Source organism: Streptomyces albus subsp. albus (genome assembly GCF_000725885.1).
Lineage (GTDB): Bacteria > Actinomycetota > Actinomycetes > Streptomycetales > Streptomycetaceae > Streptomyces > Streptomyces albus.
The window spans coordinates 57257-169942 of the sequence record NZ_JODR01000013.1; the positions used below are offsets into that span (position 1 = coordinate 57257).

Annotated in this window: 103 protein-coding genes and 5 pseudogenes (2 of these 108 only partly in view); 49 read left to right on the forward strand and 59 right to left on the reverse strand. The window is 73.7% G+C overall.

All coding sequences use genetic code 11. From position 1 onward, the window contains the following. The 3 genes from IO40_RS0115745 to IO40_RS0115755 all read left to right on the forward strand — a co-directional run. Positions 1-454 carry the final stretch of an acetate--CoA ligase family protein gene (locus tag IO40_RS0115745; protein ID WP_031175600.1) on the forward strand. The gene continues 1823 nt to the left of window position 1, outside the view, so only the last 454 of its 2277 coding nucleotides appear in the window; the start codon falls outside the window, past its left edge; the stop codon is at positions 452-454. Positions 455-497: 43 nt separating this feature from the next. Then, positions 498-1463, forward strand: a complete 966-nt coding sequence (locus IO40_RS0115750; RefSeq protein ID WP_031175601.1) for an enoyl-CoA hydratase/isomerase family protein — start codon at positions 498-500, stop codon at positions 1461-1463. Positions 1464-1579: 116 nt separating this feature from the next. Beyond that, a complete protein-coding gene (locus tag IO40_RS0115755; protein WP_016472497.1) occupies positions 1580-2209 on the forward strand; it encodes a flavin reductase family protein in 630 nt (209 codons plus the stop codon). A 69-nt stretch (positions 2210-2278) separates the two neighbouring features. On the opposite strand, the gene IO40_RS0115760 is transcribed toward IO40_RS0115755, so the two are convergent. Together IO40_RS0115760 and IO40_RS0115765 are read right to left on the reverse strand one after the other, a co-directional pair. After that, positions 2279-3046, reverse strand: coding sequence for an NAD(P)H-dependent oxidoreductase (locus IO40_RS0115760; protein WP_016472496.1), 768 nt, complete (start codon positions 3044-3046; stop codon positions 2279-2281). A 104-nt stretch (positions 3047-3150) separates the two neighbouring features. Then, a complete protein-coding gene (locus IO40_RS0115765; protein WP_016472495.1) occupies positions 3151-4533 on the reverse strand; it encodes an MFS transporter in 1383 nt (460 codons plus the stop codon). Between the two features lie 44 nt (positions 4534-4577). Here IO40_RS0115765 and IO40_RS33605 point away from each other — a divergent pair. Beyond that, positions 4578-5631: pseudogene (locus IO40_RS33605) on the forward strand (GlxA family transcriptional regulator). A gap of 160 nt (positions 5632-5791) precedes the next feature. Here the strand turns inward: IO40_RS33605 and IO40_RS0115775 are convergent. After that, positions 5792-6373 (reverse strand): TetR/AcrR family transcriptional regulator, encoded by a 582-nt coding sequence (locus IO40_RS0115775; RefSeq protein WP_031175603.1) that lies wholly within the window; start codon positions 6371-6373, stop codon positions 5792-5794. An 88-nt stretch (positions 6374-6461) separates the two neighbouring features. Here IO40_RS0115775 and IO40_RS0115780 point away from each other — a divergent pair, with 88 nt between their 5' ends. Then, positions 6462-7343 carry an SDR family oxidoreductase gene (locus IO40_RS0115780; protein ID WP_016472492.1) on the forward strand — a complete coding sequence of 294 codons (882 nt, stop codon included), beginning with the start codon at positions 6462-6464 and terminating at the stop codon, positions 7341-7343. A 75-nt stretch (positions 7344-7418) separates the two neighbouring features. On the opposite strand, the gene IO40_RS0115785 is transcribed toward IO40_RS0115780, so the two are convergent. The 4 genes from IO40_RS0115785 to IO40_RS0115800 form a co-directional block, all read right to left on the reverse strand. Next, on the reverse strand, positions 7419-8504 hold the full coding sequence (locus IO40_RS0115785) for an alcohol dehydrogenase catalytic domain-containing protein (protein WP_016472491.1): 1086 nt from the start codon (positions 8502-8504) through the stop codon (positions 7419-7421). Positions 8505-8598: 94 nt separating this feature from the next. After that, positions 8599-10140, reverse strand: coding sequence for an aldehyde dehydrogenase family protein (locus IO40_RS0115790; RefSeq protein ID WP_234336547.1), 1542 nt, complete (start codon positions 10138-10140; stop codon positions 8599-8601). After that, the gene (locus tag IO40_RS0115795) at positions 10137-11360 is read right to left on the reverse strand and encodes an acyl-CoA dehydrogenase family protein (RefSeq protein ID WP_030406779.1); all 1224 of its coding nucleotides are present in this window, start codon (positions 11358-11360) and stop codon (positions 10137-10139) included. Before IO40_RS0115795 ends, IO40_RS0115790 begins: the two co-directional genes overlap by 4 nt. 62 nt (positions 11361-11422) lie before the next feature. After that, entirely contained in the window at positions 11423-12334 is a 912-nt protein-coding gene (locus IO40_RS0115800; RefSeq protein ID WP_016472488.1) for an SDR family oxidoreductase, read from the reverse strand. A 110-nt stretch (positions 12335-12444) separates the two neighbouring features. On the opposite strand from IO40_RS0115800, the gene IO40_RS0115805 reads away from it, so the two are divergent. Further along, the gene (locus IO40_RS0115805) at positions 12445-13380 is read left to right on the forward strand and encodes a cyclase family protein (RefSeq protein WP_016472487.1); all 936 of its coding nucleotides are present in this window, start codon (positions 12445-12447) and stop codon (positions 13378-13380) included. A gap of 481 nt (positions 13381-13861) precedes the next feature. Here the strand turns inward: IO40_RS0115805 and IO40_RS35310 are convergent. The 4 genes and pseudogenes from IO40_RS35310 to IO40_RS0115830 all read right to left on the reverse strand — a co-directional run. Continuing rightward, positions 13862-14320 (reverse strand): annotated as a pseudogene (locus tag IO40_RS35310) (ATP-binding protein); the annotation flags it as partial. A gap of 442 nt (positions 14321-14762) precedes the next feature. Next, the gene (locus tag IO40_RS0115820; RefSeq protein ID WP_031175605.1) at positions 14763-15842 is read right to left on the reverse strand and encodes an acyl-CoA dehydrogenase family protein; all 1080 of its coding nucleotides are present in this window, start codon (positions 15840-15842) and stop codon (positions 14763-14765) included. A 4-nt stretch (positions 15843-15846) separates the two neighbouring features. Further along, a complete protein-coding gene (locus IO40_RS0115825) occupies positions 15847-17016 on the reverse strand; it encodes an acyl-CoA dehydrogenase family protein (protein ID WP_031175606.1) in 1170 nt (389 codons plus the stop codon). Positions 17017-17026: 10 nt separating this feature from the next. Further along, the gene (locus IO40_RS0115830) at positions 17027-18217 is read right to left on the reverse strand and encodes an amidohydrolase family protein (RefSeq protein WP_016472482.1); all 1191 of its coding nucleotides are present in this window, start codon (positions 18215-18217) and stop codon (positions 17027-17029) included. 154 nt (positions 18218-18371) lie between these two features. On the opposite strand from IO40_RS0115830, the gene IO40_RS0115835 reads away from it, so the two are divergent. Continuing rightward, positions 18372-19958: a class I adenylate-forming enzyme family protein gene (locus IO40_RS0115835; RefSeq protein ID WP_031175607.1), complete on the forward strand. Its 1587-nt coding sequence runs from the start codon at positions 18372-18374 to the stop codon at positions 19956-19958. 51 nt (positions 19959-20009) lie between these two features. Here the strand turns inward: IO40_RS0115835 and IO40_RS0115840 are convergent, their stop codons facing one another. After that, positions 20010-20390 (reverse strand): STAS domain-containing protein, encoded by a 381-nt coding sequence (locus IO40_RS0115840; RefSeq protein ID WP_030406775.1) that lies wholly within the window; start codon positions 20388-20390, stop codon positions 20010-20012. A 396-nt stretch (positions 20391-20786) separates the two neighbouring features. Between IO40_RS0115840 and IO40_RS0115845 the strand changes: the two genes are divergently transcribed. Continuing rightward, positions 20787-21359 carry a sigma-70 family RNA polymerase sigma factor gene (locus IO40_RS0115845; RefSeq protein ID WP_016472479.1) on the forward strand — a complete coding sequence of 191 codons (573 nt, stop codon included), beginning with the start codon at positions 20787-20789 and terminating at the stop codon, positions 21357-21359. Next, positions 21356-22534, forward strand: a complete 1179-nt coding sequence (locus tag IO40_RS0115850; RefSeq protein ID WP_016472478.1) for a zf-HC2 domain-containing protein — start codon at positions 21356-21358, stop codon at positions 22532-22534. Before IO40_RS0115845 ends, IO40_RS0115850 begins: the two co-directional genes overlap by 4 nt. A gap of 108 nt (positions 22535-22642) precedes the next feature. Here IO40_RS0115850 and purU read toward each other — a convergent pair whose 3' ends face one another. The 4 genes from purU to IO40_RS0115870 all read right to left on the reverse strand — a co-directional run bounded on the left by purU (position 22643) and on the right by IO40_RS0115870 (position 27676). Continuing rightward, entirely contained in the window at positions 22643-23518 is an 876-nt protein-coding gene (gene purU, locus IO40_RS0115855; RefSeq protein ID WP_016472477.1) for a formyltetrahydrofolate deformylase, read from the reverse strand. A gap of 35 nt (positions 23519-23553) precedes the next feature. Beyond that, positions 23554-23991 (reverse strand): SCO4402 family protein, encoded by a 438-nt coding sequence (locus IO40_RS0115860; protein WP_016472476.1) that lies wholly within the window; start codon positions 23989-23991, stop codon positions 23554-23556. A 169-nt stretch (positions 23992-24160) separates the two neighbouring features. Continuing rightward, a complete protein-coding gene (locus IO40_RS39430; protein WP_031175608.1) occupies positions 24161-26080 on the reverse strand; it encodes a hypothetical protein in 1920 nt (639 codons plus the stop codon). Between the two features lie 204 nt (positions 26081-26284). Then, positions 26285-27676, reverse strand: a complete 1392-nt coding sequence (locus IO40_RS0115870; RefSeq protein ID WP_031175609.1) for an NsdA family TPR-like regulatory protein — start codon at positions 27674-27676, stop codon at positions 26285-26287. Between the two features lie 320 nt (positions 27677-27996). Here IO40_RS0115870 and IO40_RS0115875 point away from each other — a divergent pair, with 320 nt between their 5' ends. Next, on the forward strand, positions 27997-28698 hold the full coding sequence (locus IO40_RS0115875; RefSeq protein WP_016472473.1) for a bifunctional DNA primase/polymerase: 702 nt from the start codon (positions 27997-27999) through the stop codon (positions 28696-28698). Between the two features lie 131 nt (positions 28699-28829). Here IO40_RS0115875 and IO40_RS0115880 read toward each other — a convergent pair whose 3' ends face one another. Both IO40_RS0115880 and IO40_RS0115885 read right to left on the reverse strand, forming a co-directional pair. Next, positions 28830-29771 carry an alpha/beta fold hydrolase gene (locus IO40_RS0115880; protein ID WP_031026573.1) on the reverse strand — a complete coding sequence of 314 codons (942 nt, stop codon included), beginning with the start codon at positions 29769-29771 and terminating at the stop codon, positions 28830-28832. Positions 29772-31328: 1557 nt separating this feature from the next. Next, a complete protein-coding gene (locus IO40_RS0115885) occupies positions 31329-32024 on the reverse strand; it encodes an iron-dependent transcriptional repressor DtxR (protein WP_016472470.1) in 696 nt (231 codons plus the stop codon). Positions 32025-32203: 179 nt separating this feature from the next. Between IO40_RS0115885 and IO40_RS0115890 the strand changes: the two genes are divergently transcribed. Further along, a complete protein-coding gene (locus IO40_RS0115890) occupies positions 32204-33034 on the forward strand; it encodes an SIS domain-containing protein (RefSeq protein ID WP_016472469.1) in 831 nt (276 codons plus the stop codon). Here the strand turns inward: IO40_RS0115890 and IO40_RS0115895 are convergent. Both IO40_RS0115895 and pdxH read right to left on the reverse strand, forming a co-directional pair. Then, the gene (locus IO40_RS0115895) at positions 33025-34551 is read right to left on the reverse strand and encodes a PAS domain-containing protein (protein ID WP_030406767.1); all 1527 of its coding nucleotides are present in this window, start codon (positions 34549-34551) and stop codon (positions 33025-33027) included. The genes IO40_RS0115890 and IO40_RS0115895 overlap by 10 nt on opposite strands. A gap of 398 nt (positions 34552-34949) precedes the next feature. Next, positions 34950-35576, reverse strand: a complete 627-nt coding sequence (gene pdxH, locus IO40_RS0115900) for a pyridoxamine 5'-phosphate oxidase (protein WP_030406766.1) — start codon at positions 35574-35576, stop codon at positions 34950-34952. 516 nt (positions 35577-36092) lie between these two features. On the opposite strand from pdxH, the gene IO40_RS0115905 reads away from it, so the two are divergent. After that, positions 36093-37184, forward strand: coding sequence for a citrate synthase 2 (locus IO40_RS0115905; RefSeq protein WP_016472466.1), 1092 nt, complete (start codon positions 36093-36095; stop codon positions 37182-37184). Between the two features lie 81 nt (positions 37185-37265). Here IO40_RS0115905 and IO40_RS0115910 read toward each other — a convergent pair whose 3' ends face one another. Genes IO40_RS0115910 through IO40_RS0115925 form a run of 7 tightly spaced genes read right to left on the reverse strand, consistent with a single transcriptional unit; the run spans position 37266 to position 39290 of the window. Next, positions 37266-37445 carry a DUF397 domain-containing protein gene (locus IO40_RS0115910; RefSeq protein WP_031175611.1) on the reverse strand — a complete coding sequence of 60 codons (180 nt, stop codon included), beginning with the start codon at positions 37443-37445 and terminating at the stop codon, positions 37266-37268. Beyond that, positions 37442-37627 carry a DUF397 domain-containing protein gene (locus tag IO40_RS0115915; RefSeq protein WP_031175612.1) on the reverse strand — a complete coding sequence of 62 codons (186 nt, stop codon included), beginning with the start codon at positions 37625-37627 and terminating at the stop codon, positions 37442-37444. Before IO40_RS0115915 ends, IO40_RS0115910 begins: the two co-directional genes overlap by 4 nt. Next, positions 37624-37809, reverse strand: a complete 186-nt coding sequence (locus tag IO40_RS35900; RefSeq protein WP_078659725.1) for a DUF397 domain-containing protein — start codon at positions 37807-37809, stop codon at positions 37624-37626. The genes IO40_RS0115915 and IO40_RS35900 overlap by 4 nt, the downstream gene beginning before the upstream one ends. After that, on the reverse strand, positions 37806-37994 hold the full coding sequence (locus tag IO40_RS35905; RefSeq protein WP_078659724.1) for a DUF397 domain-containing protein: 189 nt from the start codon (positions 37992-37994) through the stop codon (positions 37806-37808). Before IO40_RS35905 ends, IO40_RS35900 begins: the two co-directional genes overlap by 4 nt. Beyond that, the gene (locus IO40_RS35910) at positions 37991-38176 is read right to left on the reverse strand and encodes a DUF397 domain-containing protein (RefSeq protein WP_031175613.1); all 186 of its coding nucleotides are present in this window, start codon (positions 38174-38176) and stop codon (positions 37991-37993) included. The genes IO40_RS35905 and IO40_RS35910 overlap by 4 nt, the downstream gene beginning before the upstream one ends. Next, on the reverse strand, positions 38173-38382 hold the full coding sequence (locus tag IO40_RS35915) for a DUF397 domain-containing protein (protein ID WP_078659723.1): 210 nt from the start codon (positions 38380-38382) through the stop codon (positions 38173-38175). The genes IO40_RS35910 and IO40_RS35915 overlap by 4 nt, the downstream gene beginning before the upstream one ends. Then, entirely contained in the window at positions 38379-39290 is a 912-nt protein-coding gene (locus tag IO40_RS0115925; RefSeq protein WP_031175614.1) for a helix-turn-helix domain-containing protein, read from the reverse strand. The genes IO40_RS35915 and IO40_RS0115925 overlap by 4 nt, the downstream gene beginning before the upstream one ends. Positions 39291-39469: 179 nt before the next feature. On the opposite strand from IO40_RS0115925, the gene IO40_RS0115930 reads away from it, so the two are divergent. Next, positions 39470-39970: an ATP-binding protein gene (locus IO40_RS0115930; RefSeq protein ID WP_031175615.1), complete on the forward strand. Its 501-nt coding sequence runs from the start codon at positions 39470-39472 to the stop codon at positions 39968-39970. A gap of 8 nt (positions 39971-39978) precedes the next feature. Here IO40_RS0115930 and IO40_RS0115935 read toward each other — a convergent pair whose 3' ends face one another. The 12 genes from IO40_RS0115935 to IO40_RS0115990 form a co-directional block, all read right to left on the reverse strand. After that, positions 39979-40623: a TetR/AcrR family transcriptional regulator gene (locus tag IO40_RS0115935; RefSeq protein ID WP_016472459.1), complete on the reverse strand. Its 645-nt coding sequence runs from the start codon at positions 40621-40623 to the stop codon at positions 39979-39981. Continuing rightward, positions 40593-41381, reverse strand: coding sequence for an enoyl-CoA hydratase family protein (locus IO40_RS0115940; RefSeq protein WP_031175616.1), 789 nt, complete (start codon positions 41379-41381; stop codon positions 40593-40595). Before IO40_RS0115940 ends, IO40_RS0115935 begins: the two co-directional genes overlap by 31 nt. Further along, on the reverse strand, positions 41381-42547 hold the full coding sequence (locus IO40_RS0115945; RefSeq protein WP_030406759.1) for an acyl-CoA dehydrogenase family protein: 1167 nt from the start codon (positions 42545-42547) through the stop codon (positions 41381-41383). The genes IO40_RS0115940 and IO40_RS0115945 overlap by 1 nt, the downstream gene beginning before the upstream one ends. Before the next feature lie 91 nt (positions 42548-42638). Beyond that, complete coding sequence (locus IO40_RS0115950) at positions 42639-44552, reverse strand: ATP-binding protein (RefSeq protein ID WP_031175617.1); 1914 nt, start codon at positions 44550-44552, stop codon at positions 42639-42641. A 41-nt stretch (positions 44553-44593) separates the two neighbouring features. After that, positions 44594-46210 (reverse strand): acyl-CoA carboxylase subunit beta, encoded by a 1617-nt coding sequence (locus IO40_RS0115955; RefSeq protein WP_031175618.1) that lies wholly within the window; start codon positions 46208-46210, stop codon positions 44594-44596. Further along, positions 46207-48141 (reverse strand): acyclic terpene utilization AtuA family protein, encoded by a 1935-nt coding sequence (locus IO40_RS0115960; RefSeq protein WP_031175619.1) that lies wholly within the window; start codon positions 48139-48141, stop codon positions 46207-46209. The genes IO40_RS0115955 and IO40_RS0115960 overlap by 4 nt, the downstream gene beginning before the upstream one ends. Further along, positions 48138-48947: a TIGR03084 family metal-binding protein gene (locus IO40_RS0115965; RefSeq protein ID WP_016472453.1), complete on the reverse strand. Its 810-nt coding sequence runs from the start codon at positions 48945-48947 to the stop codon at positions 48138-48140. The genes IO40_RS0115960 and IO40_RS0115965 overlap by 4 nt, the downstream gene beginning before the upstream one ends. Before the next feature lie 228 nt (positions 48948-49175). Further along, positions 49176-50363 carry an ATP-grasp peptide maturase system methyltransferase gene (gene tgmC / locus IO40_RS0115970; RefSeq protein ID WP_031175620.1) on the reverse strand — a complete coding sequence of 396 codons (1188 nt, stop codon included), beginning with the start codon at positions 50361-50363 and terminating at the stop codon, positions 49176-49178. Then, positions 50350-51318 carry an ATP-grasp ribosomal peptide maturase gene (gene tgmB / locus IO40_RS0115975; RefSeq protein WP_031175621.1) on the reverse strand — a complete coding sequence of 323 codons (969 nt, stop codon included), beginning with the start codon at positions 51316-51318 and terminating at the stop codon, positions 50350-50352. The genes tgmC and tgmB overlap by 14 nt, the downstream gene beginning before the upstream one ends. After that, positions 51315-51617 carry a putative ATP-grasp-modified RiPP gene (gene tgmA, locus IO40_RS0115980; RefSeq protein WP_031175622.1) on the reverse strand — a complete coding sequence of 101 codons (303 nt, stop codon included), beginning with the start codon at positions 51615-51617 and terminating at the stop codon, positions 51315-51317. The genes tgmB and tgmA overlap by 4 nt, the downstream gene beginning before the upstream one ends. Before the next feature lie 183 nt (positions 51618-51800). Beyond that, positions 51801-52289 (reverse strand): hypothetical protein, encoded by a 489-nt coding sequence (locus tag IO40_RS0115985; RefSeq protein ID WP_030406752.1) that lies wholly within the window; start codon positions 52287-52289, stop codon positions 51801-51803. A gap of 70 nt (positions 52290-52359) precedes the next feature. Beyond that, positions 52360-52587 (reverse strand): hypothetical protein, encoded by a 228-nt coding sequence (locus IO40_RS0115990; RefSeq protein WP_030406751.1) that lies wholly within the window; start codon positions 52585-52587, stop codon positions 52360-52362. A 196-nt stretch (positions 52588-52783) separates the two neighbouring features. Here IO40_RS0115990 and IO40_RS38800 point away from each other — a divergent pair, with 196 nt between their 5' ends. From IO40_RS38800 to IO40_RS0116045, 12 genes and pseudogenes are all read left to right on the forward strand, one after another. After that, positions 52784-52954 carry a helix-turn-helix domain-containing protein gene (locus IO40_RS38800; protein WP_462735512.1) on the forward strand — a complete coding sequence of 57 codons (171 nt, stop codon included), beginning with the start codon at positions 52784-52786 and terminating at the stop codon, positions 52952-52954. A gap of 117 nt (positions 52955-53071) precedes the next feature. After that, the gene (locus IO40_RS0116000) at positions 53072-53284 is read left to right on the forward strand and encodes a DUF397 domain-containing protein (RefSeq protein WP_030406750.1); all 213 of its coding nucleotides are present in this window, start codon (positions 53072-53074) and stop codon (positions 53282-53284) included. Between the two features lie 193 nt (positions 53285-53477). Beyond that, complete coding sequence (locus IO40_RS0116005) at positions 53478-54308, forward strand: helix-turn-helix domain-containing protein (protein ID WP_031175623.1); 831 nt, start codon at positions 53478-53480, stop codon at positions 54306-54308. Then, positions 54305-54517, forward strand: a complete 213-nt coding sequence (locus IO40_RS0116010) for a DUF397 domain-containing protein (protein WP_030406749.1) — start codon at positions 54305-54307, stop codon at positions 54515-54517. Before IO40_RS0116005 ends, IO40_RS0116010 begins: the two co-directional genes overlap by 4 nt. A gap of 188 nt (positions 54518-54705) precedes the next feature. After that, positions 54706-54840 (forward strand): annotated as a pseudogene (locus tag IO40_RS39670) (SPASM domain-containing protein); the annotation flags it as partial. A gap of 3 nt (positions 54841-54843) precedes the next feature. Further along, entirely contained in the window at positions 54844-55008 is a 165-nt protein-coding gene (locus IO40_RS38250; protein ID WP_174500689.1) for a hypothetical protein, read from the forward strand. Positions 55009-55208: 200 nt separating this feature from the next. Beyond that, positions 55209-55829: a phosphotransferase gene (locus IO40_RS0116015; RefSeq protein ID WP_225841456.1), complete on the forward strand. Its 621-nt coding sequence runs from the start codon at positions 55209-55211 to the stop codon at positions 55827-55829. A 298-nt stretch (positions 55830-56127) separates the two neighbouring features. Next, positions 56128-56340, forward strand: a complete 213-nt coding sequence (locus tag IO40_RS0116025; protein ID WP_031175624.1) for a DUF397 domain-containing protein — start codon at positions 56128-56130, stop codon at positions 56338-56340. Positions 56341-56811: 471 nt separating this feature from the next. Continuing rightward, positions 56812-57750: a helix-turn-helix domain-containing protein gene (locus IO40_RS0116030; RefSeq protein WP_225841455.1), complete on the forward strand. Its 939-nt coding sequence runs from the start codon at positions 56812-56814 to the stop codon at positions 57748-57750. 115 nt (positions 57751-57865) lie between these two features. Continuing rightward, positions 57866-58528: pseudogene (locus IO40_RS0116035) on the forward strand (dioxygenase family protein); the annotation flags it as partial. Between the two features lie 336 nt (positions 58529-58864). Beyond that, positions 58865-60094 carry an AAA family ATPase gene (locus IO40_RS0116040; RefSeq protein ID WP_031175626.1) on the forward strand — a complete coding sequence of 410 codons (1230 nt, stop codon included), beginning with the start codon at positions 58865-58867 and terminating at the stop codon, positions 60092-60094. Then, on the forward strand, positions 60091-60759 hold the full coding sequence (locus IO40_RS0116045; RefSeq protein WP_225841454.1) for a hypothetical protein: 669 nt from the start codon (positions 60091-60093) through the stop codon (positions 60757-60759). Before IO40_RS0116040 ends, IO40_RS0116045 begins: the two co-directional genes overlap by 4 nt. A 158-nt stretch (positions 60760-60917) precedes the next feature. On the opposite strand, the gene IO40_RS0116050 is transcribed toward IO40_RS0116045, so the two are convergent. Together IO40_RS0116050 and IO40_RS0116055 are read right to left on the reverse strand one after the other, a co-directional pair. Continuing rightward, positions 60918-63752: an FAD-binding and (Fe-S)-binding domain-containing protein gene (locus IO40_RS0116050; RefSeq protein WP_031175627.1), complete on the reverse strand. Its 2835-nt coding sequence runs from the start codon at positions 63750-63752 to the stop codon at positions 60918-60920. 96 nt (positions 63753-63848) lie between these two features. Then, positions 63849-64223 carry an MmcQ/YjbR family DNA-binding protein gene (locus IO40_RS0116055; RefSeq protein WP_016472440.1) on the reverse strand — a complete coding sequence of 125 codons (375 nt, stop codon included), beginning with the start codon at positions 64221-64223 and terminating at the stop codon, positions 63849-63851. A gap of 105 nt (positions 64224-64328) precedes the next feature. On the opposite strand from IO40_RS0116055, the gene serC reads away from it, so the two are divergent. Then, on the forward strand, positions 64329-65447 hold the full coding sequence (gene serC, locus IO40_RS0116060) for a phosphoserine transaminase (protein WP_031175628.1): 1119 nt from the start codon (positions 64329-64331) through the stop codon (positions 65445-65447). A 112-nt stretch (positions 65448-65559) separates the two neighbouring features. Here serC and IO40_RS0116065 read toward each other — a convergent pair whose 3' ends face one another. Together IO40_RS0116065 and IO40_RS0116070 are read right to left on the reverse strand one after the other, a co-directional pair. Next, positions 65560-66405: an ABC transporter permease gene (locus IO40_RS0116065; RefSeq protein WP_031026615.1), complete on the reverse strand. Its 846-nt coding sequence runs from the start codon at positions 66403-66405 to the stop codon at positions 65560-65562. Then, the gene (locus IO40_RS0116070) at positions 66402-67436 is read right to left on the reverse strand and encodes a daunorubicin resistance protein DrrA family ABC transporter ATP-binding protein (protein WP_041968781.1); all 1035 of its coding nucleotides are present in this window, start codon (positions 67434-67436) and stop codon (positions 66402-66404) included. The genes IO40_RS0116065 and IO40_RS0116070 overlap by 4 nt, the downstream gene beginning before the upstream one ends. A gap of 96 nt (positions 67437-67532) precedes the next feature. Here IO40_RS0116070 and IO40_RS0116075 point away from each other — a divergent pair, with 96 nt between their 5' ends. Continuing rightward, positions 67533-68312 carry a TetR/AcrR family transcriptional regulator gene (locus tag IO40_RS0116075; RefSeq protein WP_016472436.1) on the forward strand — a complete coding sequence of 260 codons (780 nt, stop codon included), beginning with the start codon at positions 67533-67535 and terminating at the stop codon, positions 68310-68312. A 91-nt stretch (positions 68313-68403) separates the two neighbouring features. On the opposite strand, the gene IO40_RS0116080 is transcribed toward IO40_RS0116075, so the two are convergent. Further along, the gene (locus IO40_RS0116080) at positions 68404-69459 is read right to left on the reverse strand and encodes an esterase-like activity of phytase family protein (protein WP_016472435.1); all 1056 of its coding nucleotides are present in this window, start codon (positions 69457-69459) and stop codon (positions 68404-68406) included. A 58-nt stretch (positions 69460-69517) separates the two neighbouring features. Between IO40_RS0116080 and IO40_RS0116085 the strand changes: the two genes are divergently transcribed. The 4 genes from IO40_RS0116085 to IO40_RS0116100 all read left to right on the forward strand — a co-directional run bounded on the left by IO40_RS0116085 (position 69518) and on the right by IO40_RS0116100 (position 73779). Next, entirely contained in the window at positions 69518-70222 is a 705-nt protein-coding gene (locus IO40_RS0116085; RefSeq protein ID WP_033228976.1) for a GDSL-type esterase/lipase family protein, read from the forward strand. A gap of 352 nt (positions 70223-70574) precedes the next feature. Continuing rightward, entirely contained in the window at positions 70575-71666 is a 1092-nt protein-coding gene (locus IO40_RS0116090) for a hypothetical protein (protein WP_016472433.1), read from the forward strand. 264 nt (positions 71667-71930) lie between these two features. Continuing rightward, positions 71931-72713 (forward strand): TetR-like C-terminal domain-containing protein, encoded by a 783-nt coding sequence (locus IO40_RS33610; RefSeq protein WP_033228974.1) that lies wholly within the window; start codon positions 71931-71933, stop codon positions 72711-72713. 67 nt (positions 72714-72780) lie between these two features. After that, positions 72781-73779 (forward strand): aldo/keto reductase, encoded by a 999-nt coding sequence (locus IO40_RS0116100; RefSeq protein WP_030406737.1) that lies wholly within the window; start codon positions 72781-72783, stop codon positions 73777-73779. A gap of 174 nt (positions 73780-73953) precedes the next feature. Here the strand turns inward: IO40_RS0116100 and thpR are convergent, their stop codons facing one another. The 3 genes from thpR to IO40_RS0116125 form a co-directional block, all read right to left on the reverse strand. Further along, positions 73954-74538: an RNA 2',3'-cyclic phosphodiesterase gene (thpR, locus tag IO40_RS0116110; RefSeq protein ID WP_016472429.1), complete on the reverse strand. Its 585-nt coding sequence runs from the start codon at positions 74536-74538 to the stop codon at positions 73954-73956. A gap of 132 nt (positions 74539-74670) precedes the next feature. After that, positions 74671-76122, reverse strand: coding sequence for an MFS transporter (locus tag IO40_RS0116115; RefSeq protein WP_016472428.1), 1452 nt, complete (start codon positions 76120-76122; stop codon positions 74671-74673). 32 nt (positions 76123-76154) lie between these two features. Further along, on the reverse strand, positions 76155-76628 hold the full coding sequence (locus IO40_RS0116125; protein ID WP_016472427.1) for a MarR family winged helix-turn-helix transcriptional regulator: 474 nt from the start codon (positions 76626-76628) through the stop codon (positions 76155-76157). Between the two features lie 126 nt (positions 76629-76754). On the opposite strand from IO40_RS0116125, the gene IO40_RS33615 reads away from it, so the two are divergent. Then, positions 76755-76985: a hypothetical protein gene (locus IO40_RS33615; RefSeq protein ID WP_016472426.1), complete on the forward strand. Its 231-nt coding sequence runs from the start codon at positions 76755-76757 to the stop codon at positions 76983-76985. Positions 76986-77019: 34 nt separating this feature from the next. Here the strand turns inward: IO40_RS33615 and IO40_RS0116135 are convergent, their stop codons facing one another. After that, the gene (locus tag IO40_RS0116135) at positions 77020-78339 is read right to left on the reverse strand and encodes an NCS2 family permease (RefSeq protein WP_033228972.1); all 1320 of its coding nucleotides are present in this window, start codon (positions 78337-78339) and stop codon (positions 77020-77022) included. On the opposite strand from IO40_RS0116135, the gene IO40_RS38805 reads away from it, so the two are divergent. The 3 genes from IO40_RS38805 to IO40_RS0116145 all read left to right on the forward strand — a co-directional run bounded on the left by IO40_RS38805 (position 78329) and on the right by IO40_RS0116145 (position 81433). Continuing rightward, entirely contained in the window at positions 78329-78514 is a 186-nt protein-coding gene (locus IO40_RS38805; RefSeq protein WP_033228971.1) for a hypothetical protein, read from the forward strand. The two genes, IO40_RS0116135 and IO40_RS38805, sit on opposite strands and share 11 nt — an antisense overlap. A gap of 186 nt (positions 78515-78700) precedes the next feature. Then, a complete protein-coding gene (locus tag IO40_RS0116140) occupies positions 78701-78952 on the forward strand; it encodes a DUF2530 domain-containing protein (RefSeq protein ID WP_030406735.1) in 252 nt (83 codons plus the stop codon). A gap of 111 nt (positions 78953-79063) precedes the next feature. Continuing rightward, complete coding sequence (locus IO40_RS0116145; protein ID WP_016472423.1) at positions 79064-81433, forward strand: HAD-IC family P-type ATPase; 2370 nt, start codon at positions 79064-79066, stop codon at positions 81431-81433. Between the two features lie 63 nt (positions 81434-81496). On the opposite strand, the gene IO40_RS0116150 is transcribed toward IO40_RS0116145, so the two are convergent. The 3 genes from IO40_RS0116150 to IO40_RS0116160 all read right to left on the reverse strand — a co-directional run bounded on the left by IO40_RS0116150 (position 81497) and on the right by IO40_RS0116160 (position 86004). Continuing rightward, positions 81497-81733 (reverse strand): hypothetical protein, encoded by a 237-nt coding sequence (locus IO40_RS0116150; RefSeq protein WP_016472422.1) that lies wholly within the window; start codon positions 81731-81733, stop codon positions 81497-81499. 130 nt (positions 81734-81863) lie between these two features. Beyond that, on the reverse strand, positions 81864-85010 hold the full coding sequence (locus IO40_RS0116155) for a sacsin N-terminal ATP-binding-like domain-containing protein (protein WP_031175634.1): 3147 nt from the start codon (positions 85008-85010) through the stop codon (positions 81864-81866). Positions 85011-85134: 124 nt separating this feature from the next. Further along, positions 85135-86004, reverse strand: a complete 870-nt coding sequence (locus tag IO40_RS0116160) for a DUF3027 domain-containing protein (RefSeq protein ID WP_016472420.1) — start codon at positions 86002-86004, stop codon at positions 85135-85137. A gap of 276 nt (positions 86005-86280) precedes the next feature. Between IO40_RS0116160 and IO40_RS0116165 the strand changes: the two genes are divergently transcribed. The 4 genes from IO40_RS0116165 (at position 86281) to IO40_RS0116180 (ending at position 89981) form a co-directional block, all read left to right on the forward strand. Further along, positions 86281-87729, forward strand: coding sequence for an MFS transporter (locus IO40_RS0116165; RefSeq protein ID WP_031175635.1), 1449 nt, complete (start codon positions 86281-86283; stop codon positions 87727-87729). A gap of 112 nt (positions 87730-87841) precedes the next feature. Beyond that, positions 87842-88363, forward strand: a complete 522-nt coding sequence (locus tag IO40_RS0116170; protein ID WP_016472418.1) for a hypothetical protein — start codon at positions 87842-87844, stop codon at positions 88361-88363. A 9-nt stretch (positions 88364-88372) separates the two neighbouring features. Then, positions 88373-89050 (forward strand): futalosine hydrolase, encoded by a 678-nt coding sequence (locus IO40_RS0116175; protein WP_016472417.1) that lies wholly within the window; start codon positions 88373-88375, stop codon positions 89048-89050. 73 nt (positions 89051-89123) lie between these two features. Next, positions 89124-89981, forward strand: a complete 858-nt coding sequence (locus tag IO40_RS0116180; RefSeq protein WP_016472416.1) for a 1,4-dihydroxy-6-naphtoate synthase — start codon at positions 89124-89126, stop codon at positions 89979-89981. A 36-nt stretch (positions 89982-90017) separates the two neighbouring features. Here IO40_RS0116180 and IO40_RS39435 read toward each other — a convergent pair whose 3' ends face one another. Continuing rightward, positions 90018-90401, reverse strand: a complete 384-nt coding sequence (locus IO40_RS39435) for a cold-shock protein (protein ID WP_016472415.1) — start codon at positions 90399-90401, stop codon at positions 90018-90020. Between the two features lie 294 nt (positions 90402-90695). Between IO40_RS39435 and IO40_RS0116190 the strand changes: the two genes are divergently transcribed. After that, on the forward strand, positions 90696-90935 hold the full coding sequence (locus IO40_RS0116190; RefSeq protein WP_016472414.1) for a hypothetical protein: 240 nt from the start codon (positions 90696-90698) through the stop codon (positions 90933-90935). A 189-nt stretch (positions 90936-91124) separates the two neighbouring features. Here the strand turns inward: IO40_RS0116190 and IO40_RS0116195 are convergent, their stop codons facing one another. After that, complete coding sequence (locus tag IO40_RS0116195) at positions 91125-91844, reverse strand: HAD family hydrolase (protein WP_031175637.1); 720 nt, start codon at positions 91842-91844, stop codon at positions 91125-91127. 79 nt (positions 91845-91923) lie between these two features. On the opposite strand from IO40_RS0116195, the gene IO40_RS0116200 reads away from it, so the two are divergent. From IO40_RS0116200 to IO40_RS0116220, 5 genes are all read left to right on the forward strand, one after another. Beyond that, positions 91924-93006, forward strand: coding sequence for a FecCD family ABC transporter permease (locus IO40_RS0116200; protein WP_030406726.1), 1083 nt, complete (start codon positions 91924-91926; stop codon positions 93004-93006). 43 nt (positions 93007-93049) lie between these two features. Then, complete coding sequence (locus IO40_RS0116205) at positions 93050-94129, forward strand: FecCD family ABC transporter permease (protein ID WP_031175638.1); 1080 nt, start codon at positions 93050-93052, stop codon at positions 94127-94129. Then, the gene (locus IO40_RS0116210) at positions 94126-95013 is read left to right on the forward strand and encodes an ABC transporter ATP-binding protein (protein WP_016472410.1); all 888 of its coding nucleotides are present in this window, start codon (positions 94126-94128) and stop codon (positions 95011-95013) included. The genes IO40_RS0116205 and IO40_RS0116210 overlap by 4 nt, the downstream gene beginning before the upstream one ends. Then, positions 95010-95984, forward strand: coding sequence for an ABC transporter substrate-binding protein (locus IO40_RS0116215; RefSeq protein ID WP_031026638.1), 975 nt, complete (start codon positions 95010-95012; stop codon positions 95982-95984). The genes IO40_RS0116210 and IO40_RS0116215 overlap by 4 nt, the downstream gene beginning before the upstream one ends. A gap of 249 nt (positions 95985-96233) precedes the next feature. Next, positions 96234-97469, forward strand: coding sequence for a serine hydrolase domain-containing protein (locus IO40_RS0116220; protein WP_016472408.1), 1236 nt, complete (start codon positions 96234-96236; stop codon positions 97467-97469). Positions 97470-97539: 70 nt separating this feature from the next. Here IO40_RS0116220 and IO40_RS0116225 read toward each other — a convergent pair whose 3' ends face one another. Beyond that, positions 97540-97938: a VOC family protein gene (locus IO40_RS0116225; protein ID WP_016472407.1), complete on the reverse strand. Its 399-nt coding sequence runs from the start codon at positions 97936-97938 to the stop codon at positions 97540-97542. A gap of 93 nt (positions 97939-98031) precedes the next feature. Between IO40_RS0116225 and IO40_RS0116230 the strand changes: the two genes are divergently transcribed. Beyond that, a complete protein-coding gene (locus IO40_RS0116230) occupies positions 98032-99063 on the forward strand; it encodes a helix-turn-helix transcriptional regulator (protein WP_016472406.1) in 1032 nt (343 codons plus the stop codon). A 292-nt stretch (positions 99064-99355) separates the two neighbouring features. On the opposite strand, the gene IO40_RS0116235 is transcribed toward IO40_RS0116230, so the two are convergent. Then, entirely contained in the window at positions 99356-100537 is a 1182-nt protein-coding gene (locus IO40_RS0116235; protein ID WP_016472405.1) for a hypothetical protein, read from the reverse strand. Positions 100538-100781: 244 nt separating this feature from the next. On the opposite strand from IO40_RS0116235, the gene IO40_RS0116240 reads away from it, so the two are divergent. Then, entirely contained in the window at positions 100782-103478 is a 2697-nt protein-coding gene (locus IO40_RS0116240; RefSeq protein ID WP_016472404.1) for a helicase-associated domain-containing protein, read from the forward strand. Positions 103479-103583: 105 nt separating this feature from the next. Here the strand turns inward: IO40_RS0116240 and IO40_RS33625 are convergent. Together IO40_RS33625 and IO40_RS0116250 are read right to left on the reverse strand one after the other, a co-directional pair. After that, positions 103584-104132: pseudogene (locus tag IO40_RS33625) on the reverse strand (RloB family protein); the annotation flags it as partial. Positions 104133-104172: 40 nt separating this feature from the next. Continuing rightward, positions 104173-105543, reverse strand: a complete 1371-nt coding sequence (locus tag IO40_RS0116250) for an AAA family ATPase (protein WP_016472402.1) — start codon at positions 105541-105543, stop codon at positions 104173-104175. Between the two features lie 249 nt (positions 105544-105792). Between IO40_RS0116250 and IO40_RS0116255 the strand changes: the two genes are divergently transcribed. Beyond that, positions 105793-107481, forward strand: coding sequence for a DNA repair helicase XPB (locus tag IO40_RS0116255; protein WP_031026645.1), 1689 nt, complete (start codon positions 105793-105795; stop codon positions 107479-107481). Positions 107482-107697: 216 nt separating this feature from the next. On the opposite strand, the gene IO40_RS33630 is transcribed toward IO40_RS0116255, so the two are convergent. Then, a complete protein-coding gene (locus IO40_RS33630) occupies positions 107698-109221 on the reverse strand; it encodes an AMP-binding protein (RefSeq protein WP_234336550.1) in 1524 nt (507 codons plus the stop codon). Further along, a complete protein-coding gene (locus tag IO40_RS0116265) occupies positions 109115-110575 on the reverse strand; it encodes a glycosyltransferase 87 family protein (protein ID WP_016472399.1) in 1461 nt (486 codons plus the stop codon). Before IO40_RS0116265 ends, IO40_RS33630 begins: the two co-directional genes overlap by 107 nt. A gap of 930 nt (positions 110576-111505) precedes the next feature. On the opposite strand from IO40_RS0116265, the gene IO40_RS0116270 reads away from it, so the two are divergent. Further along, on the forward strand, positions 111506-112686 hold the 5' portion of the coding sequence (locus IO40_RS0116270) for a HelD family protein (protein WP_041968788.1). Its footprint extends 982 nt past the window's final position; the window shows 1181 of its 2163 coding nt (coding positions 1-1181); it begins with the start codon at positions 111506-111508; its stop codon lies beyond the right edge, outside the window.

The window sequence follows — 112686 nt, forward strand, 5'->3', positions numbered from 1 at the left end:
CGCGCGGGCCGAGGAGATCGAACTGGACGGCGTGCTGGTGTGCCAGATGGTGGACCCGGGCGTGGAGATGATCGTCGGGCTCAGCCAGGACCCGCTGTTCGGGCCGGTGGTGACCGTCGGGCTCGGCGGCGTCCTGGTGGAGGCGCTGCGGGACACGGCCGTACGCGTCCCGCCGTTCGGGGAGGAGCAGGCGCGGGCCATGCTCGGCGAACTGCGCGGCGCCGGACTGCTGGAGGGGGTGCGCGGCAGGCCGCCCGCGGACACCGACGCCCTGGTGGAGGTCGTGCTGCGGGTGCAGCGGATGGCCCTTGAGCTGGGCGGCGGCCCCGCCGGACCGGACGGCGGCGGCCCCCGGGAGGGGTCCGGACTGGCCGAACTGGAGATCAACCCGCTGGTCGTCCTCCCGCGCGGCCAGGGCGCGGTGGCGCTCGACGCGCTGGCCGTCTGCCGCTGAGGCCGCAGCCCGGCACCCGCAGCCCCGGATAAGGAGCCCCACCGTGACGTCCTCCCCGCACGAGACCCGTGACGACACCCCGTCCGCCGGCCGCGACGCCGCCCTTGGCGGAGCCGCGCGAGCGGGCGGCGCGCCGCCGCCGGAGGGCCGGCCCGCGCGCGAGGCCGGAGACGATTCGCCGGAGGCCGTCGTCACCTGTACCACCGAGGATGCCGTCGCGTGGCTCACCCTCGACCGTCCGCACGCGCTCAACGCACTCACCTGGGACCAGCGCGAGCGGCTGATCGGCCTGCTGGCCGACGCCTCGGCCGACGACGCGGTGCGCGCCGTCGTCCTGACCGGACGGGGCCGCGGCTTCTGCGCGGGCGCCGACCTGCGCGGCGGCAGCGGCAGCAACGGCAGCGGCAGCAGCGGCAACGACAACAGCACCGGCCGTACGGAGCCGGCCGCCGGCCAGGTGGCCCGGACCGTCGAGCGCGGCGCGCAGCGGCTGATCGCGGCCGTACTCGACTGCGAGAAACCGGTGATCGCCGCCGTCAACGGCACCGCGGCCGGGATCGGCGCGCACCTCGCTCTCGCCTGCGATCTGGTGCTGGCCGCCGAGGAGGCCGCGTTCGTCGAGGTGTTCGTGCGGCGCGGACTGGTGCCGGACGGCGGCGGCGCCTACCTGCTGCCCCGGCTGGTGGGCCCCCAGCGGGCCAAGGAACTGATGTTCTTCGGGGACAGCCTGCCCGCCGCCGAAGCGGCCCGGCTCGGCCTCGTCAACCGGGTGCTGTCGGCCGGAGAGCTGGCCGGCACGGCACGCGACTGGGCCCACCGGCTGGCCACCGGCCCCACCCGCGCCCTGGCCCTGACCAAACGTCTGGTCAACGCCTCGCTGGACACCGACCGTTCGGCCGCCTTCGCCGCCGAGGCGTGGGCGCAGGAGATCAACATGACCACCCGGGACGCGCGTGAGGGCGTGGCCTCCTTCGCCCAGAGGCGGTCTCCCGTTTTCGAGGGGCGGTGAGGCACCGTGGTTACGCTGGACGGGGCGCCGGCGGGCACCGTGGCGGCCGGCCCCCGCAGGACCGCCGGACCCGATGAAGGAGCAGGTGCGTCGAAGCCATGATGGGACACGCTGGAATGGCAGCCACCGCGGTGCGCTATCTGAGCGCCGTGGACCCGCACACCGCACCCGGTGCGCAAGAACCACCCCGGCCACGCCCCGACCTCCTGCCCCGCCCCGAGCTGCGGGCCGTCCGCGAGGACGAGCCGGCGCCCGTCGATGCGGGCCACTTCCGCCGGGTGCTGGGCGACTTCGCCTCCGGCGTGACGGTGGTGACCGCGCCGGCCGCGGAGGGCGAGCCGGGCCCCGCGGGGTTCGCCTGCCAGTCCTTCGCCTCCCTGTCGCTGGACCCGCCGCTGGTCTCCTTCATGGTGGGCCGTACGTCCACGAGCTGGCCGCGGATCGCGCGGGCCGGGGTGTTCTGCGTCAACGTCCTGTCCGCCGAGCAGGCCGGGCTGTGCCGGGCTTTCGCGGTGAGCGGCGCCGACAAGTTCGCCGGGGTCCCGTACCGGCCCGCGCCGGTGACCGGCTCGCCGCTGCTGGACGGGGTCACGGCGTGGATCGACTGCGAGGTCCACGCCGTGCACACGGGCGGCGACCACTTGATCGTGGTGGGCCGGGTACGGGCCCTGGACACGGTCGAGGGCGCGCCGGGACCGCTGGTCTTCCACCGGGGACGGCTGGGGACGTTCACCCCGGCGGACTGAGCGGCACCCCGGGGCGCCCCCGGCACCCCGCCCCCGGCACCCCGCTGCCCGGTCCGCCCGGCCCCCGCCTCACGCCGAGTGCACCGCCAGCCCCGTCCGGCCGGGCGCCAGGTGATCGCGCAGCACGAGGTCGGCGTCGTAGTCGCCGCCGGCCTCGTGGCGGAAGGGCAGCGGCTCCAGCGTCTCCAGCCGGTGCAGCCGCGCGCACAGCGCCGCCCGGTGCCCGGCGGCCTCCTGTTCGCCGGCCCGGTCGGCGCCGTGGACGACGAACGGGGGCAGCGCGGTCATGCCGGTGTACCAGATGGTGCCGTGGTGCAGCGGGAAGAGCACTTCCTCGATGAAGCCGTGGATGCCGCGCGGGCCGAAGCCGGAGGCGCGGGCACCGACGGAGGTGACGACCATGGCGCGCTTGCCGGCCAGTCCGCCGTCGCCGTAGCGCCGGGTGCGGCCCTCGGCGTCCCGCACGCCGAACGCGAAGCCCTGCACCAGCACCCGGTCGAACCAGCCCTTGAGGATGGCGGGCGGGCCGAACCACCACAGCGGGAAGTGGAACACCACCGTGTCGGCCCAGGCCAGTTTCTCCTGCTCGGCGCGGATGTCCGCGGCGAGCCGGCCGGTGGTGTACGCCTCCTCCTGCGCCGCGCCGACCAGCAGCCTGCCGCCGGGGTCGCGGCCGGGGAAGTCACCGTGGCCGACGACGGGGTCGAAGCCCATGGCGTACAGGTCGGACTCCCGTACCTGGTGTCCTCCGGCACGCAGGGCGGCGATCCCGGCGGTGCGCAACATGCCGTTCAGCGAGCGGCTTTCGGGGTGGGCGAAAATCCACAGCGTCTTCATGACGACGATGCTCCGGCGGCGCCGGGCCCCTCACGAGTGGCCTGATGGACGGCGAGTGCAAGATTGTGGCCACACATGCGCGGCAGGCGCCCGCGCCGCCGCCCTCATCCCGCCGCCGCTCCGCGCCGCCGGACCACCAGCACCATCAGCGCCGCGACGGCGCACAGCACGCCGGTGCCCGTCCACGCCAGGTCGTAGCTGCCGGTGGCGTCCCGCACCAGGCCCGCGAGGAAGGCGACCAGCGAGGCGCCGGCCTGGTGGGAGGCGAGCACCCAGCCGAAGACGACGGCGCCGTCCTCACCGAAGTGCTCGCGGCACAGGGCCATGGTGGGCGGCACGGTGGCGACCCAGTCGAGGCCGTAGAAGACGATGAAGAACACCATCGGCGGCTGCACCTGGGCGGCGAACAGCATCGGCAGCAACAGCAGGGACAGGCCACGCAGCCCGTAGTAGACGGCCAGCAGCACACGGGCGTCGAACCGGTCGGTCAGCCAGCCCGAGCCGACGGTGCCGATCAGGTCCAGCACACCGATGGCGGCCAGCAGCGAGGCGGCGACCGGCACCGCCATCCCGTGATCGTGCGCCGCGGGCACGAAATGGGTGCTCATCAGCCCGTTGGAGGAGGCGCCGCAGATCGCGAAAGAGCCTGCCAGCAGCCAGAACACCGGGGTGCGGGCCGCACGGGCCAGCGCGCCGAGGGTGCGCCGCAGCGCCCCGTCCGTCCGGGCCTCCTCGGCCACGTGGCCGGGTCCGGCGCCGTAGGGGCGCAGCCCGATGTCCTCGGGGCGGTCGCGCAGCAGCCAGACGACGAGCGGGACGACGGCGAGCGCGGCGCCGCACACCACGAGGGCCGCCGTCCGCCACCCGGACCCCTCCACGAGGAGGGCCAGCAGGGGCAGGAAGACGAGCTGTCCGGCGGCGCTGCCCGCGGTGAGGATGCCGCTGACCAGGCCGCGCCGGGCGACGAACCAGCGGTTGGCGACGGTGGCGGCGAAGGCCAGCGCCATGGAGCCCGAGCCGAGGCCCACCAGCAGGCCCCAGCAGACGACGAGTTGCCACGCGGCGTGCATGAAGACGGTCAGTCCGCTGCCCGCCGAGATCAGCAGCAGGGCGGTGGCCACCACCCGGCGGATGCCGTAGCGCTCCATCAGCGCGGAGGCGAACGGCGCGGTGAGCCCGTACAGCAGGACGTTGAGGCCGACGGCGAAGGAGACGGTGCCGCGCGACCAGCCGAACTCCGCGTGCAACGGCTCGATGAAGACGCTGGGTGTGGCCCGGAACCCGGCGGCACCCACCAGCGCCACGAAGCACACCAGCGCGACCCACCAGGCCCGGTGCACGCGCGGCGGGGCGGCGCCGGGGGCGGAGCCGGGACCGGGGCCGGCGCCGGTCCCGGGAGCCGGCCGGGGTGCGGTCCGGGGAGCCGGCCGGGGTGCGGGGCCAGGGCCGTCCTGTCCGGACGGATGCGGGGTCTGTGTCTCGGTCACGGCGTTCAGCCTGTGGGAGCGCGGACATCTGGACGAGTGGCCCGATGGCCACCCTGTGCGAGGATCTGGCCATGGCCGTTTTCACCCGTCCGGGACTCCACAAGGTCGCCGTCCTCGTACGGCACGGGGTGATACCCCTGGAACTCGGCTCGGTCCACCAGGTGTTCGGGCGGGCGCGCTCCCCGCGGGGCGGGCGACTGTACGAGGTGGTGACCTGCGCCGTCGAGCCGGGCGAGGTACGCACGGACGCCGACTTCCCGATCGCCGTCGCGCACGGCCCCGAGGCGCTCGCCGAGGCCGACACGGTCGTGGTGCCCGCCAGCCACGAGGCGGAGGCGACGGAGGCCACCGGCGTCCTCGCCCCGAAACTGCGCGAGGCGCTGGAGGGGATCCGGCCCGGCGCCCCTATCGCCTCCATCTGCACGGGCGCGTTCGTCCTGGCGGCGGCGGGACTGCTGGACGGCAGACGCGCGACCACCCACTGGATGTCCGCGGACAGCTTCCGCGCCCTCTACCCGCGCGTCCGCCTCGACGCGGACGTGCTCTACGTGGACGAGGGCACCGTCCTCACCTCGGCCGGTGAGGCGGCCGGCCTCGATCTGTGCCTGCACATGGTGCGCGCGGACCACGGCTCGGCCGTCGCCAACGAGGTGGCCCGCCGCACCGTGGTGCCGCCCCACCGGGACGGCGGGCAGGCCCAGTTCAGCCCGGCGCCCGGTGCCCGAGCCGCGCGTCTCCTCCACCGCCACCGCACGCGCCTGGGCCCTGGCCCACCTCGACCAGCCCCTCACCCTCCGCGAACTGGCCCGCCAGGAGTCCATGAGCGTGCGCACGTTCACCCGGCGCTTCCGCGAGGAGGTCGGGATGACTCCGCTGCGCTGGCTGACCCGGCAGCGGCTGGAGCACGCCCGTCACCTGCTGGAGGAGACGGACCTGCCCGTCGAAAGGGTGGCCGCGGACTGCGGGTTCGGCACCGCGGCCTCCCTCCGCCAGCACTTCCACGCGGCCCTCGGCGTCTCCCCCCGCGCCTACCGCCGCACGTTCCGGGCGCGGGACGACGGCGAGCCGGACGACGGGGCCGACGGGGCAGCCGCGTAGGCGGGACGGGACAACCGGGCGGTCCCACCGGCGTGGCGGTGCGGTGACGGTTGCCCCTTGTTTGCGTGCCCGGCCAGGGCGAGCGTGGACGCGATGCGGCGCCGCCCATGCGGGAGCGGGCACGGTGCCCGTGCGGCCGGCGACAGCCGGGCGGCTTGGATCAGTCCAGCGACGCGGTTGCCGCACGCAGGTCTTCCAGGGCTGCCAGTGCGTGCGGCGCGAGCCCTTCCGTGCCGTTGTCAGGATCACTTTCGGTCCACTGCGCGTATCCCCGTTTGAACGCGAGGACTCCCATCTCCGCCGCGAGATGAGCGGTCGTCTCGGGGACGCCGCGGGCGGTGAGCGCGGCAGTCATGGCAGCCGCGAGACCGACACTCTTGAGGGCATCGCGCTCTTGCAGTTCGGTGCTGGCCGCCACGGCCGCCTTGAGGCGGGGGCCGAGTTCGCGGTTCGCCGGGCCCATGGCGCCCGATGCGCGCTCGAGACCGGCCGCCACCGCCTGGAGCGGCCCGGCGCTCGCGGGGGCCTCGGTGATGCCGTCGGCGAGCAGCCTGCTGAGCGTCTCCTGGCCGGCGACGAGTACCTCGCGCTTGTCGGAGAAGTACCGGAAGAAGGTGCTCCTGGTGACACCGGCGCGCTCCGCGATCTGCGTCACCGTGGTGGCGTCGTATCCCTGCTCGGTGAACAGGTCGACGGCTGCGACGACGAGTCGCTGGGCCGCTCCCGGTTGCCATCTAGCCATGGGACCAGGATAAGTGATGAGACACCTGTCGCATCACCCTGTATGGTCAGTGATGAGACACCTGTCTCATCACTTTCAGGGAGAGCTCATGCATGTCTTCGTCACCGGTGGGACCGGCACCATCGGCTCCGCCGTCGTCGCCGAACTGCTCGGCAACGGCCACACCGTTCTCGCACTGGCTCGCTCGGACGGCTCCGCGCAGGCTCTCGAACGCGCCGGCGCGAAGGTGCTGCGCGGAGAACTGGCCGACCTCGACGTCCTGCGGTCCGGCGCAGCCCAGTGCGACGGCGTGATCAGTCTGGCGTTCGGACGCGACTACGGCAGTCCGGAGGCGCTCGCCCGGGCCATCGCCGAGGAGAGTGCCGCTCTCGCCACGCTGGGGCGGGAACTGATCGGCAGCGACCGCCCGATCGTCACGGTCTCCGGCACGCCGTGGGTTCCCGGACGCGCCTCCGTGGAGGCCGATCCGCTGCCGACCGACGGGCCGGTGGGCGGCCGTGGCCGTTCGGTCAACGCCCTGCTGGACCTCGCCTCGCGCGGTGTGCGCAGCACGGCTGTCCGCATGCCGCGCACAGTCCACAACGAAGGCAAGGGCGGATTCGCGGGCCTGCTGACCGATCAGGCGCGCCGCACCGGGGTCGCCGGCTACCCGGGCGACGGCACCCAGCGCTGGCCGGCCGTGCACGCGCGCGACGCAGCGGTTCTGTTCCGTCTGGCCCTCGAGTCCGCACCGGCCGGGACTGCCTGGCACGCCGTCGGCGACGAGGGCGACGCGGTGCGGGACATCGCCGCGGTCATCGGCCGGCGACTCGGCCTGCCCGTCGAGGAGGTCCCGCAGGAGAACTTCGGCCCGTTCGGTCCCATCTTCGCCATGGACCAGCCGGCCTCCAGCGCCCACACCCGCAAGGTCCTCGGATGGCAGCCGGCCCACCCCGGCCTCCTCGAGGACCTGGAGCGCATTCAGCCCTGACACCCTCACCGCCGTCTCCATCCGGCCTGGCGAGGTGGTCCGGAGGCAACACACCAGCGCCCCCGGCGGCCGGCTTCAGAAGGTGAGCACTCCGCGGGCCAGCCGTCCTCGGCGGGCGTCCGCCGCGGCGCGGTCGAACTCCTCCACCGGGTAGACCTCGGTGACCAGCTCGTCCAGCAGCAGCCGGCCCCGCCGGTAGAGGTCGGCGTACAGGGCGATGTCACGCGGCGGCCGGGAGGAGCCGTAGCGGCAGCCCAGGATCGACTTGTCCAGGAAGAGCCCGGCGGGCACGAACGCGGCCTCGGCGTCGGCCGCGGGCATGCCCAGCAGCACCGCCTGGCCGCGCCGGTCCAGCAGTTCCACGGCCTGCCGCACCAGGGCCGTGCTGCCGACGCACTCGAAGGTGTGCGCCGCGCCGTCCGGCAGCACCTTCCGTACGGCGGCCAGGGTGTCCGCACCGGAGTCGGCGCCCTGGCCCGCGGTCACGAAGTGGGTGGCGCCGAAGCGCCGGGCCACCTCCTCCTTGGCCGGGTTGGCGTCGACGGCGACGATGGGGCCGGCGCCCGCGATCCGCGCGCCCTGGAGGACGTTCAGCCCGATCCCGCCCACGCCGAGCACCACCACCGACTCGCCCTGCCCGACCTTCGCCCGGTTGAGGACGGCACCGACACCGGTGAGGACGGCGCAGCCGATGAGCGCGGCCGAGGTGAGGGGGATCTCCTTCGGCACGGGGACGGCCTGCACGGCCCGTACTACGGTGCGTTCGGCGAACGCGGACGTCGCCGCGAAGGCGTACAGCTCCTCGCCGCCCCGCCGGAACGGCTTGGCGGGCCGCCCGATGGCGCGGCGGCACATGGTGGGCCGGCCCCGCGCGCACTCGGGGCAGGCGCCGCAGTTGGCGATGGTGGAGAGCGCCACGTGGTCGCCGGGCGCCACGTGCCGCACCCCCTCGCCGACCGCCTCGACCACACCGGCGCCCTCGTGGCCGAGGACGACGGGGCGGGGGAAGGGGATCGTGCCGTCCACGACGGACAGATCGCTGTGGCACAGTCCGGCGGCGCGGATGCCGACGGCGACCTCGCCGGGGCCCGGGTCGCGGACGTCGAGGTCACCGACCACGCGGGCGCCCGCCCCGGCGCCGTCCAGGACGACGCCTCTCATGCCGTCCGCCCCGTGCGGGTGCGGGCCGGTGCGGAGTGCGGCTTGTGGGTCATCGGTGCGCTCCCTTCCCGCGGGGCCCGTGCCGGGTCCGCGGTCATGACGGCCAGACGATCGACTGGAGTTCGCTGTAGGCGTGCAGTCCGAACGAGCCGCCGTCGCGGCCGATCCCGGACTCCTTGAAGCCGCCGAACGGTGTCTCGGGGTGCCGCTGCACGGTGTTGATGCCGACGTTGCCGCTGCGCAGCCGGCCCGCGAGCCGCCAGGCGCGGCCGGTGTCGCCGCCGAAGACGTAGTCGTGGAGCCCGTAGGGGGTGCTGTTGGCGAGGCGTACGGCCTCCTCGTCGTCCTCGAAGGGGAGGACCACGACGACGGGCCCGAACAGTTCCTCGCGGGCCACGGTCATCTCCGGGGTGACGTCGGTCAGGAGGGTGGGCGCCACGTAGTAGCCGGTGGCGGGCTGGGCGGGCCGCTGCCCGCCCGCCCGTACGGTGGCGCCCTCGCGGCGCGCCTGCGCGATGTGCGCCTCGACCCGCTCGCGCTGGGCGGCCGAGATCAGCGGCCCGACGACGGTGCGCTTGTCCCGGGGGTCGCCGACGGTCAGCGCGGAGGCGTAGCGGGCCAGTTCGGTCACGAAGGCGTCGTGGTGGCTGCGGTGGACCAGCGCACGGGTGGGGGCGGTGCAGATCTGGCCGCTGTGGAACGTCCACGTGGAGGCGATCGCGGTCAGTGCCGCCTGCCGGATGCGGTCGTCGGCGTCGTCCAGCACGAGCGCGGCGCCCTTGCCGCCGAGTTCCATCAGGGTGCGTTTCATGTCGCGGCCCGCACGCTCGGCAATCTTCTTGCCGACGGCGGTGGAACCGGTGAAGCTGATCATGTCCACATCGGGGTGGGCGACCAGGGCCTCGCCCGGCCCGGGACCCGAGCCGGTGACCACGTTGTAGAGCCCGTCCGGCAGTCCGGCCTCCTTCAGCACCGGCCCCAGCTCCAGACAGCTGAGCGGGTCCTGCTGCGCGGGCTTGCACACCACCGCGTTGCCCATGGCGAGGGCGGGCGCAACCTTCCCGGCCAGGTTGACGACGGGGAAGTTGTAGGAGGTGATGCAGCCGACCACGCCCATGGGACGGCGTACGGCCGCCGCCCCGATCAGCCCGCCGGGGGCCAGCGCGCTGGCGGCCACGGGCCGGGGCGCCAGCGGCACCGTGTCGGACTCCAGCGCGCCGCGCGCGTAGCGGCGGAAGCGTTCGGCGGCGGTCGGCAGTTGCATTCCGCGCGCGACCGCGCGGGTGGCGCCGGTCTCGGCCTGGAGCAGCGGCAGCAGTGCCGGGCCGCGCTCCTCGATCAGGTCCGCGATCCGCTCCAGCACCCGGGAGCGTTCCCGGGCGGGCGCTGCGGCCCATTCCTGCTGGGCGGCGCGGGCCGCGCGCACGGCGGCGTCGATCTCCTCGGCACCGCCCTCGGGGGCCCGGCCGACGGGCAGTTCGGTCGCCGGGTCGGTGACGGGGTAGTGGCCGCGTGCGGACGGCTGCCAGGCACCGCCGATCCAGTGCCCGTAGCTGCGCGGCTCCTCGCCAGGCGGCCGGCCGGCGGCGCCGGGTGCTTCGGTGGCCGGCGGGGCCGGCGTGCTCGCTTCCGTCACGTGTGCGCCTCTCTGGGCAGGCCCAGTGCGTGCTGGGCGATCAGGTCACGCTGGATCTCGTCGGAGCCGCCGTAGAGGGTGTCGGCCCGGGTGAAGAGGAACAGCCGTTGGAGCGCGTCGAGTTCGTAGGGCCGTCGCGGTGTCCAGTCGCGCGGGCCGAGGGCCGCGGCGGCACCGCGCACCCGGACGGCCAGTTCGCCGAGCCGCTGGTGCCAGCCGCCCCACAGCAGCTTGGCGACGCTGGGCGCCCCCGGTACGGCGGTGCTGTCGGCCCCGCCCAGGGTGCGCAGCGCGTGCCGGCGCATGGTGCGCAGTTCGGCCCAGGCCCGCACCAGTTCTTCGCGCAGCACCGGGTCGCGGTCGGCGGCGCCTTCGGCCAGGGCCAGGCCGAGCACCTGGTCGAGTTCGGCGGCGAAGCCGATCTGCTGGACGAGGGTGGAGGCGCCCCTCTCGCGGGCGAGCAGCGCGGTGGCGACCCGCCAGCCGTCGCCCTCGGCTCCGACGAGGTGCCCGGCCTTCGCCAGGGCGCCGTCGAAGAAGACCTCGTTGAACTCGGCCGTGCCCGACATCTGGCGGATGGGCCGCACCTCGATGCGGCCCGGCTGGTCCATCGGCACCAGCAGGAAGGACAGGCCCCGGCGGCGGTGCGAGCCGGGTTCGGTGCGGGCGAGGACGAAGCACCAGTCGGCCTCGTGGGCGAGGGACGTCCAGATCTTCTGGCCGGTGATGCGGTAGCGGCTGCCGGCGGGTCCGGATTCCCGTACGGCGCTGGTGCGGACGGCCGCCAGGTCGGAGCCGGCGTCGGGTTCGCTGTAGCCCTGGCACCACAGTTCCTCGCCGCGGGCGACGGCGGGCAGGAACCGGGCGCACTGTTCGTCGGTGCCGTGTGCCAGCAGGGTGGGGGCGAGCAGGTTCTCGCCGATGTGGCCGACGCGGGCGGGGGCGCCCGCGCGGGCGTACTCCTCGGCCCAGACGACCTGCTGGACGACGGTGGCGTGGCGGTTGCCGAAGGTGCCGCGGGCCCGGTCCCAGCCGAGGCCGATCCAGCCGCCGCGGCCCAGCTCGCGCTCCCAGCGGCGGCGTACGGTGCTGGCCTGGTGCTCGCTGCCGGGCCCGCCCTGCCCGGCCGCCGCCGCGTAGTCGCCGGTCAGCCGTTCGGCGAGCCAGGTGCGGGCCTGGGCCCGGAACTCCTCGTCCTGCGGGGTGAAGCCGAAGTCCACGTGCGTCCCCTCTCCCCTGCCGGCGCTCCCGGGGCGCACTGCCCGGTTGGCGGCCGGCGGGTTCAGGCGTTGGGGCGGTCCTGGCGGGCGGCGGCCTCGGCCATCTCGGTGAGCCGGGCCAGCATGGGCATGGGGTCCTGTCCGACGGTGCCGGGCAGGAAGTCGGCCAGGCGCTCGGGCGTCCAGGGGCCCTCGCCGTAGGCGGCCCGCAGTTCGCGGGGCTGCGCCCATACGGCGATCTTGGGCCCGGCGACGGTGTAGACCTGGCCGGTGATCCCCTCCTGCCTGGCCCGCTCGCTGAGCAGGTAGACGACCAGCGGTGCGACGTCCTCCGGTTCGCCGATCTCGGCCAGTTCCATGGGGACGCCGGCGGACATCCGGGTGCGGGCCACGGGGGCGACGGCGTTGGCGGTGACGCCGTACTTGTGGAGTCCCAGGGCCGCGCTGCGGACCAGCGAGATGATGCCGCCCTTGGCCGCCGCGTAGTTGGCCTGGGAGACGGAGCCCTGGTGGTTGCCGCTGGTGAAGCCGATGAGGGTGCCGCCGCGCTGGCGGCGCATGACGGCGCTGGCGGCGCGGAAGACGGTGAAGGTGCCCTTGAGGTGGGTGGCGACGACGGGGTCCCACTCCTCCTCGCTCATGTTGAAGAGCATGCGTTCGCGCAGGATGCCGGCGACGCAGACGGCGCCGTCGAGGCGGCCGTAGCGGGACAGGGCGGTGTCCACGACCCGCTGTCCGCCGTCCATGGTGGAGATGTCGTCGGCGACGGCGACGGCCTCGCCGCCGGCGGCGGTGATCTCCTTCACCACCGTCTCGGCGATCTCGCTGTGCGGTTCGGCGCCGTCGACCGAGACGCCGTAGTCGTTGACGACGACCTCGGCGCCCTCCGCCGCGCAGGCCAGCGCCACGGCGCGGCCGATGCCGCGGCCGGCGCCGGTGACGGCCACGACCTTTCCGGCCAAGAAGTTGCCCACGTCCCGCCCCCTCCCGGAGTTTCTGACGACCCGTTAGATTCTTGGGCAGGTGCCGTCCGAACACAAGACCCGTACGGCATCGCCCCCAACGACAGTCCGCGGGAGGACAGATGACCGTGCCGGCCCAGTGCCCCGAGTTCGCCGAGATCGCCGCACGGGTCAACAACTGGGGACGGTGGGGCGCCGACGACGAGAACGGCACCCTCAACCTGATCACCGACGAGGTCGTCCGGCAGGCGGCGGCCACCGTCCGCACCGGCCGCCGGGTACCGCTCGCGCTGCCGCTCCAGCAGGACGGCGTACAGACCGGGATGATCCCGGGGAGGGTGAACCCGCTGCACACCATGGTCGCGGTCAACCTGGAGATGTTCGGCCCCGGCACCGTCGCCACCAGCGACGACGTCGTCACCATGGGGCTCCAGGCCGCCACCCACTGGGACGGTCTGGCCCATGTGTCGGCCGGCGGGAAGCTCTACAACGGCCGCCCCGCCGCCACCGTCACCGCGCACGGCGGCGCCACCGTGTGCGGCATCGAGAAGACGCGCCCGCTGGTGTCCCGCGGCGTCCTCCTCGACGTACCCCGCGCCCTGGGCCTGGAGCGGCTGCCGGGCGACCACGCGGTGACGCCGGACGATCTGGCGGCGGCCGAGGAGTTCGCCCGGGTCCGAGTCGGCGCGGGGGACGTCGTCCTGGTGCGCACCGGGCAGCTGCGCCACTACCTCGCCGGGGACAAGCACGGCTACGCCCACCCGTCGCCCGGGCTGTCGATCCGCACGCCCGAGTGGTTCCACGCCCGCGATGTGGCCGCCGTCGCCAACGACACGCTCACGTTCGAGATCGTGCCGCCCGAGATCGAGGACCTGTGGCTGCCCGTGCACGCCCTCCACCTGGTGGAGATGGGCATGCTCCAGGGCCAGAACTGGAACCTGGAGGAGCTCTCACGGGTCTGCGCCGAGGAGGGCCGCCACGCCTTCCTGCTCACCGCCCAGCCGGAGCCGTTCACCGGCGGTACGGGCGCCCCGGTGGCGCCGGTGGCCGTCCTGTAGCGCGCCGCGTCCGGGGCGGGCCGGTGGCCGGGCACAGCCGGGTGGCGGTGCGCCGGTACGCGCCCCGAGCACGGTACGGCGTACCGCCACCCGACTCCGGCGCTCGGGGCCCTGCCTCACTCGGAGGTGGCGCCGGACCGCGACCCGCACTCGCCGAGGAACCTCACGCACCTCGGCGTCCCCTCACGGCGAATCGCTCCACCCAAGGGTGATCAGCCCGCCACGACACGTCAACACCTGGTCTGGACTTTGGAGTTTATGTCCGTTTTGACCCGGCGCATCATCAGCCGAACGCGCCAGCGCCCGCCTGCACCACGTTCACCCGGGCACGGACACTCGCCTCGGCCCGCAGCTCCCGGACGGGACACGCCTCGCTGTGGGGGCGTGACACGCTCCGCCCGCGCGCCCCGGCGTCGGCGGACGTCTCGCCGCCGTGCGGCTCGCCACCGGACCGCGCCCCGCCCCGCGGGACCCGCGCCTCACCGTCGGCCGCCGGGGCGCCGGATCCGGCCGGGGCCGGCGGTACGGCGTCCAGTTCGCACCAGACCCGCTTGCCGCCGGGCTCGTGCTCCCAGCCCCAGCGGTCGGCCAGGCCCGAGACGAGTTCGAGGCCGCGGCCACCGGTGTCCTCGCCCTCCGCCTGCCGTCGGCGCGGCGCCCGGCTGCTCGCGTCGGCGACCTCCACCCGCACGGAGCCCACCGCCCCGCGCGCACCCTCGCCGCCGCACCGCCGCGGCAGGAGCATGCACAGCACGGCCGGACAGCCGGTGTGCACCACCGCGTTGGTCACGAGTTCCGAGATCAGCAGAATCAGCGTCTCGGCCAGGGGTTCGTCAGCGGCGACCCCGGCTCCCGCCAGCCGCGCCCTGGCCCACCTGCGGGCGCGCCCCACCTCCGTCGGATCGGATCCGATCTCCAACTGCTCCAGAAGCACCTGCACCGCTCACACCATCCGAACTGGCGGACACATCGCCTCGCGTCTCCTTGTAGTCACGGATTGTGACTCCAGCGAGAACAGCATGGTTGACTCATAGTGAGGGCAACAAGCGCTTCAGGCATATTCCGGCGCAAAGGAGTAGACGCACGGCATACTGTGCGACGACGTGTGCGACGACACGCGCGGAAACTCGAACGGCTTCCGCTGAAACGTCTTGTCACCCTTGAGTTCCTTGTTGATCAGGGCCATCACCGTGTCATCCGGCCGTTGGCACACCCGGTTCGGCACGGGCCGTGTCCGCCGGGACCGCCCGCTCCGCGCCCAGGGAGCGTACCGGAGTGGAATCCGGGATTCCGCTCCCGGTCGTCACACGGTGCACAGACACCTCCCATAACCCAGCGTAATCGCACCTCTGTGAACCACCCGGAGAAATACGCCGGATCCCTCACAGACGGGGACTCAGGAGTGCTTCCGCCAACTGTTCCTCCGCCGCCACAGCCGTTCGCCACTGTGACCCGCGCAGCCACGCCCGTTTCAGATGCAGGTGCACCTCGGCCTCCCAGGTGAACCCCATACCGCCGTGCACCTGGAGACAGTCGCGGGCGTTGGCGCCGGCCGCCTCGTCGGCGAGGAGCTTCGCCGCGCACGTCTCCGCCTCGTCACCGGTGACGGCAGCGGCGTACACCGCGGCACGGGCCGTCTCGGCGCGCACCAGCATCCCGGCGCACAGATGCTGCACCGCCTGGAAGGCGCCGACCGGCCGCCCGAACTGCTCACGCGTACGGGCGTGTCCCACGGCCAGCTCCAGCGTCCGCCAGGCACTGCCCAGTTGCTGCGCCGCCGTCAGCAACGCCGCCTCCCGGCACAGCACCCCGGCCCCGGCCCCGCACGCCGCGACCGCCGCCGGCCGCCCGCCGGACACCCAGTGCAGCGGCGTGAGCGGGTCCACCGCGCGCACCGGCAGCGCCCGCACCACCCCGGGCGCCGCCACCCCGACCCCCTCCCCCTCCGGCACCAGCACGGCGTCCGCGTCCGCCCAGTGCTCCACCAGTGGTGCGCCGTCCGGCTCCAGGGCCGTCACCACCGCCCGTCCCTCGGCGGCGCCGGGCACCGCCTCGGCGCCGTCCCCGCCCCGATGGGTGGCCGCCAGGTGGGTCGCCACCAGGGGGCCGGGCAGCAGCGCCCGTCCCGCCTCCTCGAAGACCAGCACCGCCTCGGGCAGTCCCAGCCCCACGCCGCCCGCGGCCTCGGGCACCCGCAGCGCGAAGAACCCCGCCTCGCCCAGCTCCCGCCACAGCCGCCGGTCCACCACGCCCCGGCACGGCCCGCCGCCGCCCGCCGTCCGCGCGCCCGGTGCGCGTTCACCGGCGGTGCCCTCACCTGCCACTCCACCGGCCGCCTCCGCACCGGCCGTCTCCGCACCGTCCACCGCGGCCCGCAGCGCCTCGGGGCCGAAGCGCGCCGCCAGCAGTTCCCGCATACCGCGCCGCAGCGCCTCCTGGTCGTCGCTCAGCCGGAAGTCCACCGGCTCACCGTCCCTTCGGCAGGCCGAGAAGACGCTCGGCGACGATGTTGTGCTGGATCTGCGAGGTACCGGCGGCGATGGTGTACGAGAGGGAGGAGAGCCGCTCCCGTGTCCACTCCTCGTCCAGGTCCAGCGCGCCGGGGCCCAGAACGTCGGCGGCGGCGTCGTACAGCTCCTGCCGGGCGTGCGAGTAGCGCAGCTTGAAGACGGAACCGCCCGGCCCCGGCACCCCGCTGCCACCCCGGCGCCGCGCGTGCGCCGCCTCGCTGACGTTCCACTGGATGAGCCGCCACAGCGCGGTGAACTCGGCGTGCAGGCGGCCCAGCCGGCGGCGCAGCACCGGATCGTCCCAGCGGCCGTTCTCCTTGGCACGGCCGGCCAGCAGCCGCAGCGTACGGCGGCAGGCGACGACCTCCCCGACGAACGCGGTGCCCCGCTCGAAGGAGAGGGTGACCATGGTGACGCGCCAGCCGTCGTTCTCCGCGCCGACCCGGTTGGCCACCGGCACCCGCACCTCGTCCAGGAACACCTCGGCGAACTCCCGCGAGCCGGCCAGGGTGCGCAGCGGCCGTACGGTGACGCCGGGCGCGTCCATGGGCAGCGCCAGCCAGCTGATCCCGGCGTGGCGGGGCGCCTCGGGGTCGGTCCGCACCAGGAGTTCGCACCAGTCGGCGACCTCCGCGTGCGAGGTCCAGATCTTCGAGCCGCTGACCACGTAGCTGTCCCCGTCGCGGACCGCGCGGGTGCGCAGCGCCGCCAGGTCGGAGCCCGCGTCCGGTTCGGAGAAGCCCTGGCACCACACCTGTTCGCCGCGCAGGATGGGCGGCAGCCAGCGGGCGCGCTGTTCGGGGCTGCCCTCGGCGGCGATGGTCGGCCCGGCGTGCAGCAGCCCGACGAACCCGGCGCCCACGTAGGGGGCGCCGGCCGCCTCCGTCTCCTCCAGGAAGATCAGCTGCTGGGTGGGGGTGACGTCCTGGCCGCCCGCGTCCTTGGGCCAGTTGAGCCCGGCGTACCCGGCGTCGTACAGCCTGCGCTGCCAACCCATGTCGTAGGCGCGGCGGGCGGGCCAGTCCAGCGGGTCCGGGCGGGGCGGGAGGGCGGGCAGCACCTCGGCCAGCCAGGCGCGCAGCCCGGCCCGGAACTCCTCCTCCTCGGCGGTGTACGCCAGCTCCATCGAACCTCCCTCAGACGAGGTCCAGCTCCAGCATGCGGATGGCGTTGCCGCGCAGCAGCTTGTGGACGGTCGTCTTATCGAGGCCCTGCACGTGGTCGAGGGCGACCTGTTTGGTGTGGGGGAAGGTGGAGTCGACGTGGGGGTAGTCGGTCTCGAAGGTGGCGTTGTCGCGGCCGACCACGTCCAGGGCGCTGATGCCGTGTTTGTCGCGGAAGAAGCAGCAGTAGATCTGCCGGTAGTAGTAGGTGGAGGGCGGCTCGGGGATCAGGTCGCGGACCCCGCCCCAGGCGCGGTGTTCGGCCCACACGTCGTCGGCGCGTTCCAGGGCGTAGGGGATCCAGCCCATCTGGCCCTCGCTGTAGGCGAGCTTGAGCCGGGGGAACTTGACCAGGACGCCGCTGAAGAGGAAGTCCATCATCGAAGCCATGGCGTTGTTGAAGGACAGCGACGCCTGCACGGCCGGAGGCGCGTCGGGGGAGGCGGCGGGCATCTGGGAGGAGGAGCCGATGTGCATGTTGACGACGGTGCCGGTCTCCTCGCAGACGGCGAAGAACGGGTCCCAGTAGCCGGAGTGGATGCTGGGCAGCCCCAGGTGGGTGGGGATCTCGCTGAAGGTGACGGCCCGCACGCCGCGCTCGGCGTTGCGGCGGATCTCGGCGACGGCCAGGTCGATGTCCCACAGCGGGATGAGGCACAGCGGGATGAGCCGGCCGCCCGAGTCGCCGCACCACTCCTCGACCATCCAGTCGTTGTAGGCGCGTACGCAGGCCAGCGCGACCTCCTTGTCGTGCGCCTCGGCGAAGGTCTGGCCGCAGAAGCGCGGGAAGGTCGGGAAGCACAGCGAGGCCTCGACGTGGTTGAGGTCCATGTCCGCCAGCCGCGCGGCCGGGTCCCAGCAGCCGCGCCGCATCTGGTCGCGGGTGATGCCCTCCAGCGTCATCTCGTCCCGGTCGAATCCGACGGCCGCGATGTTGCGCTTGTACGGGAACTGGAGGTCCTCGTAGATCCACCAGTCGGTCGGCGGTCCGTCGGGGTCCATGGAGATGCGGTACTTGCCGCCGACGTACTCCAGTTCGCCGATGCCGGCGGTCAGCGGTTTGGGCCCCCGGTCCCGGTACTTGGCCGGGAGCCAGGTCTCGAACAGGTGCGCCGGTTCTATCACGTGGTCGTCGACGCTGATGATGCGCGGCAGTTCCGTCACGGGCTCGTCCCCTCGCCACTCGCCGGGTGCCCCGGCCGATATCTGATGACCCGTCAGAAAGAGGCTAGCCCCGCCACCTCTGGACCGACAAGGCGTCGCCGCCTACGCTTCCCGCACGACCTGACGGAGCGTCAGCAACAGTGAGGGGACGGCGATGACCGCTCTCGCACACCGGCCCGATGCCGCGCACGCGCTCGGCGCCTCGCACACCCTGTGGGAACTGGTCGACCGGCGCGCCGGGCTCACCCCCTACGACCCCGTGCTCATCCAGGCCGCCGAGGACCCCGCCGACGACCGCACCCTCACCTTCCGCGGGCTGCGCGACCGCGCCGAACGCACCGCCGCCGGCCTGTACGCACACGGCGTACGGCCCCATCACACCGTCGCCTGGCAGCTGCCCACCCGCATCGAGACCGTGGTGCTCTCCCTGGCGCTGGCCCGGCTCGGCGTCCGCCAGACCCCCGTCATCCCCGGCTACCGGGACCGCGAGGTCGCCCTCGCCCTGCGCGCCACCGGCGCCGCCTGGTACGCGCACCCCGGCCACTGGCGCGGCACCGACTACACCGCGCTGGCCGCCCGCATCGCCCGCAGTGACGGGACCGCGGCGCAGACCCTGACCGCCTACGACAGCCTGCCCGAGGCCGACCCCGGCACCGTCCCGCTGCCGCCCCCGCCCGACGACGGCACCCGGGTGCGGTGGATCTACTGGACCTCCGGCACCACCTCGGCACCCCGCGGAGTGAGGCACACCGACCGCAGCCTCATCGCCGGCGGCTCCTGTCTGGCGCACGCACTGCGTCTGGGCCCCGACGATGTCGGCTCCATCGCCTTCCCCTACGCCCACATCGGCGGGCCCGACTACCTGGTGATGCTGCTGCTGTACGGCTTCCCCGCCGTCCTGTTCGAGAAGTTCGCCCTCCCGGACGCCCTCGACGGCTACCGCCGCCACAAGGTGACCACGGCGGGCGGCTCCACGGCCTTCTACTCGATGTTCCTGGCCGAGCAGCGCAAACAGCCCGGCATCCCGCTCATCCCCACCCTGCGGCTGCTGGCCGGGGGCGGCGCACCCAAACCCGCCGAGCTGTACCACGAGGTCGTCGCCGAGCTGGGCTGTCTGCTCACCCACGGCTACGGCATGACCGAAGCCCCCATGATCACGATGGGCTCCCCCGACGACACCCCGGAACAGCTGGCCACCACCGAAGGACGCCCGCCGGCCGGTATGGAGATCCGCGTCACCGCCCCCGACGGCACCCCGCTGCCGCCCGGCGCCGAGGGCCAGGTGCGGCTGCGCGGCGAAGCCGTCTGCCAGGGCTATCTGGACGAGGAGGAGACCGCGGCGGCCTTCGACGCCGACGGCTTCCTGATCACCGGCGACCTCGGCCGCGTGCTGGCCAGCGGCCATCTGGTGCTCACCGGCCGCACCAAGGACATCGTCATCCGCAAAGGGGAGAACATCTCGGCCAAGGAGATCGAACACCTCCTCTACCAGCACCCCGGCGTCGCCGACGCCGCCGTCGTCGGGCTGCCCGACGCGGAGCGCGGCGAACGGGTCTGCGCCGTCGTCGAACAGCCGGCGGGAGCGCCGCCGCTCACCCTCCCCGAGGTGACCGCCTATCTGCGCGAGGCGGGGCTGGCCCCCTACAAGCTCCCCGAACAGCTGGAGGTCGTCGACGCGCTGCCCCGCAACGAGACGCTGCGCAAAGTGCTCAAGTACAAGCTGCGGGAACGGTTCGGCTGACCAGCCGGCCGGCACCCCGCCCCGATTGTCCTGGGCCGGCGGGGCGTGAGGTCAGGCCGTCAGCGGGCCCGTGGCGGCGTGCGCGTCCGTCGCCGCCTCCAGATCGGGGTAGCAGTCGAAGAGCCGGCGCACTCCCAGCGCCGCCAGCACCCGGTTCACATGCGAACCGTCCTCGGCACCCCGGGCGGGCAGGATCAGCCGCAGCCGGCCCGCGCACGAACGCATCAGCCGCCGCGAGGCGATCAGGACGCCCACTCCGCTGGAATCGCAGAAGAGGACGTCGGACAGGTCAAGCACCAGGCTCCTGCGCCCCTCGGCCACGGCATCGTGCACGTGCTGCCGCACCGCGGGCGAGGTGACCAGGTCAAGCTCGCCGGAGACCCGGAGCACGGCCCATCCGCCACGCTCCTCCTCCAGCACCTTCAACGACACTCCCCGCAACCCCTTCGTCGATCGCCGTACAGCAGTCGGCTGCCCTGCGCGTCCCCTCCAAAACTGGTCCCAGGGAACGACCCTATGCGGTGCTGAGGCATTACCCGGGGGAACCTGCGGGAACCTTTGGTCACGCCCCCATAACTCTCGACCAGACGCGCACCTTCCCACCCAAGACTCCCGCCTCACCCCGCCGGAAACAAGCGCACCGTGACGGAAACCACACGGTACGCAACCGAAGCGGCATCGCCATTGGCCCAAAGGAGCGTGCGCTGTCGGTGGCTCCCACTACATTCGGGGGGATCGACGGGCATCACCCCGGCGGAAGCGGAACCGCGACACGCGGCACCGCCACCCCGCCGGGAGCGGACGGCGGAGCCGAGGGCTGGGGCCACCATGGCGAGCGACACACCACCGCGCTGGGACCGGAAGATGCAGCAGCGCCTCGTCCACGGCGAGGCGGCGGCACTCGGCGAGCTGTACGACCGCTTCGCCTCCCTCGTGCACAGCCTCGCCCACCGGGTGCTCGACGACGACGAAGCCGCCGACCGCGCCACCCAGGACGTCTTCTCCTACATCTGGGAACACCCCCACGCCTACGACCCGCGCGAAGGACCGCTGCGCTCCTGGATAGCCGCGCTGACCCAGCGCACGGCCACCGACCGGCTGCGCCGCCGGCACCTCGACGACGGGCCCACCACACCCGAACAGGCCGAACGCCTGGAGGAGCAGGTGCAGGCCGCCGCCACCGCGGCCCGCGCCGACTACATCGTCACCTCCATGCCCGCACCTTTGCGCGCCGCGCTCGAACTCGCCTACCACCAGCGCCGCGACTACCGGCAGACGGCCGACAGCCTCGGGGTCACCGAGGACGAGGCCCGGCGCCGGCTCCGCCTCGGCCTGCAACTCCTCTCCTCCGCCATGACCCAGCCCGCCCTCGCACCGCCAGGCCGGGAGAGCCGGCCATGAACACACCCGGCCATCCCGGGCCCCACCCGCCCCGGGACCTCGACCACACCGTGCTCAAGTCCCTCCTCGGCGCATGGGCGCTCGCCGCCTGCTCCGCCGAGGAGACCGCCGCCGTCGAGGCCCACCTCACCGACTGCGCGCCCTGCGCCGACGAAGCACTCCGGCTGCGCGACGCCGTCGGCCTGCTCCACGCCGAGGACAGCCTGGACCTCGACCCCGGGCTGCGGACCCGCGTCCTGGAGAACTGCCTCGGCCGCCGCCCGGCCCGCGTCCCGCTCCCGGACTGGGCCGCGCCCTACGACGCCGAGACGGCCCGGCTCGACGCGCTCCTGCGCGACATGGCGGAGGAGGAATGGCGCACCCCGGTGCGGCTGCGCTGGTTCGACGGCATGCGGCAGGCCACCCGCGAGACCACCGTCGCCGGGGTCGTGGGCCACCTCCTCGTCGTCGACGGGCTGGTCGCCACCGGTCTCGGCCTGCCCGACCCGCTGCCGCCCGACCCGCTCCCCCTCGACCACGAAGCGGGCCCGCACGACCGCACCGAGTTCTACTGGGCGCTCGACGGCTCCCACCACCACGCCGCCGCCCGGGAACCCTGGCGGGCGCAGAGCCACGCCATGATCCGCGACGTGTCGTTCCTCGTCGCCGACAACGGCGACGCCGACGCCGGGACCGCCGTGTCCGAGCGGCTCATCCCCTACGGCGGGCACAGCCTCCCGCTGCGCGACGCCTTCCTCGACCGCGCCTTCGAATGCTGGATGCACGCCGAGGACATCGCCGAAGCCGTCGACTACCCCTACGAGCCGCCCGTTCCCGCCCACCTCGGCCGGCTGGTCGATCTGGCGGCCAGACTGCTGCCCGACGCGCTCGCCGCCCGCCGCAGAGCGGGACTCGCGGCCCCGCCGCGTGCCCTGGGTGCCACCGGCGCGCCCGGCCGCACCCTCCATCTGGAGATCGAGGGCGGCGGAGGCGGCGACTGGTACCTGCCGCTCGACTCGCCCGGTGCCCGCGCCTCCCCCGAGCAGACGGTCGCCCACATCGTCCTGGACGGCCTGGAGTTCTGCCAGCTCGCGGCCGGGCATGTGCCGCCGCTCGAAGCCGCCGCGGGGCAGGACGGGGACCGCGAGGAGATCCGGGACGTCCTCTTCGCGGTCGCCTCGCTCTCCCGCCTGTGACCTGGCCGTCCGGGCCGGCCGCGTCCCGGGGAGGGGCGGGCGTGCCCCTCCCCGGCTGCCGCGGGCCGGGCCTGTGGCCTTCCGCGGGGTGCCGGGAGGGCAGTGGGGTCAGGCGAAGACGACCGTGCGGTTGCCGTTGAGGAGGACGCGGTGCTCGCTGTGCCACTTGACCGCACGTGCGAGCGCCTGGCACTCGACGTCCCGGCCGATCGCGACGAGCTGCTCCGGGGTGACCTCGTGGCCGACCCGCGCGACCTCCTGCTCGATGATGGGCCCCTCGTCGAGGTCCGCGGTGACGTAGTGCGCGGTCGCGCCGATGAGCTTGACCCCGCGGGCGTGCGCCTGGTGGTACGGCTTGGCGCCCTTGAAGCTCGGCAGGAACGAGTGGTGGATGTTGATGATCCGCCCGGAGAGCCGCTTGCACAGGTTGTCGGAGAGCACCTGCATGTAGCGCGCGAGCACCACCAGTTCGACGCGCTCCTCCTCGACGATCTCCAGCAGCCGCCCCTCGGCGGCCTGCTTGGTGTCCTTCGTCACGGGGATGTGGTGGAAGGGCAGGTCGTAGGAGGCGACGAGTTCGGCGAAGTCGGTGTGGTTGGAGACGACACCGGCGATCTCGACGGGCAGCGCCCCGATCCGGGAACGGAAGAGCAGGTCGTTCAGGCAGTGCCCGAACTTGCTGACCATCAGCAGAACCCGCATCTTCTCCTCGGCCCGGTGGATCTGCCAGTCCATCCGGAAGGACTCGCCGACGGCGGAGAAGCTGGCCCGCAGCTTCTCCACGGTGGTGCTGCCGGTGAAGTGGACGCGCATGAAGAAGAGCCCGGTGTCGCGGTCCCCGAACTGCTGGCTGTCCTCGATGTTGCAGCCCGTCATGAACAGGTAGCTGGAGACGGCGTGCACGATGCCCGTGTTGTCCGGGCACGACAGAGTGAGGACGAATTGCCCCTGCTGACCGTTTTCGACGGGGTGCGACTGACTCATGGTGTCAAGACTGGCATATCGCGGGGCGTGCCCCGTCACGCCGTCCGCAGCATGATCGCCAGGACCTCCAGGGAACGCGGCGGCTCGTCCGGGTCGTCACCGTCGTTGGTGGCGAGCATCACATGCGCGTCACGCGCCGCACGGACCGCCTCCGGCCAGCCCTGGTGCGCCAGATACGAGGCGACGGGCGCGTCGGCGCCCACCTCGTGCATGATCCGCAGCACCCGCAGGACGGCCGCGTCCACCAGCTCCGCCTCCTGGGCGTCCCGGAAGATCGTGCCGATGTACTTCTCGGCGGACCAGTTGTCCAGCCAGGTGTCCTCGACGAGGCGGTAGACCGCGTCCGTCACATCGCCGTATCCGGGACGTCCGGCCAGCCAGCACTCCTGCTGGAAGGTCTGGTCGGAGAGCATGTGCAGCGCCGAGCGCACGTTGCTGCGCCAGCGCCACCAGGGCACGTCGTTGACAGGCATGCCGCCTATGGTGGTGGAACGACGGCCACGTCGGGAAGACTTCGCGGTACCTGCTTGCTGCATGGTCACCGACCATACGATCCGCACACCCGGCCACCGGGCACGGCCCCGGGCCTCGCCCCCGCGGGAGCCGGGCCCGCTCCGGGCGCCCGCCGCCGGGCCGCCGGCCTCACAGCTGACCGAACTGCCGCTCGGTGAGGCCGTACTTGCGTGCGGTCGGGTTCCACAGCTCGGCCGCCTGCTTCTTGGCCGTGGTCGCCGTCCCGCTCGCCCGGTTGCCCAGCACCGTGTGTCTGGTGTGCCGCGCCTTGCCCTTGTGACAGCCCTTCTTGCCCGCCACCTGGTCGGCCCAGGCCGCGTAGTGGTTGTCGGCGGAGGCGGACGCCTTCCAGGCGCTCTTGAGCGCCGCGTTCAGCCGGCCGCTGTCGGGGATCTTGTCCGTCTTCAGCTCGTCGAGCCGCCGCACCAGACCGGTGCGCTGCTCGGCCGCCGTCCGCAGGTCCGTGGCGGCCTTGTCCAGCGCCTTGCACGTCCTGATGTTCTCCACGGACCGGACCACGGCGGAGCGGCTGTTGTTGCTGTCGGCGAGGAGCGCGTCCAGCTTCTTGGCCTGCTCCCCGGCCGGGTCGGGCGGCGGCGAGGCCTTCTCCCCGGCAGGCTCGGTGGACGCCTGCGGCTTGTCCCCGGCGGGTTTGCCGCCGCCGCTGTCGGCCATCAGCAGACCGACGACCAGGCCGATCGCGGCCACACCCGCCAGCCCGCCGCCGACCAGCACCCCGGTGGGCACGCCACGGCGCCCCCGGTCACCGCCGCGCCGGGCCGCCGCGCGGCCACCGGCCGGCTGCTCGTGCTGCTGCGAACCCGGCTGCGGGTAGCCGTAGCCACCCGGCTGCGGCGGCTGCTGCGGATAGCCGTAACCGCCGCGCGGGGCGGCACCCGGCGGTGGATAGCCGTAGCCGCCGCGGGGCGGGGCCGGCGGCGGGGCCGCGGCCTCGTCGAAGACGGGCAGGCTCTGGGTCGAGCCCGGTTCGTCACCGGCGCGCGGGCCGGCCGGCGGCGCGCCGGGACCGGAGGAGCGGGAGTCCGAACGGAAGAGGTTCTCGAACTCGGGCAGCGGGCCCTTGCCGTCCGGTTCGCCGTCGGCGGGCGGCACCGGACTCATCACCTGGGTGGCCTCGGCCGCGCTGTCGGGGGCGTCCGCGACGGGCGGCAGGTACTGCGTCGCCTCGCTGTCGGGGCTGCCCACCGGCCCGCCGGGCTGCGGCGGAAGGAGCTGGGTGCCGTCCTCCGCACCGGGGGGCACCGCGCCGTGCGGGTCGCCGGCGGGGAACGGCGGGAAGAGCTGGGTGGCGTCGCTGTCGATCCCCCCGGGCATTCCGCCCGGCTGCTGAGGGAGCTGCTGCACCTCCGGCTGGGGCGACGCGGCCGGCGGGCCCTGGTAGGCGGCCGGCTGCTCGGGCGGCCGGGGTGCCGCACCGTCGGGTTGCGGCCAGGCGTGCGGCCCGTGCTGTCCGGGGGCCGCCCCGGGCTGGGGCAGCGGGCCGGGGCCGCCGGCCGGCTGGGGCGGCATGGGGCCCGGGCCGGGGTGGGGCGGCGCGGCGGGCGGCATGGCACCCGGATACGGCGGGGCCTGGGCGCCGGGGGCCGTGCCCGGGACGGGCGGCACCGAAGGAGGGTGCGGCGGGCGGGCGGGCGTGCCCTCCGGCGGGAGGGGCTGCGCGTGCGGCGGGCCGTCGTGGGCGCCGCCGGGGACGAGGGCGCCCGAGCCGCCGCCGCTCGTCCCGGTGTCCAGGAGGGGCCCCGCAGCGGTGCCGTCGGTGCTCTGCGGCGGGCCCCAGTAGTCGGGGCCCTCCTGCGGGGGCAGGCCGGGGGCGGGTTGGGCGCCGGGGCCCCACGGATCGCCCCACGGCCGGCCTGCGGGCGGCTGCACCCGGTCGCGCTCGGCCTGCACCTGGCGCTGCTGCTGGGGAGTCCACGGTTCACCGTTGGCGGGCAGCACGACCCCCTCGTAGGGGGTCGTGGAGGCGGGCAGGGAGTCGCCGGCAGAGCCGGAAGTCCCGTCCTGTCCGCGTCCGTTGTGCGTCGTCACCGAGGCTCCTCGTTAGCGTGGCTGGCCGATCGTCGGCTCACGCTACCGGTTCCCCCGCACGGGGGACCACGCACCCAGATGTGCGGACACCCTTCCTTCACCTGATGTCGGGGCCAAGTCCGTGAAGGTCCCCGATTCCCGGCATACCGCCCGCAGCTGTGCCGGCGGTGTGCCGGGGGTGCGCCAGGGGTCGTGTGCCGCCGCTCACACCGCCTCGGGCACCTCCAGCCGCGCGGCGAACTCCCGCACCACCGTCTCCCCCGCGTACGGCTCCAGCCGCTGCCGGAAGTCGTCCAGGTACTCCGCGCCCCGGCCCGAGCGCAGCCCCGCCAGCAGCCGGGCGGCCCGCGTGCCGGTGTCGCAGGCACGTTCCACCTCGCGCTGCTGCACCTGGGCATCGGCCAGCAGGAACAGCCCGATGGCCCGCCGCCGCGCCCGGCCCTCGGGGTGCCCGGCGACGGCTTCCTCGGCGCAGGCGGCGGCGCTCTCGGCACGGCCCAGGTCGCGGTGGCAGTGGGCCAGTTCGTCGGCGAGGTAGGCCCGGTCGAAGTGGGTGATCCAGGGCGGGTCGTCGCCGGAGCCCTCGGCGGTGTCGGCGGCGTCCATCGCGGTCAGTGCGCGGTTCACCGCCTGCTGGCAGGCGCGGTTGTCCCCCATCACCGCGTGCCCCCGCGCCTCCGCCGCGTGGAACATGGCCTCCGCGCGCGGCGTGGCCCGCCCCCGCGCCCCCTCCTGCGCCGCGCGGGCCAGTTGCGCGATCTCCCGCGGGTTGCCGAGCGAGGCGGCGAGGTGGCTCATGCCGGCGGCGAGCACGTATCCGCCGTACGCCCGGTCCCCGGCTGCCTGGGCGAGACGCAGCGACTGGATGTAGTAGCGCTGCGCCAGACCGTGCTGCCCGGTGTCCACGGCCATGTAGCCGGCCAGTTCGGTGAGCCGGGCCACGGCCGCGAACAGCGACCTGCCGACGGCCTCCCGGTACGAGCCGGCCAGCAGCCCGGAGACCACGCTGTTGAGGTAGTGGACGACCACGGGGCGCAGATGGCCGCTGCCGTAGCGGTGGTCGAGTTCGGACAGCGCCTCGGTCATGGACCGCACGGCCGCCACGTCCGAAGGGCCCACGCGCGCACCGGAGTTGCGGGCCACCTGGTGGTCGGGCTGGGTGATCAGCCAGTCCCGGCTCGGCTCGACCAGCGCGGAGGCGGCCACCGTCGAGCCGGTCAGGAAGTCCCTGCGGCCCACGTCGCTGCGCCACAACTCGCAGACCTGCTCCACGGCTCCGACCACCGTGGGCGCGAACTGGAGCCCCACCCCGGACGCCAGGTTCTTGCCGTTGGCCATCCCGATCTCGTCGATCGTCACCGTCCGGCCCAGCTTGCGGCCGAGCGCCTCGGCGATGATGCCGGGGGCGCGCCCGCGCGGCTGCTGGCCGCGCAGCCAACGGGCCACGGACGTCTTGTCGTAGCGCAGGTCCAGTCCGTGTTCGGCGCCGCACATGTTGACGCGGCGGGCCAGGCCCGCGTTGGAGCACCCGGCTTCCTGGATGAGCGCCTGCAACCGTTCGTTGGGCTGCCTCGCGACGAGCGGCCTGGCCGCCATGCGATCCCCTCCAAGGTGTGGGCCCTGCTGGTCTCTGGCCGGCGGCGCGCGGGCCGTATTCTGGTGCGTACCCGGCCACAGTGGTAGAAAGCCTCCCCTTCACAGCACAACGCACCGGAGGGGTGCCTACCCAGCCAAGACCGGTCTTCTGTGCACGCGCCCCCACAGATGCCCCCATGCGCCGTCCGGGCGCGACTGCTCCCACGGCGCGTGACCGTCCCCGTGCGACAGCGCCCCCCGCGCCCCGCCACGCCCCGCCCGCGCTCCCGTGCCCCCCGGCCGCGACGTCCCCGTAACCGGTCACCCAGGGGAAAGTTGTGATGGTCGTGGAAGAGACCATCACATACACATCTGGAGCGATCACGCGCCCGCACATCCCCGGCCAGCGGACAGCCCCACCCGCCGCCACACCCCTCGAACACGCCGTGCGCTACACCCAGGAGAGGGCCTGGGACGTCTTCCCCGGCACCTGGCTGGAGACGGTCGGCGGCGTCCCCCGGTGCGCCTGCGGAGACCCCGCCTGCCCCGCACCGGGCGCCCACCCATCGCGCGCCCGGTGGGCCGACGAGACGACGGGGAGCGCCACCACCGTCCGCCGGCTGTGGGCCACGGAACCGCGCGCCGCCGTACTGCTGCCCACCGGCCGCGCCTTCGACGTCCTGGAGGTCTCCGAGGCCGTCGGCTGCCTCGCACTGGCCCGGCTGGAACGCATGGAACAGCCGCTCGGCCCGGTCACCAGCAGGCCGGACGGACGCATGGGCTTCTTCGTCCTGCCGGGCGCCGCCGCGAAGGTGCCGCACACCCTGCGCCGGCTGGGCCGGTCGCCCGCCGCGCCGGATCTGGTGATCAGGGGCGAGGGCGACTGGGTGGCGGCACCGCCCACCCGGCTCGGCGCCCGCGGACCGGTGCAGTGGGCCCGCGAACCGAACGCGGCCAACCGCTGGCTGCCCGACGCCGACGAACTGGTGCCCACGCTCGCCTACGCGTGCGGCCGTGAGCCGGCCACGGCACCGGGACGGTGAACGGCGTCGGGGGCTGCGGGGCACAGGAGCGGGACGCAGCCGTACGCGGCGGCGCAGGGCTCCGCGGCGCCCGGAACGGCGGGCGGCGGGGGCGCGGAACGAGAGGGGCGCGGAACGAGAGGGGGCGCGGTTCAGTGACCGGTCGGGAGCGCCGCCTGCAGGAACGGCTCGACGACCCGGCGCCACTCCTCCGGCTGGTCGTAATGGATCAGATGGCCCGCCTCGGTGACCTCGGCGTAGATGCCGCGCGGCAGCACCCGCACCATCTCCTGGGCCTCGGCGCGGCCCAACTCCCCGTCCAGGCCGCGGACGACGAGCGTGGGGCAGCGGACCTGGCCGAGCTCGTCCCAGTGCGCGTCCTGGGCCCAGGTCTCCCGGGCGCGCAGCATCACCCGCGGGGTGAAGACGGGCCGCCAGCCGTCCTCGCCCTCCTCCATCACCTCGGCGAAGAACTCCCCGCGGGAGGGCCGGGAACGCTCCAGCGCCGGATCGTCCTCGCCGAACCACTTGCGTACGTCCCCGAGGGTGGCGAACGGCACCGGCCAGGAGGCGAACCACTGCTCCCACTCGCTCTGCGACTGCTCACCCAGCGCGGAGGCCCGCATGTCGCTGATCACCAGGGCCTGGACGAGGTCGGGGCGTTTGGCGGCGAGCTGCCAGGCGGTCAGCGCGCCCATGGCGTGCCCGACGAGGGCGACCGGTGCCAGACCGAGCTGTTCGAGGGCGGCTTCGGCGTCGGCGACGTAAGCCTCCCGGTCGTAACGGGCATCCTCCGGCTTGTCGCTGCGGCCGTGGCCGCGCTGGTCGAGGGCGACGGCTCGGTAACGGCCGGCGAGCCAGCGGGCGGTGTCCGCCCAGTGCGAGGCGCGGCCCATGAGGCCGTGCAGCAACAGCACCCCGGGCGGTTCGGCGCCCTGTGCTTCGGCGGCCCGTGCGGCACCGGGCCCCTGCCCCGGGGCCTCGGGGGCGGCCGGGCCGGCGAGCCCCTCCGGGCCGGCCTTGGGCGGGTCTGCGAATTCCCAGGCCGCCAGCCGGATTCCGTCCGCGCCCGTCACGTCGATCCGTCGCACCATGCGTGATGACACCCCCTCCTGTGATCGCCGCCTCAGCCTATCGAACCTGTATTCGAACAGCGGATACTCGCGGCGAACACCCCACCTTCGAGTGACATGGTCGCGGGGTTGTCCGGCGTCCCCCGGGGGAGACAGGAACCGGGAGGGCGGCAGATCCTGAGAGCTCGGGGCTCCGGGTCGCCGCGGGGGGACATGGGGAGCCGGGGCTCCGGCCGCCGACGGCGCCGGGGCCCCGGCTGCTCACCGGCCCCGCACCCGGTCGCAGCGCGAGGCCGCCCGCGGAACTCCGCATCGACGGCTCCCTCCCGCCCGGACGCTCGGCAGCACATCCGGTCCCTGGGCGCACTCGTCCACAAGCGACAGCGTGGCATGCCAGACGCACACGCACCGCCGTTCCGGCAACTCTGGTACGGCGGACAGGATTTGGGAAGACGGCGGCCCCCACTAGGCCGAGACGCCGCACCCGCCGGAGCCGGTCCCCTGGGTCGCGGTGAGACGGCCGGCCGCCCGCCCACGGCGACGAAACCCGAGGCCAGCACGCTCGCCGCGCTCCCGGCCCGCGCCTGGTGACGGACACCGGCGAGATGGCTCGGAACTCCCCGTAGGGGGCGCGCGCCGCGCCCCTCCACGCCGTCCCTCCCCGCACCGACGGGAGCAGCCGGATCACACTCCCCGGCGCACACCCCCACCCCGCACACCCCGGACCACACCTCGCCGCCCATCACCCCGCCGAGGCGCCCCACGCACACGCGGGGCACCCCGCACGGACCCGGGACCAGCACCGGGCGCCCCGGGAGAGCACGAGAAGTCGGTACCCACACACCGACGCGAACCGGACGCGCCCCCGCACGGCCCGCGTACGGGCGCCCTGCCCACCCTCCGGGCGGCGCTCCACACACGCAGGAAGCGGACGCCGAAGCACTGGGGCAAGACGCGAGCCGGATGCCAGGCGCCCCCGCACGGCCATGAATCGCCGGCGCCCGCACCGACGCGCACCGGGCGCACCCTGGCGCCGACCTGGGTGCCATGCCCCGCACGGCCGGACGCGCCCCCGCTGACCAGGGCGGCGCTCCCCGTAGGCCGGGGCGGTGCCCCGCACGAACAGGAGGCCGGTACCGGAGCGGAGGGCGACAGCAAGGCGAGCGCCCGGCACCCCGCACGGCCATGAATCGCCGGCGCCCCTCGCGGACGCGCACCGGGTGCGCCCTCGCGCCGACTTGCTGCCGTCCCCCCGCGCGGCTTCCCGGTGCGGCGCCCGCACGCACAGGAGCGAGCAGCAGGAAGCCAGGCGAGCACGGGCTCGGGTGCCACGCACCCCGCACCACCACGGCACCCCGCACCGGCACGAACCGGCTACTTGCCCCCCACGGGCCGGGGCGCCTGCCCCGCCAACCAAGCGCGCCGCCCCGGGCGGACCCGGGGCAGTGGCCGCACACAGGCCCGGGGCGCGGCGCCCCGCACAGGCCCGGGGGTGCGGCGCCCCACGCGGGCCCGCGGCCCCGGTGGGCGCCCCGCACACACGGGAGGCGGGGCCCGGGGGCAGGTGTCAGGGGTGGCTCAGCGCTTGGCGACGAAGACGTGCTGGGCGACGTCCGCGCCCAGCTCGGCCGCCTCGCCGCTGCTGCCCACCTGGACGCCCCCGGCCGGGCCGGCGTTGACACTGACGACGGCCCCGGGCTGGACGCCCGCGCGGCGCAGTGTGTACATCAGCTGGGCGTCCATCTGGATCGGCTCGCCGATGCGGCGGACCACGACCGTCTTGCCGTCGCCGTCCGTGTCCAGGTCGTTGAGGCTGACCAGGCCGTCGTCCAGGAAGGGATCGACGGCGCCCTTCTCGCCCAGTTCCTCAAGGCCGGGGATGGGGTTGCCGTAGGGCGACTCCGTGGGGTGGCGCAGCAGGTCCAGCACGCGGCGCTCGACGGCCTCGCTCATCACGTGCTCCCAGCGGCACGCCTCCGCGTGCACCTGCTCCCATTCCAGGCCGATGACGTCGACCAGCAGACACTCGGCGAGCCGGTGCTTGCGCATGACGCGGGTGGCCAGCCGGCGGCCTTCCTCCGTCAGTTCCAGGTGCCGGTCCCCGGCGACGGTCACGAGCCCGTCCCGTTCCATGCGGGCCACGGTCTGGCTGACCGTGGGGCCGCTCTGGTCCAGGCGCTCGGCGATGCGGGCACGCATCGGGACCACACCCTCTTCCTCCAGCTCCAGGATGGTGCGGAGATACATCTCCGTGGTGTCGATGAGTCCTGACATGCGTAGCCCCTAGTCAGCTCGTGCGGTGGCCCTGCTGGCAATTCTGACGCATCCCACCGACAACCGTGCGGGCCGAAGCCGGGTGGCGCCCGCGCGGGCCGTGTACCGGCGGTTGACAGGAGAAGGTCCAGACCTCACCGTGATCGCGGTACTACGCAACGGGACCGGCAGGGGGCGCGATGGACGAGACGGCGGCACAGGACGGCGGACGGGCGGCGACGCCCGGGACGGCGACGGGACGGGACGAGGAGGCCCCCACGGCGGACCGGTCGGCCGCCGACGACTTCTTCGACGCGGCCATCGCCCTGCTCCAGCAGGTCAGGGACGGTGAGGGAGACGCCGTACGGGAGGCGGGCGCGCTGCTGGCCGACACCGTCGCCGCCGGCGGCCGGGTCTTCGCGTTCGGCGCCGGCCACTCCTCGCTGCCGGCCCAGGACACCGTCTACCGGGCCGGCGGACTGGCCGTGATGAATCTGCTCAACATTCCCGGTGCGGTCGGCGTGGACGTCCGGCCGGCCACGCTCGGCAGCGCGCTGGAGCGGGTCCCCGGGCTGGCGGCGGCGGCCCTGGACTCCAGCCCGGCCCGCGCCGGCGATCTGCTCGTCGTCATCTCCCTCTCGGGCCGCAACGCGCTCCCCGTGGAGCTGGCGATGAACGCCCGCGCGCTCGGCTTGAAGGTGATCGGCATCACCTCTCTCGCCTACTCCCGTGAGACCCGCTCCCGGCACACGACGGGCACCTTCCTCAAGGACCACTGCGATCTGGTGGTGGACAGCCGGATCGCGCTGGGCGACGCGGAGCTGACCGCCGAGGGCGTCGGGGCGCCCTTCGCGCCGGCCTCCACGGTGGTGACGAGCGCGCTGATGCAGGCCGTCGTCGCCGAGGCGACCTGCGCACTGGCGCGGAAGGGCATCGAGCCGCCCATGCTGCGCTCGGGCAACGTGGACGGCGGCCACGACTGGAACGCGCGGGTGATGGACGCCTACGCGGACCGGATCTTCTACCGCTGACCCGCACCGCCGCGCAGCGCGAGCGCCAGGTCCACCGCCGCCGCGACGTGGGCGGTGACCTGCTCGGCGTGGTCGGCGTCCGCTCTGTCGAAGGGGCGCCGGCCGGCATCCCGCAGGAAGGTGACGATCCCCAGGGACCGGCCGCGGCAGCGCAGCACCGTGCACAGTCCGTGCAGGGTGCCCTGCGGCCACTTGCGGGCCCGCGCCCACTCCTGGGCGTCCTGCGCGTCGCTGCCCGTACCGCCGCCGCTGGCCCGTACCGAGGTGCAGCGCTGGTACGCCTGGAGCGCCGGGTGGCCGTCCGGGTAGGCGACGGGGATACCGCTGGCGGTGCCCGGTTCGATGAACGGCATCCGGCCGCGTTCGGCGGCCGGGGTCTGCGCGGCCCGCACCAGCCGGACGGCGCGCGAGGGCAGCGCGTCCAAGGAGGTGTCCCGCGTCGGGGCGGGCTCGGGGCCCGGGTCGGCGGCCAGGTCGAGCAGCGCGTGGTCGGCGAAGCCGGCGAGGGCGAACTCCAGGTGGAGGCGGGCGGCCTCCATCGCGTCCGCGCACTCGGCGGCGGCGCGGGCCGCGCGGTGCAGCCGGCTGTCGCGGAAGCGCAGCCGGGCGGCGGCACGCTCCTCCTCCTTGTGCGCGGTGACGTCCTGGAAGAGCCAGGCGACGCCGAGGGGCACCGGTTCCTCGGCGAGTGGCGAGGACAGCCGCAGGAAACCGCTGCGCCAGCAGCGGCGACGTGCGGACTCCGCCTCCTCGGTGCGTTCCGCGCCGTCCCGGCGCCCGCCGCTCTCCCCCTTCCCGGGGCCGCGCAGGGTGACCCAGAACTCGGCGGGGGCCGGCGGCGCCCCTTCGCCGAGGACGTGCTGGAGGGCGCCTTCGAGTTCCTCCATGCCCTGGTCGAGCAGTTCCCCGAGCGGACGGCCGAGCATCGCGGCGCGGGCGGGGACACGGAAGGCGCGGGCCGCGTGGGTGTTGACGACGGTGGGCCGCAGATCGGCGTCGACCAGGACGACGCCCCAGGCGGCGTCCTCCAGCAGTGCCTCGCTCAGCGCGATGGACCGCTCCAGGTCGATCTGCGCGTGGACCTCGCTGAAGGCGCAGTACACGCCCTTGGCGCGGCCGTCGGCGCCGGTGACGCCGCAGGACTGGATGCGCACCAGCACCCGTCCGCCGTCCTTGGTCAGCAGCGCGACCTCGTGGACGTGCCGGCCGGGCGCCCGCATCGCGCCGAGCAGCTGGCCCTCGATCTCCTCGGCGTCGGCCGCGCGCACCGCCCAGCCGGCCAGCCCCTGGCGGCCGACGGCCTCTTCCTGGGTCCAGCCGAGCATCCGCTCGGCCTCGCGGTTCCAGTGGGTGACCACGCCCTCGGCGTCGAAGGCGCACAAGGCGGCGTCCATGCCGTCGAGCAGCGCGGCGAGCAGGAGCTCGTCAACGGGCCCGCCGGGCCCCGCGGACTGGCCGGGTCCGCCGTCGTCGCCGTCCGAGGACGACGCGGAGTGAGTCTCGGATCGAGCCGCCACCTCGGCACCCCCCTTGGTCGCTGTGTCCGTCGCGGAACGCGACGGCGCATACACGGATCATTGAATCCGAACGTGACGCACCGCACAGCGGGTTCCCGTGAATCGTTGCCGCCCCGAAATTCGTTTGCCGCCGCTCCGGCGGGTGCCTACGGTGTGGGGCACACAGGAAAGGAGGTGATCCGGCTGATGATCAATCACCGGACGTGTGAGGTGGCTGCGGCCTGAGGCCGACGCCACTAGCGTGACGCCGGTTTCGCCGGCCAATCCACAGCAGTCACCCGGCCCGTGGGCTCGTCGGACTCGTCCGACCGACGCCCTCCGCCCCGCGGAGGGAGTCGCTCACGGGCCGTTCTGCGTGCCCGGACGCCCACCTGGGGCGTCCGGGCGACGCGGCCCGGTCAGGGGCAGAGCCGCTCGACGGTCCAGGTGCCGTCCTCGCCGAGGGTGTAGCGCAGCCGGTCGTGCAGCCGGTTCTCCCTGCCCTGCCAGAACTCGACCGTCTCGGGCCGCACCCGGTAGCCGCCCCACTGGGCGGGGGCCGGGACGTCCTCGCCCTCCGGGTAGCGCTCCGCGAGCTGCTCGAACATCCGGTCCAGCTCGGCCCTGGAGGCCACCCGGGAGGACTGTTCGCTGGCCCAGGCGCCCAGCTGGGAGCCGTGCGGCCGGGTGCGGAAGTAGGCGGCCGTCTCGGCGCGGCCGGTGCGCTCGGCCCGGCCGGAGACGATCACCTGGCGGGCGATGCCGTGCCAGGGGAAGAGCAGCGACACATACGGATTGGCGTCGATCTCCCGGCCCTTGCGCGAACCGTAGTTGGTGAAGAAGACGAAGCCGCGCTCGTCGTACTTCTTCAGCAGGACGGTGCGGGAGCTGGGCCGGCCCCGTTCGTCGGCGGTGGAGCAGACCATCGCGTTGGGCTCGTGCAGACCGCTCGCCCCGGCCTGCGCGAACCAGAGCGCGAACTGGGTGAACGGGTCGGGCGCCAGGTCGCTCTCGCTGAGTCCCACGTCGCGGTAGTGGGCGCGCATGGCGGCCGGGTCGAGGGTGGTGGGGCCGGCCGGATCGCCGGCGGCTGCGGCGGCGCGCCCGGCATGGCCGGCTCGGTCGGCGTGATCGGCTTGATCGGAATGATCGGCGTGAGGCACGCCGCTATCTTGCAGCATGCGGGCCCGTCCCGGTCGGACAGTCTGCCCGGTGGACACTTACCGCACACCTGCGGGCCACGAATCGGTCGCTGTGCCTCTTCTCACCCTCCCCGGGCGGGCGGGCGGGGCACCAGAATCCTGCGCGGGAGCTGTGGTGACGGCACACCAAGGGCTATGGTTGCCGCTCCGCCCAGGGTGCTCCGGCCACAGGGCAGCGGAGCGTGACCAGCCGCCGGGGCGGGCATGACCGTGGTGGGGCCCGGTCCGTGAGCCGCGAGGACGGCAGCGGAACCGTTCGCCGCACCGGCACAGCAGACCACGCTGCCCAGCGCAGCCCACGCCAGCAGGTCGTACCGCCGCCGGCACCGCCTTGGCGGCACTCACCGAGGGAGCAGCCAGATGTCCGATTTCGTACCCGGACTCGAAGGGGTCGTCGCGTTCGAGACGGAGATCGCCGAGCCCGACAAGGAAGGCGGTTCGCTCCGCTACCGGGGCGTGGACATCGAAGACCTCGTCGGAAACGTCTCGTTCGGCAACGTGTGGGGACTGCTGGTGGACGGCAGCTTCAACCCCGGGCTGCCGCCCGCCGAGCCCTTCCCCATCCCCGTGCACTCCGGCGACATCCGCGTGGACGTGCAGTCCGCGCTGGCCATGCTCGCCCCCGTCTGGGGCCTCAAACCGCTGCTCGACATCGACGCGGAGACCGCCCGCGACAACCTCGCCCGCGCCGCCGTGATGGCCCTCTCCTACGTGGCGCAGTCCGCGCGCGGCCAGGGCCTGCCGATGGTGCCGCAGAAGGAGATCGACAAGGCCGACACCGTCGTCGAACGCTTCATGCGGCGCTGGCGCGGCGAACCCGACCCCAAGCACGTGGCCGCCGTGGACGCCTACTGGACGTCCGCCGCCGAACACGGCATGAACGCCTCCACGTTCACCGCCCGCGTCATCGCCTCGACCGGCGCCGACGTCGCCGCCGCGCTGTCCGGCGCCGTCGGCGCCATGTCGGGGCCACTGCACGGCGGCGCCCCCTCCCGCGTCCTCGGCATGATCGAGGAGATCGAGCGCACCGGCAACGCCGAGGAGTACGTCAAGCGGCAACTCGACCGGGGCGAGCGGCTGATGGGCTTCGGCCACCGCGTCTACCGCGCGGAGGACCCGCGCGCCCGCGTACTGCGGCGCACGGCCAAGGAACTGGGCGCCCCCCGCTACGAGGTGGCTCTCGCCCTGGAGAAGGCCGCCCTCGCCGAACTGCGCGCCCGCCGCCCCGACCGGGTGCTGGAGACCAACGTCGAGTTCTGGGCCGCCATCGTCCTCGACTTCGCCGAGGTCCCCGCGCACATGTTCACCTCGATGTTCACCTGCGCCCGTACCGCAGGCTGGTCGGCGCACATCCTGGAACAGAAGCGGACGGGCCGCCTGGTACGCCCGTCGGCCCGCTACGTGGGACCCGGCCCCCGCGACCCCCGCGAGGTGGAGGGCTACCCGGGCTGAGCCCGGCACGCACCGTCTCCGCCACCTGGTGCGGTGACGGAGACGGTGACATCACCCCGCGCGGCACGGGACGCCCGCCCCCTACCCGGCCACCTTCTGGATGAAGGCGGCCCACTGGGCGGACGGCACGGAGAGGACCGGGCCGCGCTGCTCCTTGGAGTCACGGACGTGGACCCTGCCGGGGGTCTGCGCGACCTGCACGCAGTTGCCGCCGTCCGGTCCGCTGTGGCTGCTCTTCCGCCACGAAAGCCCGCGGTTCATCCCTCACCTGCCACATGCCGGACGAAGACCGCCCACTGGACGGACGGCACGGAAAGGATCGGGCCGCGCTGCTCCTTGGAGTCACGGACGTGGACCCTGCCGGGGGTCCGCGCGACCTCCACGCAGTTGCCGCCGTCCGAGCCGCTGTAGCTGCTCTTGCGCCATGTGAGCTCGCGTCTCATCGCTCACCTGCCACATGCCGAACGAAAGCCGCCCACTGGACGGACGGCACGGAAAGGATCGGGCCGCGCTGCTCCTTGGAGTCACGGACGTGGACCCTGCCGGAGGTGTGCGCGACCTCCACACAGTCTCCGCCGTCCGAGCCGCTGTAGCTGCTCTTCCGCCATGCGAGCTCGCGTCTCATCGCTCACCTGCCACATGCCGAATGAAGACCGCCCACTGGACGGACGGCACTGAAAGAACCGGGCCGCGCGTCCGCTTGGAGTCACGAACATGCACGGCGGCCGATGTGCGTGCGACCTCCACACAGTCGCTGGAGCCGGACGAGCCGCTGTAGCTGCTCTTGTGCCACAGCAGCTCCCGCTTCATCGCTCACCTGCCAGGTGCCGGACGAAGACCGCCCACTCGCGTGGCGGTACGGAGAGGACCGGGCCGCGCTGCTCCTTCGAGTCACGGACGTGAACTGTGCCGGGGGCGCGCGCGACTTCTACGCAGTTGCCGCCGCACGAGCCGCTGTAGCTGCTCTTCCGCCATGCGAGGTCAGGCCTCATTGCTCGCCCGCCACGTGCCGAACGAAAGCCGTCCACTGGCCGGACGGCACGGAAAGGATGGCACCGCACTGTGCCTTTGAATCACGGACATGGACCGTGGCGGGGGTGTGCGCGACCTCCACGCAGTTGCCACCTTCCGGCCCGCTGTAGCTGCTCTTGAACCAGGACAGTTCGCAAGTCCGGGCTGCCTCGTGCTCGTTCCTCATCGTTCTCCCGCCAAGTGCCGGATGAAAGCGACTGACTCCTCAACGTTCAGCGCCTGCGATCGCAGCTTGCCATACCTCAAAGCGAACGCACTTACGTGAGCCGGGTCGCTGACGACATGGCCGATTCCCTGAGACTCGAAGTAGCCGTACCGCTTGTGCTTCGCCGTCTCAACCAACACCATCGCGCCGTGCAGGCCAGGATGGAAGCCCGCACCGATAGGCATGACTTGGATGGCCACATTGCGAAGTTCCCCTTGGGCGAGGAGGTGGCGATACTGCTCGCGCATGGTCTCGGGGCCACCCAGTTCCTGGCGGAGCGCAGCTTCACCGAGAACGAAACAGAAGTCCACAAGCGGGCTTCGAGTGAGCAGCTTCTGACGGCTCAACCGCACATCGAGACTGTCATCGATGTCCTCATCGTCGAACGTCGGAACGTGCCCCTCGAACAGGGCGCGAGCGTATGCCTCCGTCTGCAACAGCCCCGGGACCAGCAGCGGGTCGTAGTCGAAGCGACTCGTAGCCTCCATTTCGATCAAGGCGAAGTCGCGGAAAAATGGGGGCAGCTTGGCGAAGTCCACGTCGTCCTGGAGGGTGGCCAGGACGCCGCCCGCGTTCAGGACGCGTTCCGCCGCTTCCGTGAGCGGCGCCTTCGCCGGGCGGCGGCCCTGCTCGACGGATGCGAGCTGTTCCGCCGAGTAGCCGAGGAGCGGGGCCAGGGCCTCCTGGGAGTAGCCGGCGGCCAGTCGGAACTTGCGGAGGAGTTTGCCGTAGCCGACCCAGATGCCGGGGCGGTCGTCCTCGCGTTTGCGTTGGTGTGCGGTGTCCGCGGTGCGGGGCGAGGGGACGGCGCGGCCGTCCTTCTTCCGGTTCGGCCCCGGGGCCGGGGTGTTCTGTTTCGTGACGGTCATACGCTCACGTCCTTGTGCGGCGCCCTCGACGGGTCTCAGCGTCAACGCCGTCAGCCGTGGCGTGGTCACGGCGTCCGGCCCGTACATCCCCGCGCAGAAGGCGTACCGCGCCGTACCCGGGGGCGGGGCACGTACTTCCGACCTGGCTGACGCTGTCCGCGTGGCGGGACCGTCACAGCATGGATTCGCGAACAACCGGGGTGCGCCAGGGCGCGCCACCACGGGGTACGGCCCCGGCGCAGTTCACCGTGCGGCTCAGTTCGACTCCGCGCGGGGCACGGCTCGCACGCTTGTCGGCCACCCGGTGGCTGGACGAGCACGGGGTGCCGTTCCGGGGTGCGGCGTCCCGTACGGCGGCGGTGGTCGTGGCGGAGCTGGCGTCGAACGCGGTGCGGCACTGCGGCGGCACCGGGCGCGATTTCCGGCTGCGGCTGGTGCTCGGCGTGGGGCCGTCGGCGGCGGGCGGGACGCTGCGGGTGGAGGTCACCGACGCGCGGGCGGACAAGCGGCTGCCGCCGGGGCTGCCGCAGTCGTCGTCGGGGCGCGGGCTGGTGCTGGTGAACGCTCTCGCGGAGCGCTGGGGGGTGCGGGTGAACGACGCGGTCACCAAGACGGTGTGGGCTCAGCTGAGGCTGCCGGCCAGCTCCGTCGCGGTGCGGGGCGGGCGGGAACGGGGGTGAGGGCGGCGTCAGTCGCGCAGTGCGGTCTTCACCAGGTGGGCCCACTGGGCGACGACGCGTTCGCGGCGGGCGGTGTCGTCGGTCAGCAGGTTGGCCAGGCCCAGGCCGCGGGCCATGTCGAGGAGGCCCTGCACGGTTTCGCGGACGCCCGGGCGCTGCTCGTCCACGCCGAGCAGTTCGACCGCCATGCGGTGGGTCTCCCGTCCGATGCGGGCCTCCAGGGCGGTGACGCGGGGCCCCAGTTGTGGTTCGTCGGCGGCGGCGACCCACAGGTGGAGGGCGGCGCGGAAGAGGGGGCCGGTGTAGAGGTCGACGAGGGTGCGTACGGCTGCGTGCGTGGTGGCGGGGGTGGGCAGTTCGCGCAGGGCTCTGGAGCGCTCTTCGGCCACGTACTCGACGGCGGCGGTGAACAGGTCCTCGCGGGTGGGGAAATGGTGCTGGGCGGCGCCCCGGGAGACGCCGGCGTGTTCGGCCACCACGGTGACGGTGCTGCCGGTCCAGCCGAGTTCGGCCAGGCAGGTCACGGCGGACTCCAGCAGCCGCTGCCGGGTGGCGCGGCTGCGGTCCTGCTTGGGGGCCGCGCCGCGCCCGCCGGCGGTTCGTTCCCGGGCCGCCCGCGCGTTCACCGCGCGGGCGTCTGCCGCACTGCCCATTCGGGCTCCCGTCGTTCGAGGAAGGCCGTCATGCCCTCGCGGGCCTCGTCCGACGCGAACAGCCGCGCGGACAGTTCTGCGAGGGTACCGGTGTCCCGGTCGAAGGCGGCCAGCACCTCCCGTGTGACCAGCCGTTTCGACTCGGCGAGCCCTTGCGGGGAGCCGCGCCGCAGCCCGTCCAGGACGGGTTCCAGCGCCTCGTCCACGTCGTCGGCGGCGAGGGTCACCAGTCCGATCCGGGCGGCCTCCTGCGGGCCGAAGCGTTCGCCCGTCAGGTAGTAGCGCGCCATGGCGCGCGGGTCGGTGCGCGGCAGCACCGTCATCGAGATCACCGCCGGGGCGACCCCGATCCGGGCCTCGGTGAAGGCGAACGTGGCGCCGGGGCCCGCGACGGAGATGTCGCAGGCGGCCAGCAGTCCCGTGCCGCCCGCCCGCACGTGCCCGGTCACCCGGGCGACGACGGGTTTGGGGAAGGCCACCACCGTGCGCAGCAGCCGGGCGAGGGCCAGCGGTGCGTCGGCCGGGGCCCCCGCCGCGCTCGCCTCGCCCAGGTCGGCGCCCGCGCAGAAGGTGGAGCCGGTGTGGGTGAGCAGGACGGCGCGGACGGTGTCGTCGGCGCCGGCCCGCTCCAGTGCGTCGTACAGCTGCGCCACCAGGCGGGTCGAGAGCGCGTTGCGGTTGTGCGGCGAGTCGAGGGTGAGGGTGCGGATGCCGTCGTGTGCGGCCTCGGTGACGAGGCTCCGCGCTGCCGTGCCCATCAGTACGACTTCGGCAGGCCGAGGGTCTGGTGGGAGACGTAGTTGAGGATCATCTCCCTGCTGACCGGCGCGATCCGGGCCACCCTGGAGGCCGTCACCATCGCCGCGAGGCCGTACTCGCGGGTCAGGCCGTTGCCGCCCAGCGTGTGCACGGACTGGTCCACCGCCCTGACGCACGCCTCGGCCGCCGCGTACTTGGCCATGTTCGCCGCCTCGCCCGCGCCGATGTCGTCCCCCTCGTCGTACAGGCGGGCCGCCTTCTGCGTCATCAGCCGGGCGCACTCGACCTCGATGTGCACCTGCGCCAGGGGATGCGCGATGGCCTGGTGGGCGCCGATGGGTTCCTTCCACACCTGCCGGGTGCGGGCGTAGTCCACCGCGCGGCCGATGCAGTAGCGGGCCATGCCCAGGGCGAACGCGGCCGTCATGATGCGCTCCGGGTTGAGGCCGGCGAACAGTTGGAGGAGTCCGGCGTCCTCGTCGCCGACCAGCGCGTCGGCGGGGAGCCGTACGTCGTCCAGCACCAGCTCGAACTGCTTCTCCGGAGCGCCGATCTCCATGTCGATCATGTTGCGGGTGAAGCCGTCGGCGTCCCGGGGGACGAGGAACAGACACGGTTTGAGCCTGCCCGTGCGGGCGTCCTCGGTACGGCCCACGATCATCGTGGCCTCGGCGATGTCCACTCCGGAGACGAACACCTTGCGGCCGGTCAGCAGCCAGTCGCCGGTGGCCGCCTCGCGCCGGGCCGTGGTGGTGATGCGGTGCGAGTTGGAGCCGGCGTCCGGCTCCGTGATGCCGAACGCCATCTTGCGGGTGCCGTCCGCCAGGCCCGGCAGCCAGGTGCGCTTCTGCTCCTCGGTGCCGAAGCGGGCTATCACCGTGCCGCAGATCGCCGGTGAGACCACCAGCATCAGCAGGGGGCAGCCCGCGGCGCCCAGTTCCTCCAGGACGATGGACAGCTCCTGGATGCCCGAGCCGCCTCCGCCGTACTCCTCGGGGAGGTTGACGCCGAGGTAGCCGAGTGCGGCGGCCTCGGCCCACAGTTCGTCCGTGTGCTTGCCGCTGCGGACCACGTCCGCGAAGTAGTCGCGGCCGTAGCGGTTGCCGAGCGCGGCGACGGAGGCGCGCAGCGCGCGCTGTTCCTCGGTCTCGATGAGGGCGGACATCGTGGCTCCTCGGGTCGTGGTGGGTGCGCGCACTGCGCGCGGGCGGGGCACGTGTGTCTCGTACGGGGGCGCTCCCCGGGGGCGCCCGGGGTCAGGCGGTGACGACCGCCAGCGGGGCGCCGACCTCGACCTGCTGGCCGACGGTCACATGGAGGGCGGTGAGCCGCCCGTCGGCCGGGGCGGTGATCCGGTGCTCCATCTTCATGGCCTCCAGCCACAGCAGCACCTGCCCGGCGGTGACGTCGGCGCCGGGCCGTACGCCGTCCGCGACCCGGACGACCGTGCCCGGCATCGGCGCCAGCAGCGAGCCCGGCTCCAGTGCCGTGTCCGGTTCGGGCAGCCGGGGCAGGCAGGTGAAGGCGTGCCGGCCGGCGAACACCCGCTCGCCGTGCACCGCGACCGGGTACCGGCGGCGCACTCCGCGGCTCTCCAGGACGACTTCGTCCGGCCGGGCCGCGACGACGCGCACCCCGGGTTCCTCCGCCAGCAGCGTGCCGCCCCTGCCCCACCGGTACCGCACCTCGTGCTCGCGGCCCGCGGCGTCGGTGTAGCGGCGGCTGGAGGGCGCGGAGGCGAGGTTGCGCCAGCCGCCGACGCGGGCGGCGAGCCGGGGGCGTCCCGGCCGGTCCCGTACGGCCTGTCCGAGCGCGGCGGCCAGCAGCGCGTGCGCCGTGTCGTCCTCGGTGCCGGGGGCGGTCAGCTCGGCCAGGTTGCGCTCGTAGAAGCCGGTGTCGAGGCGGGCGGGGTCGAAGTCGGGGTGCCGCAGGGAGCCGACGAGCAGATCGCGGTTGGTGACGGGCCCGTGCAGCGTCGCCCCGTCCAGCGCGCGGGCGAGTTTGCGGACGGCTGCGGCGCGGGTGGGGGCCCAGGCGACGACCTTGGCGAGCATCGGGTCGTAGTGGACGGGGATGTCGTCGCCGTCCTCCACCCCGGCGTCCACGCGGACGTCACCGGGCACGTGGAACCGCCACAGCCGGCCGCTCTGCGGGCGCCAGCCGGCGGCGGGGTCCTCCGCGTACAGGCGGGCCTCGACGGCGTGCCCCTGCGGCTCGGGCGGCCCCCCGGCGGGCAGCGGTTCGCCCTCGGCGACGCGGATCTGGTGCGCGACCAGGTCCGTGCGGAAGACGGCCTCCGTCACGGGGTGTTCGACCTGGAGGCGGGTGTTCATCTCCAGGAAGTAGGGGCGGCCCTCGCGGGAGAGCAGGAACTCCACCGTGCCGGCGCCCCGGTAGTCCACCGCGCGGGCCGCCGCGACGGCCGCCTCCTCCAGGGTGCGCAGCACCTCGTCGCCGAGGCCGGGGGCGGGGGCCTCCTCGACGACCTTCTGGTGCCGCCGCTGGAGGGAGCAGTCACGGGTGCCCAGCGCCCACACGGTCCCGTACGCGTCGGCGAGGATCTGCACCTCGACGTGGCGGCCTCCTTCCAGGTACGGCTCGACGAAGACCTCGCCGTCCCCGAACGCGGCGGCGGCCTCCGCGCGTGCCGCCTCGACCTCCGCTTCCAGATCGTCGATGCGGCGTACGACACGCATGCCGCGCCCGCCGCCGCCGGCCGCGGCCTTCACCAGAACGGGCAGCTCCCGCGCGGTGATCCGCTCCGGCTCCAGCGACGGCGGCAGCGGCACGCCCGCATGCGCCATGAGTTTCTTGGCGCCCGTTTTGGAGGCCATGGCCTCGATCGCCGCGGGCGGCGGCCCGATCCACACCAGCCCGGCCTCCTCGACGGCGCGGGCGAAGCCGGCGTTCTCGGAGAGGAAGCCGTAACCGGGGTGCACGGCGTCGGCTCCGGCGGCGAGCGCCGCCCGCACGATCAGGTCGCCGCGCAGATAGGTGTCGGCGGGTGCGTCGCCCGGCAGCCGCACGGCGGCGTCGGCCTCCCGTACGTGCGCGGCGCCGGCGTCCGCGTCGGAGTGCACCGCCACGGTGGCGATGCCCAGCGCGCGGCAGGTGCGGAAGACGCGGCGGGCGATCTCGCCGCGGTTGGCGACCAGTACGGAGTCGATCATTGCCTGCTCCCCTGCGGGCCGGTGGGTTTCCCTCATGCCGCTCACATCCGGAAGACGCCGAAGCCGCCGCGGGCCCCGGCCACCGGCGCACTGTGGATGGCCGACAGACAGATGCCCAGGACGGTGCGGGTGTCGCGGGGGTCGATGACGCCGTCGTCGTAGAGCCGCCCGGACAGGAACATCGGCAGCGACTCGCTCTCGATCTGCTGCTCGACCATGGCCCGCAGCCCCGCGTCGGCCTCCTCGTCGAACGGCTTGCCCTTGGCCGCCGCCGACTCGCGCATCACGATGGACAGCACCCCGGCCAGCTGCTGCGGGCCCATGACGGCCGACTTGGCGCTGGGCCAGGCGAACAGGAACCGCGGCTCGTAGGCCCGGCCGCACATCCCGTAGTGGCCCGCCCCGTAGCTGGCGCCCATCAGCACCGACAGGTGCGGCACCGTCGAGTTGGACACCGCGTTGATCATCATCGAGCCGTGCTTGACGATGCCGCCCTGCTCGTACTCCGTGCCCACCATGTAGCCGGTCGTGTTGTGCAGGAACAGCAGCGGGATGTCCCGCTGGTTGGCGAGCTGGATGAACTGGGTGGCCTTCTGCGACTCCGCGCTGAAGAGCACCCCCTGCGCGTTGGCGAGGATGCCCACCGGGTAGCCGTGCAGGCGCGCCCAGCCGGTCACCAGGCTCGCCCCGTACAGCGGTTTGAACTCGTCGAACTCCGAGCCGTCCACGATCCGCGCGATCACCTCCCGCGGGTCGAACGGCACCTTCAGATCGCCGGGCACCACGCCCAGCAGCTCCTCCGCGTCGTACAGCGGCTCCCGCACGGTGCCCGGGTCCGGGTCGGGGTGTGCCTTGCGCACGTTGAGACGGGCCACCACCCGCCGTGCCTGGCGCAGCGCGTCGTGCTCGTCCAGCGCGTAGTGGTCGGCCAGTCCGGAGGTGCGGGCGTGCATGTCGGCGCCGCCCAGCTCCTCGTCGTCGGCCTCCTCGCCGGTCGCCATCCGCACCAGCGGCGGCCCGCCGAGGAACACCTTCGCGCGCTCCTTCACCATGATCACGTGGTCGGACATGCCGGGGATGTAGGCGCCGCCCGCCGTCGAGTTGCCGAAGACGACCGCCACCGTCGGGATGCCCGCCCGCGACAGCCGCGTGATGTCCCGGAAGAGGGCACCACCGGGAATGAAGATCTCCTTTTGGCTGGGCAGGTCCGCACCGCCGCTCTCCACCAGGCTGACGCACGGCAGCCGGTTCGCGTACGCGATCTCGTTGGCCCGCAGCGCCTTCTTCAACGTCCACGGGTTGCTGGCGCCGCCGCGCACCGTCGGATCGTTCGCGGTGATCAGGCACTCGACGCCCTCGATCACGCCGATGCCCGTCACCAGCGAGGCGCCCGTCGTGTAGTCGGTGCCCCACGCCGCCAGCGGGGACAGCTCCAGGAACGGCGTGTCCGGGTCCACCAGCAACTCGATCCGCTCGCGGGCCGTCAGCTTGCCCCGCTCGCGGTGCCGCCGCACATACTTCTCGCCGCCGCCCTCCAGCGCCTTGGCCTGCTCCGCGTCCAGCTCGGCCAGTTTGGCCAGCATCGTCTCGCGGTTCGCCGCGTACTCCGGGGCGTTGGTGTCCAGGGCCGAGCGGAGGGCCCCCGCGCTCACGGTCACTTCAGCAATCCCTCCGGTATGTCCAGGTGCCGTGCGCGCAGCCACTCGCCGAGCGCCTTGGCCTGCGGGTCGAACCGGTGCTGCGACGCGACGCCCGCGCCGAGGATGCCGTCGACCACGAAGTTGAGGGCCGCCAGATTGGGCAGCTCGTAGCGGGTGACCGGCAGGTCACCCGTCTCCGGCAGCAGTGCGCGCAGCCGCTCGACGGTCAGGGTCTCGCGCAGCCACGCGTGAACGGCCGGGTCCGCGTCCCGCGCCCACACCCCGATGTTGGCGCTCCCGCCCTTGTCACCACTGCGCGCCCCGGCGACGGTGCCGAGCGGCACCCGGCGGGTCGCGGTGGGTACCGCGGCGGGGGGCGGGGCCGCGGGGTTGTTCGCGGGAGCGGGTGGGGCCGCGGGGTTGTTCGCGGAGCTGAGCCCGGGGGTTGGTGCCGGGGCCGGCTCGTGGCTCGGTGCCGGGGTGGGGCCCGGTGCCGGGGACGGTTCCGGAGCGGCCTCGGGTCCTGCTGCCGGAGCCGGCTCGTGGCTCGGTGCCGGAGCGGGCTCGTGGCTCGGTGCCGGCGCGGGCTCAGGGCTCGGTGCCGGGGCGAGCTCGTGGCTCGGTGCCGGGGTTGGGCCCGAGAAGGTCACGTCCTGGCGGGTGCCGTCCGGGAGTACCGCCACATGCGGCACCTGCGCCGCGTCCACGTACACCGCCTCGAACACCCCGTACGGCGCCCCGCGCGAGGGTGGCGCCGTCACGTGGAAGCCGGGAATGCTGGCCAGCGCCAGTTCGATCGCGGGGCCGGAGACGGCGCGGCCCACCACCTTTTCGTCGTCGTCCCGCACCACCAGCCGCAGCAGGGCGCTCGCCTCCTCCTGCACTGCGGCGTCCGCGTGGTCGGTGCGGGCGAGGCTCCAGGAGACCTCGCGGGGGCGGCGGCCCCGGTCGAGCGCGGCCTCCATCTGGGTGCGCACCAGCGCGGCCTTGGCCTCGATGTCGAGGCCGGTCAGCACGAAGGTGACCTCGTTGCGGAAGCCGCCGAGCCGGGTGAGGCCCACCTTGAGGGTGCCGGGCCGCGGCTCGCCCCGTACCCCTTCGATGCGGACCCGGTCGGGGCCCGCCTGGCTGAGCCGCACGGTGTCCAGGCGGGCGGTCACATCGGGGCCCGGATAGCGCGGGCCCGCCGTCTCGTACAGCAGCTGCGCGGTGACGGTGCCGACGGTGACCGCACCACCGGTGCCCGGGTGTTTGGTCACCACGGACGAGCCGTCGGCGTGGATCTCCGCGAGCGGGAAGCCGGGGTGCCGTACGTCGATGCCGTCCTGCGCGAAGAAGGCGTAGTTGCCGCCCGTCGCCTGGGTGCCGCACTCCAGGACGTGCCCCGCGACGACGGCGCCGGCCAGCCGGTCCCAGTCGTCGTCGGCCCAGCCGAAGTGCGCGGCGGCGCAACCGCTGACCAGGGCGGCGTCGGTGACACGGCCGGTGATCACCACCTCGGCGCCGGCCCGCAGGCAGGCGGCGATCCCGGCGCCGCCCAGATAGGCGTTGGCCGTCAGCACGCCCTCGCCCCAGTCGCGGGCGGCCAGCAGATCGTCGCCCTCCACGTGGGCGACCCGCACCGGTACGCCCACCCGCCGGCCCAACTCCCGTACGGCCTCGGCGAGTCCCGCCGGGTTGAGGCCGCCCGCGTTGGTGACCAGGGTGACGCCGCGCTCCTTGGCGAGCCCCAGCCCTTCCTCCAACTGGCGCAGGAACGTCCTGGCATAGCCGCGCGCCGGGTCGGCCAGCCGGTCGCGGCCGAGGATGAGCATGGTCAGCTCGGCGAGGTAGTCGCCGGTCAGGATGTCGAGGGGGCCGCCGGTCAGCATCTCGGAGAGGGCGTCGAAGCGGTCGCCGTAGAAGCCGGAGGCGTTGCCGATGCGCAGCACCCCGGCGGGCGCGCTCACGCCTCCTCCCGCCGCGCGCGGCCCTGCCCCGGTGGGCCGGCGAACGCCTGGGCGATGCCCAGCCACCGTTCGGCCTCGGCGCCCTCGGCGTGCACGTCCGCGTCGTCGCGGTGCAGCCGCTGGGTGACCAGCCGGCAGAAGTCGAGCGCGTCACCGGTCACCCGTTCCGCCGCGTCCGCCGGGCCGTGCGCCCACACCTCGCCGCCCGGCCCGGTGACCTCCACCCGGAACGGTGCGGCGGGCGGCCCAAGTCCGCGGGCGGCGTACGCGTAGTCGCGGGCCCGCACCCCGATCCGTACGACGTGCCGCAGCCGGGCGGTGGCCTCGCGGACCACGCCGAGCGCGTCGGCTACGTCCTCGCCGTGCGCCCACGTCTCCATCAGCCGCCCGGTCGCCATGCTGGGAGCGCTCATGGCCGTGCCGTACCAGGGCATCCGCGTGCCCTCGGGCAGGGCCGCCAGCGCGGCGGCGAGCGCGGTGGTACCGGCGCGCCACCCGGCGAGCAGCACATCGGGCGGGCGGCGGGCGCCGCGGGCCGCTCCCTCGTCGATGAAGGCGGCCGGGTCGGGCCCGGCCGTCAGCGCGGCGGCCTCGCGGCGGAACGCGTCGGGGTCGGTGGCGGCGAGCAGCGCCCGCTCGTCGGTCCACGCCAGGTGGGCGATCTGATGGGCGACGGTCCAGCCGGGCGCCGGGGTGGGGGTGGCCCAGCCGGCGGCCGGCAGGGCGGCCACCACGCCTTCCAGGGCTTCGGTCTCGGCCCGCAGGTCGTCCAGCACCTCGTCGAGCACCTGTGTCGGTTCCGCCACTGCCCGCCCTCCCGGGTCGCGCTCTCGGCGGGCAGGGCGCACCCGTGGGTGCGGCACCCCGCGTGGGGTCCCGGCCGCCGTCCGTGGCCCCGAGACTGACAGCCGCTCACAAAACAAGCAAGCGTGCTTGCATTACTTTTCCGCCATCGACAGCTCACGGGAAAGCCCGCGGGCGCGTGCGGGGCGGGGCGCGCGATGCGCCCTCGCTGTGACTCTCCTGCGGTGTGGCTAGGCGGGCAGGCGCCAGCTTGGCCCGTCGGGGGCAGCGAGCCAGGCGTGTTGCGCGTCAGGGGTGACGGTGAGGCCGAATTCGGTGGGGCCCGGGGAGGCGGCGTCCTGCCACAGGGCGAGGGCCTGTTCGATGGCGTCCCACAGCAGCACCGGGCCACCCTGCCTCACGGTCCAGCCGTCTCCGTCCGGGGTGAGGACGGCGAATGCATCGTTGCGGGCGTCGAGCACGTACGTGCTCACCGTGCCGTCGTCGGCGGGCAAGGAGAAGTGGCGGGCGTGCGGCAACGCGAGCTGAGCGACGAAACCGCTGTCCGGCATGGTCAGAACCTCGGGGCCGTACCTGGTGTCGCGGGTGGCGCCTTCGTCCGGGGCCGGGAGCATTCCGAAGCTTGCCGGTGCGTCCTGCTGTCGGGCCATCATGAAAGTCGGGTCTCCGGTGAGAAACCGGCCGTGCGCGGTGTGCTCGTCCTCGACGGTCAGTCGTACGAGGCCGAGGGAGCGCATCCAGCCGCGGAGCGTGGCGACGATCAGCCCGCCGGGGCGGGTCTGCCGCACCCATGCCGCAGGGATGCTCCGCACACCCATGGTGGCGATGGTGCGGTGCGCCGGCGGGCAGCCGGGGGCGCCGCCGAGGCCGTCGCCGATCAGGAGGCGGGGGCGGTAGCCGCACCGGGCGAGATTCGCGTCGGCGCGGGCGCTGACGTGCGGGTCGGTTTCGACGGAGGTGACACGGTCGTCGGCGAGGTAGTGACACATGAGTGCGGTCGAGTAGCCGGTGCCCGTCCCGTACTCCGTCACCCTGTGGCCCTCCTCGACTCGCAGGTCCTCCAGCATCCGTACGACCAGTGAGGGAAGGGTCGAGGACGAGGTGGGGTGCGCGTCGCTGACGGGCTGCGGGTCGGCCCAGTCGATTTCGCGGCCGTCGAACTGCGTGATCAGCGTCTCGTCGGCGTAAGCCAGCCGTAGCCACTCGTCGAGGCCGACGAGTTCGGGCGTGACGGGCACCCAGGTGGTGAGTCCGGGGGCGTCGGTCTCGGCGTAGAACCGGGGGACCAGTTCGTGCCGGGGGACTGCCTCGACTGCGGCACGCCAGCCGGGCGAGCGGAGCCGGCCTGCGGCGGCGAGCCGGTCGGCGAGCTGCCGCCGCAGTCCGGCCGCGATGCTCTCGACGTCAGGCTCGGTCATGGGTACCTCGTTCCAGTAGGTCTGCGAGGGCCGCGGTCATGGGCAGGCCGGTCGGTGGTTCCAGCCATGCCCACTGCCCCGACGGATTGCACTCGATGAACGTCCACTCGCCGGATGAGGACAGGGTGAAGTCGAAAGCGCCGAAGACGAGTCCGAAGTGCATCAGGTATGAGCGGATCCCGCGCGCGACGGCCGGCGGCGTGGTGATCGGCGTGTAGGTGTGAGTGCTGTAGTCGGTGCGCCAGTCGAGCAGGTCACAGTCGATACGCACCGCGAACAAGCGCTCGCCGATCACGGTCACGCGGATGTCGGCGGCCTTGTCCATACGTGCCTGGAACAGGTGCATGGTGCCGGAAACGCTCTCGTCGAGCTCATCGGCGGCGACCTCGGCGACGGGTAGGGTCTGCGCCTTGTCGTCGACGAGGTACAGCGGCACGGACAGCGGTTTGAAGATGACCCGGCCGTGTTCCTCGATGAAGGCGCGAGCGTCCTCGGGCCGGTTCGTGATGAGCGTGGGCGGCACGTCGAAGCCGGACGCCGCCGCGACGGCAAGCCCGGCAGGCTTGTACTCGGCGTCGCCGATGTGGTTGGGGTGGTTGACGTAGAGGCAGTCGGGCAGGGAGGCGAGTACGCCGCCGAGTCCGTAGCGGGCTTGCGCGACAGCGAAACGGGCGTCCTGCGGGTCGAGGTGCGGGAAGGCGAACCCGGACGGGCGCCGGTAGTACAGCGCCCGTACGCCGCCAAGCTCCGCGACGCGGGTCGGGGTCACCACGCTTCCGCCCCACCGTGCCGTGCCCCCGCCGATGCGGGCTGAGCACGACAGGGTTGCGGGGAAGTCTCCGGAGTCGAGCCGCACGACCGGAACGCCCCGGCCGTGCAGCTCGGCAATCACGAGATCCGCGGTCGGGTCGTCGAGGTTGGTGACGACCAGTACCGGACGAGGATCGGTTGTCACTGGTCGGTGTCGTTCCCCGTGTCGCTGTCGGGCGCGTCGCTGTTGCGGTCACCCTGCCCCGTCGTGCCGGTTGGCGGGTTGGTGCCCGAGGAGGTGCCGTGCCCCGGCGCCATCACGACCGCGCCGGCGGCGTCGAGGTAACGGGCGGTCTGTGTGCCGGCGTCCAGTTCGACGCGGGCGTACTGCGGGGCATCGACCGCCGGGTACGGGGCCAGCCTGCGCAGTCCCCACGGCGCGGGCGTCAGATGGCCATGCGGCAAGGGGCTGCCGGTGGGGAATCGGTCTGCGTGGTTGAACATCGCGGTCCCTTCTGTCGAGGATCGGTCGGGTTGTGCGTGCAGAACCCGCCCCGGCAGGCGCTCGACCTGTCCGAGGGCTACGGGCGGATGGCCCAGCCGGGGCGGGGTGGATCCCGCTCCCCTGCCGGGGGGGGTTGGTGGGAGAACCGGTTGACGGGTCATCCCCGGCAGGGGGCGGAGCCTTCACAGGTAGAGCTGTCGTTTGCAGTCCCGGCAGCACGTCTTGCCGCCGCGCTTCTCGGTCTGCCGGTGCGCACACGCATCGGTCCCGGTCATCGCGCCCCCCGCACCGGGCATCGCCGCGGGGTACAGCTCACGGCCCGGGCCGGTCGCACCGTGGCGGCCGTCGGGGCCCTCCGCGGGCAGGGCGCACGGCCGGGGCACATGGGCGGGTACGGCGAGCGAGGCGGACCGCACGGCGGGTTCGCCGGACCCGTCCCGGCCGTACGCCTGGACGCGCACCATGTGATCCAGCTCAGCGATGCACGGGCCGCAGGCGTACACGTCCCCCGTCGCGCCGGGCGTGGCCACCGAGCCGACCCACAAAACGGCCACGCCCTCACGGCGGCAGTACAGCCAACACGTGCCTGTCAGCCACGCGTTGCCGTCGCCCGACTGCGCGACCAGGGGCCACGCGTCACGCCAGGGACGCTCGACGGACGGGGCGAACATCACGCCGCTCCCCCGGCCGTCGGCGCGGGCCGGGCCGACTCCACCGGCACGCAACGGAACGGCCACCGGGTCACCGCGCCGCACCCCTCTCGATGACCGCCGCCAGCTGAAGGGCCACAGGCGAGGAGAACTCGCCGAGGGTCACCAGGGCGTACCCGGCGCCGTCCACACGCAGCGGGGGCCGGACATCCATCGCGGGAAGCTGGATGCCCGCCCGTCGCAGGGCTGCGCCGAGGGCGTCGCGTGCATCCTCGGCTTCCCTGATCTTCTTCCCTGCCGTCCACCGCTCCGTCGCCATGCCGTTCACTCCGTACGTGTCACTTGTCCGCGTGCTCTGCGTGACTACCTGCTCACACCTTGACCGCGAAGTGCCTACGCTCACCAGGGCTGAAGCCATTCCAACGGGACCGGAATAGCCGGGAGTTGAACAGGTGAGCGGAAGAGCTGACCAGACACGAGAGCCCTCGAACGGTGCCGCGTACTTCGGCGAGGAGGTGAAGGCGCTACGGGAAGCGATGGGACTGTCTCAGGGGAAGTTCGCCGACAGGCTCCACTACCAACAAGCGCAGGTCAGCAAGGTTGAGAACGGCACCGTGCTTGCCTCGGAAGCATTCGCGGAAGCCATGGACTGTGACCGGGGGGGACGACAGGACAGGGGCACGTGAACGGCTCCACAGCGGCCGTGCGTGGGTGGACGGCCACGTACGAGCGGCTTCGCGCTGCGGCCGAGTCAGAGGCCCGGTCACTGCGCCTTATCCACTCGATCATGGAGGAACACGCGAATGAAAAGCACACCGGACCCGTGTGACATGCGTTGGGTCAGCAGCACATACAGCGACGGCCAGGGAGGACAGTGCATCCAATGGGCACCCGACCACGCGTGCGCAACCGGTGAGTTCCTGGTACGGGACAGCAAGAACCCGAGCGGGCCCCGCCTCTCCCTGAGCCACGAAGGCTTCGCCAGACTCGTGGAGTTCGCCAAGCACCACGGGTGATCCGCACCCTCAACGGTTCCGACCAACCGGCCCTCGCCACGCGGCGAGGGCCGGTGCCATGTCGCCCACTCCGTGCGTATCACCAGTCCGCGTGCTTTGCGTGACTATCTGCTCACACCTCGACTGCGAAGTGCCTACGCTCACCGGGTCTAATGCCATTCCAACGCGACGGGTAAATGAGGGGGTTGAACACGTGAGCGAGGCGGCCGATCAGGCTCGTGAGCCCTCGAACGGGGCTGCGTACTTCGGCGAGGAGGCGAAGGCTCTGCGTGAAGCCCTGGGGCTGTCCCAGGGACAGTTCGCCGCTGAGCTGCACTACCGGCAGGCGCAGGTCAGCAAGGTCGAGAACGGCACCGTACTGGCGTCAGCGGCGTTCGCCGAGGCCATGGACCGGGTAGCCGGCACGCCAGGCGTGTACGCCCGGCTCCGCGCCAGACTGAGCAAGCAGGGGCACCCCGAATGGTTCGTGCCGTACATCGCTCTGGAGGAGTCCGCGAGCGGGATCACGGATTACTCGTGCACGTTCCTCACGGGCCTGTTGCAGACTCCGGAGTACGCGACGGCGGTCTTCCGCGCCGCACACCCACGGGAAACAGAAGCCCAGCTCAAAGAGCACGTGGAGCTACGTATGAGACGACAAGCGGTCATAGAGCGCGATGCTCCGCCCCTCTTGTGGGTTGTCGTCCACGAGGCCGTATTGCGTACGCGCGTCGGTGGCAGCTCCGTCATGATCAGGCAGCTTGAGCACCTGGCGACGCAGATGGCATCACCCCACGTCACGGTCCAAGTGCTGCCGTACAAAGCGGGTGCCTCGCCCAGCCACTTGCCCTTTACGCTGCTCTCGTTGAACGGCGCGCCCCACTCGGTCTACACCGAAACGCCCACCCATGGCGGCCAAGTGGACGACACATCTAGCGTGGTGGCGTCGGCCGTCGGCATGTTCGATCGGCTTCGCATGGCGGCACTGTCCGAGGAAGAGTCGCTAGCCCTGATTCGCGAGATCACGGAGGTTCACGCCAAATGAGCAGCACGCCCGACCCTCGGCCCATGCGATGGGTCAAGAGCACCTACAGCGGCGGAGACGGGGGCCAGTGCATCGAGTGGGCACCCGACCACGCGTGCGCGACCGGTGAGTTTCTGGTACGGGACAGCAAGAACCCCGACGGGCCCCGCCTCTCCCTGAGCCGCGAAGGATTCGCCTCACTCGTGGAGTTCGCCAAGCACCACGGGTGACCCGCACCCTCAACGGTTCCGACCAACCGGCCCTCGCCACACGGCGGGGGCCGGTGCCATGTCGCCCACTCCGTACGTGTCACTTGGGCACCGAGCCGCTCGCTCACGAAGCCTTCGGATTCCTTCCCGGGGGCCGCCGTCGCTGGACTGGCACCCATCCGGTTCCCTTGGCGTGAGGCGCGCCCGGCTTGTGCGGGCGATGCGGAACGGGAAGGGCTTCCGTAGGGCCCGGCGGGAACGTCAGTCCGTGTGCCTTCTCAGCCGGATTGATGGATGTCGGCAACGTCCAGGACGCCCCCTTGGGGTCTACTCTCAGCGGCACCGCCATGTCCGAGGCCCAGGGGCGCATCCGCAGCGTGGTCGTCGCACGCGGGGGCGGGGACGACGACGATGGCGACAGCAGTGGCGGCAGCAACGGCGACTGCGACCCGGTAGGGGACGGGGAGTGCTCACCCGGGTTCCCCAGCAGTTCGTGCAGCCCGAGGAACTGAGGGACAACATGTCACCCGACGCTGAGGCCCTGTGGGCGCTCGTGCGACCACACACCGGTGAGCAGCACTCCGTACGACCCACCACTCACGGACACGGCTCCGACGTTACGGCCCTCGTTGAAGGCGAGTACGGGCCTGTCTTCGTCAAAGCCTGCCGCAACCGTCCTGGGGGCCGGCGAGCCTCGATCGTCAGGGAGCGCTTGGTCAACCCTTCCGTGCGTGCCCTCTCTCCGGAACTGCGATGGCATGTCGAAGACGACGAGTGGATCGCGCTCGGGTTCGAGGCAGTCGAAGGACGTTCGGCGGACTTCGGTCCGGACTCGGGTGACCTCGGAGTAGTGGTCGGTCTGCTCGACGGTCTTCAGGAGGTCTCTCCGCCAGCCGAGGCCGAGGACTGGCAAGAAACCCGCTGGGACCGGTTCGCTCCCGAGGGAAGCGCCGAGATGTTCAGGGGTGACACGCTGCTCTTCACCGACGTCAACCCCGACAACTTTCTGATCGGGGAGCACCGGAGCTGGATCGTGGACTGGTCCTGGCCCACGCGTGGGGCGGGATTCATCGACCCCGCCTGCCTCGTCGTGCAACTCATCGCGGCCGGGCACACCGCCGGGCAGGCAGAAGGGTGGGCCGCGCGGTGCAAGGGGTGGGTGAACGCGACCCCTGCGGCAATCGACGCGTTCGCCATGGCCACCTTGCGCATGAACGAGCGGCAAGCAGAGCGCTTTCCCGAAGCGAGTTGGCTCGGGGACATGGTTGAGGCCGCCCACCGCTGGGCTGAGCACCGAGGCGTGGCTGAGGGGACTGGTACACGTCCCCAGTGAATGGATGAGTCCGCGTCGGCGTCGTGCCGGCGTGCCTCCTCCGACGCGGCGCACGCTGATCCGCCGGTCCTCGTAGCCACCACGCGGACACAGCGGCCACCAGCCATGCGGACGACGCGACGAACCCGGCCGACATCAAGTGCGCGGTTACCTGGGCGGCCAAGGCCAAGGTGAGGGTCCCAGCAGCCCCTAGCGTGGTGACGAAAGCCGTCGACATGTTCGATCGGCTTCGCATGGCGCCACCGTCCGAGGAAGAGTCGCTAGCCCTGATTCGCAAGATCACGGAGGAGCACGCCAAATGAGCATCACACCCGACACCCAGCCCCTGCGGTGGGTCAAGAGCACCTACAGCAACGGCCAGGGGGGCGAGTGCATTGAGTGGGCACCGGAGCACGCGGCGGCCACGGGTGAGTTCCTGGTCCGTGACAGCAAGGACCCGAACGGCCCGCACCTGACCCTGTCCCGCGAAGGCTTCGCCGCACTCGTGGAGTTCGCCAAGCACCACGGGTGACCCGCGCCCCCATCGCCTCCGACCAACCGGCCCTCGCCACGCGGCGGGGGCCGGTGCCATGTCGGCGCCGGGCCGGGCACTCCGCGCAGCAGCCCCCGGAAACAGGGGGCCCGGAGTGCAAGGCGGCACTTTTCCCCGGCTGCCCTCGCGGGTAACTCCCAGCGGACGGGCGCGCGGCAGCGCGTGACCGGCGCCCTGGCGCACCCGGCGCGCGACCGGTACGTACGACCCGTGCGTACGCCTCGTACGCACGACCGGTACGCGGGGCCGGGCGCCACGCCACACGAAAGCGCCCAGCACGAGAAGCCCCGCCCCGGAACGCCCCGCACGAGAACGTCCGCACGAGACCGCCCCCACCCGGACGGGAAGCGCACACGACAACAGCCCCGTACGCACCGCGATGCCCCGCGCACGGCGGGAAAGGTCCGTACCAGCGCCACCCGTCCGCACCGCGACAGGAAGGGATCCAGCGTGGCCGCGACGCGAAGCTCCGAGCGTTGGCACCGCACCATGCCGCTGCACCGCCTCGACGTCCCCGCACCCCGCGTGCTGCCGTTCGCCATCGGCACGTTCGACACCATCGGCCCGCTCTCCCGGGCCGCCTACCCGCACCGGCACACGTTCTACGAGATCGCCTACGTCACCCGCGGCAGCGGCACCCACGTCATCGACCTGTGCCGCTGGCCGCTGCGCCCGCCCCACCTGTGCGTCGTCACCCCGGGCCAGACCCACCACTGGAACCAGCGCGAACAAGTGCACGGCTGCGTCGTGCTGTTCGACGACGCGTTCCTGCTGGCCCACCCCGGTGACCGGGAACTGCTCAGACGGCTGGGCGAACATCCCTCCCTGCCGCTGTCCCCGCCCGACGCCGACCGCGTGGAGGGACTGCTGGCCGGTATGCGCGGCGAGTACGCCGAGAAACGGCGCGGCACCCTCACCGTCCTCCAGGCCTATCTGCACATCCTGCTGGTGCACGCCGACCGGCTGACGCCCGACCCGCACACCGGCGCCGAGCCCGCGGGCGACGAGGAGAACGGGTGCGGGCAGCGGTCAGCGGCCGTGGCGGGGCAGTTCGTGCGGCTGCTGGAGCAGCCCGGTGCCGCCGGGGCCCGCACCGTCGGCGGCTGCGCCGCCGAGCTCGGCGTCTCCGTCGGCTATCTGACCGCCGCTGTGCGGGCCGCCACCGGACGCACCCCCGGCCGGCTGATCCGGCACGCGCAGGTGCTGGAGGCCAAACGGCTGCTGGCCGGCACGGCGATGACGGTGCGCCGGGTGGCGCACGAGGTCGGATTCGAGGACGCCGCCTACTTCTGCCGCTTCTTCCGGCGGGAGACCGGCGCCAGCCCCGGCCAGTTCCGCCGCGAGGCCCGCGAGTCGCCCGTCGCGTCGAAAAGCACCACGGTCCGGTAACTGAGTCCATCGACCCCGGCCGCACGCGCCCGTAGCGTCATGGCCACTCGGCCGAACCGGCCGGACGCGTCCGTCCCCCGCACTTCCCCCACCTCAGGAGAGCGAGGAACGACCAGTGGACGACAAGCCAGTGGACGACGAGCGCGGCGCCGACAGCCCCTCCCGCCGCATCAGCCGCAAGAGCGTGCTGCGCGCCGCCATGGCCGCCGCCCCCGCGGCGGTCCTCCTCGGCGCGGGAGCGGCCGGTGCGGCCCCCGCGCTGGCCCGCGACCGGGTCGGAGAAGGGCAGCGGCTGGAGCCCACGCCCACCTGTGACGACGGCGACGAGCCGACACCGCCCCAGATGGAGGGCCCCTACTTCAAGCCCAACTCGCCCCAGCGGAGCAACCTCGTCCCGCCCGGGCTGCCCGGCACCCCGCTGACCGTCAGCGGATACGTCTTCGGCCTGGACTGCCGGCCGCTGTCCCGGGTCCTCCTCGACTGGTGGCAGGCCGACCCGAACGGTGCCTACGACAACATCGGCTTCCGCTTCCGGGGCCACCAGTACACCGGCGCCGACGGCTCCTTCCGGCTGACGACGCTGCGGCCCGGCCTCTATCCTGGCCGCACCCGCCATCTGCACGTCAAGGTCCAGGCGCCGGGCCAGCGCATCCTCACCACCCAGCTGTACTTCCCGGGTGAACCCCGCAACAACACCGACCCGATCTTCGACTCCCGGCTGCTGATGACCGTCCAGCAGCAGGGCAGCCAACTGGTCGGCTCGTTCGACTTCGTGGTCATGGGCAACTGACCGGACGAAGGCCTTCAGCGGTCCCAGGCACCTGACCGGACAGCCGTCTGTCAGGTACCTGGGACCGGTGCTGCATACGGGGACGGTGAGCCGCACGAGCCCCACGGGCCTGCCGCCTGGCCGATCGCGACCACGCTGTCACTCAGAGCGTCTACCCTGCTGCACATGTTGCTTCGGTTCCAGCTACCACGGTCACCGCGTCGTCGCGTCGCCCGGTTCTACGCGCGACACTCCTGGACCGATGTGTCAGCACCGGCCTGGGGGCATGATGCCGGGTCCGCCCGCCTGATCGTCCCGCGCGTTCCGACTCGATAGGTTCATCCGATGCCCGGCCGTCTCCTGGAACTCCATGTCGAGAACTTTCGCAGTCTGCGCGACGTAACCATCCCACTCGGCCCGTTGACCGTACTGGTGGGGCCCAACGGAGTCGGCAAGTCGAATGTGTTGAAGGTTTTCGATTTCCTGGCTGCGATCATCCGCACGGACCTCCGTCCCGCGCTGGATGAACGAGGAGGCTTCGATGAAGTGGCCTTCTGGGGAGGCGAAAAGCCCCCGACCACATTGAAGATCCACATCAAAGCCACCTGGACAACGCATGCGAGTCGTAACGCGCCGGACGAGTACTCGCTGACGATCCGCAGGCGCGCTTCCTCCAGGCCGAGCAACGCCGACTCCTACACCCTGTCGCGTCAGGAACGCTTCGCATTCAAGCGGACCGGTGGAAGAGGGCGCCGGATCGCCGTCACCGGCGAAGAGGCCCGGGTACTGGAAGGGCAGGCCGGACGGGAGTCCGACAGCGGGAGCTTCAGCATCCAGCGTCTGAGCAGCGGGCTGTCGACCTTGCCGCGGTTGGGCCGGGCAGACGGGGGCGAGGAAGTGACACGCGTCGCGGACCGGCTCTCCTCCTTCCGGGTGTTCGACGTGGATGTCTCCGCGGCCCGGCAGCCCACGAGGGCCCGTTCGACTCTCGCCGCCAGCCTGGAACCGCACGCTGAGAACCTGGCGGCCTTCCTGGTTCAGCTCAGCGCCGATGAGGATCGCTGGAGACTGCTCACAGAGGATGCGCGCAGGCTGCTTCCGCAGTTGGAGGCCATCGAGTTCGAGCAGGTCGGCGGTTATGCCGACCGTCTCGCTGTCGTGCTGCACGAAAAGGGGCTCCGCCGCACGACTCCCCTGGCGGATGCTTCGTTCGGCACGGTGCGACTCCTGGGCTTGCTCGCCATGTTGTACGACCCGAACCCGCCCGCTCTCACCTGCGTCGAAGAAGTCGACCACGGCTTGCACCCGCAAGCACTCGAACTGATCGTGGAGAGAATGCGTGAGGCTTCTCGGCGCACACAGTTCATCGTGGCCACCCATTCCCCGGCTCTCGTGGACCGGCTGAAGCCGAGCGAGTTCATCGTCTGCGATCGCGACGACAGCGGCGCTTCCATCATTCCGGCCCTGTCGGAGGGGGAAGTCCGAAGCATTGTGGCCGAAACCGGTGATCAGCCCCTTGGGGAGCTGTGGTTCTCCGGGGTACTCGGGGGAGACCTGACGGAGGACGAACTGTGAGCCCGAGGCGCACGGCGAACGCTCCGGGAAAAAACATAGTCGTCCTCGCGGGTGAAAGCTCCAACGACCGTCGCATCCTGGCTTCCTTCATCAAGGCGACCCGCCCGGATCTCGCTTCCGCCGTCGTGCTCGCAGAGATCACCGATCCCGTCAGACTCCGAAAAAAGTCCGGCACCGAACTGATCGCCTCTGCGAGCACCCTGGTGAAGAAGGCCCGGGGGAAAGCGAAACTCAAAAACGGGAGACTTGTGGGCATAGCGGTCCACGAGGACATGGATGCCTGCCCGGGACCCACGTACGACCGTGCACGCAAAGCCGTTTCCAGTGCCCTGTCCAAGGCGTCCGGCGGCACCTGCGAGTCGGTCTACGCCCTGGCAGCGGCGGAGACCGAGGCCTGGCTCCTGCTCTTTCCGGCCGCATTCTCCCTCCACAACCCGTCCTGGTCCTTCCCAGTGGCGTGGAAAGGAAAGGACACGGGCCGACGGCAGACTCCCAAGGAAGACCTCGAAGTCGTGCTCAAGAATCCCCGCTACCGGGAAAGCGACGGGCCTGAGATAGCTTCCAAAGCACTCGCACACGGTTTACTCGCAGAACCCGACGGTTCCAACCGCTCCTACAGCGACTTCATCGCGGATCTGTCCGGGTGGCCCGTGCTGGGCCGCTGAGCAGCGTGTGACAGCGAGCCTGACGGCGCGAGCTCCCGGCAACAGGGACATCGGCTCGCGGTGGCGAAAGACGCACCCTGCACGGAAAGCAAGGGGCACGCATGAGCGCCCCCGCCACCTTCACGCCGGTGACGGGGGGGCGGTGGGCCCGGCTCCGCTCAGCCGGTCAGGTGGTCCGCCAGCACCTCCGCCAGGTGGCGGCTGCGGTAGCCGCCCAGTTGTGCCAGTTGGGTGCGGCACGAGTAGCCGTCCGCGAGCAGGACCGTTCCGGGGGCCGCCTGTCGTACGGCGGGCAGCAGCTGGTCCTCGGCGCAGGCGACGGACACCTCGTAGTGGCCCTTCTCGAAGCCGAAGTTGCCGGCCAGACCGCAGCAACCGCCGCTCAGTTCGCCGGTCAGTCCGGCCCGCTGCCGCAGTTCGCGGTCGGCGGTGTCGCCGATGACGGCGTGCTGGTGGCAGTGGGTCTGGCCGGCGACGGGGCGGTCGATGCGGGGCGGCTGCCAGTCGGGGGCCAGTTCCTGGAGGGTCTGCGCGAAGGTGCGGACCGCTCGTGCCAGGCGCTTCGCGCGGGGGTCCCCGTCCAGCAGTTCGGGCACGTCCGTGCGGAGCGCCGCCGCGCACGGCGGCTCCAGCACCGCGACGGGCAGCCCGGCGTCCAGCGCCGGCTCGATCCGGTCCAGGGTGCGGCGCATCACCGCGCGGGCCCGGTCGAGCTGGCCCGTGGACACGTACGTCAGCCCGCAGCACACCTGCTTCGGCGGGACGACGGGACGCAGGCCCGCGTCCCGGAAGACCCGCACTGCTGCCGAACCCGCCTCGGGCGACAGGTAGTTGGTGAAGGTGTCGGGCCACAGCACGACCGGCTTCCCGGACTCCTGCGCGCGGCCCGGCTGCGCGCGCCACCAGCGGGTGAAGGGGGTGCGGGGCAGCGCCGGGATGTCCCGTTCGGCGGCGAGCCCGCCCAGCCGTTTGGCGAGGGCCGCCAGGGGCGGCACCGCGGCGCCCGCGTTCAGCAGCGGTGCCGTGCGCGTGGCGGCGGCCAGCCGCAGCCAGCGCGGCAGCCGGCCCATCGAGTAGTGCGCCATGGGGCGGCGCCTGCCCGGGTGCGCGGCGTCGCCCTCGTGGTAGTGGTGCAGGAACTCGGCCTTGTAGGTGGCCATGTCCACCCCGACGGGGCAGTCGCTGCGGCAGCCCTTGCAGGACAGGCACAGGTCGAGGGCGTCGTGCACCTCCTCGGACTGCCAGCCGCCGGTCACCACCTCGCCCGCCAGCATCTCGTGCAGCAGCCGCGCCCGGCCCCGCGTCGAGTGCTTCTCCTGGCCGGTCGCGCGGAACGAGGGGCACATCACGCCCGCTCCCGCCACGGTCTCGGTGCGGCACTTGGCGACGCCCACGCAGCGGCGTACGGCGGCGGAGAAGTCACCGCCGTCGTGCGGGTAGCCGAAGGCGACGTCCACCGGCTCGCGCGGCAGCGGCGCGAACCGCAGGTTGGCGTCCAGCGGTTCGGGCCGCACCAGCACGCCCGGGTTGAGCCCGCCCGCCGGGTCCCACAGGTCCTTGAACCGGCCGAAGAGGGCGACCATCTCCTGCCCGTACATGCGGGGCAGCAACTCGGCGCGGGCCTGGCCGTCGCCGTGCTCGCCGGAGAGGGAGCCGCCGTGGGCGACGACGATGTCGGCCAGCGCGGTGGAGAAGTCGCGGAACGTCGCGATGCCGGCCGCGTCCAGCAGGTCGAAGTCGATCCGGACGTGGATGCAGCCGTCGCCGAAGTGCCCGTAGGGCAGCCCGCGCAGCCCGAACTCGCGCAGCAGCTTGCGGAAGTCCCGCAGATAGGCGCCGAGCCGGTCCGGGGGCACCGCGCAGTCCTCCCAGCCGGGCCACGCCTCCGTGCCGTCCGGCATGCGGGTCGCCGTGCCGGAGGCGTCCTCGCGGACCCGCCACAGGGCGCGCTGTCCGGCCGGGTCGGTGACCAGGGTGTGATCGGTGCTCTCCTCGGCCGCCGCACGGCACAGCCGCTGGGCCGCGGCCTTCGCCTGGGCCGCGTTCTCGCCGCCGACCTCCACGAACAGCCAGGCGCCGCCCCGCGGGAGGGCGGCGCGGTCGGCGTCGCCCACCAGGTCGTCGGCCATGCCCTCGACGGTCAATGGACTGTGCGGCAGCAGCCCGGCCGCCGCCTGGGCGGCCACGCTCTCGTCGGCGTACCCGAGGACGGCCAGCACGCGCGCGGCCGGGGCGGGGACCAGCCGGACGGTGGCCCGGGTGAGCACCCCGAGGGTGCCCTCGCTGCCGGTGAAGGCCCGCGCCCAGTCCTCGCCCTTCTCGGGCAGCAGCTCGTCCAGCGCGTAGCCGGAGATCCGGCGCGGCAGCTGCGGGAAACCGGTGCGCAGCCGGGCCAGCTCGTCCCGGACGAGGGCGCGGACGGCCGACCGCAGCGGGCCGGGAACGCCCTCGCCGCCGCGGGCCAGGCGGGCCCGCTCACCGCCGTAGGTGAGCACGTCCAGCTCGCGCACGTTGTCGGCGGTGGTGCCCCAGGCCACCGAGTGGGAGCCGCAGGAGTTGTTGCCGATCATCCCGCCGAGGGTGCAGCGGCTGTGCGTGGAGGGGTCGGGGCCGAAGGTGAGGCCGTGGGGGGCCGCCGCGTTCCGCAGGTCGTCCAGGACGACGCCGGGCCGGACCACGGCGGTGCGGCTCGCGGGGTCCAGCTCCTCGACGGCGCGCATGTGGCGGGTGAAGTCGAGGACGACGCCGAGCCCGGTGGCCTGCCCCGCGATCGACGTGCCCGCGCCCCGGGGCACCACCGGCACCCCGTGGTCACGGCAGACGGCCAGGACGGCCGCCACGTCGTCCTCGTCACGCGGCGCGACCACACCCAGCGGGACGCGGCGGTAGTTCGAGGCGTCCATCGTCACCAGCGCTCTGTCCTGGGCGCCGAACTCCACGTCGCCGCCCACCGCCGCCCGCAGTGCTCTCTCCAGGTTCCGTGCGTCTGCCATGGCCTCAGCGTGCCTGCCGGGACGGCCGGGGCGCTGCCCCCGCAACGGCACGAACACCTGTGTCCCGGATCACGTTCGGGTGACCCGGCGGCGGCGTCAGGGCGCGGCGGCGAACGGGTCCGGGGCGGTGAAGCCCTCCAGGAGCCGGGCCGGCGCCGCCTGCTGCCAGGAGTCGACGACGATGTCCCGCAGCTCCGTCATGTCCTCCAGGGCGGCGAGCCGGGCCCGCACCCAGTTCGAGGACGCCTCGTGCGGCGGCACCCAGAACTTGTGCGGCTCGGCGGCGATCAACTCCTCCCGCTCGTGGCGGGGGCAGCGGACCGCGAACGACGACTCGTCGTCCGGCATCGTCAGGAACATCTTCCCGGCGACCCGGAAGGTGGGCATCGCCCAGGCGATGACCTCCTTCGTCCCGGGCAGCGCCAGGGCGAGCCGCCGGACGTCGTCGGGGCCGGGTCGCGGTCCAGTCATGGCGTCAGCCTAGACGCGGGGACCGACAGCCCCCGCTGTCCACCTCTCGTCTCAGGCGGTGGACGTTCCGCGATGCGGATGCCCGCGCGGCACTAGTCTGGGTTCGTGGCTGATCTCCAGATTCCCGCTGACATCAAGCCCGCCGACGGTCGCTTCGGCTCGGGCCCCAGCAAGGTGCGCCCGGAGGCGCTGCGCGCCCTGGCGGCGACCGGTACCTCCCTGATGGGTACCTCGCACCGCCAGGCGCCGGTCAAGAACCTGGTCGGCAGTGTGCGCGAGGGCGTCCGGGCCCTCTTCTCACTGCCGGAGGGGTACGAAGTCGTCCTGGGCAACGGCGGTTCCACCGCGTTCTGGGACATCGCGACGCACGGCCTGATCTCCACCCGCTCCCAGCACCTGTCGTTCGGCGAGTTCTCCTCCAAGTTCGCCAAGGCCGCCCAGCAGGCGCCGTGGCTCCAGGAGCCCAGCGTCATCTCCAGCGACCCGGGCACCCACCCCGAGGCGCGCGGCGAGCAGGGCGTGGACGTCTACGCCCTCACCCACAACGAGACCTCCACCGGCGTGGCGATGCCGCTGGCCCGGGTGCCCGGCGCGGACGACGGCGCGCTCGTCCTGGTGGACGCCACCTCCGGCGCGGGCGGTCTGCCGGTGGACATCACCGAGACGGACGTCTACTACTTCGCGCCGCAGAAGTCCTTCGCCGCCGACGGCGGGCTGTGGATCGCGGTCTTCTCCCCGGCCGCCGTCGAGCGGGCCGAGCGCATCGCCGCCTCCGACCGGCACATCCCGGCGTTCTTCGACCTGGGGACGGCGATCGACAACTCGCGCAAGAACCAGACGTACAACACCCCGGCGCTGGCCACGCTCTTCCTCCTCGACGACCAGCTGAAGTGGCTGAACGGCCAGGGCGGTCTCGACTGGGCCGTCCAGCGCACCGCGGACTCCTCCTCGCGGCTGTACGCGTGGGCGGAGAAGGCGTCGTTCGCGGCGCCGTTCGTGACCGACCCGCAGCAGCGTTCGCAGGTCGTCGGCACCATCGACTTCGACGAGGACGTGGACGCCGCCGCCGTGGCGAAGGTGCTGCGGGCCAACGGTGTCGTGGACACGGAGCCGTACCGCAAGCTGGGCCGCAACCAGCTGCGGGTCGCCATGTTCCCGGCCATCGAGCCGGCCGACGTCGAGGCGCTGACCGCCTGCGTCGACTACGTGATCGAGCACCTGTGACAGGTCCGGCGCACAGCTGACCGGCACACAGCTGACCGGTACGGAAGAGACCCACGCGGGGCGGGCCACACGGTGGCCCGCCCCGCGCTCGTCTTCACACCGGCCCTGCGGGCTACCGGCCCAGCCGCTGGAAGCGGCGGACGGCCAGCGGCAGGAAGACGGCCGTCAGGGCGAGCGGCCACACCACGGCCATGAGCAGGGCGTGCTCCTCGATCCAGCTCCCGCCGCCGGGCACGGGGTTGCCGAACAGGTCCCGTACGGCGTTGGCGGTGGCCGACACCGGGTTCCACATGGCGAGGGTGCCCAGCCAGTCCGGCATCAGGGAGGGCGGGGTGAAGACGCTGGAGATCATCCCGAAGGGGAAGGCGACGGCGAACAGATTGCCCGCGCTCTCCTGGTTCTTGGCCAGCAGACCGAGCAGCACCCCCACCCAGATGAGGGCGAAGCGCAGCAGGAGCAGCAGGGCGAAGGCCGCGAGGGCCGGGAAGAGCCCGTCGTCGGGGCGCCAGCCGACGACGAGGGCGATGGCCGCCATGACCGCGAGGTCGAGCGCGGCGTGCAGGACGTCGGAGACACCGCGTCCGGTGACCACGGCGGAGGAGGCCATCGGCATGGCCCGGAACCGGTCGGTGACGCCGCGCTCCTTGTCGACGACGACGGCCATGGCGGTGTTCATGAACCCGAAGGCCATCGTCATGGCGAACATCCCGGGCATGGCGTAGTCCTTGTAGGACACGCCCTCACCGACCTCCATGGCGCTGCCGAAGACGTAGACGAACAGCAGCACGGAGACGATCGGGAAGCCGAGCTGCCAGGCCACCAGCGACGGCTGCTTGACCAGGTGTGTCAGATCTCGGCGGACGATCGTCCAGCAGTCGGCGACGGCCCAGTACAGCCGGCGGCCGGCCCCGTCGTCGGCGGGGAGCGGCACGGGGACGGAGTGGGTGGCGGTGCTCACGCGGCGGCCTCCGTGGCGGGCTGCGGCACATCTGTGCCGGCTCCGGTCAGGGTCAGGAAGACCTCGTCGAGGGTGGGGCGGCGCAGCCCCAGGTCGGCGACGGCGACGCCGGCGTCCTGGAGGTGGCGCGCCACATCGGTGAGGGCGGGCACCCCTTCGGCGACCGGCGCGTGCACGCGGAGCGTGGCCTCGTCGGTGCTGGGTGCGGTGCCGCTCCCGGCGACCCGGGCGACGGCGGCCCTGACCGCGGGCAGGTCGCGGGCCTCGGCGGCGACGACTTCGACGCGGTCGCCGCCGATGGCCCGTTTCAGCCCGGCGGGGGTGTCCTCGGTGATGTTGCGTCCGTGGTCGACGACGACGATGCGGTCGGAGAGCTTGTCGGCCTCGTCCAGGTAGTGGGTGGTCAGCACGACCGTGGTGCCCTGTGCCGTCAGGCCCCGGACTGTCTCCCACACCTCACTGCGGCCCCGCGGGTCGAGGCCGGTGGTCGGCTCGTCCAGGAAGAGCACCTCGGGCGCCAGGATCATGCTGGAGGCCAGGTCGAGGCGGCGCCGCATGCCGCCGCTGAAGTGCTGGGGCTGCTGGTCGGCGGCGTGCGCCAGACCGAACGCCTCCAGGAGTTCGTCCGCCCGGCGCCGGGCGTGTGCCGGGTCCAGGTGGAAGAGGCGGCCGAACATCCGCAGGTTCTGCCGGGCGGTGAGGATGCCGTCCACGGCGGTGTGCTGTCCGGTCAGCCCGATTCGGCGGCGCACGTCGCGGGGGCGGCGCCCGACGTCGTACCCGGCGACGGTGGCGTGCCCGGCGTCGGCCCGGGTGAGCGTGGTCAGCACCCGCACGGCGGTGGTCTTGCCGGCGCCGTTGGGGCCGAGCAGCCCGTAGACCGTGCCGCGCGGGACGGCCAGGTCGAGACCGTCGAGGGCGTGGGTGGCGGGTGCCCCGCGCCCGCCCCCGTACGTCTTGCGCAGTCCCTCGGCCACGACGGCGTACGAGGACGACGCGGCGGCGGGCGTGGTGGGCGGTGGTGGTTTCATGCATCCCCTCCTGGAAACCGAGTACGCCGTACCCAGATAAAAAAGCGTACAGCCTACGCAGTCGAGCGCAAGGGGATTTCCTACGATGACCGCACCATGACGAGCGACCACCCCACGGACCACGAGACCGGACTGACCCGCCTCCGCCGCAGCCTCGACCTGCTGTGGGGCCGTACGGGCAAGGACCGGCCCGCACGCGGGCCCAAACGCGGGCTGACGCTCCAGCAGATCGTGGTCACCGCCGTCGCCCTCGCCGACCGCGAGGGGCTGGCCGCCCTGTCCATGCGCCGGGTCGCGGCCGAACTGGGCGTCGGCACCATGTCCCTGTACCGCTACGTGCCCGGCAAGGACGAACTCGTCGCCCTGATGGTCGACCACGTCCAGGACCCCGCGGGCGACGAACCGGACAGCCCCGTCCACCAGGACTGGACCGGCCTCCTGGAGACGGTCGCCGAACGGACCTGGGAGCTGTACACCGGCCACGCCTGGCTGATCCAGGTGAACACGGCCCGCCCCGTGATCGGCCCCCGCTCCATGGCGTGGCTCGACCGCGCCCTCGGCGCACTGGAAGGACTGCCCCTCAGCGGGCAGGAGAAGATGGCCGTCCTCACCGGCCTCGAACACCTGGTGCTGGGCGCCGCCCGCACCCACGTCCTCCACCACCAGGCCGCCCAGCACTCCGGGGTCAGCGACAAGGAGTTCTGGAGCACCCAGGAGCCGTACATGGTGCGCGGCATGGAAGAAGGCGCGTTCCCCCGGCTCGCCGGCCTCCCGGAGGACTCCTTCGCCGGGGACGCCGTCGAGGCCCTGCGGTTCGCCGTACGGGCCCTGCTCGACGGCTTCCGGCGCCTGGTGGAGGAACGCACCGCGGACTGAACGAACGCGCCACGGGCCGAACGCGCCACGGCCGAACACCCGGGCGGGGCCGGCCGTGGTGTCGGGCGTGGTGTCGGCCGTGGCGCCGGGCTCAGTCGCCGCGGCGGCGGAAGAGGCGGCGCAGCCCCCACCACACGGCGAAGGCCGCGACGAGGGTGGCCGCGCCCAGGCCGAGCGTACGGTTGTTCTCGTCGTCGGAGCCGCCCCCGCCGCCGTTCCCCTGCGAGCCGCCGGAGTTCTCAGCGTCCTCCTTCTGCACGGACGACGGCACGGCCTTGCCGGTCAGCCGGACGGGCTCCACCGGGCTGCGGACCCCCTCGGAGCCGAACATCAGGGTCCGGCCGTCCGGGGTGAAGGTCACCGACTCGCCCTGGCGCTGCAACGGCACCGGCAAGGAGGAGATCTTCTCCGGCTTGCCGTCCCGCCACCGGTAGGCGTAACCCGAGAAGTAGCCGCGCAGCACCAGGCGGCTGCCGTCGGGCGAGAACGCCCCGTCGGTGGCCTCGAAGTCGATGTCGGAGACCCGCGAGAAGGTGTTGACGGCGCCCGGCGTCAGCTCCTTCGGCCCCGCGTACACCCCGGCCTTGCCCTGCGCGTTCTTGCTGGCGATGTAGACCCGCCCCGTCTTGGGGTGGACCATCAGCGACTCGGCGTTGCGCGGGCCGTCGGCGTAGCGCACGGTGTAGCGGGTCGGGGTGACCGTCACATCGCCGTCCAGCCGCTTCGGTTCGGGGAAACGGTAGATCCACACCTCGTTCCAGGTGCCGTCGAGGTTGTCGCCGATGTCCCCGACGTAGATGTCGCCGTCCGGGCCGATGGAGATCGCCTCCACGTCCCGCGGGTCGATCCCCCGCATCGTCACCCGGGCGACGGTCTTGCCGGTGCGGCCGTCCACGGCGTACACGTACGGGCCGTCGTCGGAGTCGTTGTGCGTCCAGTAGACGCCCTTGTGGGTGTGGCTGGCGGCCAGGCCGCTGGACTCGGTGATGCGGGAGTCCTCGATGGTGAACCCCCGCGGCTCGTCCGCCGCTTCGGCCGCGACGGCGGTCAGCCCCACGGCGGACAACGCCAACGCCGTCACCCCGGCCGTCCGGGCCACCCAGGGCACCCACCGTCCCGCAGCGGACGGACGCTCTCGCACAGACATGATCCCAAGTGTCCAGCATCACGGTGCGTGTCGGTGCACGGTCCACCAGGATGGGCGCATGCGCATCCTCTTCGTCGGCGACTCCATGACGATCGGAGCCGCCGGCGACCACACCTGGCGCCACCGGATGTGGCAGCACCTGACGCGCACCCTGCCCGACGGCGCCTTCCGCGTCGTCGGCCCCCGCACCGCGCTCCACGAGGACTCGCACGCCTACGCCGACACCGCCTTCCCCGCCGAGGCCCGCGCCCACCTCGCGGGCTGGGGCGAGGGCTGGCTGCACATGGCACCCCTGATCCGCGAGACGGTGGCCACCCACCGCCCGGACACCCTGCTGGTCTCCCTCGGCCTGATCGACCTCGGCTTCTACACCAGCCCTGAGCAGACCCTCGGCAACGTGGAACTGTTCCTCGCCGAGGCACGCGCCGCCAACCCCACGCTGCGGGCCGTGCTGCTGCCCGTCCTCCCCAACGTCCGGGCCGCGACCGATGCCGCCTTCGCCGCGGACTGCGCCCGGTTCAACACCCTGCTGGCCAAGGCCGTCGCCGAACTGTCGGAGCCGCGCTCCCCGCTGCTGCTCGCCTCCGCGCCGGCAGGCTGGTCGCCGGAGCGGGACACCTACGACGGCACCCACCCGTCGGCGGCGGGCGAGCACCGGATCGCCGCCGCGTTCGCCGACGCGCTGCACCAGGCGTGGGCCGTGGGTGGGCCGTACGAGGGCGCACCGTCGCAAGAGCCGTCCCGGACGGCATCCCGCGGCTAAGGTCGCCCTCCCAGCCACCCGCGTCCGGGAAGGACCGTCACGCCTTCCCGGACCCCCTCTCCGGGCGGGACCCACGTCCCGGACCCCCTCTCCGGGAGGGACCCACGTCTGCCCGGGTCCCTCCCCGGGAGAGGACACGGCCTCTTCCGGGTCGCCCGCCCCGGGAGAGGGCCGCCACCTCTCCCCGCCGCCCCCCGTCAGGAAGAGGACCACCACCTCTCCCCCGTCACCCCCGCCCGCGAGAGGACCACCACCTCTCCCCCGCTGACCGCCGCGTCCCCTCCGCCACAACCGTCCGGGAGGGGACCGCTGCCGTTCCCCGCCCCCGCCTCCGCCTCCGGAAAGGACCGTCGTGCCCCCTCAGTCGCTCCCTCGCCGGCCGCGGCGCCCGTTCCGGCGGGCCGTGCTGGTGCCCTGTCTGCTCGGTCTGTTCGGCGTGCTCGCCCTGCTCGGTCCGCTCGCCGTGCTGCCCGTCGCCGGGGCGCGGGCCGCCGCCGCCCCGCACGGGGAGGTGACGCTTCCCGTGCAGCGGTACTCGACACCGCTGACCGCCGTCGCCTCCGCCTCATGGCGGCTGTCCGCCGGGGACAGACTCGCCCTGCACACCCCCGCCTTGCGGTTCGCGGTCGGCTCGTGGGGTGCGGGCCGGCCGACCAACATCGGCACCACCCTGCTGCTGGCCTGTACGGACCCGGAGGGGCGCCGGGTGCTCACGGCGCACGACGGCGCCAACCTCACCCCGCGCGAGCCGGACCGGCTCCCGGCGATCCGGGCCCTGCTCGTCGCCCGGGGCAAGGGCGAATACCGCTGCACGCTGGGCGCCTCGGCCTACAGCACCGCGCACGCGAAGGGCATGACGGTGCGTCTGACGGGGCGGCGGACCGTCATCGGCACCCGCGTGGGCCGCGCCTCGGCGACCTGGACCCGCCCGGCCGCCCGCGGCGACCTGCTGCTGCGCCCCGGCCGCACGGCCGAACCGATGAACGGCCTTGCCGCTGCCGCCGGACCGGGCGCGGGCCGGCGGGCGGCCACGGTCGCGGTGGACGCCGAGATCACCACCTGCAACGCGGACGGCGCCTACCGGGTGTGCCGGCCGCGGGACCCCCGCCCGGACGGTTCGGCCGTCACCTCGTGGGTGGAGGTGCGGCGCCTGGACGCGGCAGGCGGTGTGGTGGGCGCGCCGGTGACCTCGCGGGTGGAGCGCCGCCGGGTGAGCGCCGCGCAGCACCACGCGATGCTGCACCACACGCTGCGGGTGCCGGTGCCGGCCCGTGCGGAGCGTCTCGACGTGCGGCTCAAGGTCCGGGTCGACGCGGGTGACGACATGGTCTTCCACGCCGGGTACGGCTACGCGCGCACCGTGGTGCTCCAGCCGCCGGCCGCCCCGTCCCGCCTCGCGCCGGGCTCCCCGCGGCGGGTGCCGGCCGCCGCGTCCGGCCGCTGACGTGCGGCTCCGCCCGGTGGAATCCCGTCACGCGCCGTACGTTTCGCGCCGGAAGCCCCCCTCGGCCGTCGCGCTGCGCGGGGTGTGCGCCAGACTGTCGATCATGCGTGCCCCGAACGTCGCGAACGCCCCGTGTGCGGCGGTTCGCCACCGCGCGCCACGGGGCGCTCCCTCCCCCGACTTAATGCGCGCTGGCGCGCACTAACTGGTAGGACAGTAACCGGAATCTCATCCTCGACGCAACGCGGAACATCTGCGCACCCCATGACTGAGCCACGCCCGCACGGGTCCACCCGCCCCGGAGGACGCACCGCACGCACCCGCGCCGCCGTCCTCGCGGCAGCCCTGGAGGCCCTGGACACCCAGGACTTCGCCTCCCTCACCGTCGATCTGCTCGCCCGGCGCTCCGGCGTGCACGCCGCCACCATCCGCCGCCGCTGGCGCTCGGTCGAGGGCGTCATCAGCGATCTGCTGACCCAGCACGGCACCGCCACGATCCCCATCCCCGACACCGGCGACCTGCGGCAGGACCTGCACGCCATGGCCCGGGCCATCGCCGACTTCCACACCGCACCCCGCAACCGCCGCCTGCTGGAGGGCATGGTGGCCGCCGCGTCCCGGCAGCAGGGCGCCGAGGAGGTGCTGCGCGAGATCTTCGCCCGCCGACTGCGTCAGGTCGCCGTCCTCCTGCACCGCGCCGCCGAACGCGGCGAGGTCCCCGCCGACACCGACGCGGAAGGGGTCATCGCGGCCCTCGGCGCGCCCTTCTACTACCGGCTGCTGATCACCCGCGGCCCGCTGGACGACGAGCTGGTCAGCAGCAGCGCGGAGACCGCCTATCTGGCGGCCGTGCACGGCGTCTTCCGCACCGGCAGCACCGGTAGCACTGCCAGCACCGACAGCACCGGAAGCCCCAACAGTCCCGACAGCCCCGCCGGCACCGGACCGACCACCGGCACCGGACCGGCCGCCGGCACCGCCCGCAACGGCGGCCGGGGGCACCGCGCCGGGGACGAGGCCGCCCGCCCCCACCGGGGCCGCGGCTGAGCGAGCGCCCCGCAAGGCCCGGCCGCCCCCTTGCTTCGAGCGCACTCCAGGCGCCTAGCGTTGCGCCATGGAGTACACGCAGCTCGGACGTACCGGACTCAAGGTCAGCAGGCTCGTCCTCGGCACGATGAATTTCGGGCCGCAGACGGACGAGGCCGACAGCCACGCGATCATGGACGCCGCGCTGGACGCGGGCATCAACTTCTTCGACACCGCCAACGCCTACGGCTGGGGCAACAACAAGGGCCGCACCGAGGAGATCATCGGGAGCTGGTTCGCCAAGGGCGAGGGGCGCCGCGACAAGACCGTCCTGGCCACCAAGGTGTACGCGAACATGGCGGGCGACGGCGAGACGCCCTGGCCGAACCACGACAAGCTCTCCGCCCTCAACATCCGCCGCTCCGTGGAGGCCAGCCTCCGCCGCCTGGGCACCGACCACATCGACCTCTACCAGTTCCACCACGTCGACCGGGCCACGCCCTGGGACGAGATCTGGCAGGCCATGGACGTGCTGGTGCAGCAGGGCAAGGTCCTGTACGCCGGCTCCAGCAACCACGCCGGCTGGCACATCGCGCAGGCCAACGAGACGGCGGCCCGGCGCGGCTCGCTCGGCCTGGTGAGCGAACAGTGCCTCTACAACCTGGCCGAACGGCGGGCCGAGATGGAGGTCGTCCCGGCGGCGGAGGCGTACGGGCTCGGCGTCATCCCCTGGTCGCCGCTGCACGGTGGGCTGCTGGGCGGCGCGCTGCGCAAGGCCCAGGAGGGCGGCGGCGCCCGCACCACGTCGGGCCGCGCGGCCACCGCGCTGGAGGACCCGGCGGTACGGGCCCGGATCGAGTCCTACGAGAACCTCGTGGCCAAGCACGGTCTGGAGCCGGGCGAGGTCGCCCTCGCCTGGCTGCTGTCCCGGCCCGGCGTCACCGGCCCCATCGTCGGGCCGCGCACCGCCGGCCAGCTCACCTCGGCGCTGCGCGCCGTCGAGCTGGAGCTGAGCGAGGAGCTGCTCACCGCGCTGGACGAGATCTTCCCCGGGCCGGGTCCCTCCCCGGAGGCGTTCGCCTGGTGACCGGGCCGCCGCCCGCGGGTTGCGGCCCGCGGGCGGCCCCGTCGGCTCAGTGACCGTTCAGCGCCGAGGCCAGCACGACCACGAGGAAGAGCGCCGCCAGCACACCGGTCACAATGCGCATTCTGGTCTTCGCATTCACGGTGACAACGGTAACCGGGCCCCTCCGGGCCCCCGTCACGGGCCCAGCGGCCAGCGCTCCAGGGGCTCGTAGTGGGGCGGCCGGCCGGGCTCGCCGCCCGCCGGGAGCATGCTGCGCACCAGGAGCAGTTCCCCCGCGCTCCAGGCCGTGCCCCGAAAGCCGGCCAGCCCCTCGACGTACGGGCGCAGGTCCGTGCGGCGCCGGCCCCTGGCGCGGGCCAGCGTGAGGTGCGCGTGGAAGGAGGGCGGCGCGTCGGGCGGCAGCAGCCCCGTGCGGCGGCCGGCCGCCGTGGTGGCCGCCGCCAGCTCTGTCAGGGCCCCGACACCGGTGTCCGGTGCGTGGACGCCCGCCCACAGGGTGCGATCCCCGAAGCGGCCGGCGCCGGCCAGCCGGACGGGGACCGGTCCCGGGGCCCGGGCCGCCGCGCGGCCCAGCCGCACGGCCAGGTCCCGCGCCTGGTCCTCGTCGGCCTCCCCGTAGAAGCTGAGCGTGAAGTGCCAGGCGGCGGGCCGCGTCCAGCGCAGGCCTTCCGCCCCGGGCCGTTGCCTGAGAGGGCGCACGGCCTCGTCCAGTTCCCGCACCGCGGCCGGGGGCGGCCACACCGCCGCGAACAGTCTCATGGTGCGCAGCCTGCCACGGGGCGGGGCACCGGCGCGGACCGCGGGCCCGCGTGTGCCCTGCGGGGCGCGGGCCCGCGCCGGGTGCCGTCCGGCTCCGTGCGCGGCGCCCGCGACGGGGTGGCCCCTCGGGGATCAGGCCGCTTCCGTCACCTCGTCGCGGCGGACGAAGCGGACGTAGGGCTGGCCGCGGCGGAGTCCGACGGAGGGGCGGAGCCCGGCGATGCGGGCGAGGACGAGGCCGACGGCGACGGCTGCCGCGGCGGAGATCAGGCCCCCGGCCAGGAAGCCCATCCGGGCGCCCCAGGCGTCGGTGATCCAGCCCATGAGGGGCCCGCCGATGGGGGTGCCGCCGACGAAGACCATCATGAACAGGCTCATCACCCGGCCCCGCATCGCCGGGTCGGAGGCGAGCTGGACGCTGGAGTTGGCGGTGACGTTGAAGGTCAGCCCGGCCAGTCCGATCGGCGCCATCAGGGCGGCGAACAGCCAGTAGGACGGCGCGAGCGCGGCGACCAGTTCGAGGACGCCGAAGACGAGCGCGGCGCCGACCATCAGCCGCATCCGGGACTGGCCGCGCCGGGCGGCCAGCAGCGCGCCGGCGACGGAGCCGACGGCCATCAGGAAGTTGAGGGTGCCGTAGGTGCCGGCGCCCGCGTCGAAGACGTCACTGGTGAAGGCCGTCAGCCAGATGGGGAAGTTGAAGCCGAAGGTCCCGATGAAGCCGACGAGCACGATCGGCCAGATCAGCTCGGGGTGCCCCCGCACATAGCGCAGGCCCTCGCGCAGCTGCCCCTTGCCGCGGGCCACGGGCTTGCTGGTGTGCAGTTCGGAGGTGCGCATCAGCAGCAGGCCGATCAGCGGGGCGGCGAAGGAGAGGCCGTTGATCAGGAAGGCCCAGCCGCCGCCGACGGCGGAGATCAGCACACCGGCCACGGCGGGGCCGACCAGCCGGGCGCTCTGGAAGTTGGCGGAGTTGAGGGAGACGGCGTTGCGTATCTGGGCCGGGCCGACCATCTCGGAGACGAAGGTCTGCCGCGCCGGGTTGTCGACGACGGTGACCAGGCCGAGCACGAAGGCCAGCGCGTAGACGTGGGCGACCTGCACGTGCCCACTGAGGGTGAGCGCGGCCAGCACCAGGCCGGTGACGCCCATGGCGGACTGGGTGGCGAACAGCAGCTTGCGCTTGGAGCAGCGGTCGGCGATGACGCCCCCGTACAGCCCGAACAGCAGCATGGGCAGGAACTGGAGGGCGGTGGTGATGCCGACCGCGGTGGAGGAGCCGGTGAGGCTGTGCACCAGCCAGTCCTGGGCGATGCGCTGCATCCAGGTACCGGTGTTGGAGACGGCCTGGCCGATGGCGAAGAGGCGGTAGTTGCGGATGCGCAGCGAGGCGAACATCGAGGTGCGCGGGGCGGCCGTGCCGTTCGGCTTCCCCGCGGGACGGGGGTCCCCGGATGCCGTGGCGGTGGGCGCGGCGGGCTGCGGCGCGGGCCCGCGGTGGGGGGCCCGCTGATCGTGGTGCGGCTGGGTTTCGTCGGCTGCGGATGGTGCGGGTGCGGAGTGTGCTCCGTGGCCCGTACTCAAGCGGCTTCGCCTCCTGTTCTCGATCGTGCTCCTTACAAGTGCGCCAGCTTCTCCAGCACAGGCGCGGCGGCGCGCAGCACCGCCCAGTCGTCCTCGTCCAGTTCCCGGACCAGCTGGGCCAGCCAGGCGTTCCGCTTGGTGCGGGCCGCGGCCAGCATGGATTCGGCCTGCTCGGTCTGGGTGACCACCTTCTGCCGGCGGTCCTCGGGGTGCGCCTCCAGCCGGACCAGCCCCTTGGCCTCCAGCATCGCGACGATCCGGGTCATGGACGGCGGCTGTACGTGCTCCTTGCGGGCCAGCTCGCTGGGGGTGGCGGAGCCGCACCGGGCGAGGGTGCCGAGCACCGCCATCTCGGTGGGGCTCAGCGACTCGTCGACGCGCTGGTGCTTCAGCCGACGGGAGAGCCGCATCACTCCGGCGCGGAGTGCGTTGACGGCTTCCTGGTCGGCTTCCTCGGCTTCCTGGCCGGCCTCCGCGAGCCGCGGGGCGGGGAGCTGTTCCGACATGGTTATTAGGCTAGCTCATTACTCCGCCTAAAGACCAACGGGTTTACCCGCCGCGGATCACACGTACGAGTGAGTCCGGACACGTTTGTGGGGCAGCGGACCGGGCGGGTTGGCGACCGTTGTCGTATGAACAGTCCGACCCGGCCGTTCGGCGACGGCCACCGTGCCCAGCCCGACTCGCAGGTGCTCAGCCTCCGTATCGAGGCCGCCCTGCTGGACCGGCTGACGGAACGCGCCCAAAAACGCGGAATGAGCGTCCAGGACTACGTGGTCCGGACGCTCATCCGCGACGACTTCGACGAACGGTTCAAGGCGTCCGTCGAGGAGACCGAGCGCTTCTACGGCCGCTCGGCATGACCGTCCCGGGACACCCCCGGCCCCGGGCCCCTGGTCACCTCACACCGAGCACCTGCTGGATCGGGTTCAGCAGGAAGTAGACGAGGAAGCAGAAGGCGACGACGTCGAGGAGCCACGGCACCTCACGGAACCGGCCGGAGGCGGCCCGCAGCACGACGAAGGCGATCACGCCGATGCCGATGCCGTTGGTGATGCTGTAGGTGAACGGCATCGAGACGATCGTCAGGAACGCCGGGATGGCCACACTGGCGTCGGACCAGTCGATGTCCCGCACGTTCGAGGCCATGATCAGGAAGCCGACGACGAGCAGCGCCGGCGTCGCCGCCTGGGAGGGCACCACCTTCGCCAGCGGGGTGAAGACGAGCGCGAGGAGGAACAATCCACCGGTCACCACGTTGGCCAGCCCGGTACGGGCGCCCTCACCGACACCGGCCGTGGACTCCACGAAGCAGGTGTTGGCCGAGCAGGAGCCGACACCGCCGGCCGCGACACCGACACCGTCCATGAACAGGATGCGGCCCATGCGCGGCAGCTGGCCGCGCTCGTCGGCCAGCCCGGACTCCTGGCCGACGCCGATGATGGTGCCCATCGCGTCGAAGAAGCCGGACAGCAGCACGGTGAAGACGAACAGGCAGCCGGTCAGCCAGCCCACCTCGTGGAAGCCGCCGAACAGGCTGATGTCACCGACCAGCCCGAAGTCGGGGGTGCCGACCACCGAGTCGGGCACGGTGGGCACCGACAGGCCCCAGGAGGCGTCCGGGATCTCGGCGACGGCGTTGATCACGATGGCGACGACCGCCATGGCCACGATGCCGATGAGGATGGCGCCTTTGACCTTCCGCACCGTCAGCACGAACATCAGGATCAGCCCGAGCACGAACACCAGCACCGGCCAGCCCTGGAGCTGACCGCCCACGCCGAGCCCGAGCGGCACGGTGGTCTTGGCGGCGTCCGGGTTGCGGGTGACGAAGCCGGAGTCGACCAGGCCGATCAGCGAGATGAACAGGCCGATGCCGATGGCGATGGCCCGGCGCAGTCCGGCGGGGATGGCGTCCATGACGCGCTGCCGCAGACCGGAGGCGACCAGCAGCATCAGCACGATGCCGGCGAGCACCACCATGCCCATGGCGTCCGGCCAGGACATCTTGGGGGCGAGCTGGAGCGCGACCACGGCGTTGATGCCCAGACCGGTGGCCAGCGCGATGGGGACGTTGCCGATGACGCCCATCAGCAGCGTGGTGAGCCCCGCCATCAGCGCGGTGGCGGTGACCAGCTGACCGTTGTCCAGCTGGTGACCGAATTTATCGGTTCCCGCCCCGAGGATGATCGGGTTCAGCACGATGATGTACGCCATCGCAAAGAACGTCGCCAGCCCGCCCCTGAGCTCCCGGCTCACGGTCGAGCCGCGCTCCGAGATCCTGAAGAACCGGTCGAGCGCGGAGGAGGAGGTGGGCGGAGTCCCCTGGGGGGCTCCCTGGGAGTCGACCGGACTGGCCGAAGCGGACATGCGGGACCTCGGTACGTGCTGAAGGAAAGGAGGAGCGACGGACAGGTTTGTACTTTCACACGAAAGAAACGCGCCATATCCGGTTGCTTTCAGTATGAACAAACGAACGCACTGATCGCCAACTCCGCCCCCGGCCGCTGTGACCGACCTCGCTAGGCTGGGCACCGCAGACAGGCGAGGGAACGAGGGAGCCGCGACGATGGGCCTCATGGACAAGTGGACCAACGGCGAGCGCGAGGCCCCCGAACCGCTGGAGGGCAACGTCGTCGCCACCGTCGTCACCGGCACCCTGGTCTGGCTCGTCCTCTTCCTCGTCCAGCTCCCCTTCTACGGCTGGTACGCCGACCACGGCCACACCTGGTGGCTGTGGACCTGCGCCGCCGGCGCCGGCCTGGGCTGCGTCGGCATCTGGTACGTCCGCGCCCGGGACGCGGCCATCAAGCGGTCCCAGGACGGCTGAGCCCGCCCTGTCCCCCGCCCCCGGGGCGGAACGGGTGGGCGCGGCCCGCGCCCCGGCCCTCCCCGGCGCGCACCCTCCGCCGACCCGCCGCCGCCCCCGTACCGTCGGAACATGACGAAACCGGGCCAAGGTCTCACCAGCGCCGAGGTCGACGAACGCGTCGCGCGCGGCGAGGTCAACGACGTCCCCGCCCGCAGCAGCAGGTCCGCGGCGGACATCGTCCGCGCCAACGTCTTCACCCGCTTCAACGCGATCATCGGTGTGCTCTTCCTGATCATCCTGATCGTGGGCCCCGTCCAGGACGGCCTCTTCGGGTTCGTGATCGTCGCCAACACCGGCATCGGGATCATCCAGGAACTGCGCGCCAAACGGACCCTCGACAGCCTCGCCGTGATCGGCGAGGCCCGCCCCCGGGTGCGCCGCGACGGCACCACCGTCGAACTGCCCACCGACCGCATCGTGCTCGGCGACCTGATCGAGCTGCGCCCCGGCGAGAAATGCGTCGTCGACGGGGAGGTGACGGAGGCCGACAGCCTGGAGGTGGACGAGTCCCTGCTGACCGGCGAGTCCGACCCGGTCGTCAAACAGCCCGGCGACCGCATCCTGTCGGGCAGCTTCGTGGTCGCCGGCAGCGGCGCCTTCACCGCCACCAAGGTGGGCCGCGAAGCCTACGCGGCCCGGCTCACCGAGGAGGCCAGCCGCTTCACCCTCGTCCACTCCGAACTGCGCGGCGGCATCAGCGTCCTGCTGAAGTACATCACGTGGATGATGGTCCCCGCGGCGCTCGGGCTCGTCCTGAGCCAACTGGTCGTCGAACGCCACGACGCGCCCGAGGCGGTGCGCCGCATGGTGGCCGGCATCGTCCCTATGGTGCCCGAGGGGCTGGTCCTGCTCACCTCCGTCGCCTTCGCCATCGGCGTCATCCGGCTCGGCCGCAAACAGTGCCTCGTCCAGGAGCTGCCCGCCATCGAGGGCCTGGCCCGGGTGGACGTCGTCTGCCTCGACAAGACCGGCACCCTCACCGAGGGCGGCATGGACGTCCAGCAGGTCCGCCCCCTCGGCACCACCACGCAGGAGGACATCGACACGGCCCTGCGGGCCCTCGGCGCGGCCGAACCGCACCCCAACGCCAGCCTCCAGGCGATCGTCGAGGCGTACCCGCCCGGCACCGGCGCGCCGGACGGTCCGCGGCCCGCCGGCTCCCTCCCCTTCTCCTCGGCCCGCAAGTACAGCGGCGTCGCCGTCACCGGGCCCGACGGCCGGACCGACGCCTGGCTGCTGGGCGCGCCCGACGTGCTGCTGCCCGCCGGCGACCCGGTGCTCGCGGACGTCACACAGCTCGACCGGCAGGGACTGCGGGTGCTGCTGCTGGCCCGCCCCGCCGACGGCCGGCTCCCCGACGGCGAGGCGAACCGGCCGCCCGCCGCGCACCCGGCGGCCCTCGTCGTCCTCGAACAGCGGCTGCGCCCCGACGCCCGCGCCACCCTGGCCTACTTCGCCGAGCAGGACGTCCAGGCCAAGGTGATCTCCGGCGACAACGCCGTCTCGGTCGGCGCCGTCGCCGGCAAGCTCGGCCTGCCCGGCGCCGAGCGGCCCGTGGACGCCCGGCAGCTGCCCGCCCCCGACGAAGGGCTGGCCCGCGCGGTCGGCGAGGGCACCGTCTTCGGCCGGGTCACCCCGCGGCAGAAACGGCAGATGGTCGGCGCCCTCCAGGCCGACGGGCACACGGTGGCGATGACCGGCGACGGCGTCAACGACGTCCTGGCCCTCAAGGACGCCGACATCGGGGTGGCCATGGGCTCCGGCTCCGAGGCGACCAAGGCCGTGGCGCAGATCGTGCTGCTGAACAACAGCTTCGCCACGCTGCCGTCCGTGGTGGGCGAGGGCCGGCGTGTCATCGGCAACATCGAACGCGTCGCGGCCCTGTTCCTGACCAAGACGGTCTACTCGGTGCTGCTGGCCCTCCTGGTCATCTGCTGGCACGTCCCCTACCCGTTCCTGCCCCGGCATCTGACCCTGCTGTCCTCCCTGACCATCGGCATCCCCGCCTTCTTCCTGGCGCTGGCGCCCAACCGGGAGCGGGCCAGGCCCCACTTCGTGCGGCGGGTGCTGCGGTACGCCGTGCCGTGCGGGCTGATCGCGGGGGCGGCCACCTTCGCCACCTATCTGCTGGCCCGGCACCACTACCACGGGCCCGGCGCGCTGGCCGCCGAGACCAGCGTGGCGACCCTGACCCTCTTCCTGATCGCGATGTGGGTGCTGGCCATCGTGGCGCGGCCCTACACCTGGTGGCGGGTGCTGCTGGTGCTGGCCATGGGGGTGGGGTTCCTGGTGGTGCTGGCCACCCCCTGGCTCCAGCGGTTCTTCGCCCTCAAGCTCGTCGGCACCACCCTGCCGTGGACGGCCGTGGGCGTGGCCGTGGTGGCCGGCGCCCTGCTGGAGGCCGCCTGGCGCTGGGTGGCCCGCACCGTCCCGGCCTGACCCCGGCGCGGGCCCCGGCCGCGCGGGCCGGGACCGCCACCCGGCTGCGGCGGCGCGCCCCTCCTACGGTGCGCTGTCGGCCAGTTCGGTGCGGCCCTGGGCACGGGCGCAGTGCGCACAGCAGAAGTACCGGCCCTCGGACTCCATGCCGTGCCCCAGGATGCGGCAGCCGCAGTTCTCGCACACGGGCGCCATCCGGTGCGCCGCGCACTCCAGGCAGTCGAAGACGTGCACCTGGCCGGCGGCACGGACCTCGAAGGTGTGGGGGTAGTCGTTCCGACAGACCTCGCAGACGGGCATGCCGCTCTCCTCGGAAGCTCGGGGGTGGGCGAGACATCGTTACCCCGCCGCCCCACCCCCACGCCCCGGTCTCGGCCACCCGGTGCGCACCCGTTGGAGCGGTCACCGGGCGCGGCCGGGGGCCCGGCGCTCAGTCGAACCAGCGGTCCCTGGCCAGCTCCGCCGCCCGGTCCGGGTCCTCCAGCAGGGCCATCACCTCGAAGCGGCGCGGCCAGGCGCCGGCCGCCCAGGCCAGCGCGGAGGCGAGCCCCTCCAGGGTGGCCGCGTGCACGGTGCCGTCCGGGGTGCGCCGCCAGTGCAGGTCCACGCCGCCGACCAGCAGTTCGTCGTGCTCCACGTAGTACGCCGGGGCGTCCGGCAGCAGGTCCCGCACCGCCGCCGGCACCGCACGCCGCGTCCCCTCCCCGGCCGGCACCAGCTGCGCGACCGCCTCGCTCGCGCGGCGGACCTCCAGCAGTTCGGCCAGGTCCGCGGCGGCGGGCGGCGCCACCGGCAGCAGGGGGCGGCCGGTGAGCAGCGGCAGGGTGTCGGGCGCGTCGGCCACCAGGGCCTCGGCGGCCTCCACGACCACCGTCTCCCCGTCGCGGACGGCCCGCAGGTCCTCCGGGAGCGTCACCTCGGCCGGGTCCAGTCCGGCCGAGGCCAGCAGGGTGTAGAGGCCGTGCAGCTGGGCGCGGCCCACGGGCAGCGCCGGGTCGGCCAGCCGGGTCAGCAGTTCGGCGGGGCCGCCGGGCTCGGCCAGCAGCGCGGCTGCGGTGGTGCGTACGCCGAGCGCCCGCAGCACCCGCTCGTCGGTGACGGCGCCCGCGTCGGCCTCCTCGTACAGGCCGCGCAGCAGTACGTCGCCGCCGGCCGCCCGCAGCCCCGCCGGGCGGCGCCCGTCGAGCACGGGGTGCCCGCGCAGCCACCAGGCCGTGTAGGGCCGCACATCGGTGACGGTGCCGTCGCCGAGCCGCACCTGCACCGGGGTGGTGAGGGCGTCCCGCAGCGGCGGCTGCGCCAGCATGGCCAGCGCTTCGGGCCAGCACGCGTCGTCCACCAGGTCCAGATCGCGGACGGCCACCAGTTCGACGGCCACCGGGGGCACCGCGAGGGCGTCCTCGCCGGCGTCCGCCGCGAGCTGGTCCAGCACGTCCTCGCACCACACGTCCACCGCGTCCAGCAGGCCCGCGTCGTCGGGCTCGGGGTAGTCGGTGTCGCGGGGCTCGAAGCCGTCCGGGTCCAGCACCACGTCCTCGGCCCGCACCAGCGCGAAACCGGCCTGCACGCCGACAGCCGTCAGCGGCTGCTCGCCCCAGCGTTCGACCAGCTCCTCGGCACAGGCGGCCAGCTCGCCCTCGCGCAGCACCCGCGCGAACGGGCTGCCCGGCAGCACGAGTTCGGCCGCCGGGGCCGGCTCGCCGTCCTCGTCGGGCAGGGCCAGAGCCCCCAGCCAGGGCTCGTCACCGGGCGCCAGATGTGCGTCCCGCACCAGGCCGAGGACGGTCTCGGCCAGCTCCTCGGGGCCCGGGGCGCCCTCGTCCTCGTCCTCCCAGCTCTCCTCCGCGTCCAGCGAGGCGGCGACGGCGGCCCGCACCTGCGGGGTCGTCAGCACGGCCCGCGGGGTGGCGGGGGTGGCGCCCAGCTTCTCCAGCAGCGGGTGGACGGCGTCGGGGTGGGCGGCCTTCAGCCCGAGGCGGGCCAGCCGCTGTGGCCCGGCGGCGCCGTCGGGCAGCGGCAGCAGCACATGGCGGGGCCCGACGGTGGTGCGGCCGTCGGCGAGCGGCACCGGGAGCCCCGTCAGCCGGTCGGGGTCGATCCCGGTGAGGGAGTCGTAGAGCCGCCACCACCAGCCCGGGTCCCGCTCCACGCCGGTGAGCCGGTCAATGGCCTCGCCCAGCGGGACGCGGGCGACCTGGAGGGCCCGCAGCTCGGTGCGGCGCTCCAGCCCGGCGGGCAGCAGGTTGGGGAAGAGCTCGGCGAGCACGGCGACGGTGGCGGCGTTCGCGCCCTCGACCAGTTCGGCGTCGCGGGGCCGCAGCGCGTACGGCTCCTCGGCGCCCTGCTCGTCGCGGTGCGAGGCGGCGGCGGCCAGGAACGGCACCTCGGGCAGCCGCTCCAGCACCAGTGCGCGCAGCTCGCCGTCCAGCTCGCCCAGTCCCAGCGGTCCGGGCACCAGGCCGAGGGTGGCGGTGGAGACGGGCTGCCAGTCGCGCAGCAGCGCGGCGTAGGTGTCGGCGGCCCGCGTGAGCAGGAACCGGGTCAGCGGGCCGGGCGCGACGTGGCGGCGGGTGGGCTCCAGCGGGAAGGAGGCCAGCAACAGCGCGGGCAGCCCCAAAGGTTCGTCGGTCGGGGTGGGGGCGTGCACACAGGCGGCGGTGCGCGGCTCGCGCGGGGCGCCGTCCTCGTCCACCGGCACCGCCCAGGTCACCGTCCACACGGGGCGGGTGCGCTCCTCCACCGGGCGGTCGGCCAGCAACTCCGGGTCGGTGACGCCGCTGTCGCGGGCCAGCCGCCAGCGGGTGGTGCCGGCGGCGGAGTCCGCGATCCGCACGTAGGGGTCCTCGTCGTGGCGGGTGAGGGTGCGGGTGGTGCCGTCGAGCTCCACGACGACCTCGGCCAGGCCGGGCAGGGCGAGCAGCAGCGCGTCGTCCACGGACTCCAGCAGCCTGCGGGTGAGGGCCTGCGCGGCCTCGTCCCGCAGCGGGAGCAGCACGGCGGTGTCGTACCCCTCGGGCACCGCGCCGGCGGGGGCGGTGGCGGGCAGCGGGAGCCGCAGCAGCGGTACGTGCTCGCCACGGCGGGCCAGTTCGGCGGCCAGCTCGGGGCTGTCGGCGGCGGCCCGCCGGGTCAGTTCGCGGGCCTCTTCGAGGGACCAGCGCACCCCCTGGCCGTCCCGGGTGACGACGGACGGTTCGTCGGTGACGGCGAGGACGGCGGAGAAGCCGACCCCGAACCGGCCGACGGGCGCCTCGCCGGGCTCGTCGCGCTTGGCGGAGGCCCGCAGGGTGGAGAGCGATTCGACCCCGGCGGCGTCCAGCGGCCGGCCGGTGTTGGCCGCGCGCAGCGTGCCGTCGCCGTCGAGGGTGAGCAGCAGCCGGCCGGGCACCCCGGCGCGGGCGGCGGCGTCGGAGGCGTTCTGCGCCAGTTCGACCACGAGGCGGTCGCGGTAGCCGCCCAGCGCCAGGTCCTGCTCGGCGTTGGCGTCCTCCCGGAACCGGGCCGCCGACGCCTGCCAGGCGTCCAGTACCCGCTGCCGCAGCAGCGCCGTCCCGAACGAGTCCCCCACCGTGTCCATCGCCACCGGCCTCCTCGACACTCGTGTCCGTCCCCGTCACCCCGTGGGCCCGGCACCGGAGGCGGTACCTCGGTGCAGGGCGAGAGGGAAGGTTACGGCACGCGGCGGCGGCCCCCGCCCCGGCTCAGCCGGCCGGGGTGCTGCCCGGGCCGTCGCCGCCGGGTTCCTCGGCCGGGCCCAGCGGGTCGGCCACCGTCTCGTCGACGACGGGGGGCGGCGGCTGCGGGGTACGCGGCATCACGGCCGCCTCGGAGTGGCCGCCGCATCCGAAGGAGAGGGAGACGACGTGCCCGTCGGCGGGGCTGTACTCGTTGGCGCACACCCCGAACGCCTGCCGCAGCGAGCCGGCCATCGGCACCAGGAAGCCGCAGCTCATACAGCTGGCGGGGGCGGCCTGCGCCATCGGGGTCTTGGGGCCGTAGGACTCCTCCCAGCGGTCCGCGGCGGTGTGCAGCCCGAACCGGGACAGCACCCGGGGGCGGCCCATGCCGATCTCCTCGGCGACGGCGGCGATCGCCGCACGCGAGGGCCCCGCGTCGCCGGGCCGGTCGGCGACGGGCGAGTCGGGCAGCGGCTCGTCCTCACCGGTGAATCCCGGCTCCAGCCGCAGGTCGTCCGCGTCGGTCGGCAGCAGGTCGCCGGGGCCCAGGTCGCCGGGGCGCAGCCGCTCGCTCCAGGGCACCCACTCGGGTGCCAGCACGGCGTCGGGGCCGGGCAGCAGCACGGACTCGTCCACGGTGACGTTCTTGGCGCGGGAGGCGCGGGCCACGGTCACGGCCCAGCGCCAGCCCCGGTAGCCGGGCTCTTGGGCCTCGAAGAAGTGGGTGACCACACGGTCCGCGTCGGCGACGGCCTCCAGCCAGGCACCGACCGCGCCGGGCCCCGCCGTCTCCTCGGCCGCGGCCCTGGCCAGCTCCACGGCCTCGGCGCACAGTCGGTCGGGGGCGCGCCGGCTCCGCGCGCCCGGGCTCGTTCTCCGGGTCGCGGCACTCATGCAGCACTCACAGAAATCGTCTCTCCTACGCCGTAGCGCCGTTGTCGGCGTGCGCTGCCCGGACGGCCACGAGTGGAGGGGCGGGGTCGGGGACGGAGCGGGACCGGGTGGCCGCTGCGACGTCCGCGCCCGCGCTCAAAGGCCATACGGTGCGCACCGTTCACCCACGCTACCCCACAGGGTCACCCGGGGAATCCGCAGCCAGCCGTCGGACCGGGCCGCCGGGGCCGCGAGAAGGCACGAACCGGGCGCGTGTCGTGGGGCACACTGAACTGCGTGCCTGTCGACAAGCCCGGCAAACGCAGCAAACCGAGCGCGGCCCGCCGCGCCGGCCGTGCGCTGCGGCGCCCGCCGGCGGCCCTGGCACGCCGTATCCGGCGCGCCACCCACGCGGGCGGCGCCGGGGAGTCCGGACTCGGCAAACTGATCGAACTGCACGCCGTCAACTCGGCGGGCGACATGCTCATCACCGTCGCGCTCGCCTCCACCGTCTTCTTCTCCGTTCCCACGGGCGAGGCCCGCGGACGGGTCGCCCTCTACCTGGCGGTGACGATGGCGCCCTTCGCCCTCCTCGCCCCCGTCGTCGGCCCCCTGCTGGACCGCCTCCCGCACGGGCGGCGCGCCGCGATGGCCGCCGCCATGCTGGCCCGCGCCCTGCTCGCCCTGAGCATGGCGGGCGCGGTGGCCACGGGAGGGCTGGAGCTGTACCCGGCGGCCCTGGGGGTGCTGGTCTCCTCCAAGGCGTACGGGGTGGTGCGCTCGGCGGTGGTGCCCCGGCTGCTGCCGCCGCGGATCTCGCTGGTGAAGGCGAACTCGCGGGTCACGCTCGCCGGGCTGCTGGCCACCGGCGCCGCCGCACCGGCCGCCGCGGGGCTGCACGCGCTGGGCGCCCGCTGGCCGCTGTACGGGGCCTTCGTGCTGTTCCTGGTGGGGACGTTCCTCTCCTTCTCCCTCGACCCCAAGGTCGACTCGGCCAAGGGCGAGCGACCCGCCCGGCTGACCAAGAGCGCGGAGCCCGGGGACGGGGAGGGCACGGAGCCCGCCCGGTCCGGTGCGGGCTCCGGGGAGCGGCGGCCCCGCGAGGGTGGGGGCGCCGGGGAGCCGCAGCGGCGCGAAGGTGCGCCCCGCCCCGGGCTGCGGACGGTCGGCGGTGCCGTGCTCAACGCGCTCTCGGCGAACGCCGCGCTGCGCGGCCTGTCGGGCTTCCTCACCTTCTTCCTGGCGTTCCTGCTGCGCGAGCACCCCCTCCACGGGCTCTCGGCCGCCGTCTCGCTGGGCCTGGCCGGGGTGGCGGCCGGCGGCGGGAACGCCCTGGGCACCGCACTGGGCGCCTGGCTGCGGGCCCGCGCCCCCGAGGTGATCATCACGGCTGTGCTGTTCTGCGCGCTCGGGGTGACGGTCGCCGCCACGGTGTTCTACGGCCCCGTCGCGGTGACCGCCGTCGCCGCCACGGCCGGCATCGTCCAGGCGCTGGGCAAGCTGTCGCTGGACGCGCTGATCCAGCGCGATGTGCCCGAGCAGGTCCGCACCTCCGCCTTCGCCCGCTCCGAGACGCTGATGCAGATGTCCTGGGTGCTCGGCGGCGGGCTGGCCATGGTGCTGCCGCTGGCCGGCCGGCTCGGCACGGGCGTGGCCGCCGGGGTGGTCGCCGCCGGGGTGGCCGTCTCCGTGCGGGGGCTGCTGGCCGCGGCCCGGCGCGGCGGGCCCCGCGCCCGCCTCTCGTGACGGCGCGGCACGTACGACGGGACGCGGCGGGGCCGTCACCCGCGCGCGGGCGGTGACACGGCACGCCGTACCCCCGCGACGCACTGCGGCGGTCGCCCGATAGCCTGCCCGCATGAGCAAGCTCGCGCGGCAGGGCCGCATGTCGTCACAGTCGCGGCGGGGGATGCGCACCGCCGCCGCCCTCGGTGCCGCTTCGCTCGGCCTCGTCGCTCTCTCGGCGTGCGAGCAGCCGACGCCCATGGTGACCGCGACGGTGGGCGGGGACTCGGTCTCCACCGAAGCCGCCTGCTACGACGACGGCAAGGCGATCCCGCAGGACGACGTACGCAAGTGCCTCGGCAAGAAGGCCGAGAAGACGATCTCCGTCGGCACCGGTGACAAGCTGCGGATCGGTGTGGACCCCAAGACCGCCGAGGACGGCTGGCTCGTCCTGGTCGACGGGAAGCCCGCGCTGCCCGAGCCGTTGAAGAAGACGTACTACTCCTTCCCCGGCGAAGCGTTCTTCCAGCAGCAGTCCCAGTCGGGCCAGCCGTCGGCGCCGTCGAAGAACGTCCAGGTCACCGTCGTGCAGACGTCCGGCGGTGACTTCAACGGGATCTGGCACGTCAACCTGAAGAACAAGACCGGGGAGTAGGCGACAGCGGTGCTCGCAGCGTTCGAGCGGGTGCTCGTCGTGTGCGCCGTACCGGCGGAGCGTGACGCCGTGGCGACCGCGACGCGGGGCATGGGCCCGCGCGTCGAGGTCGTCGCCGGCGGCGTCGGCCCCGCCGCTGTGGCGGCGAGCACCACCGCCGCCCTGCTGACGGCCCGCCACGCGGGCCGCCCCTACGACCTGGTGGTGGCGGCCGGTATCGCCGGCGGTTTCGCCGCCGCCGGCGTCCACGTCGGCGACACGGTGGTCGCCGACCGCATCGTCGCCGCCGACCTGGGCGCCGAACTGCCGCCCACCCCGCAGTCCCCGGCCGGTTTCGCCTCCGTCGCCGACCTCGGTTTCGGCGCCGTCGAGCACCGGCCCCCGCCCGCTGTGGTCTCGGCCGCCGCCGAGGCGGCCGGCGCCAGGACCGGTGCCGTGCTCAGCGTCTCCACCACCACCGGCACCGACGAGCGCGCCGCACAGCTGCTGGCGCGGCATCCGGATGCCGCCGCGGAGGCGATGGAGGGCTTCGGCGTCGCGGAGGCCGTCGCCGCGCACTCCGCCCCGACCCCCGTCCTGGAGGTCCGCACCGTCTCCAACGCCGTCGGCCTGCGGAACCGCGCCGCCTGGCGCATCCCGCAGGCGCTGGCCGCGCTCTCCACGGCCTTCGGCAAGCTGGCCGGATAGCCCGGCCCGGCGACGGCCGCGCCGCGGCACCGGCCGCCCCTACCCGGGAGCACCACACGGAAGGATGCCCGTCATGGCCATAACAGCCCCCGTATCGATCGCCTACTCGCCCTGCCCCAACGACACGTTCGTCTTCGAGGCGTGGGCGCACGGCCGGGTGCCGGACGCGGCCCCGCCGCAGGTCACGTTCGCCGACATCGACGTCACCAACGGCATGGCCGAACGCGGCGAACTCGACGTGCTGAAGGTGTCCTACGCGGTGCTGCCGTGGGTGCTGGAGGAGTACGCGCTGCTGCCCTGCGGCGGGGCACTCGGCCGGGGCTGCGGCCCGCTGGTCCTCACCGGCGAGCCCGGCGACGCTGCGGCACTGAGCGGCAAGAAGGTGGCGGTCCCCAGCGAACGCTCCACCGCCTACCTGCTCTTCCGGCTGTGGGCCGCCGCCGAGGTGCCCGGCGGCGTGGGCGAGATCGTCGTGCTGCCCTTCCACGAGATCATGCCCGCCGTACGGGACGGCGCGGTCGACGCGGGGCTCGTCATCCACGAGGCCCGCTTCACCTACCAGCAGTACGGGCTGCACAAGCTGGCCGACATGGGCGAGCACTGGGAGGCCACCACGGGCCTGCCCATCCCGCTGGGCGCCATCATCGCCAAGCGCTCACTGGGCACCAAGACGCTGCGCTCGCTGGCGGAGACCATCCGCACCTCCGTGCGGATGGCGTGGCAGGACCCGGACGCGTCCCGGCCCTACGTGCTGGAGCACGCGCAGGAGATGGACCCGGCCGTGGCCGAGCAGCACATCGGTCTGTACGTGAACGCGTTCACCGAGAACCTGGGCGACGACGGCTACGCGGCCGTCCGCGGCCTGCTCGACCGTGCGGCGGCCGAGGGGCTGGTGCCGCCCCTCGGCCCGGAAGCGCTGGCCTTCCCCTGACCGGCGCCCGCGTGCGGTCGCCGGCCGGGTGGGCCCTCAGACGTCGAGCTGGTCGGCGACCGCGCGCAGCATGCCGGCGATCTTGCGGCCCTGCTGCTTGTCGGGGTAGCGGCCCCGCTCCAGCGACTGGGAGACGCCGTCGAGCAGTGTGGTGAGGTCCTGCACGATCGAGGCCAGCTCGTCGGGCTTGCGGCGCAGCGCCGCCGCCACCGACGGGGTCGGATCCAGCAGGGTCAGGGAGAGCGCCTGGTCACCGCGCTGCCCGGCGACGACGCCGAACTCCACGCGCTGACCGGGCTTGAGCGTGTCCACGCCGTCCGGGAGCACGGACGAGTGCACGAAGACGTCACCGCCGTCGTCGCGGGAGAGAAAGCCGAAGCCCTTCTCACTGTTGAACCACTTGACCTTGCCGGTAGGCACGTCTGTCCTCGTCCTCGTACTCGTCCGGAAAACACCGGGGCTGCGGCTGTCGGATACTGGCTGGCTCTGCTGTGCTGAGGCGGACAGGCCCCGGACTCCACTGTGGATCCCGGCCCCCGACCCCCCGGATAGCAGTCGGGCGGGCCGCATGACCCGCCACCACCAAGGTTAATGGCCCCGGGCGCCGTGGCAAGGTGCCGTCGGACGGGAGGTGCGTCGCCGAGCCGGGCCGGGCCTCCCGCTCGGGTCGGCCGGGTGCCCCTGAGCCGGAGCACCCGTCCCCGGATCTACCCTGTGTGGGTGAATGCTGAAACTCCGTCCGCCGGTGATCTTCTTGTCCGTATCGGCGGGATCGTCTTCCTGATCGGCGCCGTGGCCACGGTCGTCACGGTCGCCCCGCTGTTCCTGGGCACCAAGCCGTTCCCGGCGCCCGCCTACTTCGTCTGCATGCTGATGGGCCTCGGCTTCCTGCTGGCCGGGGCCGGTGTCGTCCGCTCCGCACTGGCGCAGCGGCGGACCGCGCAGGACGCCTGATCCTTTGGCGGCGGGGCGGCCCCGCCGCCGGAGGGTCACCGTGCCGCGCGGTCAGTGACGCGGTTCACAGACGTATTCGACGGGACGGCAACCGCCCGAGGGGCCGGGGCCGTTCCGGGCGCCCAGCGGCGGGCGAGCGGCAGCCGCAGGCGGAGCCGCAGACGGAGCGACTGCCGTCCGGCAGACGGCTCAGGCGGTGGCCGGTCCGCCGTCGTGCAGGAAAGCGGTCAGCCAGTCCGGGAAGGACTCCAGGCCGGGCAGGACCACGTCGGCGCCGGCCTCGGACAGTTCCTTCTCGTCGCAGGGGCCGGTGGCGACCGCCACCGAGACGGCCCCGGCCATCCGCGCACCCCGCACGTCCCCCACGTGGTCGCCGACGTACACGGTCGCGCCGTGCGCCGTCAGCGCCTCCGCCTTGCCCTCGGCCCACAGGTCGCCGGCCAGCACGTCGGGCTCCAGCCCCAGGTGGTCCAGGTGCAGCCGCGCGCTGGGCCCGTACTTGGCGGTGACGACGAGGGTGCGTCCGCCCGCCGCGCGGACCGCCTCCAGTGCGGCGCGGGCGCCCGGCATGGCGTCGGAGGGCTCGATCGCGTGGTCCGGGTACAGCGCGCGGTACCGCTCGGCCATCGCCGGGATGTCCTCCTGGGGGAACCAGTGGGCCAGTTCCTGCACGAGGGGCGGCCCGAGCCGGGTGACGACGAGGTCCGCGTCGATGGGCACGCCCGTCTCCGCCGAGAGCCGGCGCCAGGTGGCGTGGATACCGGGCCGGGAGTCGATGAGCGTCATGTCGAGGTCGAAGCCGACCACCGGGCCGGTGGCGGCCTCCTGACCGGACTGCCCGGGCTGCCCGGACGGTGCCGGGGAGGGTGTGGGGGACGGGGACGAAGCGTGCGAAACCATGGCGAACATTGTGCCGTGCCCTACGCCTTACACTGTGAGCTGCCTAAGACTTAGGCGTGCCTAACCTGACTATTGAGGACAAGCCACCATGCCAGCCGTACCCGCGCCCAGCCCGCCCTCCCGGGCCACCGGTGCGCCGGCCGGGACGGCTCCGCGCTCCCCCGCACCGCAGCGGGGCGGCGTCACCCGCCGGCTGGCATGGGTGCTGGCCGGTCTCGTCGCGCTCGCCCTCGCCGTCCTGCTGAGCCTCGCCCTGGGCAGCCGCGCGGTCGCGCCGTCCGCCGTGTGGGACGCGCTGCTGCACGGCGGGCACAGCAACGCCGCGGAGGTCGTCCGCAGCATGCGGCTGCCGCGCACCCTGGTCGGCGTCATGGTCGGCGCCGCACTGGGGCTGGCCGGCACCGTCATGCAGGGCCTCACCCGCAACCCCATCGCCGAGCCCGGCATCCTCGGCGTCAGCCAGGGGGCGGCCGTCGGCGTGGTGTGCGCCATCGCGTTCGCGGGCGTCCACACCCTCAGCGGTTACGTGTGGTTCGGCTTCGTCGGCGCCGGCGTGGCGGCCCTGGCCGTCTACGCGGTCGCCGCGCGGGGCCGCGGCGGGGCGACGCCCGTCAAGCTCGCACTGTCCGGCGCCGCCGTCAACGCGCTGCTCGTCGCCGTCGTCTCGGGCATCCTGACGACCCGCGCCGCCGCCCTGGACGAGTTCCGCTTCTGGCAGGTCGGCTCGCTCGCCGGCCGGGACGCCGCCATCGCCGCCCAGGTGTGGCCGTTCCTGGTCGCCGGAGCCGTGCTGGTGTTCTCCGTCGCCCGGGGTCTGGACGCCCTGGCGCTCGGCGAGGACGTGGCCCGCGGCCTGGGAGCGCGGGTGGGCACCGTACGGATCGTCGGAGGGCTCGGCGCCACCGTGCTGACCGGCGCCGGGGTGGCCGCCGCCGGCCCCCTCGCGTTCGTCGGCCTGGCCGTGCCCCACATGGCGCGGGCCCTGGTGGGCGGCGGTCACCGCTGGCTGCTGCCCATGGCCGCCGTGCTGGGCCCCGTGGTGCTGCTGGTCTCCGATGTCGTCGGCCGCCTGGTGATGCCGCCCGGCGAGGTGCCCGCCGGGGTGATGACGGCCCTGGTGGGCGTGCCGTTCCTGGTGACGCTGGTGAGGCGGAAGGCGGTCGCGGCATGACGTACTCGACAGGGCGCCGCACACCGTCCACAGGGGTGTGGACATGAGCGCCCCCGCCACCCGCACCCGCCCCGCCGGTTACGCGCTGGCGCGCACGGGCTCCGCCTCCTGGCTGGTGCACCGGCGGGCCACCGTCGTCGCCTGCGCGCTGGCGGTGGCGCTGTGCGCGGCCGTGATCGCCGCCCTGACCCTCGGTGAGACGACCGTCTCCCCGGTGGAGGTCATAAGAGTCCTGCTGGGCCGGCCCTCCCCCGACGAACTGGTCGTCGAGACCCTGCGCATGCCCCGGATGACGGTCGGCCTGCTGGCCGGTGCCGCGCTGGGCGTGGCCGGCGCGCTCATCCAGACCGTGGCCCGCAACCCGCTCGCCAGCCCGGAGATCATCGGGGTGACCCACGGCGCCTCCGCGCTGACCGTGGGCGCGATGACGTTCGGCATCACCTCGTACACCACCCTGCCCTACCTCTCGACCGCCGGCGGTCTGGCCGCCGCCGCGCTCGTGTACGTCTTCGCCTGGCGCGGCGGCCTCCACGCCGGCCGGTTCGTACTGATCGGCATCGGCATCTCGGTGGCGCTGCGGTCGGTGACCCAGCTGTTCCTCACCAAGGGCGACTACCTGGTCGCCCAGCAGGCCAAGGTGTGGATGACCGGCTCCCTCAACGGCCGCGGCTGGGACCAGGCGGGACCACTGGCCGTCGCCCTGCTGGTGATGCTGCCGCTGGTGGTCTGGTCGGCGCGCGCCATGCGCAACGTCACGCTCGACGACGACACGGCCACCGCCCTCGGCGTCCGGCTGGGCCGGGTACGGCTCGGCCTGGTGCTCACCGGGGTGGTGCTGGCCTCCGTGGCGACGGGCGCGGCCGGCCCCGTCGACTTCGTCGCCCTGCTCGCCCCGCAGATCGCCCGCAGGCTCACCCGGACGGCACAGATCCCGCTGCTGTCCTCCGCGCTGATGGGCGCGTTCGTGGTGACGTTCGGGGACCTGCTCGCCCGCAAACTGTTCGCCCCGACGGAACTGCCGGTCGGCGTGCTGACGGCCGCCGTGGGGGCGCCGTACCTCATCTGGCTGATCGTCCGCACCGGCGGAGCCCGTAGGAAGAGCCCGAGGGGGGCCGTTCGATGAGTGCTTCCGTTTCCACCGTCCCCGACGCCTCCACCCGGCTGGCCGCGCGCGGTCTGACCCTCGCCTACGAGGACCGCACCGTCGTGGAGGAGCTCGACCTGGCGATACCCGACGGCGAGGTCACCGTCGTCGTCGGCCCCAACGCCTGCGGGAAGTCCACCACCCTGCGGGCACTGGGCCGGCTCCTCAAACCCCGTGCGGGCGCCGTACTGCTGGACGGCGCGGAGCTCGCCCGCACCCCCACCCGCACCATCGCCCGCTCCATCGGGCTGCTGCCCCAGTCGCCCGTCGCACCGGAGGCCATCACCGTCTCCGACCTCGTCTCGCGGGGCCGCCAGCCGCACCAGCGGTGGTGGCAGCAGTGGTCCGAGGAGGACGAACGGGCGGTCACCGAGGCGATGGAACGCACGGACGTCACCGCACTGGGCGACCGGCCCGTGGACGAGCTGTCCGGCGGCCAGCGGCAGCGCGTGTGGATCGCGATGGCGCTCGCCCAGGACACGGATCTGCTGCTGCTCGACGAACCGACGACCTACCTGGACATCGCCCACCAGGTCGAGGTGCTCGACCTGGTGCGGCAGCTCAACCGCGAGCGCGGTCGCACAGTGGTGATGGTGCTGCACGACCTCAACCAGGCCACCCGCTACGCCGATCACCTCGTCGCCATGAAGGACGGCCGCGTGATCGCCCGCGGGCGGCCCGCGGACATCGTGGACGCGGACCTGGTACGCGAGGTGTTCGGGCTGGAGGCGGTCGTGGTGCCCTGCCCCGTCACCGGCGACCCGCTCGTCGTCCCCGGGGCGCCCTGGCAGGCGGACGGTGCCGCCCAGGTGCCCGCCGCCGGCGGCCCGTCCTCCCGATCGCTGCGAAAGGCCACCTCGTGAAGGTCACCACCACCGCCGCGGGCACGGCGTTCCTCCTCGCCTCCGCGCTCGCCCTCACCGGCTGCGGCTCCGGCCAGGACTCCGGCCAGGAATCCGGCAAGGACGCCAAGGGCGGGACGCACACCGTGCGGACCGTCAACGGCCCGGTGAAGGTCCCCGACCACCCCGAGCGGGTCGTCACCCTGGACACCGCCGAACTCGACTCGGCCATCACCCTCGGCGTCACACCGGTGGGCGCCACCACCGCCCAGCCCGGCAAGCCGTTCCTCGGCTACCTGCCCCGCAACAAGGTCGAGGGCATCAAGAACGTCGGCGTGATCGCCCAGCCGAGCCTGGAGAAGATCCTCGCCCTCAAGCCGGACCTCATCCTCACCAACAAGGAACGCGACGGCAGCCGTTACGACGAACTGTCGAAGATCGCGCCCACCGTGATGACGAAGACCACCGGCTACCCCTGGAAGGAGAACTTCCAGGTGCACGCCGACGCACTCGGCAAGAAGGCCGAGGCGAAGAAGGTGCTGGCCGACTACGCGGACCACACCGGGCGGGTCACCGAGGCACTGGGCGGGAAGAAGAAGGCCGCCGGCATCGAGACCAGCGTCATCCGCTTCCAGGAGGGCGCCGACACCCGCGTCTACGGCGAGAAGGCGTACATCGCCACCCTCCTGAAGGACGTCGGCCTCTCCCGGCCGCCGGCCGCCCGGCAGGCCAAGGACTACGGCGGCCTGGCGATGGACGTCAGCCCCGAACAGGTCGACAAGGGCGACGCCGACGTCGTCTTCTACACCTCCTGGGGCGACCCGGGGAAGTCCGGCGAGGCCAAGGCGGTCAAGAGCCCGCTGTGGAAGAACATGCGCGCCGTCAAGAACGGCCGCGCCTTCCACGTCGACGACGAACTGTGGATCCAGGGCATCGGCTACACCGCCGCCGACAAGATCCTCGACGAGCTGGAACAGCACCTCACCAAGTGACCGAGTGACCTCCCCTCGGGGCCGGTCCGCGCTCCGGATGGCCGCGTACCGCCCCGCCCGGGGTGCAGTCCGCGCTCCGGGGGGCCGCGTACCGCCCCGCCCGGGGTGGTGCCAGGTCCACCCCCGTCCCGGGTCCTGACGCCCTCGGAACCGCGGCCGGCGGCTGGTTCGCTGTGTGCGGGGAGGGCGAAGGGCCCTCACGGACACCGGCGGACCGGCCACGGCCCGCCGGACAGGAGGGGGCACGCCATGCGCACACGCAGCGGTGGACGGACGGCACGGTGGACGGCGGCGACGGTGGGGGCCGCCGCCGTACTGGCAGGGCTCGTCACGGCACCGCCCGCCGCGGCCGGGAGCGCCGCACCGTCCGCGCACCGTGCTCTCCAGCGGGACGTGGCGGCCGTGCGCGAGGCGGGCGGCGGCCAGGTCAAGGTCCTGGCACAGGTGCAGGACGGCCACCGCACGGTGCGGGCCCGCGCCGGGGCCGGGCGGCCGGTGCCGTGGGAGGCGCGGTTCCGCGCCGCGAGCGTCACCAAGACCTTCACGGCCGTCGTCGTGCTGCAACTGGCCGACGAGGGCAGGCTGTCCCTCGACGACACGGTGGAGTCCTGGCTGCCGGGCGTCGTGTCCGGCAACGGCAACGACGGGTCCCGCATCACCGTCCGCGACCTGCTCCAGCAGACCAGCGGCCTGTTCGACTACGTGGAGGACCCCGGACTCGGCGCCGCGCTCACCGACTTCGAAGCGCACCGCCGCGATGCCACACCGGCCCGCGACTTCGTGGCCGTCGCCATGAAGCACGCACCGCACTTCGTCCCCGACGGCACACACCGGCGCTGGGCGTACTCCAACACCAACTACCTGCTGGCCGGGATGATCGCCGAGAAGGCGGACGGGCGGTCCTGGCGCGAACAGGTCGAGGACCGCGTCATCGCACCGCTGGGTCTGCGGCAGACCTTCGTCACGGACACCGACCCGTCCCTGCGCGGCCCGCACGCGCGCGTCACCCTGCCGCTGCCGGGCCCGGACGGGAAGCCGAAGCCCACCGACGTCACCGAGCACACCATCCAGCACACCGCCGACTCCGCCGTCGTCAGCACCACCGCCGACCTCGACGCCTTCTACCGGGCCCTGATGAGCGGCAAGCTGCTGCCCCGCGACCGGCTCGCCCAGATGCGGCGGACGGTCGCGCGCACCGACGACCCCGACGACCTCGCCGCCTGGCCGCAGGGCGGCTACGGACTGGGCCTGCGGGACAACCCGCTCAGCTGCGGCGGACGCTACTGGCACCACGAGGGGGACGGCTTCGGCACCTACACCCGTACCGGCGTCACCGCCGACGGCCGCCGCGCGGTCACCGTCTCCGTCACCAGCGACGGCGGCGCCCCCGACCAGACACGTCTCAACGTCGCCACCCGCCGCCTGGTCGACCACGCACTGTGCGGCCGGGACGGGAAGCCCGGCCGGGACGGCCGGGGCCGCTGAAACGCGCCGCGCCGCTGAGCGGAACACCCCGGCTGTGCGGCCGGGGGCCGCATCGGGGGGCGGCGCGGCGTCAGCGTGCGAACTTCTCGACGGCCGCCGGGGTGACGGGGGTGAAGAAGTTGACGAGGTTGCCGTCGGGATCGCGGAACAGCAGCGACCGGTTGCCCCAGGGCATCGTGGTGGGCCCGCCGACGAACTCGTCGACGAAACCGGTCAGGTCCTGGTGCACGCGGTCCACGTCGTCCACCAGGAACTCGATGATCACGCTGTGGTTCTCCGCCGGGCGGGCGGAGCCCGGGCCGAAGAGCGGGACGGTGCCGGTGCCGGCGATGGCGAGGGTGGCGTTCGCGGTCCTGAGTTCGGCGAACTCGTCGGTGGCCCATGTCGCCCGCACCCCCGTGGCCCGCTCGTAGAACGCGACGAGGCGGGCCACGTCGCCGGTGATGATGCGGATCGAGACGAACTCCATGGGAATCTCCTAGGTCGTGCCGGAGGCGTGCACGACGCAGCGTAGGAGAAATACTGGACAGAATCGGTCCGGTAACCCGGCTAGGCTGCGTGTATGTCCCGACCCACCGCCCGCGTGCTGACCCTCCTGGAGCTGTTGCAGTCGGGCGGCACCCGGACGGTGGCCGAACTGGCCGACCGGCTCGGAGTCGAAGGGCGCACCGTACGGCGCTACGTGGACCAGCTGATCGACCTGGACGTGCCCGTCGAATCGGTGCGGGGCCGCTACGGCGGATACCGGCTCGCTCCCGGATACCGCCTGCCGCCCCTCATGCTCGGCGACGACGAGGCGCTGGCCGTGCTGCTCGGCCTGGTCGCCGGCCGCCGCACCGGGCTGACGACGGCGCAGCGCACCGCGAACGAGACGGCGACGGCGAAGATCCGGCGGGTACTGCCCCGGCACATCGCCCGCCGACTCGACACGCTCCTGGAATCCCTCACCTTCACGGAACAGCCCGGACAACCAGGACAGACCGGACAACCCGCCACCCCGGACACCGGCGTCCTGCTCACCCTCGCCGACGCGGTACGCCACCACCGGCCCGTCTCGATCCGCTACACCGACCGCGACGGACGGCGCAGCGAACGCACACTGCACGCGTACGGGATCGTCGCCCACGCGGGCCGGTGGTACGTCACCGGCGCGGACGCCGTGCTCGGCGAGGACCGCACCTTCCGGCTCGACCGCATCGCCGACGCGCGGACCCTGCCCGGCTCGTTCGAAGCGCCCGACGGGCCCGACCCGGCGCAGCGCCTGTTGTCCGCGTTCGCCACGGCCGAGTACCGGCACGAGGTGACCTTGCGGATCCACGGAACGGTCGAGCAGATCCGCGCCCGCCTGCCCGCCGGCGTCGCGAGAATCCAGGAACACGAGCCGGCCGCGGGCCAGGACCGGACGGCCGAACGCTGGCTGCGCGTCGAGCTGCGGGCCGAGCGGCTCGACTGGTTGCCTCCCGTACTCGCCTCGCTCGACCGGCCGTTCGTCATCGAGCGCCCCGCCGAACTCCGCGCCCTCGTCACCGCTTTCGCCGACCGCCTCGCGTCCTGCGCCCGCGCCGAGCCGGACGACGCGGAACGGCTGCGGTGAGGGGGGCTCAGCCGGGGCCGGCTGGAGGGCGGCCGGGGACGCCGGCGCGGCGGGGCCGCTGGGCGGGTGCCGCCCAGCGGGGGTGCCGCCCAGCCGGGCGGAGGGCGAGAGGGCGGAGGCGGTACCACCGCCGGGTGGGAGCGCAGGGCACGGCGCCTGCCAGTCGGCCCGAACGCGGGTCCGCCCCGCCAGGCGGAGGGCGAGACGGCAGCCGCCGGGCGGGGCCGCAGGGCGCGGCGGCGTCCAGGCGGTCAGGACAGCGGGGGACGCCGGCGCGGCGGGCGGGCCGGCGTCAGGCTTCTGTGGGGCGGCGGGAGCGCCAGATCAGGTACACGGCGCTGGCCACCGCGGCGGCGCGGAGCAGAACGGGGAAGGTGTCGCCCAGGGCCGTGCCGAGCGCGTCCCCTCCCTGGGCGATCCGTTCGCCCCAGCGGCCCTCCATGCGGCCCCACAGCCAGACGCCCCCGGCAGCCGCGACGATCCCGGGCATGCCGAGGGTGGCCCACTTCGCCTCCGTACGGCTCAGCCGGGGCGACCACCAGGCGGCCAGCCAGCCGGCTGCCAGCGGAACCAGGGAGCCGATGACGGCGCCGGCCACCAGCAGGGCGGCTGCGGCGAGTTCGACGAAACCGCCCCGGCGGCCGACGCGTTCGCCCTTGTTGCCGCGCAGACCGCGCCGCCACAGCAGCAGGGCGCCCAGCCCGGTGGCCTTGGCGGGTGGCGGCACCACCTGCTCGACCGGCTGCGCGCCGCCTTCGGCACCCGGCGCGGCCGGCGCCGAGGGCGCTGCGGACTTGTCCCCGTCGCCGGGCGGGGGCTTGAGGATCTCCGGCAGTTCGATGCCGCCGGTGAAGCCGGGCACCGGCCCCCCGGCGGCCATGGTGCCGGCGCCCGGTCCGGAGCCGAAGGGGCCCGTGTCGACGCGCCACCAGTCGGGGTCGGTGTCCTCGGGGCCGAGTTCGTCCAGGCTCGCCAGGTGCGGGGAGGAGGCGCCGAAGGCGGCGGTGGGCGTCCCCGTGCGCTGGGCGGGCACCGACGGCCGGTGCGGGAGCGGCACTTCGGGCCCGCCGCCCACGGAGCCGACGGTGGCTCCCTTGCCGTCCTTGCCGCCCTTGCCGTCCCCGTCGCCCTTGTCGTCACGGCGCCGGAAGGGGAAGGCGGGCCGGGACGGCGGCGTGTCCGCTCCCGTCGCACCGGACGGGGCGGAAGGGGAGGGTGAGGGCGTGGGGGGCCGGGGGCTCTCCCCGCCGGCCGCGGCGGCCACCACGTCCTCGGGCCGGCCGATACGGTCGAGGATCTTGCGCACGGCGGCCTTGGTCACCGCGCCGCCCTCCGCGGCCCGCGCCTTGTCGATCTCGCCGCGCAGCCCGCCCACCAGCCTGGCCCGCTCGGCGGCGGACATGCGCGTGCTGTGCGCCAGGTCGCCGACCCGGCTCAGATAGTCGAACACGAGCTGGTCGCTCTCGATCCCCACCAAGTCCCCGCAGCCTGTCAGCCCTTCATCTGCCTCCGGCACGACGGTACCGCGCGATCCCCCTCGCGAGGGAGTGCACCGCTCCGGCGCCGCGAAGGCGCCACCGGCAGCACGACGGCGGCCCCACGGCAGCACCACCACCAGCCCACGGCGGCCCCACGGCAGTACCACGGCGGCCCCGAGACAGCCCGCCGCAACGTCGGCCCGGCCCGGCACCGGTCCGCCGCCCGCTACCGTGGAAGGAATGAGCAGCGAGCGAAACGGGGGCTCTCCTTCCCGGTCGGGGACCGGGGACGCTCCCTCACAGCCGGACGCGTCGCCCGGGTCCGGCCCGCGCACCCTCGCGGAGGATCTCCGGGCCCGGGACGACAGCGCCCTGGCGGCCCTGCTGAACGCGCGCCCCGACCTCCTCTCCCCCGTCCCCAACGACCTCACGCAACTCGCCACCCGCGCGGGGACGCGGGCGTCCGTGGTGCGGGCGCTGGAGCGGCTGGACCGGTTCACCCTCCAGACCGCCGAGGCCCTCGCCGTGCTCCCCGCCGGGCCGGGCGGGGCGGCACCCGCGCCGGGGGCCGGAGCCGGGGCCCGGGAGGCCCTGACGCGGCTGCTGCCCGGTCGTGAGGCGGCCGAGCGGCTGCCGCACGCCCTGGACCGGCTGCGGGAGTGGGCCCTGGTGTGGGGGCCCGAGGACCAGCCGCGGCTGGTGCGTACCGCCCGTGAGCTGCTCACCTCGCCGTCCCCCACCGGTCTGGGCCCCACCCTGGCGGAGGCGGTCGCGGCGGCGGGGCAGGCCAAGCCGTCGCCGTCCCGGTTGCAGGAGGCACTGGCCGCGGCGGGGCTGCCGCCGACGCCCGACCCGGTGAGCGCCCTGTCCGCGCTGGCCGCCCTGTTCACCGATCCGGAGCGGATGGCCGCGCTGCTGGACCAGGCGCCGGAGGGTGCCGAGGCGGTGCTGCGGAAGCTGGAGTGGGGCCCGCCGTACGGGGCGGTGGACCTGGCCGCGCCGTCGCCGCCCGTGGCCTGGCTGCTGGACCGGATGCTGCTGGTGCCCACCGGCACCGGCGGCGACCCCGGCGGTGCGGGGGCGCCCGGCAGTGTGGTGCTGCCCCGCGAGGTCGCCCTGCACCTGCGGGGAGGGCGCGCACACCGGACGCCGGAGCCGGTGCCGCCGCCGGTCGCCACGGCGCGGTCGTACCCGCCGGAGACGGTGGACGCCGCCGCCGCGGGGCAGGCCATGACCGCGCTGGCGACCGTCGAGGAACTGCTGGACCAGTGGGAGTCCGAGCCGCCGCCGGTGCTGCGCGCGGGCGGCCTGGGCGTACGCGACCTCAAGCGGACGGCCGTCGCCCTGGACGTGCCCGAGCCCGTCGCCGCCTTCTGGATCGAACTCGCCTACGCGGCGGGCCTGGTGGCCTCCGACGGCGAGGTCGACGAGGCGTTCGCGCCGACCCCGGCCTACGACGAGTGGCTGCGCGCCGCACCCGCCGAACGCTGGGCGCGGCTGGCCGCCGCCTGGTGGACGGCGACCCGCGTCGCCGGGCTGGTCGGCGAACGGGACGCCCGCGGCCGGAACCTGGCCCCGCTGGGGCCCGGACTGGACCGCGCCCCGGCCCCCGAGGTGCGGCGCCGCGCACTGGAACTGCTGGCCGGGACGGAACCGGGAGCGGTGCCCGAACGGGAGGCGCTGCGCGAACGGCTGCACTGGGAACGCCCGTTGCAGGGCGCGCGGGCCGGACGTGCGGCGCGGGGCGACCGGGCGGGGAGCGAGGCGGGCGACGGGACGCCGCTGACGGTCCGGCTGCTGCACTGGGCGCTGGACGAGGCCGAGGTGCTGGGGGTGACCGGCCGGGGAGCGCTCGCCTCCTACGTGCGCCCCCTGGTGGAGGCGGCACGGAACGACAGCGGGCGGCCCTCCGGCGGCGGCGCCGACCACGGCGTGCCCGGCGGAAACGGCACCGGCGGGGACGGGCCCGACAGGGACGGCACCGGCGGGGATGCCGCCGTACGGGCCGTCGCCGAGGCGCTGGCGCCGCAGCTGCCCCAGCCGCTCTCCCAAGTGCTGCTCCAGGCCGATCTGACCGCCGTCGCGCCCGGCCCCCTGGAACGCGAACTGGCCGCCTTCCTGTCCGTACTGGCCGAGATCGAGTCCAAGGGCGGCGCCACCGTCTACCGCTTCACCCCCGCCTCCGTACGCCGCGCCCTCGACACCGGCCGCACCGCCGCCGACCTGCACGCCTTCCTGGCGGCGCACTCCAGCACACCGGTACCGCAGCCGCTCACGTACCTGATCGACGACGTGGCCCGAAAACACGGCCGGGTACGGGTGGGCGCCGCCTCCTCGTACGTGCGCTGCGACGACGACACCCTGCTTGCCGAGCTCCTCGCCGACCGGCGCGCGGCACCCCTGCGGCTGCGCATGCTGGCCCCCACCGTGCTGGCCTCCCCCGCCCCGCCCGACCAGCTGCTGGCCCGGCTGCGGGAGATGGGACACGCGCCCGCCGCCGAGTCCGCCGAGGGCGACGTACTGCTGGCCCGGCCCCACGCCCACCGCACCCCGCCGCGCACGGCCCCCGAACCCGTCCCCGAGGGCCCGCCCGCGCCCGACGCCACCTTGCTGACGGCGGCGGTACGCGCCATCCGCGCCGGCGACCACGCCGCGACCCTCCCCCACAAGCCGAAGGCGCCCGCCGCCCCGCCCCCCGCGGGCGGGCCGCCACGCACGGTCATGGCCGAGACCCTGGCCACGATGCAGTCGGCCACCCTCACCGGCACCCCCCTGTGGATCGGCTACGTCAACGCCGACGGCGCCGCCTCCCAGCGCGTCATCGCCCCCGTCAAGGTCGAGGGCGGCTTCGTGACGGCCTACGACCACACCGCCGACGAGGTCCGCACCTACCCCCTCCACCGCATCACGGGCGTGGCCGAACTCGCGGAGGAGTGAGCCCGGCCCGGCGCCCGTGGGGACCGACGGGCGAAGCCGGGGACGTCGAAGGGGCCGTCGGGGTTCACGCCGGCCGCCGGCGTTCGCGGCTGCTGCCTTCCGCGCTCAGCCCCGGGCCCGGCGCCGCTGGGCCAGCAGCCCTTCGACCAGTACTTCCACGTCCGTCCACGGGTTGATCTGGTGCCCGGCGCGGTCCGGCGGGGCATCGGCGCGCAGTGACGCGGCGCGTTCGGCAGCCGCTGGGTGCAACGCCCGTAACGGCGCGTACGTCAGATGTTTGCGGTCCGCGTTGTATCCGCAGGCGGCGTGCTTCTCCAGCAGTTTCTGTGCCGCCTCGGAAGTCCTGTAGCCGCGCAGCTCCTGGAAGTGGAGCAGCAGCCACAGTTCGAAACACGGGTTGCTCAGAGCGACGCGCAGGCCCTCGTCCCGCGCGATGCGCAGCGCCCTCTCCAGATCGGGATGGGCGGCTGGGGCCTCGACGTCCATCACGCACCACACTTCGTCATAGGGCGTGAAGCGGTCCTCCCGGCTGCGTGGTGCACGCTCCTTGTGCTTGACAGCGGCACGCACGAGTTCGGTGGGCACACCGTGCCGGGGGCCGATCTCCACCTGTACGGGCAGACCCCGCAGATCGCCTCTCAGCCCGCGGAAGTACTGGTCCTCGGTGCACTACCCCTCGCAGTAGATGAGGACTCTACGCAGCTCCGGCCGCTTCGGACCGCCCCGCTTCAACGGCTTGCCCCGCCCCACTGACGCCTCCACCCGCGATGTCGTCGGCCATCCGCCGCAGCAGTTCGTCGTCGAGGAACGGCAGCGCGCCGTACCGCCCCGACAGGTAGCGCTTCTCCAGATTGTCCTTGGCGTCCGGGGAGTCCCGTACGTAGAAATCGGTGATCGGGAAGAGCCGGGTCCCCAGCGTGTCCGGGTCCTTCTCCGTGAACCAGATCTGGTCGCGGAAGAGTTGGGTGCGCGCGTTGCTGCCGAGCAGTGAGGCCTCATGTGTGGTGAAGAGCAGCTGGGCGCCGTACCTGTTGATGTCCGGTGACTGGAACATGCCCACCAGCGCATCGGCGAGGTAGGGGTGCAGCCGGGCGTCGAGTTCGTCGACGACGAGCGCTCCGCCCGACCCCAGCGTGAGGAGCACCGGCCCGAGCATTCCGATCCAGGTGCGGGTACCGCTGGACTCCTCGTCGAGTTCGAGGGCGAAGGTGCCGCCCTCGGTGCGGTGCTGAACCCGTACGTGGTAGTCGGGCACATTCACACGGAAGGACACTCCCAGGTCGTTGAGGGCCGCCTCGATGCGCTCGGTCTCGTCGAGCAGACGCTCGTCCGGTTCGCGGAATTCCAGCTTCGAGACGCCGAGGTCGGCGAAGCGCAGCAGGTCGAGCAGGGCGGCCCGGCTGCGGCTGTCCCTGCTGTGCAGGAGACCGACCGTGTAGTTGAGGCGGGCCTGGTAGTCGCGGTCGCTGGCGGTGCGCAGGCCGTCGCGGAACCAGCGGTGCAGCCGGCCGAGGAGTTCGTGGTTCTGCGCGGCGGCGATCGACAGATAGAGCGCGTTGGGGCGCAACAGTTCCGAGATGGTCTTGCGCCGGCCGGTCAGGGACCGCCCGAACGTGAGCGAGTCCGGCCCGCTGCCGGTCCGCACATACAGCTTGCGCCGTTTGCCCTCGGGAAAGTACGAGAGCCACTCCTCACGGACGCTCTCGTCGTCCACGGTGAACCCGTACTCGTACCGGACGCCGTCGACGACCAGATCCAGTTCGTACGTACTGGGGTGCGCCGCCGGGTCCGGGCGGAGCCGGAACGGCTTGCGCGGGACCCCGCCCGCAGGGTCCCAGTGCCGGAACGAGTCGAGGACGGCGGCTCGCATCCAGGCCAGCGCCGAGACGACATTGGACTTGCCGGACGCATTGGCCCCGTACACGGCGGCGACCGGCACCGCCGAGAGCCGAGTGCCCGGTACCGGCTGCTGGGCGCGCTGTGGCCGGTCGTCCCCGGCGACGAACGAGATCTCCTGTTCGTCCCGGATGGAGGCGTGATTGGTCACCTGGAACCGCAGCAGCACGGCAACCTCCTCACGGTGCCGCCAAAGATGTCGGCACAGGCCTTCTTTCGTCGTAGTGCGACGATAACGGGCTGCACACGACACACACCAGACCGTCAGCCGATCGTGTTCCCGTGGAGGATCCCGATCACGCGGGAACGCTGCCCAGGCCCGCACACCCGGCCGGTTGCGGCACACTGGACGTTTGGTCCCCGAAGACGCCCGACGGCGCCCGGGGGCGCCCCGTCGGTGACGCAGGAAGGGTGACGCGTGAACGGTGGCCCACTGATCGTGCAGAGCGACAAGACGCTGCTGCTGGAGGTCGAGCACGAACTGGCCGAGGCGTGCCGGCGGGCCATCGCGCCCTTCGCCGAGCTGGAGCGGGCTCCCGAGCACATGCACACCTACCGGGTGACGCCGCTGGGGCTGTGGAACGCGCGCGCCGCCGGGCACGACGCCGAGCAGGTGGTGGACGCACTGGTGCAGTACGCGCGGTATCCGGTGCCGCACGCGCTGCTGGTGGACATCGCCGAGACGATGGCCCGTTACGGGCGGCTCACCCTCAGCAAGCACCCCACGCACGGGCTGGTGCTGGAGACCAGCGACCGGCCGGTGCTGGAGGAGGTGCTGCGCTCGAAGAAGATCCAGCCGCTGGTGGGCGAGCGGATCGACGCGGACACCGTGGCCGTGCACCCCTCCGAGCGCGGACAGATCAAGCAGGTGCTGCTCAAGCTGGGCTGGCCGGCCGAGGACCTGGCCGGGTACGTCGACGGCGAGGCCCACCGCATCGAGCTGCGCGAGGACGGCTGGTCGCTGCGCCCCTACCAGCAGCAGGCCGTCGAGGGCTTCTGGCACGGCGGCTCGGGCGTGGTGGTACTGCCCTGCGGCGCGGGGAAGACGCTCGTGGGCGCCGGGGCGATGGCCAGGGCGCAGGCCACGACGCTGATCCTGGTCACCAACACCGTCTCCGCCCGGCAGTGGAAGGCGGAACTGGTGCGCCGCACCTCGCTGACCGAGGACGAGATCGGCGAGTACAGCGGCACCAAGAAGGAGATCCGCCCCGTCACCATCGCCACCTACCAGGTGATCACGACGAAGCGGAAGGGCGTCTACCCGCACCTTGAGCTGTTCGACTCCCGCGACTGGGGTCTGATCGTCTACGACGAGGTGCACCTGCTGCCGGCGCCGGTCTTCAAGTTCACCGCGGACCTCCAGGCGCGCCGCCGGCTGGGGCTGACGGCGACGCTGGTGCGGGAGGACGGCCGCGAGTCGGACGTCTTCTCCCTCATCGGACCCAAGCGGTTCGACGCCCCGTGGAAGGAGATCGAGAACCAGGGGTACATCGCGCCCGCCGACTGCGTGGAGGTGCGGGTGAACCTCACCGACTCCGAGCGGCTGGCCTACGCGAGCGCCGAACCGGAGGAGAAGTACCGCTTCTGTGCGACGACCGACAGCAAGCGGCGGGTCACCGAGGCGCTGGTGCGCCGGCACAAGGGCGAGCAGACGCTGGTGATCGGCCAGTACATCGACCAGCTCGACGAACTGGGCGAGCACCTGGGCGCGCCCGTCATCAAGGGTGACACCAGCAACGCGCAGCGCGAGAAGCTCTTCGACGCGTTCCGCTCGGGCGAGCTGAACTGCCTGGTCGTCTCGAAGGTCGCCAACTTCTCCATCGACCTGCCCGAGGCGACGGTGGCGATACAGGTCTCCGGCACGTTCGGCTCCCGCCAGGAGGAGGCCCAGCGGCTGGGCCGGGTCCTGCGCCCCAAGGCGGACGGGCACGAGGCACGGTTCTACTCGGTCGTGGCCCGCGACACCGTCGACCAGGACTTCGCCGCGCACCGGCAGCGGTTCCTGGCCGAGCAGGGCTACGCCTACCGCATCGTGGACGCGGTGGACCTGCTCAGCGAGGGGCCCGACCGCCCGGCGGCCGAGGAGACGGAACCGGACGAGGTCTGAGACCTCCCCGGCGTTCCCGGGCGCCGCGCACCCGGCGCCGGTCACACCAGTGCCGGGGCCGGGGCCGGCCTTATGTGCCCGCGTCCGCGGGTGCGGGCCCTGCCTGCGGGGCGGGCCGCCACCCCCGGGGCCGGGGCCGGCCTTGTGCGCCTGCGCGTATGGGTGTGCGCCTTGCCTGTGGGGCCGCCCCCTGTGCCTGTACGACGCCCCGGATCGCTACCCGTCCCGGTCGCTTCCGGACGGGGACCGGGGTGGCTGCATCGCCACCCGCCCGTCGGGGGTGATGACGGCCGTCTCGCCGGTGCGCAGCCAGCCGTCGTGGAGGGCGGCCGGGCGCGGAGGCCCTCCGGCGTCGCCGGGGCCGCCCGCGCTCCCGGCCCCTCCCCCGGGGCCGCCACCCGCGCTGTCGGCGCCGCCGCCGAGGCCCCCGGGAGCGTCGGCGTTCTCCGTGCCGAACAGGGCACCGTCGCTCCCCGTGCCGAACGGGGTGCCGTCGCCCGCCGTGCCGCCGGGGGTTGCCGGGGAACCTGAGCCTCCCGGGGGCTGCACGTAGGACGCGGTGATCCAGGGGCCGCGCAGCAGGAGTTCGCCCTGGGAGCGGCCGTCCCAGGGCAGCGGCGCCTGGTCGGGGCCGAGTACGCCGTACTCGACGGAGGCGGGGAAGCGGTAGCCGGCCCCGCCGTCCGCCGCCGAGCGGGCCACGCAGGCCGGGGAGAGCGCCTCGGGGACGCCCCAGGCGGCGGCCGTGCTGAGCCCGGTGCGGCCGTCGCCCCCGTCCCGTTGGCCGAGGTCGCGCAGGGCACGCATGCGCAGCGGCCCGCCCGGCTCCTGGCCGGGCCCGCCGACGACGACGGCCTCGCGCAGCGAGGACAGGTCGCGGGGCCGGGACGCCAGTTCCGCCAGCAGCCCGTCCCAGGTGGCCGGGTCGGCGACGGCGAGGGTGGGCCGCTCCCGTTCGAGCAGTTCGGCCAGGGGCGCGGGGCGGTGATGGGCGCCGGGCAGCAGCAGGGAGGCGCCGCCCGCGAACGCGGCGTAGGGCAGCCCCCAGGCGAGCATCCGGGACATCGGCACGGCGGGCAGCACCACGTCGTGCTCGCCGATGCCGTACGCCTGCGGTGTCTGTGCCTGGAGGGCGTGCAGGTAGAGGGCGCGGTGGCTGTAGGCGATCCCGCGCGGGCCGGTGCCGGGCCCGGTGGTGTGGCAGAGCACGGCGGCGTCCCGTTCGTCGATGCGCGGCCAGTCGTGGTGCTTGCGGCGGTCGGCGATCAGCGATTCGTAGTCGTGCGTCTCGGCGCGGCAGGCCGGGCCGGTGACGACGGGCACGCTCTCGCTGCCGCCGGCGACGACGACGTGCCGCAGGTGCCCGAGGCGGGGCAGTACGGAGGCGAGCGGCGGCAGCCCGGTCGGATCGGTCAGCAGCACCCGCGCCCCGCCCGCGGTGGCGGCGGCGACCAGTTCGTCGCCGGGCAGCGAGGGGTCGAGGGTGTGCAGGACGGCGCCCATGGCGGGGACGGCGAGGTAGGCCTCCAGGTGGTCGGCGGTGTTGGCCATGAGGGTGGCGACGGTGTCGCCGGGCCGGACGCCGAACTCGTCGTGGAGGGCCCCGGCGAGCCGCGCCGCACGCGTCCCGGTCTCACGGAAGCTGCGGCGGTCGCAGTCGGCCCGGCCCGCCGTCCCCTTCCAGGTGGTCACGCGGGACGTCCCGTGTGCGAGCGCCCCGTGGGCGAGGAGCCGGGTCACGGTCAGCGGAATGTCCTGCATCGTGCTTCGCACACCGGCCTCCTCGGGCCTTGTCGCACTCGGGTCGGCGGCCGTCCTGGCGCCTGTCGCGGTCGTCGCCGGGAGGGGCCGTGCGGTGGTCGGCCGCGGACCCGTCCACGCTGATTCTTGCCGGGGGAACGCGCGGTGTCAGCGGGGCCCGGCGGCGCCGGGCGCGGACGTACCCGGCCGCCGCGCCCAGCAGTACGAGGGTGAGCAGCGCGTACGGTGCCGCGAGCGGCTGCTGCCACCAGGACAGCCGCAGGTCGAGATCGCCCGCGTGGGGAACGAGCCACAGGCTGCGGGCGGTGAAGACGACGGCCGCGCAGCCGAGGCCCACCCGGGCCAGGAGGCGGCCCCGGCCGGGCGGGCGGCCCTCCCCGGCGGGCCCGGTGAGGCCCGCCGAGCGCGCCAGTTGTGCGAGCAGCGGTACGCACCACACCCAGTGGTGCGACCAGCTGATGGGGGAGACGAGGAGCGCGACCAGGGCGGTGACCAGCAGGCCCCGGAACCCCTCGTCCGGGGTGCCGCCCAGGGAGCCGACCAGGGTGCCGTCCGCCGTGCCGGGCCGTCCGGGGCGCGGCGTCAGCCGCCGGGCCAGCCACAGCCCGGCGACGACCGCCAGCAGGGCGGGGACCAGCCACCGTGCCCCGGGTTCGGGGTCGTGCAGGAGCCGGGCGACCAGTCCTTGCAGGGACTGGTTGTCGACGATCCACGCCTTGCCGACCCGCGCCGTCTCGAACATCCTGCGGGTCCAGAAGTCCACGGTGGCGCCCGGCAGTAGGCACGCCCCCACGGCGACGCTCGCGGCGAACCCGGCCGCCGCCGTGGCCGCCGCCTTCACCCGTCCGGTGAGCAGCAGGTGGACGGCGAACAGCGCGGGCGTCAGTTTGATCCCCGCGGCCAGCCCTACGGCGAAGCCCTTGCCGCGTGCCGTGTCCGGCCGCCCCATGTCCCACAGCACGAGGCAGGCCAGGGCCAGGTTGATCTGGCCGAACAGCAGCGTCTGGAAGACCGGTTCGAGCCACAGTGCGCAGGCGGTGAGGGCGAGGACGACGGGGAGGGGCGCCGCCCTGCCGCGTACGGCGCGCAGCGACAGCCCGACCAGCAGGCCCAACAGCGCCACGTTCGCGGCGAGGAAGCCGGCCTTGGCGACGCTCAGCGGCACCAGTGCGACGGGCACGAACAGCAGCGCCGCGAGGGGCGGGTAGGTGGCGGGCAAATCCCATTCGGTGACGGTGAAGCCGTACAGATCGGTGCCGTCCAGCACCGCGCGGCCCTCGGCACGGTAGACCTGCACGTCGGCCATGGGCAGGCCCTGCACGGCGGCCAGCACGCCGAACGCCCCGACGGAGAGGGCGAGCAGACACAGCGCACCCGGCAGCGAGGTGAGGACCGTGAGAGCCGTGGGGCGCGCGGGACGGGGGATGGACGGCGCCGCTGACAGTCACCCGTGCCGACTCCTCTTGCTCGTCGCCCGGCGCGCGCCCCGCCGGCCGGTCTTCCCGCGGGTCCCGCCGGACCGTGTGTTGCCCGGACCTGGGCGACGACCCTAATGGAGGCACCCGCCGGACCGGGAAACGCCGCCGGATCGTCGACGGGCCAGGAGACGCCGCCGGACCGTCGACGGGCCGGGAAACGCCGCCGGATCGTTGACGGGCCAGGAGACGCCGCCGGATCGTCGACGGGCCGGGAGACGCCGCCGGTGCACTGCCGGACCGCGCACGGCACCGGAGCACGGCCGGACCGCGAACGGAACCGAAGCACTGCCGGACGCGAAACCGCACCGGAGCGCTCCCGGGACCGGAAAACCGCACCAGAGCACTGCCGGACCACGGAACGGCACCGGGGCACGGCCGGGGCCGGGAATCGGCGCCGGAGCACCGCCGGACCGCGGAACGGCCCGAGGCGCCGCCAGGCCGCAAACGCCGCCAGGGCACTGCCAGGGCCGCGGAACGGCACCGGAGCACCACCGGGCCCAGGAAACCGCACCGGGGCCGGGAAACCGCACCGGAGCGCTACCGGGGCCCGCGGAACGCCGCCGGGCCGCTGCTGCCCCGCCCCGGCGGCGAAAAACGTTCGCCGCGCGCCCGGCGGATGACTACAATCGCCGACTTGCCCCCTCGCCGCCCTCTCGTGGCCCCGAGGTGCCCGCCGCACGGAAACCGGCCGGGCCGTTCCGTACCCCTGTAGGTCCGCACAGTCCGACGCCGTGTGCTGCCCGCCTGCCGGAAGGGCACCGCCACGCGGCCGTACCGGTGTGCTCATGCCCTCCCGGAGGAGCCTGGTGAGCGTCCCACCCGCGTCCGCAGCGCCCGACGACAACGACCCGCTGGCCCGCGAACGGGCCCATCTGGCCGCCTCCCGCGCCGCGCTCCGCGCCATGCGCGCCGACGCGGAGGCGCTCGACATCCGCGACGTGGCCGCGAACTGGGTCAACGCCGAGGTGCTGGCCTCCGGGATCGAGGCCCGGATCGCCTCGCTCGCCGACCTGGCCGACGCCCCCTTGTTCTTCGGCCGGCTCGACTACGGGCACCCGGTCGGTGCCCCCGAGGCGGAGGAGGACGACACCACCGGCCGCCTCTTCTACATCGGCCGCCGGCACGTGCACGACGCCGACGGCAACCCGATGGTCGTGGACTGGCGCGCCCCCGTCTCGCAGCCGTTCTACCGCGCCTCCAAGAAGGACCCGCAGGACGTGCTGCTGCGCCGCCGGTTCGGCTACACCGGTGGGCAGCTGACCGCCTACGAGGACGAGCACCTGAGCGACCCGCACGAGGCGGAACGCGCCAGCGCGCTGCTCCAGGCCGAGATCGAACGCCCCCGCGTGGGCCCCATGCGGGACATCGTCGCGACGATCCAGCCCGAGCAGGACGCCATCGTGCGCGCGGGGCTGGAGGGCACCGTGTGCGTGCAGGGCGCGCCGGGCACCGGAAAGACGGCCGTGGGCCTCCACCGGGTCGCGTACCTGCTGTACGCGCACCGCGAGCGGCTCACCCGTACGGGTGTCCTCGTCGTCGGCCCCAACGACTCCTTCCTGCGCTACATCCAGCAGGTGCTGCCCGCCCTGGGCGAGGTGGAGGTCGGCCAGACGACGGTGGAGGGCCTGGTGGCCCGGCCCGACGTCCCGGTACGCGGCACCGACTCGCCCCGGGCCGCCCTCGTCAAGGGCGACGCCCGCATGGCGCGGGTGCTGCGCCGCGCGGTGCGCGCCGGGGTGCGCCCGCTGCCCGACGAACCGCTGGTGGTGGTGCGCGGATCGCGGCGCTGGCGGGTACCGGCCTGGGAGATCGAGGAGCTGGTGCGCGAACTGCTGGACCGCGACATGCGCTACGGCGCCGCCCGCGAGGCCCTGCCGCAGCGGATCGCGCACGCGGTGCTGGTCCGCATGGAACAGGCCGGGGAGGCGCCCGACGACCGCGTGCAGGACGCGGTGGCCCGCAGCGC

Excerpts from the sequence above, each read along its gene's own strand:
- IO40_RS38250 (WP_174500689.1), top strand. The coding sequence starts at position 54,844 with ATGTCCGAGGCCCAGGGGCGCATCCGCAGCGTGGTCGTCGCACGCGGG.
- IO40_RS0115915 (WP_031175612.1), bottom strand. The coding sequence starts at position 37,627 with ATGAGACGCGAGCTCACATGGCGCAAGAGCAGCTACAGCGGCTCGGAC.
- IO40_RS0116040 (WP_031175626.1), top strand. The coding sequence starts at position 58,865 with ATGCCCGGCCGTCTCCTGGAACTCCATGTCGAGAACTTTCGCAGTCTG.
- IO40_RS0116085 (WP_033228976.1), top strand. The coding sequence starts at position 69,518 with ATGCGCATCCTCTTCGTCGGCGACTCCATGACGATCGGAGCCGCCGGC.
- IO40_RS33610 (WP_033228974.1), top strand. The coding sequence starts at position 71,931 with ATGACTGAGCCACGCCCGCACGGGTCCACCCGCCCCGGAGGACGCACC.
- IO40_RS0115850 (WP_016472478.1), top strand. The coding sequence starts at position 21,356 with ATGAACACACCCGGCCATCCCGGGCCCCACCCGCCCCGGGACCTCGAC.
- IO40_RS0116080 (WP_016472435.1), bottom strand. The coding sequence starts at position 69,459 with ATGTCTGTGCGAGAGCGTCCGTCCGCTGCGGGACGGTGGGTGCCCTGG.
- IO40_RS0116240 (WP_016472404.1), top strand. The coding sequence starts at position 100,782 with ATGAGCAGCGAGCGAAACGGGGGCTCTCCTTCCCGGTCGGGGACCGGG.
- IO40_RS0115940 (WP_031175616.1), bottom strand. The coding sequence starts at position 41,381 with ATGGGCACGGCAGCGCGGAGCCTCGTCACCGAGGCCGCACACGACGGC.
- IO40_RS0116145 (WP_016472423.1), top strand. The coding sequence starts at position 79,064 with ATGACGAAACCGGGCCAAGGTCTCACCAGCGCCGAGGTCGACGAACGC.
- thpR (WP_016472429.1), bottom strand. The coding sequence starts at position 74,538 with ATGAGACTGTTCGCGGCGGTGTGGCCGCCCCCGGCCGCGGTGCGGGAA.
- IO40_RS0116125 (WP_016472427.1), bottom strand. The coding sequence starts at position 76,628 with ATGTCGGAACAGCTCCCCGCCCCGCGGCTCGCGGAGGCCGGCCAGGAA.
- IO40_RS35910 (WP_031175613.1), bottom strand. The coding sequence starts at position 38,176 with ATGAGGCCTGACCTCGCATGGCGGAAGAGCAGCTACAGCGGCTCGTGC.
- IO40_RS0116070 (WP_041968781.1), bottom strand. The coding sequence starts at position 67,436 with ATGAAACCACCACCGCCCACCACGCCCGCCGCCGCGTCGTCCTCGTAC.
- IO40_RS0115835 (WP_031175607.1), top strand. The coding sequence starts at position 18,372 with ATGACCGCTCTCGCACACCGGCCCGATGCCGCGCACGCGCTCGGCGCC.
- IO40_RS0115905 (WP_016472466.1), top strand. The coding sequence starts at position 36,093 with ATGTCCGATTTCGTACCCGGACTCGAAGGGGTCGTCGCGTTCGAGACG.
- IO40_RS0116000 (WP_030406750.1), top strand. The coding sequence starts at position 53,072 with ATGAAAAGCACACCGGACCCGTGTGACATGCGTTGGGTCAGCAGCACA.
- IO40_RS38805 (WP_033228971.1), top strand. The coding sequence starts at position 78,329 with ATGTACGCCATCGCAAAGAACGTCGCCAGCCCGCCCCTGAGCTCCCGG.
- IO40_RS35915 (WP_078659723.1), bottom strand. The coding sequence starts at position 38,382 with ATGAGGAACGAGCACGAGGCAGCCCGGACTTGCGAACTGTCCTGGTTC.
- IO40_RS0116195 (WP_031175637.1), bottom strand. The coding sequence starts at position 91,844 with ATGTTCGCCATGGTTTCGCACGCTTCGTCCCCGTCCCCCACACCCTCC.
- IO40_RS0116155 (WP_031175634.1), bottom strand. The coding sequence starts at position 85,010 with ATGGACACGGTGGGGGACTCGTTCGGGACGGCGCTGCTGCGGCAGCGG.
- IO40_RS0115775 (WP_031175603.1), bottom strand. The coding sequence starts at position 6,373 with ATGGCTAGATGGCAACCGGGAGCGGCCCAGCGACTCGTCGTCGCAGCC.
- IO40_RS0115780 (WP_016472492.1), top strand. The coding sequence starts at position 6,462 with ATGCATGTCTTCGTCACCGGTGGGACCGGCACCATCGGCTCCGCCGTC.
- IO40_RS0116210 (WP_016472410.1), top strand. The coding sequence starts at position 94,126 with ATGAGTGCTTCCGTTTCCACCGTCCCCGACGCCTCCACCCGGCTGGCC.
- IO40_RS35905 (WP_078659724.1), bottom strand. The coding sequence starts at position 37,994 with ATGAAGCGGGAGCTGCTGTGGCACAAGAGCAGCTACAGCGGCTCGTCC.
- IO40_RS0116230 (WP_016472406.1), top strand. The coding sequence starts at position 98,032 with ATGTCCCGACCCACCGCCCGCGTGCTGACCCTCCTGGAGCTGTTGCAG.
- IO40_RS0116140 (WP_030406735.1), top strand. The coding sequence starts at position 78,701 with ATGGACAAGTGGACCAACGGCGAGCGCGAGGCCCCCGAACCGCTGGAG.
- IO40_RS0115985 (WP_030406752.1), bottom strand. The coding sequence starts at position 52,289 with ATGTTCGCCCCGTCCGTCGAGCGTCCCTGGCGTGACGCGTGGCCCCTG.
- IO40_RS0115925 (WP_031175614.1), bottom strand. The coding sequence starts at position 39,290 with ATGACCGTCACGAAACAGAACACCCCGGCCCCGGGGCCGAACCGGAAG.
- IO40_RS0116135 (WP_033228972.1), bottom strand. The coding sequence starts at position 78,339 with ATGGCGTACATCATCGTGCTGAACCCGATCATCCTCGGGGCGGGAACC.
- IO40_RS33615 (WP_016472426.1), top strand. The coding sequence starts at position 76,755 with ATGAACAGTCCGACCCGGCCGTTCGGCGACGGCCACCGTGCCCAGCCC.
- IO40_RS0116205 (WP_031175638.1), top strand. The coding sequence starts at position 93,050 with ATGAGCGCCCCCGCCACCCGCACCCGCCCCGCCGGTTACGCGCTGGCG.
- IO40_RS0115890 (WP_016472469.1), top strand. The coding sequence starts at position 32,204 with ATGGACGAGACGGCGGCACAGGACGGCGGACGGGCGGCGACGCCCGGG.
- IO40_RS0116075 (WP_016472436.1), top strand. The coding sequence starts at position 67,533 with ATGACGAGCGACCACCCCACGGACCACGAGACCGGACTGACCCGCCTC.
- IO40_RS0116225 (WP_016472407.1), bottom strand. The coding sequence starts at position 97,938 with ATGGAGTTCGTCTCGATCCGCATCATCACCGGCGACGTGGCCCGCCTC.
- IO40_RS0115785 (WP_016472491.1), bottom strand. The coding sequence starts at position 8,504 with ATGAGAGGCGTCGTCCTGGACGGCGCCGGGGCGGGCGCCCGCGTGGTC.
- IO40_RS0116055 (WP_016472440.1), bottom strand. The coding sequence starts at position 64,223 with ATGACTGGACCGCGACCCGGCCCCGACGACGTCCGGCGGCTCGCCCTG.
- IO40_RS35900 (WP_078659725.1), bottom strand. The coding sequence starts at position 37,809 with ATGAGACGCGAGCTCGCATGGCGGAAGAGCAGCTACAGCGGCTCGGAC.
- IO40_RS0115875 (WP_016472473.1), top strand. The coding sequence starts at position 27,997 with ATGGTCGTGGAAGAGACCATCACATACACATCTGGAGCGATCACGCGC.
- IO40_RS0116100 (WP_030406737.1), top strand. The coding sequence starts at position 72,781 with ATGGAGTACACGCAGCTCGGACGTACCGGACTCAAGGTCAGCAGGCTC.
- IO40_RS0115755 (WP_016472497.1), top strand. The coding sequence starts at position 1,580 with ATGGCAGCCACCGCGGTGCGCTATCTGAGCGCCGTGGACCCGCACACC.
- purU (WP_016472477.1), bottom strand. The coding sequence starts at position 23,518 with ATGAGTCAGTCGCACCCCGTCGAAAACGGTCAGCAGGGGCAATTCGTC.
- IO40_RS0115860 (WP_016472476.1), bottom strand. The coding sequence starts at position 23,991 with ATGCCTGTCAACGACGTGCCCTGGTGGCGCTGGCGCAGCAACGTGCGC.
- IO40_RS0116200 (WP_030406726.1), top strand. The coding sequence starts at position 91,924 with ATGCCAGCCGTACCCGCGCCCAGCCCGCCCTCCCGGGCCACCGGTGCG.
- IO40_RS0115935 (WP_016472459.1), bottom strand. The coding sequence starts at position 40,623 with ATGGGCAGTGCGGCAGACGCCCGCGCGGTGAACGCGCGGGCGGCCCGG.
- IO40_RS0115760 (WP_016472496.1), bottom strand. The coding sequence starts at position 3,046 with ATGAAGACGCTGTGGATTTTCGCCCACCCCGAAAGCCGCTCGCTGAAC.
- IO40_RS0115950 (WP_031175617.1), bottom strand. The coding sequence starts at position 44,552 with ATGATCGACTCCGTACTGGTCGCCAACCGCGGCGAGATCGCCCGCCGC.
- IO40_RS0116025 (WP_031175624.1), top strand. The coding sequence starts at position 56,128 with ATGAGCATCACACCCGACACCCAGCCCCTGCGGTGGGTCAAGAGCACC.
- IO40_RS0116150 (WP_016472422.1), bottom strand. The coding sequence starts at position 81,733 with ATGCCCGTCTGCGAGGTCTGTCGGAACGACTACCCCCACACCTTCGAG.
- IO40_RS0115930 (WP_031175615.1), top strand. The coding sequence starts at position 39,470 with ATGGATTCGCGAACAACCGGGGTGCGCCAGGGCGCGCCACCACGGGGT.
- IO40_RS0115845 (WP_016472479.1), top strand. The coding sequence starts at position 20,787 with ATGGCGAGCGACACACCACCGCGCTGGGACCGGAAGATGCAGCAGCGC.
- IO40_RS0116010 (WP_030406749.1), top strand. The coding sequence starts at position 54,305 with ATGAGCAGCACGCCCGACCCTCGGCCCATGCGATGGGTCAAGAGCACC.
- IO40_RS0115825 (WP_031175606.1), bottom strand. The coding sequence starts at position 17,016 with ATGGAGCTGGCGTACACCGCCGAGGAGGAGGAGTTCCGGGCCGGGCTG.
- IO40_RS0115805 (WP_016472487.1), top strand. The coding sequence starts at position 12,445 with ATGACCGTGCCGGCCCAGTGCCCCGAGTTCGCCGAGATCGCCGCACGG.
- IO40_RS0116170 (WP_016472418.1), top strand. The coding sequence starts at position 87,842 with ATGAGCAAGCTCGCGCGGCAGGGCCGCATGTCGTCACAGTCGCGGCGG.
- IO40_RS0115990 (WP_030406751.1), bottom strand. The coding sequence starts at position 52,587 with ATGGCGACGGAGCGGTGGACGGCAGGGAAGAAGATCAGGGAAGCCGAG.
- IO40_RS0116220 (WP_016472408.1), top strand. The coding sequence starts at position 96,234 with ATGCGCACACGCAGCGGTGGACGGACGGCACGGTGGACGGCGGCGACG.
- tgmA (WP_031175622.1), bottom strand. The coding sequence starts at position 51,617 with ATGTTCAACCACGCAGACCGATTCCCCACCGGCAGCCCCTTGCCGCAT.
- IO40_RS0115945 (WP_030406759.1), bottom strand. The coding sequence starts at position 42,547 with ATGTCCGCCCTCATCGAGACCGAGGAACAGCGCGCGCTGCGCGCCTCC.
- IO40_RS0116160 (WP_016472420.1), bottom strand. The coding sequence starts at position 86,004 with ATGAGTGCCGCGACCCGGAGAACGAGCCCGGGCGCGCGGAGCCGGCGC.
- IO40_RS0116050 (WP_031175627.1), bottom strand. The coding sequence starts at position 63,752 with ATGGCAGACGCACGGAACCTGGAGAGAGCACTGCGGGCGGCGGTGGGC.
- IO40_RS0116180 (WP_016472416.1), top strand. The coding sequence starts at position 89,124 with ATGGCCATAACAGCCCCCGTATCGATCGCCTACTCGCCCTGCCCCAAC.
- IO40_RS0115880 (WP_031026573.1), bottom strand. The coding sequence starts at position 29,771 with ATGGTGCGACGGATCGACGTGACGGGCGCGGACGGAATCCGGCTGGCG.
- tgmC (WP_031175620.1), bottom strand. The coding sequence starts at position 50,363 with ATGACCGAGCCTGACGTCGAGAGCATCGCGGCCGGACTGCGGCGGCAG.
- IO40_RS0115910 (WP_031175611.1), bottom strand. The coding sequence starts at position 37,445 with ATGAACCGCGGGCTTTCGTGGCGGAAGAGCAGCCACAGCGGACCGGAC.
- IO40_RS0115870 (WP_031175609.1), bottom strand. The coding sequence starts at position 27,676 with ATGGCGGCCAGGCCGCTCGTCGCGAGGCAGCCCAACGAACGGTTGCAG.
- IO40_RS0115885 (WP_016472470.1), bottom strand. The coding sequence starts at position 32,024 with ATGTCAGGACTCATCGACACCACGGAGATGTATCTCCGCACCATCCTG.
- pdxH (WP_030406766.1), bottom strand. The coding sequence starts at position 35,576 with ATGCGCGCCCACTACCGCGACGTGGGACTCAGCGAGAGCGACCTGGCG.